Consider the following 84,825-nt stretch of genomic DNA (forward strand, 5'->3'; position numbering starts at 1 on the left):
AGGTACGTTGTGCGCCGAGGCCTGTGTTGGCTGGTTAAAGCTTGCAAGTGAAGCATCCATAATTTTATTACCACCTTGACCACGGAAGAAGAAATTAAGGCTGAAGTTTTTGTAGTTCAGGTTATTTCCCCATCCAAAAGTATAGGTAGGTTGGGCGTTGCCGGCATAAGTCTGGTCGGCACTTGTTGGCGTGGTGGTTGGCTGACCATTAGCACCCTGGAATGTTGAGACGCCGTTTGTTCTGCCTAAATACTTAAGGGTATAAAACTCACCCAGCGGATAACCGGCCTCGATGATAGATACGTGGATCCCGCTCTGGCCTGGTGCCTCAGGATAGCCTGCATAAATTTTTGACAGGTTTACACCCAATGAAGTGATCTTATTTTTGTTGAAGGCAATGTTTCCATAAGTATCCCAGCTAAACGCGCCCGATTTTACAGGAGTTCCGTTAAGTGCTATCTCCACACCTTTGTTGCTCATGCTACCCACGTTGGCAGTTAAGGTTGATACCAGGTTAGTAACTGTTGATACCGGGATCACCGAGATCATATCGGTAGTTTTCTTGTTGTAGATATCCACAGATCCGCCAAGTCGTCCCTGAAATAAAGAGAAATCGATACCCGCGTTTATGGTAGCAGTAGCTTCCCATTTCAGGTTCGGATTAGGGTTTTGCGTAGGGCCGATAGCGCCGATATAGTTGCCATTATAATAGAAGCTGCCTGTTGTTCCGTATTGGGTTAGCGGAGTGTAAGCCGGGAAACCTTGTGAGTTACCTGTTTTACCATAACCAACACGCACTTTCAGATCATCAAACAGGTGTTGCGATTTCATGAACGATTCATCGATCACCCTCCACGCGGCAGATCCGGCAGGGAAATAACCCCAGCGATGATTGGCACCAAACGCGTTGGAACCATCACGCCTTAAAGAAGCCTGGAAAATATATTTGCCTTTGTAGCTGTAGTTAACGCGTGAGTAAAACGAGATCAGGCGAAGCGTTTCAACCTGTACGGTGCCGTAGTTAACCAGGTAACCGGCAGGAGGGGTACCCAAACCAAGGTTATTATAACCGGTATCATCCGACACGAAATTTTGATTGGATGACTGGAAACCGTTGCCTGTTGTGGTTTCATCATATGAATAACCGGCAAGGATCTTGAAATCATTACTACCCCAGTTATGCACGTAGCTTAAGTAGTTTTCAAACAACTTTTTGGTATCCTCATAAGTTGAGCGAATGGCTTGGCCGCCCAGGTTTTGAGCCAGTTCCGATGCCGAATTATGGTAGGTATTGTTATTGGTTGTGCGGCTTTGGTAAGCAAGATTAAAGTTATACAGGAAGCCTGCAGGCAAGGTTAATGTACCTTTTACGTTACCCAATAACAGGTTTATTTTTTGTTTATAAGTATCATTTTTGATGAGGCCAACCGGGTTATAACCTATCAACAAGGTAGGATCGGTGTATAAAGTGCCGTCGGCATTGTAAATTGTGCGGGTAGGCAGGTATTGAACAACTGATTTAAACAAGTTGGGGTTTTGACCATTAGTAGTTGTTTGCGGGATATCATTAATGATCAAATCAGAATTGGTTACCGAATTGCTCAGTGAGAAATCAAGCTTCAGTTTGTCGTTCAGTGTTTTTTGCGATAAGTTAAGCCTGCCAACAAAACGGTTCAGTCCGCTTCCTTTTACGATACCCTGATTTTCGAGGTAGTTGATGCTACCGCCAAAAGTGGTTTTATCGCTGCCGCCGCCAAATGATAAGTTATGATTTTGCGAAAAGCCTGTATTACGTTCTATTTCCTTGCCCCAGTCGGTATTACCGCCGTTATCATTTGCAGGGGTAAAACTTTGGCCGTTGGCTTTTACATAGGCCCTTAATTGATCGGCAGTAGCTACTTCAAACCTGTTGGAAATCTTTTGCATAGAAGCATAAGCATCATAGGTCATGCGTAACTGGCCCGATTTGGCTTTTTTGGTGGTAACAATGATTACACCATTGGTAGCCCGGGTACCATAAATAGCCGATGCGGAAGCATCTTTCAAAACATCGATAGAGGCGATATCCGATGGTGCAACCAAACTAAAATCAGCACCCGGCACACCGTCAATAACATAAAACGGGGTGGAGGCTGCTCCTGCGCGCAATGATGAAGGTCCGCGGAGCGTAACCGTTGCGGTTCCGTTGGGGTTGCCATCGTTGGTGATATTCAAACCGGCAACCTTACCTTCCAGCAGGTCGGCAGGAGTTGCAACAACACCGGCATTGAATGATTCGGATTTTACAGTTGAGATGGCGCTGGTTAGCTCCTTTTTGGTACTGGTACCGTAACCTACAACCACAACCTCGTTCAAGCCTTTCTGATCCTCGTTAAGTACAACTGTAAGCGATGTCTGGCTCTCTACCACTACCTCTTTCATTTCAAACCCGATAAAACGGAACTGAAGTGTGCTGCCTTTTTCGGTGTTGATGGTAAATGAACCGTCGGCAGCGGTTGAAGTAATGGTTGACGCGCCTTTAACCTGCACGGTTACTCCCGGAATGGGCTGGCCTTTTTTATCCACTACTTTACCGGTAACACGTACCGGAGCCGGCTTTTCGGCTTGTCCGTTGCCCGCTGGCTGGGTTGGTTCCTTGATAATGATGGTGTTATCATCCAGTTCGTAGGTCAGCGGCTGATCTTTAAAGATTTCAACCAGTACTTTGCTCAGTTCTGTATCTGTAACATGGATAGATACAGGCAGCGCTTTTTTTATCACCTGGTTATTGTACATGAACAAATACCCGGTTTGTTTCCGCAATTCCTTTAAAACCGATTTAAGGTTACCGTTTTCTTTGGAAAGGCTGACTTTTTGCGCCATAGTAGATGCACTAAGGTGCATGGTAAGCACAAACAAAAGGACGCCCGTGAGTTTCATTATCCGTAATACCTGTTTAAAATAACTATCGCGTAGGTTTATCTCATTTGCCCCCTGACCTACGGGCATAGGAGCTTTAGAATGTAGAAGATGTTTCATACATTTGAATGTTTGGGTTAAGTTTAAAATCAATGGTTACAATTGTAATTTGGGTTGATCCAATCACTTAGCCTCTCTGGCCGGAATCCGGAGGGGCTTGCTTTTTCAGATACCCTTTGCTGAAGTTATTTAGGGTGTATGCTCATGTTTTTAAGTTTATTTGGTTAATTGGGTATTGGTTAATTTATGGTTATTTCTTTTCTACAGTAACTGTTTTACCTTCTATCGTAAACTTCACGCCACCTGTTGATTCCAGGATCTTAAAAGCTTTAGAAAGGTTGTTACTCTTTTTTACCTCGCCGGTAAAATTCAGGGTAGGTTTAGGCCCTTTATAAACAACATCAATATCATACCACCGGGACAGTTCCAGCATCACCTGGTCAAGGTCGGTATTGTCAAACAGGAACAGGCCGTTTTTCCAGGCTACTATATCTTCTGTATCAACTGTTTTTATATCAAACTTTTTGGAGTTGGTGTTGAAAACCGCCTGCTGACCCGGCACCAGTATTTGTTTCTCATTGCCGTTAGATATTTTGACGGAGCCTTCTAAAAGTGTGGTTTTGCCCGGCTGCTCCTGGTAGGCGCGGATATCAAAATGGGTTCCAAGCACCTCAACCTTTTGATTACCGTAGCTCACAATAAAAGGCATCTTCTTGTTCTTTGCCACTTCAAAATAAGCCTCGCCGGTAATGGTGACGTTCCTTGTTTTGCCGGTAAACGCTGTTGGATATGAAATAGAGGATTCTGAATTGAGCATAACCGCTGTTCCGTCGGGCAACTGCAATTGATACTGACCACCTCTCGGGGTAGACATAGTGTTGATCATTGGTGTACCGGTTGTTGAGCCACCTGGTACATAAGCAAGACTGCCGTTGGCCAACTTAACCACGGCGGTATTACCCTGTTGGCCAAGCTTGCCATTTTGCGCGTCGTTAAGTTCAATTTTTGCGCCGTTGGCAAGCGTTAATATCGCTTTGTTACCGCCCGGTTTAACATCCTGGTGTGCTTTATTAGCGGCAAGGGCTTCGTCGTTTTTTCTGAGGCGATATTGATACAAACCGAACGATATGGCTAATACCGCGATAGCCGCGGCGGCATAGATCAGCGCGTTTGAGCGTTTTTTAATCGGGACAATATTAGTATCTGAATCAGCCGGGACGTAACCGGCCAATGCTGTATCCAGTATTCTTTCGCGGGTGCCGGCAGGAAACGGATCCTCTTCAAACTGGTGCGATTTAAATACTTCTTCCATCAATCCGTACACCTCGGTTTCTGAACCCGGTTCGTTGATGAGCTGCATCAATTCATCGCGCTCTTGCGGTGTAGCGGTTTTGTTAAAATATTGATGAAATAAGTAAGGTAATCTTTCAGACATTTTTTATGTTCTTCTACAGCTAAAGAGTCATAAAAAATCAAAAAGGGGTAGTCAGATTTTAAAAAAATATAAATTATTTCAAAAAGTGGGCGTATCCCATAACAAACAACAGAAAAACAAGGTCGTTCTTCTCCGAAAGGTTCTCTTTTATGAATTTATTGGCAGCCATAATATGTTTCTTCACCGTTTCTGTCGAAATGGAAAGCATATCAGCAATTTCGCTATGCTTTAAAAGCCCAACGCGGCTTAACTCATAAACTTTTTTTTGCTGGGGAGGAAGCTTTTCAATCAGCCTGTCAATCACGAGGCACAGGTTCTCTTCCGGCGAAATATTGTCGGGCAGATGAAACTCTTCCTGGTATTGCCTTTCCCATTCCTGCTGTTTGAGGTGTGCACTGGCCCGCTCTTTTAAAAAGCGATAAGTGCGGTTACGGGTTATGATAAAAAGGTAATTGGTAAAACTTTCAATTGCTGTTAAATCCTGCCGCTTGGCCCAGATCTTCACAAAAACATCCTGTACAATTTCTTCGGCGGCTTCAGCAGATTCTGTAACGCGATAAACGTATTGACCAAGATGCTTGTAATAAGAATCAAAAAGACAAGAAAAAGCCCTTGTATCCCCACTGGCTACTTTACTTAGAATTTCATTTTCATTATGGAGCGGTCGAATTGGCAATGTTAAGTTTAATTGAATTTAAAATTATATAATTTTTATCACACTAATAATTTATTGGTGTAATAATTACAATAAAAAATGAAGTTGTGCCAGGATTGATGCAGGCAGTTGACCTGTCTTGTGTGCAATTTATGACCATTATCTAAAAGCGAACAGCAGGATGTTCGTTTTCGCAACAATCTTAAAATTGGTTGTTGTTTAATTTGCTGTAATTTAATATGTTGTGTGTTTGGAATGACGATTGTGCCCGTTAAATCATTGAACTCATACACACTCCATATTACACTGTACGACCTGTTATTTTTCGGGGCGATATTTATTGGGCTGGCTTTTGCCCTGTTACTGACATTTGTAAAAAGCATTAACCTTGCAGCTAACCGGTTGCTGGCCTTGGCGCTGTTTATCATGATCCTGTGGATGATGAGGATATTAGCCATTGATGTCCGCCTCGAAACCTACCTGCCCCGGTGGAACCGGGTACCAATGCAGTTTTTACTGGCATTAGGGCCGCTCATCTATTTCTATGTGTTAAAAATAACGCGGCCGGCATACCAGTTCGGTTGGAAGGATCTGCTGCATTTTGCCCCCTTGCTGATTGAGCAGGCCGCTTTTTTACAGGAGGTTAGGGAAGGCGTTAGCTTAGGCGTAGCTACCTACCGTACTCCAACTTTCCGGTTGCTGAACCCGGTAATGCAATTGCTCATATTTGTTTCGATCATCATCTATCTATACCGTGCTTATCAACTGATCCAAAACTTTTACAGCCGGCTTCAACTTTTTATGATGGACCGGTCGCTTCTTGAATTTCGCTGGTTACGTCGTTTAATAGCAGCGACTGTTATACTGTGGCTGTTATGGATAGGTTATGCAGCTGTTGATTATTTTGGCTACCGGAACCAATCAGAGATCCACATTTATTACCCGTTTTATATCTTTTTCGTGGTGATCATTATCTGGACGGCCGCCGCAGCGTTCTTAAAACCACATGCAGGTGTGATGATAGCCAATCCGACTCCCTTACCTAAACCATCACCCGCGACTGAGCTTAGGGAAAAAGGTACCTGGCTCAAAAAGGCCATGGAAACTAACCAGTATTTCCGCGATCCGGAATTAAGCCTGAGCTCTCTTGCCGAAAAGCTTGGCCTTACCGGTCATGAATTGTCCCGGATCATTAATACCGTTCTTAAAAAAAGCTTTAGTGATTTTGTTAACGAGTACAGGGTGCGTGATGTAGCCATAAAAATGCATGATCCCGCTTTTAGTCATATCACGCTGCTCGGTATCGCGTTTGAATCGGGCTTCAACTCCAAAGCTACCTTTAACCGTATTTTTAAGCAGGTAACGGGAAAAAGCCCGGCAGAATATAAAGCGCTTCAGAAAAAAGAGGTCTTATCTTATAATTTGAGACGCTATCCTCAACAGGCGGCAATAATTTCGAATCATGAAACCGCCCCCAGGTGGTTGCATGGCAAATTAAACCGCAATTATATGTTTCGCAATTATTTAAAAACCGCCTGGAGAAATTTACTGAAGAACGCGTTCTATTCGGCTATTAACATAGCCGGTCTTACAATGGGATTAGCCGTTGGTATCCTTGTATTGCTATGGGTTCAGGACGAACTCAGTTTCGACAGCTCATATAAAAAGGCGAAGGATCTTTACCGCCTTGAGCTTTGGGGAGGGACAGGCAATAACCGACAGATATTTACTATAGGTGTGGCTCCGATAGGGCCGTTCTCCCAACAACAGTTACCTGCCATTCAGAATTACGTACGCCTTACCGGTAATTCGGATTATTCGCTTTATAAATATAAGGATAAGGTGTTTGGGGATGAGAATGCTGTTTATGCCGATCCATCGCTGTTTTCAATGTTTGATCTGGATTTGATAAAGGGCAACAAAGCAAAACCTTTCACAGATGACAATTCGGTAGTGATCACCCAAAAAACTGCTGAAAAGTTTTTTGGCGACCAGGACCCGATAGGGAAAGTGATTACGGGCGATGATAAGATTAACCTTACCGTAAGCGGCGTGATCCCTGATATACCGAAGAACTCCAGCATGCAATACGATATGGTGATGCCGATCAGCTTCCATTTTAAACAGCAACTGGCGCTAAAGAATGATTTGAGCAATAATTTCGGTTTCTTGAATTATATCACCTTTTTGCAAATCAAACCGGGGAGTGATCTGAAGCAGTTAGCTAAACAAATAACGGGTGTGCATGTAAGCCATAGCCCTGGCGATACCGATGCCGATTACCTGCTGCTGCCGCTCACTAAAATGCATTTGTATAATGCAGACATGAGCGATAACGGCATTACCACAGTACGCATATTTGTTGTTATTGCCATTTTGATATTAGTGATTGCCTGTATCAATTATGTGAACCTCTCCACGGCCCGGTCTATGTTGAGGGCTAAGGAGATCAGTATGCGCAAGATTATCGGCGCAGCCCGGATGCATTTGTTTATGCAGTTTATTATTGAAACGGCTTTACTGTTTATAATAGCCGCCGTTTTTGCAGTAGTGCTCATCTACCTGCTGATGCCGGTATTCAATAAAGTATCCGGCAAGGATATGGTCTTTAACCTGAGCGATTACCATGTATGGCTGTTGCTATTAACTGCCATTGCAGCAACGTTGGCCGCCTCGAGTATTTACCCTGCCTTGTTGCTTTCATCCTTTGAACCTTTAAAAGCGCTTAAAGGAAAAATATCAGCAGGCATAGGCGATGTATTGTTCCGCAAGATATTGGTGGTTACACAATTTACATTTTCTATCATTCTTATTATCGGTACTATCGTAATAACCGGGCAATTGAATTTTATCCGGACTACGGGTGTTGGGTACGACAAAACGCATGTGATCACCTTCTGGATGCGTGACATGGACAAACACTATGATGCAGTTAAAGCCGAATTGCTGAAGCAGCCCGGTGTACTTGGTGTGACCCGTTCTAACCAAAACATCATCCACTTTCAGGGTTTTACAGGAGATGTAGATTGGGATGGCAGGGACCCGAAACAAAATATCATCATGCATCCTATTGTGGTAGACCGCGACCTGGTATCTTTCTTTAAAATGAAACTGGTGGCTGGCACCTCCTTTACAGGCGGAAAGATGGATACCGCACACTACATTTTGAACGAAACGGCCATCAAGGAAATGGGTATTAAAGATCCTATAGGCAAACGCTTCAGAATGGGCGGCACAACAGGTACCATAATTGGCGTGGTGAAAAATTTCCATTACTCATCTATGAAGGAAAAGGTAGCGCCGTCAATTTTCTGGTTCTCGCCGCAGCTTTTGAATAAAATATACATAAAAACCACCGGCACCGATGCTCCGAAGGTTCTTGCTGCTGCCGAAAAACAGTTTAAACAGTACAATGGCCAATACCCCTTCGGTTATGCGTTTCTGGATGATATGTTCAATTACATGTACCAGAGCGAACAGCGTGAAGGAACTCTGTTTACCGATTTCGCTGCAATAGCCATATTTATTTCTTGTCTTGGTTTGCTTGGCCTGGCGGCTTATACAGCCCAGGTACGCACCCGCGAAATTGGTGTGCGTAAGGTATTGGGTGCAAGCGTGAGCGGGATAGTGCGTTTATTGGCCAGGGACTTTATTAAACTTGTATTTATTGCCATTGCTATTGCCGTGCCGTTAGCCTGGTATTTCATGTACAAATGGCTGCAGGGTTTTGCTTACAAGATTGATATTACCTGGCGGGTATTTGTATTGGCAGGTGGTATGGCTATCCTCATAGCTTTCATTACTATAAGTTTCCAGGCTGTGAAGGCTGCATTGGCCAACCCGGTAAAGAGTTTAAGGAGTGAATAATTGTGCCGAAAACACTTACCGGGTTGATCTGACGAAATGATCAGCTCATTACTTTCTTCTTCTGAAGTGATAGCAGAAAAACGGTAGCAATGATGAGCAAGGTCCCCATCCAGTCAATTAATTGAAATGAAAGGCCAAGCACAAACACCGCTATGAATGTGGCTGAAAGCGGCTCTGCTGATGTAAGGATGCTGGCCTTTTGTCCTCCGATGAGGTGAACTGCATTGAGGTAAAGATAAAAAGGGATCAGCGTGCCAAAAATGATCACGAAGGCAGTATTCATATAAGTATAGCTATCCCATACACCATCATAATTCCAGGGTGCTTTTAAAAATGAAATAGCCAAACCGCCAATAAACAATCCCCAGCCAATAACGCTTATAGGGCTGTACTTTTTTAATAAAGGTACCGGCATAAGCGTATAAATTGCCAGGCTTACTGCCGAAGCCATACCAAGTCCGAATGCCAGTGGAGATATATTGAACGCGTGAAAGTTACCATGTGTTACCAGCAGGAATGTACCCGAAACAGCAAGTGTTACCGAAATATATTCAATAAGGGATAATTTGTGGCCATGCCGCAGGGCCATGTAAATAGCAATAAGCACCGGTGCCGAAAATTGCAGAATGGTAGCGGTGGCCGCATTTGAATATTTAATAGCCGCAAAATAGGTGTACTGTACCGTAAGCATGCCCAGGATCCCGAATAACAATAACTTAAGCCTGTCCTTAGGATCTGTCCATATTTTCAGGATATCACGGTCTTTTTTAGCTATTGCCGCGCCAAGCAACAAAGCGCCTGCGCACAGCATCCTTGCCGACATTAACCACTCTACACTGATACCACGTTTCTGAAAAAGGAACTGTCCGCACGTTCCGGATACTCCCCACAGCATGGCGGCAGCCAGCGCCATAAATATTCCTTTATTGATGTTTTTCATTATTACCTTATTGGGTTGCAATATTAGTGCGTAAATCCTGCATTTTTTGATTGAAAATGAGTGGTATTTTGCAATTTTGTTTCATTTTTGAAAAATGCAACAGTTAGATAAGCTCGACTATAAGATCCTGGAGATGATGCAGGTGAACAACACGGTATCACAACGCGATATCGGCGAGGCCATTGGGCTTTCGGCACCGGCCGTGCAACGGCGTATCACCCGGCTCAGGGAAACAGGTGTGATCCGGCAGGATATTTCTATAATTGATCCGGAATACCTGGGTTCGCCAATCACTATCGTTGTTCAGGTAGAGATGGAAACTGATAAGGTAACCATCATTAACGAAACTAAAGAGCGTTTCAGGAAAACGCCCCAGGTTCAGCAATGCTATTATGTTACAGGCGAGGTTGATTTTATGCTGATCATCATGGTGTTTACCATGAAGGAATATGAGGCGCTTACGCATGAGTTGTTTTTTAACAATCCGGGTATTAAGCGCTTCAAATCATCGATAAGTATGGATATCGTTAAATATGGACTTGCTTTTCCGATGCCGAAATAAGGGCTGTCAATATTTCAATGAGATGCTGACCTGGTAAAAAACACAAATCCCGGGCGGAGTTAACCCTTTTTGAATTTTTATTTGAGCTACGAGGAAGTATATGCAGTAAAATTTAAATAAGTTTATAAGTTTTGTATTTCCTGCCAACGTGTAACCTATTAAAGCTTAAATTATGAAAACAAAATTTGGCCCGTTAATGCTGACCTTCATTATCGCCTTAAATTGTATTTGTAAGGCCCAGGATCAAGCCTCAAAAACCTATTCGGAACAATACCGCCCGCAGATCCATTTTTCGCCAAAACAACACTGGATAAATGACCCTAACGGCATGGTTTATTTTAACCATACCTATCACCTGTTTTTTCAATATTATCCTAAAGGTTCAACCTGGGGGCCAATGCACTGGGGGCATGCAACAAGCCCGGATCTTATTCACTGGAAGGAAAGGTCGATCGCTTTATATCCCGATAGTTTGGGCTATATATTTTCGGGCAGCGCTGTAGCCGATTCAAACAATACAAGTGGCTTTGGCAAAAAGGGAAAGATACCGCTGGTGGCCATATTTACACATCATGATCCTAAAGGCGAGAAGGAAGGAACAGATAAATTTCAAAATCAAAGCCTGGCTTACAGTTTAGATAATGGCAACACCTGGACTAAGTACAAAGGCAACCCGGTGCTAAGAAATCCCGGTATAAAAGATTTTCGCGACCCCAAAGTGATGTGGTATGCAAAAGAAAAGAAATGGGTAATGACCTTGGCTACCAAGGATCATATCACGTTTTACTCCGCTCCCGATTTAAAGAACTGGAAAAAGGAAAGCGAGTTTGGATTGGAGATAGGTGCCCATGGCGGCGTTTGGGAATGCCCCGATCTGTTCCCTTTAAAGGTTGACGGTAAAACTCATTGGGTACTCATTGTTAATATTAATCCCGGCGGACCAAATGGCGGTTCGGCAACCCAGTATTTTGTAGGGCAGTTTAATGGTAATAAATTTACTCCCGTTGATACCAAAACCCGCTGGCTTGATTATGGCCCGGATGAGTACGCCGGCATAACATGGGGCAATACCGGCTCACGCAAAATATTTTTAGGCTGGATGAGTAACTGGGAATATGCCAACCAGGTGCCAACTGAAAAATGGCGTAACGCTATGACGATTCCGCGAGATTTGGTACTGAAAAAAGTAAATGGCGAGTTATTGCTGGCTTCAGTTCCGGTAGCTGAGTTAAAGAATATTGTTGCAGGTGCGCAAGGTACAGCAGGCGGAAAATTGCCGGCACAATCTATGTTGAAGGCAAATATCGCATCGATCAATGATTATGCTATAACATTATCCAATAGCCTTGGCGAAGAGCTTGTGATAGGCTACGATAAAAAAGCTAACCAATACTATATCGACAGAACGAAGGCAGGTAAAGTTGATTTTCAGAAAGATTTTAAAGGCCGTTTTAGTGCGGCAAGGTTTGCAACAACAAAAACATCCGATCTGACATTGGTAATTGACGGTACCTCGGTAGAACTTTTTGCTGATAAAGGGCTTACCACCATGACTACCATCTTTTTCCCAAATAAGCCTTTTGATCATATTGCTGTTAAAGGTATCACCCTGAAGCAAACCGCATTTAAATCTATTTGGAGGTAAACCGCGTGCACCTAATGCTATTAATGTAAGGAATTGCTGAGTTGCACCAGCGGTGCAAAAGGTATGTAGAGATATACCAGATGGAGATGGCATTTTTGTGTGCCAGAGGTACACAACGCGGCGTTCCGTACCTCTGGCACGGTTATTTTCTGTATAATCACGTTACTAAAGACCTGTTCCCCCTCTGGGGGATTTCGTTCGCTTAATCATATGTAGGCATATCATTAATAACTCAATAAAAAAACACGGATACTCGTCCGTGTTTTTTTATTGAGATGGGCTTAAATTGAAAAGCTTCTTTTACGTTCCCTCAGGGTCTCTCGGAGAGGACCCTGAGGCCTCCGCCATGCTGTTTAGAGGTTTGGGATGTTTCTTCTCTTAATGTATTTCAGCTCCAAGACTCCCTGTCTTTGAACACCTGGCCATACTGAATTTAAATATCCCAATTGCCGGGCTATTACTCCAATTCACGTCAAATCCTGAGCTGTTTAGGATTTTCCCCCAATTTCCTTAGAATATTACCCCTGCCAAACAGCTCATTTCGGTCAGTTTTGTTTAAACCAAAAATAAACAAACCATGAAAGAGATGAGGATTCATTGACCTGCTTAACGATCGGGCTGGATTAACCGCATGCTTAAATACAATTAAGAATAGCGGTTCAATTATTACCTGATCTCCATTTTAAACAATCACAATTAAATAAAACTCCCAAATCAAAATGAACCAAAATGGATAAAATTTACTTATGCAGTTATTTTAAACTGAGTATAGCTAAACAACGCCTAAAAAGCGTGCTGGCAGTGATGGCAGTACTCGTTATTTTTATTCCTAATGCTTATTCCCAATCAAAAAAGATTACCGGTACAGTAAAAGATGCCAAAGGCCTTAGCTTGCCGGGGGTAAGTGTTAAAATTAAAGGAACAGCCACAGGGGCGGTTACCGATGGTAAAGGAACTTACAGCTTATACGTGTCTGATAATAAGGCTGTATTGGTATTTTCCTACATAGGCTTTGTAACACAAGAACAAGTTGCCGGTGATGCTTCGGTAGTTGATGTTGTTTTGGCCGAACAAAGCACCAATCTTAATGATGTGGTGGTTGTAGGTTACGGAACACAGAAGAAGGTAAACATTGTGGGCTCGGTAGCTACTGTTAGCGCAAAGGATTTAGAAAACCGTCCCGTAACTAACGTTTCGTCTGCATTAACAGGTTTAAGTTCAGGTGTATCGGTGATGCAAAGTTCGGGAAAGCCGGGTGCCGATGGGGCCACTATCCGCATCAGGGGCCTGGGTACGCTAAACAACAACAATGCGCTGGTAGTGATTGACGGGATCCAGGGTACTTTGGACGCAGTTAACCCGGATGATATTGAAAGTATTTCGATACTGAAAGACGCTGCTGCTGCATCTATATACGGATCGCTGGCTGCCAATGGCGTAATTTTAGTAACCACTAAAAAAGGAAGTAAAAACAAAACTACCATTACCTATAGCGGAATAGCATCTAAAACTAATCCAACCAGCATGCCTTCGTTTGTAACCGACTATGTAAGGCACATGCAACTGGTAAACGAAGGTTACAGAAACCTGGGCCAAACGCCGGTTTATACCGATGCTACCATAGCCCAGTGGCAAAAAGCCGATGCCGATCCAAAAGGTTTAAATGCTATCGGTGTGCCTAATTACATTGCTTATCCCAACACAAACTGGGCCAAAACCATCTTTCAAAACAATGTACTGCAAGACCATAACATAGCCCTGAACGGCGGTAACGAAACCACGCAATACCTGTTATCGGCCGGATACAACGGAAATCCTGGTACTATGCAAAATACCGGGTCGGACAAATACCAGTTCAGGGTTAACCTGCAAACAAAGGCTACTAAGTTTTTAACTGTTGGTACCCAAACCTTCGCATCGTTACAAACTTACGGGCTGGCCAGTACAAGTAATGCTTTTAACTATTTAAGGCAAACCACCCCGGGTGTATATCCATATTACAATGGTAAATATGGTTTCCCATCCGCGCCCGAGGAATCATCAACAGCTAATAACATCCTTACTTATTTAAACAGCACCGGCGGGCGCGACCAGGAGTCGAGGTTTAACAGTACAATTTTTGCAAATGTTAATTTGTACAAAGGCTTAGTGCTTGAAACTAAATTTAACTATCAAACCCGTTTCGAGGAAAATAACTCCTTTACCATTCCCTTAGAGCGTTGGGATTTTTCAACCAATACTTTAAAATCGGCAGCATCGGCCCCGGCACAGCTGAGCACTTATTATGATTTTAATAAAAACTACCTGCTTACCTGGGATGCCGTTTTGCGGTATAATACCACTATCGCCAAAGATCATAACATAGGTGTATTAGGCGGCTTTGACCAGTACTATTACAACTACTATTATTTTGATGCTACCAAGTTAGGCCTTATCGACCCTACAATAACTACCCTTAGCTCGGCAACAACACCAACAGCCGCAACAGGCGATGCTTATGATTATTCGCTCAGGTCATTCTTTGGCAGGTTGAATTATGATTACAAGCAACGTTATTTATTGGAAGCGGTGTTCAGGTATGATGGTTCCTCAAAATTTGCACCGGCAAACCGTTGGGGCTTTTTCCCGGCGTTTGCAGCAGGATGGCGAATTTCGGAAGAGCCATTTATGCAGAATATCAACAATTACGTAAGTAATTTAAAACTGAGGGCGTCATGGGGCCAAACCGGTAATAACGTGCTAAACTCATCAGCCTCGTTAGGTAATTACGATTATATGGCCACTTATGGTACCACGGCTTATTCATTTAACGGCGCCGCGGTAACTGGTTTAATTCAGTCAAAAACAGCTAACCAGAACCTTAAATGGGAAACCACCACAACTACTAACGTCGGTTTGGACGGATCGCTGTTTAAAGGCAAAATGAATTTTGAGATAGATGCCTATCGCAAATATACCAGCGGCATTTTATTTACGCCAACAGTACCGTTAACAGTAGGTACCGCCACTGCCGCCACACAAAACATTGCCGAAATTTCAAACCGCGGTATTGAGGTTACCCTGGGATATCATGGTAAAGCCGGCGATTTAACCTTCAACGTGTCGGGCAATTTTGCCTACAACTTTAACAGGGTTGAAAAATATAAAGGCACCTTACAGGAAGGCTACGCTACTGATGCAAGCGGCGCTTCGGTATACTCGTCAAATATTGGACAAGTATCCAGCGGTGGCACAACAAGGGTGATACAAGGACATCTTATTAACGAGTACTATCTGTACCCGGTTTATAAAGGAAACGGCAGCTACTATAATGCCGACGGAACTGTAAACAAAAACGGCGGTCCAAAAGATGGTATGATCCGCACCCCGCAGGATATGGCATGGCTGCAAAGTATGATAGATGCCGGTTATAAATTTCAGCCGGGTAATGGTATCGGAAAAACCAAGATCTATTACGGCGATTTAATTTACGGCGATAGCAACAATGACGGCATTTACGGCAACAGCTATGATGCTCAGCTTACCAAAAAATCATCAGTACCTAAATACAATGCAGGTTTGCAATTCAATGTTGCTTACAAAGGTTTTGATTGCTCTATGATATGGGCGGGTAGCTTTGGTATGTACTATTACTGGAATGATATCGGCTACAACAACTCTGTTGTATCATTAGGTAACGCGGTCAGCACACTTGTTGCAAACAATCACTACTACTATAATGATGCAAACCCTACCGATGCTGCAAATAATACAGGCGCACATTATCCAAGGTTGAAAAATACATCCGATGTGCAGAATGCCGCTGTAGCCAGCGATTTCTACCTGTATAACGCATCCTACGTGAAACTTAAAAATGTTCAGTTGGGCTACACCATCCCTAAACGGATTTCGGAGAAATGGGCCTTGAACAGGATAAGGATCTACTTAGCGGCCGAAAATTTACTCACCATTACCAAGTACCCTGGTCTTGACCCTGAAATAGGGGCAAGTGTGGGATATCCAACCATGCGTCAATATTCAGTTGGTTTAAACGCTACTTTTTAAGGAGAAAAATGATGAAAAAGATATTTATAGCATTACTTACCGTAATTATTGTAACAGGTTGTAAAAAGAACCTGCTTGATACGGCACCATATTCGTCCGTGGCTTCATCTACCATGTGGACAACCGATAACTTTACCGATTTAGGTGTTACCGGTGTTTACCAGGCCTTAAGGCTTGGCGAAAACACCGGTGGCGACAGCGAACTGGAGTTGTATATGTTTGACAGGTTTGCCTATACCGGGCAATACAGAAGCCAGGAATCTATGCTGTCGGGAACCATCACCACCGGCAACTCGCTTTTCAGCAGTACCTGGCAAAACCTTTATGAAGGGGTTCAGCGCGCAAATGATGCCATCAAGAATATACCGTTGAAATCGCCGTCTGATGCTGCGAAAAAAGCCAGGTACGTTGCCGAGTGTAAATTTTTAAGGGCCTATTTTTACCTGAGGTTAAACCAGTTGTGGAAAGGCGTGCCGATTTACCTTGAACCATTTACGGCAGATGAAGCAACAAAACCACGCTCAACAGAAACAGAGGTTTGGAACCAGGTGGTTACCGATTTAACTGATGCCATCAATGAGCCTAATTTACCGCAGATCTACGCGGCAGGAGCGGCCAATTACGGTCACGTTACCAAGGGGGCGGCGTACGCGCTACGCGGCAAGGCTTATTTGTACCTGAAAAAATGGGATTTGGCCGCGGCTGATTTTAATATGGTAAAATCGGCCGGCTATGCGCTTTTTTCAAATTATGTAACCTTGTTTAAAGCAGCCAATGAGCAATGCAGCGAAATGATATTTTCTATCCAGAACGTTGCCGTTGCAGGCGGTGGTACAACCGGTTATGGTTCAACCACACAATGGTTTTGCGGTACCCGTTCATCGTTCGGCTCTTGCTGGAACCAATACCTTGTATCGCCAAACCTTGTCGATCTGTACCAGAACCTTGATGGCTCAAACTTTAACTGGGATACGGTATTGCCAGGCTACTCAAGTCTTACACCGGCGCAACGTGAGGTTTTCTTTTTGAGGAACAACCTTACCGCAGCCGAGATTACCGCAGCTACAACCAGGGGCGCGGCAATGAACCTATACCTGCCAACCGGTAACGAGGAAAGGATCCTTAAAGCATATGCCAACCGCGATCCACGTTTGGCGGCCAATGTGATTACGCCATATTCTACCTATAACGGTGCCTATAATTCATTAAATGCTACTGTTACCTCACGCTGGCCTTACCGTGCTGAGGCTGCTATAGGTGGTGATCTGCGTACAGATACGCAAAGCTATTTTTATTACCTGTACAGGAAATTTGTTTACGAAGGTATTTCTGAAACCATCAACCGCTCTTACGGGCCAACAGATTTTCCGATCATCAGGTATGCCGATGTATTGTTAATGTGGGCCGAAGCACTTAATGAACAAGGTTTAACCTCTGAAGCAGTTGCCAAAGTAAATGAAGTAAGGTCAAGGGCAGGGGTTGGCTTATTAAATTCAAGCGCAGCCACAGCGGTAGCCGGGCAGGATGACCTGCGCGAGCGCATCAGGAACGAGCGTAGGGTTGAGTTCCCTAACGAGGGTATCAACTATTTTGACGAATTGCGCTGGAAATCGTGGAAAGACAAAGTTTTTTATGCCGGCAATGGCGTAAAACAGGTTTGGGGCGCCAATGTATACACCTACTCGTTCCAGGGCGATTACATTTACAACTGGCCCATCCCTTTGGTTGAAACCCAAAGAAATCCTAACCTGAAACAAAACGACGGGTGGATTAATTAAATAAATTAGAGTTGGTTACCGTGTGCTTGAATAGCGCATAGTTGACTCACCCGGTCTGCGCTTCGCTGGACCACCCTCTCTTCGCCTTCGGCGTAAAGAGGGTAGAGAAAAAAATAAAAATCCCCTCTTTACGCTTGCGTAGAGAGGGGTGGCAAGCGAAGCGAAGTCGGGGTGAGTCAATACCGGCTGCATGTAACCGCTTTAAAGCAATTTGATCATTATTATATGTCATTTTTTAACAAGCTAATTTTTCCATTATTACTGCTGGCCGGTGCTGCCCATGCGCAAAACGGCAGCTTTACAACTATATCACCCGGCGATAAAGAGGCGGATATTATTTATAAAGCTGCCCGTGTAACGCCATCTCCAAGGCAATTGAGGTGGCAGCAATTGGAACTTACCGCGTTTTTTCATTTCGGCATTAACACGTTTACCAACAAGGAGTGGGGCGATGGAAAAGAAGACATCTCGAAATTTAACCCGACAGAACTCAACGCTGAACAATGGGTTAAAACCGTTAAGGACGCAGGTATAAAACAGGTGATCATTACAGCTAAGCATCACGATGGTTTTTGTCTGTGGCCAAGCCGCTTTACTGAGCATAGTATTAAAAACACGCCGTATAAAAACGGCAAAGGTGATATTGTTAAGGAGGTAGCGAATGCCTGCAAAAAGTATGGCGTCGGCTTCGGGGTTTATTTATCGCCATGGGATAGAAACTCGGCGTACTATGGCGATTCGGTTAAATACAATACCTATTTTGAAAACCAACTGACAGAGTTACTTAACAATTATGGCAAGGTAGATGAGGTTTGGTTTGACGGCGCAAACGGTGAAGGCCCGAATGGTAAAAAACAGGTTTATGACTTCAATAGCTGGTATAAACTGATCCGCAAATTGCAACCGCAAGCGGTAATTGCCATACAAGGCCCTGACGTGCGCTGGGTTGGTACCGAAACAGGCAAAGGCAGGTTAACCGAATGGAGTGTATTGCCGGTTGATGAGCAACAACAAAAGAAAATAGCCGACGCGTCACAAAAAGATGTAATGGTAAAGCCTGTGGTTTATAAAGCGGGTGAGGACCTCGGCAGTCGCGACAGGCTGAAAGGGGCGAAAGGATTGGTTTGGTACCCTGCCGAAACCGATGTATCCATCAGACCAGGATGGTTTTATCACCCGGCAGAAGACGTAAAGGTTAAAACCGGTAAAGAACTTCTGAATATCTATTTTACTTCGGTTGGCCGTAACAGTTTATTGTTGCTAAACATTCCTCCTGATACCCGTGGCCTCATAAGCGATAGTGATGTAAAAGAGCTTAAAGATTGGACGCAATTACGCGAATCGCTTTTCAAAAACAACCTGTTGAAAGGGTTTACGGTTGGTTGCCAAAACGGTATCAATAATAATGCGCTCGTGAACGGGCAGGGCTCGTCTTTTTGGACAACCAAGGGCACAGATTCTACCGCTGTAATTGAATTTGATTCGGCTGTTCCGGTATCTTTTAATGTGCTGCAATTGCAGGAAGATATTACCAAGGGCCAGCGGATAGAGAAGTTCTCGCTGCAATACCTTCAGGATGATAAATGGACAGAGATTACATCCGGCACCACTGTAGGTTACAAACGCTTGTTAAACTTCAATCCGGTTACTGCCGGTAAAGTAAGGCTGGTAATTGAGTCGTCACGCTTTAACCCAACGCTTGTATCTGTAGGCTTATTTAAAAGCGATTTTATGCCCTGACACCGGGATTCGAATAACATTAAATGAGAAAGCTTTCATTGTCTTAAATCCATAATCAAAAAAATTATCAGGCCTGAACCGCAAAATTAACCGGCCCTCGCCGGGCCGGTTTACCTCCTTGTGCTTTATGAATAAACTACTATCAAAATATTTATATCTTTTTTTACTGTTGCTGATCTGTACAAATTATTCATTTGCTCAGATCGGTGACATCAATGGCCGGCAGGTGGTCAATTTCAACAGCGACTGGAAATTTCACTTTGCTTATGATATCCGGAAACAGCCTGAAAAGATCAACGTAACCCTGCCCCATACCTGGAATGCCGGTGATGTACTAAAAGGCAAGGCCAATTATGCAAGGGAAGCCGGTATTTATGAAAAAAACTTTTTAGTAAGGGAAAGCTGGAAAAACAAAAGGCTGTTCCTGTATTTTGAAGGGGCAAACAGCGTGGCTTCAGTTTTAATAAACCGGCATTTTATTACGGAACACAAGGGGGGCTATACGGCTTTTTGTATAGAGATAACTAACTGGGTTAAACCGGGTGAGACTAACAATATTGAAGTACAGGTAAGCAATGCTTACAGAACGGATGTGTTACCGCTCTGTGGCGATTTTAACGTATACGGAGGTATTCACCGGCCGGTATCTCTGCTGGTAACATCTAAAGATTGTATTTCTCCATTAGATTATGCTTCGCCTGGGGTGTACCTGACGCCGAAAATTTTATCTGATAAAACAGCCGAAGTAAATATCACAACCAAATTATCGGTACATAACATAGCGGGTTTAAAGCTTAGGACTGATATCTTGGATGCCGGCAACAATATCGTTGCATCTGCCACAAGCAGCATTAGCAACAAGCAACAATGCAACCAAACTGTAAATTTAAAGCAGCCTCAGTTATGGAACGGTAAAGCCGATCCTTATTTATATACTGTGCATGTAAGCCTGATGAGCAATGAAGGAGTCATAGACCAGGTTACCCAGCCTTTAGGGTTCAGGACTTACCGGGTTGACGCGGGTAAAGGATTTATCTTAAACGGTAAATATCTCGATTTACATGGCGTTGGCTTTCATGAAGATGTTGAGGGTAAAGCTTCAGCCGTTGACAGTGCAGATCTGAATAAAGACATGGAGTTGATTAAAGAGATAGGAGCTACGGCTATCCGCTTAACTCACTATCCACACGGTAAATATTTATATGATCTCTGCGACAGAAATGGCATGGTGGTATGGTCGGAGATTCCTTTTGTTGGTCCGGGAGGATACACAGGTGCAGGTTATTTAAAAAATCCGGCTTTGGAAAGTCAGGCGAGGCAGGTGTTAACAGAAATGATCCGCCAAAATTATAATCACCCTGCTATTTGTTTCTGGGGTTTATTCAACGAGTTAAAGCTTGATCATGATGATCCTGTGCCATTTTTAAAGCAGTTGAATGAATTGGCTAAGCAGGAAGACCCTACCCGTTTAACTACTGCCGCTACCTTTTTAGATGGCGGCCAGTTTAACCAGGTATCAGACATTATTGCCTGGAACAAATACTACGGATGGTACGATGGCGAGTTTAAGCAGATTGGCGTATGGGCAGATAAAACACATCATGACTATCCGCAGAAACCATTTGCCGTAAGCGAATACGGAGCAGGTGGCAGTCCGTTTAAACACGCCGAAAATGATAACAAGCCAGACGCCGATGGAAAATTTCACCCCGAAGAATGGCAAACCCGTTATCATGAAGTCAACTGGCAGGAGCTTTATAAACGGCCCTTCGTATGGGGCAAATTTGTGTGGGCACTGGCCGATTTTGGCTCGTCTATCCGTACCGAAGGCGATGCCGATGGTATCAATGATAAAGGCTTGGTAACCTACAACAGGGCGGTTAAAAAGGATGCCTTCTACTTTTACAAAGCTAACTGGAATACCGGGCCTATGTTATATATTACCGACCGGAGGAATACCGTCCGGCATCAGCAGACAACCGCTGTGAAAGTATACAGCACCAAACCAAATGTGAAACTGATGCTGAACGGTGTTGCCATAAAAGGCGGTAAGGCCAATGGTTTTCACACCACGATATGGGATAATGTTACCCTGCAAAAGGGGAAAAATAAAATTGAAGTAAGCAGTAATGTTGACGGGCGTTTGCTGGAAGATTCCTGCGAATGGACACTGGAGAATTAAGCCATTGTATATAAATAAATTGTATGAAGAAATTACTAATGCTGTTTTTATGTAGCAGCGCTGTATTAAAAGTTTTTGGCGGTACTTATTATATCGATGATAAAAAAGGTGATGATACCTTTGATGGCCGTAGTATCGGTAAGGCCTGGCGCTCGTTGAACAGGGTAAACAAACAGGTTTTTGAAGCCGGTGACAGTATCTTATTCAAAAAGGGTGGTATATGGGAAGGGCAATTAACACCAACGGGATCGGGCACGGTAAAAGCTCCGGTTGTTTTCGGCGCTTTCGGCGCGGGGGCCTTGCCCGAGATTAAGGCAAACGGTCACTTTAAAGACGCCGTTTTGTTAAAGAACCTGCAAAACATTGTGGTGGAATACCTGGCATTATCAAATTTTGACAGCACAGCTCCCTTTCAAAAAACAGGGCCTACAGGGGTACGGGTATTAGCCGAAGATATAGGCACTTTACATAATATCAGGCTTGCCAATTTATACATTCATGATATTAACGGCGATAATAAAAAGGGATCGGCCGAAGGCTATGGCATTTTTTGGGATTGCCAGGGACCAAAGCCGAGCAATATTGAACATTTACTGATAGAGAATTGTAAAGTGGAGCGGGTTGACCGCAACGGTATTCGTGGTAACGGTACGTTCTCTGTCAGGACAAAATGGTTCCCGAACAAATACCTGGTGATCCGCAATTGCCTGCTTGACGATATTGGCGGCGATGGCATTGTAGTTAAAGCTTTTGATACCGCCATGGTTGAACATAACAAGCTGTTTCATACCCGCACCAGGGCAAAGGATAACGCCGTGGCCATTTGGCCGCACAGTAGCGATAATACGGTTATCCAATACAACGAAGTAGCCTACACGCAAAATGATAACTGGGCCAATGACGGGCAGTCTTTTGACATCGACGGCAACAGCAGGAATACCACCATCCAGTACAATTATAGTCATGACAACGAGGGCGGGTTCATGCTGGTGATATCTGATCTTATCAATAAGGATAACGTAATGACAACCGGCAATATCATCCGTTATAACTTAAGTGTAAATGACGGATTGAACCGTAAACGGCTTTTTAATTTTGCCGGGGTTACTGATAGCACTGTAGTAAAAGGAAATATCTTTTATAACGATGGCCCGAAATACACAACCGAGGTTATGGATATTGAAAACGGCATCCCCGATCATGTGAGTTTTGATGATAATTATTTTTTATTTGCCGGTAAAAACTATGGTGTCTTTACAAAATCGCCAAAGCAGTACAGTAAGGTTTATTTTAACAATAATGTATTTGCCGGCAATATTATCGGCTTAGATAATCTGACCAACGTAAAAAGCTCAGCCAAAGCGAAATCTAATCGCCCAAAAACATCTCCAAAAAGTAAATCTTTTCCGTGGATGTACCTGCCAGAAAAGCTTAAGGCATTGGTGCCGGGTTTCCCTGAAAGTTTATATCAGTCATATATTTCAAATGGGCCCCGATGATAAATGCATAGGTGTTGGGTAAGTAAGATAAATTTAATTAGTTTTATTTTCCGGGCGGCGAGATGAAACTAATTATAACCACATTCCTGTTTTGCATATTTATTTCATTATCTGCTTTTGGTCAGCGCGTAGCATTTGAAAACCTGACGGTAGATAATGGCTTATCTCAAAATTCTGTTTTAGCTATAGTTCAGGATAGCCGCGGCTTTATGTGGTATGGTACACAGCATGGGCTTAATAAATACAATACCAGGGGCTTTAAGATCTATAAAAATGACCCTGCCGACCGGTTAAGTATTTCGTCCGATTATATTACATCGCTCGTTGTCGATTCGCGCAGGGAGCTTTGGGTGGGCACACGCAATGGTTTAAACAAGTATAACCCTGAAACTGATAGTTTTGAACGGGTTAAGCTAAACCGGCACGTTGCCGGCCCTGAAATTATAAGTGCGGTTTACGAGGATAAACACAAAAATATGTGGGTATGGTCGTCTGATGGGCTGTATCGTTTTTCAAAGCCGGCGGGCGAGTTTAGCTCTATCTCAGTGCCTGATTCGGTTGCCGGTTTATATGGTACCAATGTGCATACCATATACCAGGACCATAGCGGTAATTATTGGATGGGTTCGTCTGCCGGGCTTAGTAAAATGGAAGAGTTTAGGGGCCGGTACACCTATAAAATGTATAAGCATAATGATAAGTTACCGAATAGTTTAAGCGATAATTACGTAACTACCATTACCGAAGATGCCGCGAATAACTTATGGATAGGTACACTGCATGGCGGCATAAACCTTTACAACAGCAATTCAGAAACTTTTACTCATTTTTTTGCTAACAATGGCACTAAGGGCCCATCTAATAATAATATCAGGATCCTTCAGCCCGAAAAATCGGGGAAGATCTGGATAGGTACGCAAAGCGGGCTCAATATTTTAGATCCTCTGACCAGGCAATTCGTAACCTACAGGCATGATCCGGAGGATAAGAACAGTTTAAGTCAAAACTCTATCTACAGTGTTTTTATCGATAATTCAAACACGGTTTGGATTGGCACTTATTGGGGAGGTATCAACATGGTATCCAACCCTAACACAACCTTCTTAACTTATCAAACTGCTCATTATCATTCGGCCATTAACAATAATGTGGTAAGCGCGGTTGCCGAGGATGACAGGCATAACCTGTGGATTGGCACAGAAGGGGGCGGCCTGAACTATTTTGACCGTAAGGCAGACATCGTTACCACGTATCAAAATAAGATAAATGACCCCACATCGCTTGGATCGGACCTGGTGAAAGTGGTGTACATTGATAAGGATAAGAATGTATGGGTAGGCACCCATGGCGGCGGTTTAAATATGTTTAACCCGGCAAGCCATAGCTTTAAACGTTTCCTTTATAAGGAAAATGATCCGGTGACGCTTGGCTCAGAAGTGCTCAGCCTCCTGCACGATTCAAAAGGCAATCTCTGGGTGGGTACACAAAACGGGTTGCTTATTTTTCGTCAAAGTAATGCTTCGTTGCAACGTGTTGATTTACCTGTGATCAGCAAAATTGGCAAAAAATCGGTATTGGCTTTTTTAGAGGATAAAGATCTGAACATCTGGATTGCCACTGCAAGCGGCTTATATAAAACCGATTCTGGGCACAATAAAATAACGGTTTACAAAAAGGAGCAGGGCCTCAAGTCGACCGATATTAACTGTATTTACCAGGATACCAAAAGAAGGATCTGGGTGGGATCTTATTATGGCGGGCTCACCCTGTATGATGCCGCTCGCGAAAAATTTACAGCATATACTGAAAGGGAAGGGCTAACCAATAACAATGTACTCAGCATTTTGGAGGATGAAAAAAACAACCTGTGGATGGGCACAGGTAACGGTTTATCCAAATTTTCCATCGCCTCGCAAACCTTTAAAAACTACAGTAAAAACGATGGCTTGGGTGGAAATACCTTTAACATCAACTCAGGTTGTAAAACAAGTGATGGCGAAATGCTTTTTGGCGGGCTTAACGGCTTAAGTAGCTTCTTCCCTTCAAAAATTGAGGATAACACGATACCTCCGGCGGTAATTATTACCTCATTAAAGCTATTTAACAAAACGGTAGGGATCAACCAACCGGATAACCTGCTTTCAAAAGATATCAGCCTTACGCAAAATGTGGTTTTTTCACATGCCCAGAATGTTTTTACCATTGATTTTGCAGCGCTTAATTACATCAAGTCTGATAAAAACAGGTATGCATACAAACTGGAGCCCTTTGATAAAGATTGGGTGCATACCGATATCCCATCGGCGCCATATACTAACCTCTCGCCGGGAAGCTATACCTTTTTTGCAAAGGGCTCAAATAATGACGGCGTTTGGGGCAAGGCGGTTGTATTACATATTAAAGTGTTGCCTCCCTTTTGGGAAACCATCTGGGCTTATGGTTTGTACCTGCTTTTTATCGGGAGTATCGTTTTTTTATTGGTACGTTTCATCATCTTAAGGGCCCTGTTACGGCGGGATAAAGAGCTCACCCACCTAAAGCTTAATTTTTTTACCAATATTTCGCACGAAATCCGCACGCATCTGTCCCTGATATTTGGCCCTGTCGAAAAGCTGATCCTCGAGGATAAGGGCGGCGCGCAAACCCGGCAGCTGCATATCATTAAGAAAAACTCAGACAGTCTGCTGCAATTGGTGAATGAACTGATGGATTTCAGAAAAGCCGAAACGGGAAACCTGAAACTGCATATCGCGGAGCATAATATTGTAGCTACCATCTCAGAAATTTATAACTCTTTTTATGACCATGCGGTATCAGCCAATATCACCATTGATTTGATTGCCTCCGCCGATACTATTCCGCTTTATTTTGATAAGATACAATTGGAAAAAGTGTTTTTCAACTTGCTGCACAACGCGTTCAAGTTTACCGGCGGCGGCGGTTATATTAATATCCTGGTAGAGGAAGGAAAAGACAATGTTACCATTACCGTGGCCGATAACGGTAAAGGAATTGCCCCCGAAAACCTGAAGAATTTATTTGAAAACTATTTCCAGGAAAACGACCAGGGTAAACAAAACACAGGTTATGGCATCGGGCTTGCATTGTCAAAGAGCATTATTGAACTGCATAAAGGTTCTATCTCTGTAGAAAGTAAGATAGCCCCTTCAGGTAACAGGACCTCGTTTGTGGTTAGCCTGCGTAAAGGAGCGGGTCATTTTAAACCGTCCGATTTACAGAGAACATCCGTCAATGATTTTCTGAAGATACAACGACCTGCGTTGGGTGATGGTTCAGTTGCGCCCGCGGCTGAATTGGTTGATTTGCCTAAATCTTCAAAAGATAAGAAGCAAACTATCTTACTTGTTGAGGATAACCCAGAGGTGCGTTCATTTATTGTTGAATTTTTGCGGCAGCACTATGAGGTGATCAGCTACGAAAATGGTGTGAAAGGCTGGGAGGCTGCCAGGGAGCAGATCCCGGATCTTGTTATAAGCGATGTAATGATGCCGGAGATGGATGGCTTTACCTTATGTCATCACATTAAGGAAGATGAAAGGACTAATCATATCCCGGTTATCCTGTTAACTGCCAAGGCATCGGGGATAAACCATATTGAGGGCCTTAAAATGGGCGCCGACGTTTATCTGACCAAACCTTTCAGTATTGAAGTGCTGCTGCTGCAGGTTAACAACCTGCTAAACGCAAGCGAGAGGATCCGGAAAGCATTCAAATGGCAGATCACCGCTACACCTGATCCTGTTTGGAATGCCGGTGCCGAAAAAAATATCCAGGCAACAAAAGCTTTGGTTGATACCATAGATAATGAGTTTATCAATAAGCTGGTCCGGATCATTGAGCATGAGCTTGATAATTTGGCGTTCGGGGTTCCTGAACTGGCCAGCGAGATAGGTATGAGCCAGCCCGTATTATATAAAAAGCTGGATGCGCTCACCGGTTTGTCGGTCAATGACTTTATTAAATCTGTTAAGATGAACCATGCGGGGATCTTGCTCAATACCAAACGCTATACCGTTAATGAAGTGGCCTATATGGTTGGTTTTAGCGATAGGAAATATTTTAGTAAAGAATTTAAAAAGCAGTACGGGAAAAACCCTACTGAGTTTATGAATAGTTAGTTAAATGTGTAAGGCAAATGGAAAAGCGGACTTATGCCCATTTTTTGCCGCTTTTCCGGGTGATGGGTTTAAACACTTTCATGCCCATCTCTTGCTTTTTCTGCTACAATTTTGGATTCTGTTGAGATCCCGTTTTGTGCGTCTTTAAATTCTTTAATCCCTGTGCCAAGGCCTTTCATTAACTCCGGCACTTTCTTCCCGCCAAATAATAGCAACATGGCGAATACGATAAGCAGGATATGTTCTGGCTGTAATAAATTCATGATTCTTATAATTAAATAGGCTTAATAAATACCATTCTGGTGGTTGACGAGCGATGCCGCTTGTTCCAGTGTCATGCCAAAATGATCGGCAATTAATTGGGGCGGGTTTGAGTTTAACCAATCGTTCAGGGAAATTTCCTGGTAAACGGGGCTGTTGAATAATATGATCAGTTTCAGGGTTTCAGTTCCGGTATTTTCAATGAAGTGGCCGTACCCTTGTTTAATAAAGCCAACCATTCCTTTATGATAAGGCATGGTTTTTACCCGGCCATGCGAGCCAAAAATACTTAACTCTCCTTTTCCTTCCATTACATATTGCCATTCATCGGCATTAGGGTGCCAGTGCAGTTCGCGTATGGCTCCGGGTTCAATATTCATGCGCATAGATGTAATGGTATTTTGAATCGGGAACTCCAGCGATGAAACCAATTTTACCGAACCTCCTTTAAATTCCTGAAAAACACCTTCTTTTTCCATACTGAATTTATGCATGGAGTTGCTGAACGGAATAGCAGGGTTAATATTTTTTGGCCGGGGTTTCACCGCGATTTTTCCTAAGCCAATATAAAGCTCCTTTTTAGGCAGGGCTGCAAAAAAGCTGGTTGGCAGTCCTGTGTTTTTAGCCATGATAGCCGGCGAAACATGGCTCACCCAATCGGTTACGCTAAAAGTGCCGAATTCCGAAAAATGACCATTATCGAAACCCAACAGGAAATGGCAGGGTTTATCGCCCAGGCACTGCAGCATGTGCCCGTGGCCTTTGGGGAAAAACCAAATATCCCCTTTTTCAAAATCATCGGTTGAGGTGGTGCCGTCGGGCGTAATTACGGTTGTCCTTACCGCTCCGTCCAATATATAAGCCCACTCGGCAGCAATGGAGTGCCAGTGCATTTCGCGGAAAGCTCCCGGCTTAAGGTACATGGAAACACCGGCGATGCTTTGCGAAACCGGAAACTCTTCTACAGTTGCTTCTTTGGCCGAACCACCTGCTCCCTGATAACCGGTGCTGCCATTTTCTATATCATAAACAAAATCTTCCAGTTCGGTTTCGGCTTTGGCTTGTCCTTTTATCCCCGGTTTGCTTAGCGCGGCTTTCGCCTTTTCAGGCATCAGTGTACCAAGTCCTGTTGCAAGCACGGCAGCGCCCATAGCTGTTAATGATGCTGTTGAAAGAAATTCACGTCTTGTAGTTTCCATAAATTGAATGTCTTTTGTTTTTCGAAGACGTTGTAAAATTCAGCCGCCGGGGATTGCATTCTTGACAACATTCGATGAACGGGCAGTACGTGTCGTTAAATTCCGGGGTGCCGTAGAAAATTGGCTGACTGTGTTCGGTGAACAGGCAAAACGTGTCGTTGAGCACGTTTTTATGTGATGAAAATAATGGAGGCTATTTTCTGAGGCTGATTTAAAGGCCGTATTTCCCTCTGATATCTTTTGAATAATGAGTTTCGATCAGTTATCAATAAGTATCGGCTCCCGGCCATTATTTAACGATTGCATTTGCCTATTCAACGAATACCCTTTCCCACGCATTGGCGGCCCCTATACTTTAGCTTAAGTGATACAGCATTTTATACCACCGGCGGAAGGAAGCCGGTGATATTAAGTAAAAACAAATTGTTATGAAAAAAACACACCCTATAGCAAACCGCAGAGTTGTTTTTATTATCAGTGCGCTGGCAGTTGGTTTTGTTTTACTACAGTTTGCATCGCCGGCTATTGTTAATCCTCCGGCGACAAAGGAAATATCTGCCCCGGAAGAGGTTACCCGGATTTTAAAACAGGCCTGCTATGATTGCCATTCTAACGCTGCCGATCCGGCATGGTACGGTCGTATCGCGCCAGCCTCTTTTTTGGTTGCCCATGACATCAGGCAAGGTCGGTCACGCTTTAATTTTTCTGAGTGGGACAAAAACCCGCCTGTTGTACAGGAACTATTGTTATGGGAAATGGTTAATGCCATAGGGGAGGGGAAAATGCCGCTTAGCCGTTATAGCCTGCTGCATAGCGGTTCGCGAGTATCAGCGTCAGATCTTGCAATACTTAAAAAGTATGTTAATACCCTGCCCGGAAGACATAAAGTTGATACAGCCAGAATTGTGAAGCCGGACACTATTACCTCAAAACTGGCTGATGCAAAGCCGTCGCAAATTCCCGTTTCGCTAAATGGCGTCTCTTATTATCCCGATTATAAAAATTGGAGGATCATTAGCGTAACAGATAAATATGATGGCGGAAGTATGCGTGTAGTATATGCCAATGATATGATGTACAATGCCATTAAATTAAAAAAAATGCCTTTCCCGGATGGGGCTGTAATGGTTAAAGCCGTTTGGGGCAAGCAACAGGAAAGCAGCGATGGCATGGTAAGGCCGGGCAATTTTCAAAATGTGCAGGTTATGGTAAAGGATAGCAGGAAATATGCGGCGACCGAAGGTTGGGGATTTGCCAAATTTGATGGGTTCGGACTGAAGCCATACGGAAAAATCGCGATTTTTGACAGGACCTGTATTAATTGCCATAGGTTACTGGCTCCTGAAAGCGATTTCGTCTTTAATGTTCCCACCAAATAAATCAATAGTCTGCAAACTAAAATATAAGATCATGTTGAAAGTAATTTCATGCGCATTATCTGTAGCGCTGCTATGCGGGGCCTGTCAGCAAAAAAAGAATGCTGTGCTGGCCCCCGAATATCTATACGAGGTTAAAAACCAGAAGCCTATCTGTTCATTGATCGACAATAAAAAAGGTAATATCCTAATGCTTTACGGGAATGACGTTGCGCTGCGCGCAGCCAACTACCCTGTGGCAAAGCAGTTGCCTGGCGCATATTATACCCTGGTAACATGGAAACAAAAGCAAATGCCAAGCTGGTACGGCACCAATATGAATGGTGAAATTTATACGGTTGAAACCCTTAAAATTTCGCATGCTGACATAGAGCCGCTCAAATCCGATTATCAGTTTGTGCCTGGCAGTTCATATATTTCAACTGTTGCACGGCCTGACCGCAACGAGCGGATTCGTTTTATAATAGATCAGCGGGCTGCCGTATTACCCTAAAGCGGAGGGTATTTACTGAAGGGATCGAAAAGCTTTCTCTAAATAAAAAGGCTAATGCACATCGCATTAGCCTTTTTATTTAAACCATCATGAAGCAACGGTTAATGATGGGGAATTTGGTATTTATTTTTTTACGTTGATCGGTGCACCCTCTTTTAGTTCATCGGTTGCATTGGTAACCAATATATCGCCTGTATGCAGCTTGCCATAAACTTCGAGGCTGTCGGCCGTTTCTCTTCCCTTTTGCACGTCAACCCATTGCGCTTTGTTGTTAACAACCTTTATTACAAATACCCGCTGTGAGTTTTGTGTCACTGCGCTTTGAGGCACAATAAAGGTTTTTTGTGTGTTGTTGAGTTGAAGGCTTACCTGGGCAAACATACCCGGCAATAACTGCCTGTCATTGTTAACAATATCCATCTGCATCTGCTCTGTCCTGAGTGTTTGATCCATACTTCCCGATTTCCGGTTCACTACAGCTGCAAATTGCTTCCCTGGTAATGTCTTTACCGAAAAATGAACGGTATCCTTATCGGTGAAATAAGCTGTTGCTGCTTCCGGTACATCTACAACCAGCCGTAATTTGGTTTGTTGCTGAAGGGTGAGCATCGGTTTATTGGAGCTCTTGTCTGATGGGGTAACGTAAGCTCCCGCATACACATTACGTGAGCTGATCACACCGTCAAACGGGGCCCTTACTTCAAGGTAGTCCTTTAAATCGCCAGCTAACTGGTAGGCAGATCCGGCAGCGAGCAGGGAAGCACTGTCTGCGCTCATTTTGGCATGCGCCAGTTCAAGGTCATTGGGTGATATGGTACCCGGGGTCCGGCTTGTTCTGTAAAGTCGGTCATAGGTGGCTTTACTACCGCGATAAATTGCTTCTTTGGTATGAAGATCTTCTTGTGATTGCTTAAGCGCGGCAATCATTTCCGGTGCTTCAAGTGTGATGAGCAACTGGCCCTTGTGCACCTGGCTGCCAATGTCTACGGTCATCGTTTTGATGAACCCGTTTACCTTAGCATAAAGGTCAACAGCCTGATAAGGTTGGAGTACACCTGGAATGCTCATGCTGGTATGCAGATCGCCTTCCCGAAGCCTGATAACCGGGGTTGTTTGTATGGATTGAACGGGTTGTTTATTTTGATTACTTCCGCATGAGGCAAGCAGGCTACCGGCCAGCATGCAAAGGATATATTGATATGATTTCATGATTTCTTTTTTTATGAGTTTTTAGGATCGAAGTATACACTTAGCTGGTCATCAGGATCGAGCGAAACACTGTTGGTGGTTGACTTTTGCTGCACCAGGTAAAAGATTACCGGTAAAATGAACAGGGAAACAAACGTTGATGCAATCAATCCGCCTATAACAGCCCTGCCCAAAGGGGCTGTCTGTCCGCCGGCTTCACCCAGTCCGGTAGCCATTGGGATCATCCCTGCAATCATCGCGATAGTGGTCATCAGGATTGGCCTGAGCCTTAATTCCATCGCTTCAATAGCTGATTCCATGGCGTCTTTGCCGCTTTTTCTGATTTCTTCCGCGTTTGAAATTAAGAGGATAGCATTGGAAACAGAAACCCCGACAGACATGATTATACCCATGTATGATTGGAGGTTGAGGCTTGACCCCGTTGCAAGCAAAATGAGCAGGGAGCCAACCAATACGCCTGGTATCGCTGTAATAACAGTAAAGCCTAAGCGGAACGACTGGTAATTTGCAGACAGCATCAGCAGTAAAACGATAATAGTAATCAACAAACCGGATTGCAGGCTGGCGAGCGTCTGGTCAAGCAGGATAGTTAATCCCCTTACCTCTACCGAAATTCCGCGAGGTGGTGTGTTGCTGTTTTTCAGGATCTTATTTACAGCTGCCGAGGCGGAGCCGAGGTCTTTATTGTAAATATTGGCTATGATTGATAGGTAACGTGTAGCCCCTTTACGGTCATATTCGCCCACTATTGGCTGCATGTTAAAGGTGCAAACATCGCCAAGCACAGGCCTTGCGCTGTTCTTGAATATCGGAACCTCGGCAAGGTCGTCAAGGCTGCCCATATCAGGTTGCGGTATCTCCACCTGCACGTTATAGGAATTGGCATTGGTTTGATCAAGCCATAAAATCTTATCAGTAAAACGGCTGGATGATGTTGCCTGGGTAATACAATTACTAACCTGTGTCATGGTAAGGCCCATCTGCGTTACTTTGTCCCGGTCGATATTGATATGGATCGCGGGGCTTTTCAGCTGCTCTTTCAGCTGCACATCCCTCAGAAAAGGAACCTGTTTCAACTGCGCTATCAGAGTATCTGCATATTGCTGTCCCTGGGCTATATCTTTGCCAATTACAGCTATCTCGACAGGTGTAGATGAACCCTGGCTCATGATCTTGCTGGTTAAATCAATCGGCTCGAACGATAGTGTCACGTCCGGCATGGCTTTATGAAGCGCTTTCCGTAGGTTTTCCTTAACATCCTGTATGTTTTCCTTGTAATTGTCGCTCAGGTTAACCTGCATAACAATCTCGTTGGAGGAACTCATAAACAAAATGACCGGCAAAGTTGGGAACGAAGAAGGGTGCTGCCCTGCAAAAGCAGATATAATATCGACATTGTTTTTACCTACAGTTTGATATAATACCTGCTGGGCTTCAAGCATCGTTTTTTCGGTTTGCTCAAGCCTGGTTCCCTGTGGTGCCCTTATGCGGACTTGGAATTGCCCGCTGTTTAGCTTAGGCAGGATATCCTTACCTATTATGGATACGCTGAAGCCAACTATGATGAAAGAAATGGCCACGTAAAGCGCAACACTTGCGCGGCTGCGGCTCATCATCCATTTTACGATTTGCACGCAGGCTGCCTTAAACCGGTCGAACCGGTTTGGCTTATCCGCTGTTTGGGGTTTTTCTTCATGATGTTCCGGAACTTTAAGTACCCAGTTGGCCAATACAGGCACAAGCGTTTGTGATAAAAGAAATGCCGCTATCATGGAAAATCCTACTGCTAATGACAAGGGTAGGAACATGCCCTGTGGTACACCCGTCATGAAAAAGGCAGGCACAAAAACCGCCAGGATGCTAAGCAGGATCAGGAGCTTTGGCAGTGCTATCTCTTCACAGGCGTCGGCTACGGCGCGAGCCTTTTTCTTGCCCATTTCCATATGCCTGTGAATATTTTCAATCGTCACGGTCGATTCATCTACCAGGATACCGATAGCCAATGCAAGACCGCTCAGTGTCATGATGTTCAGCGTTTGTCCAAACAGCTTCAATACCAGGGTGCCTATAATTACAGAAAGCGGGATATTCACCACTACGATAAAGGCGCTTCTCTTATCGCGCAAAAACAGCAATACCATTAATCCCGCCAGGATGGCTCCTGTAACACCTTCGCTGATAAGACTTTTTACCGCGTTGATCACGTAAACGGACTCATCAAACTCAAACTTTAACGAAACATCTGACGGCAAAAGGCTTTGCATGTTTGGAATTGCCTTTTTCAAATCCTGCACTACCGACCAGGTGGAGGCGCTGGAAGCTTTAATCACGGGGATGTAAATTGCCCTTTTACCATTAATGTAGGCAAAGCCGGTAGTAATATCAGCCCCATCTACCACCCGTGCCACATCTTTCAGATAGATGGTTGCTCCATTTTGATAAAGTAGCGGAATTTTTTCAAAGTCCTTAACCTTGTTCAATACGGTATTGGAAGGTGTTAGGTAAGAGGTACGCCCAATGCTGACGGTTCCTGCCGGCGAGATATGGTTGTTATCCTTTATCGCCGCGGTGATCTGGTCGGCAGTTACACCATGGCTGCGCATCAGGTCTGGGTCAACATTAATAACAACGGTTCTGGCATTACCGCCAATAGGTGGTGGCGAGGTTAGACCTGCAATTTTAGAAAAGTTGGGCCTGACATATAAACTGGCCAAATCCTGCAGTTCGTTGTTACTACGTTTCGAGCTGCTTATAGTCAACTGCCCCACAGGTAATGTAGAGGCATCAAAGCGAATAATGATGGGCGGCGGGGTTCCGGGAGGCATTTCGGCGAAAGCCCTGTTGGTAAGCGAGGTAACTTCGGCCGCCGCCTGTGCCATGTTTGTTCCATCATAAAAACTTAGTTTGAGCAGGCTTAAACCTTCTATGTTATTGGTTTCTATTGATTTGATACCACTTACATATAGGTATAAGTTTTGATAATTGGTAGAAACAAAGCCCTCCATTTGCTGGGGCGACATGCCTCCGTAAGGTTGGGAAACATATATGGTAGGCAGGTTAATGTTTGGAAAAATATCAATATTAATTTTTGTGGCGGCAATTATCCCCGCCAGCACTACGCCAATTACAACGACAATCACCGTTATTGGCTTCCTTAATGAAGATTGAATGAGATTCATGATCGTTGTATTTAATATTGGTTAGTGAATAGATATAAATTCCCTGAAGAACCGGCCATGTACAAAAGGGCTTGCCATACCGCGTTACCGGCGATGTCTTTGTTTGTTTCTGCCCGGTTTAAATCATACAGCGTTTGCGTCACATCAACTATAGTAGCAAGGCCGTTGCTGTATAGGGTCTTTTTTTGTTCATAAGCGTCACTTGCAGCTTTTAACAAAATGGGGGCTTCCCGGTACTTTTGCAGAGCGTTGGCCAATTGCTTATTGCCTTCTTCCAGCTGATTGGTAAGGTTAGTTTCCTGGTAGTGATATTCGTTGGTCAGTCCATCGGCATAATAGCGCTGGCTCTTGAGCCTGGAGCTAACCCTGCCCATGTTTGACAGGTTCCAGGAAATGCCTACTCCAATTAGATAATTTCCCCGTAAGGGCGCAATACCATTAAAGTAGCCTTGATTATAACTGCCGGGATCAGCCGGATTATAGCTTGTCCCGAAACCTGAGCCCCTGTCTTGCAACGTGCCAAAAAATGAAACTTTAGGCAGGCTGGTTTTGGAAAGGTAGGCGGCATCAAGCTCACTGCTTTTTACCCGCTCTGCCAGGAACCTCAATTGGGGGTGATTGGAGATATCATAAACAGGGCGCTGCGGTAGCTGCGCGGGCAGTTGATTGATATATAGGCTATCTAACAGGAAATCCTGTTTGGTCATGCCTAACTGCATAGCAAGGTTGGCAGCCTGTTTCTGTTCAAAAGCAATCGCGTCTGTCAATGCATTTTTAGCCTGTGATAGTTGCGCATTGGCTATTGAGCTATCTACCCCTGCGTTTAAACCGTTAACTGTACGGGTGAGGATCACGTCCTTCAGTGCAGAAACCCTGGAAAGGTTTACCTCTTCAGAATAATGCAGGCGTTGTGCATCAAGTAAATTCAAATAGGCTGATGCAGCCCTTACCTGCTGCTGAAACTTTTCCTGTTCAAGGTCGGCTTCATCGCGGTCATAAATTCCTTTGGCATCGGCTACGTGAGCTTTTTGCAAGCCAAATGAAAAAATATTCCAGTTGATTTCTGATGAATAGAGCGCGGCAAAAGCGGCGTTCCAATTTTGAGAAGCGGAAACCGGACCCGATGTAGTCGAGATTAATCCGTTAATACCCGAAGGGAGGCCGTTGAGGCCATTAATTGTGCCGTAGCCCTGTTGCGCGGAAAGGATGAAATCCGGTGTTCCATCGCGCCTGGCCGCGGTGATATTTTCTTTGGAAGCATTGGCATAATTAGCCTTTGCTTTTAATAATTCCTGACGTGAGAGTGTAAGTTGCAGGGCCTCTTTCATACTCAGGACATGATCGTTGTTTTCCTGGGCAATGGCAGGCAGCGTTCTCAATCCCAGGTATAATGTTAACGTGAGACTGAAAACCAAAAACTTTATGTTCGTTTTCATTTGGAAAAAATTAAAATATGCGTGTTACAGGCCCTAAAAGGCCCATTAATAGCTGTTAGCTAAACCGGCAAAACCGGTCTATCAACGACAATCAGCATGAAGCTGACTGTCCGGATATTTTAATTGAAAGATGGCGGCCCTCTGAGGTATAAAAGAGGAATGGGGTCAATAGGAGTAAAAACCTCCCGGAAAGCGGGAAGCGCTATAAAGACGATTATAATAAGAATCCCAAACGTAACAAGGCTTATTTCGGCGGGAAGTGCGGAATGCCTGAATTGTTGGGTATAAGACTGTAGTTTACAATGAATGATACCGGCCCGGACATGGACATCTTTTGAATGGCTGGCTTCGGTTGAAACATTCTTGTTGAAAAAGATGGCATAACGTACAAGCACCCGACCCTGTAGCCCTGTGAAGATCAGGAGGACGAGCAATAGTTTCAATATGTTATGCAGTAGCTTTTTCATTGCAGGTTGTAAAGCTTAATCATGACCGGGTTATTTAACTATCTCCTTTCCGTGCCGATAATGCCGGGAAGTTTTTTTATCCCACATACTTCTTAATATGGCCGTGAAAATCAATAAACCCATGATCATATTTTTTATTGATATAAAAGTAGAATGCCCGGCGAGAGATTTCAGCCGGTATTCGTTAAACAGGCAAAAACAGTCGTTGAAAAAGGTTTGGCAACTAATGAGAGGGGCGTATTTCTTGATTATTGGCAAAGTTCAGTAAAACTCATGCTAAATGCTCAACCCAGATCGGCTATGATTACTCTCTATTGATCATTGGTTGAATTGTTTCGATATTGATATTTGTAGCATGTGTACCCTATCTTAACCGGACTGTTGTCCGATTAAGAAAAAATTAGCCTGCAACTATTTAAGCTTTATTTTTACCTTAACAATTTGTGTTAATAGGATCCAGCTTTTGCTCAAACTGAAATGGCATTTCAAAACCGGACGCATTAATGTCCGGTTTTGTTACAGGGGCGCAGTTTGGATAATATGTAATATTTTATTTATCAGATTGTTATCGGATTGGAATAACGATTGATATATTTAATTACTTGAATTCTTACACCTTTCATATCAACCTGTATGACCTGGCCGCCCTCGGAACAATATTCGTTGGGCTTACCTTCGCTTTGCTTCTATGGTTCACAAAAAGCGTCAATCGCTCTGCAAACCGCTTTCTTGCCCTGGCTCTGGCCACAATGGTTTTGTGGATGATACGGGTTTTGGGCATCGACATGCGGCTGGAAATTTATCTGCCCGGATGGGATAGGTTACCTATGCAATTTTTACTGGCTATGGGGCCGATGATCTATTTCTATGTGCTGAAAATAACGCGCCCCGAGTTCAAATTTACTTGGAAGCACCTGCTGCATTTCAGTCCGTTGTTGCTGGAGCAAGCTGTGTTGATATTGGCGATCAAAGAAAATACACGCACAGGAGCTGCTACCTATATAACCAATACTTTTCAAGTGCTAAACCCGGTACTTCAGCTGCTCATCTTTATTTCAATCATAATTTATCTGTATAAATCTCATCAGCTTATACAGCATTTTTACAAGCGGCTGCAACCCGTTTTAATGGACAGGTCGCTTCTTGAATTTCGATGGCTGCGCCGTTTGTTGGCAGCTACGGCCCTGTTGTGGACCTTATGGATCGCCTATGCCGCCGTAGACTATTTCGGCTACCGCAATCAATTGGGTACACACGTTTATTATACTTTTTACATCTTCCTGGCGGTAATCATTATATGGACTTCGATGGCCGCTTTCCTGAGGCCACAGGCAGCATTAATCGTGCATCAGTCTACGCCCCTTAGGTCATCGCCAACGGGAGAATCAAAGAGTAAAGGGATTTGGTTGAAGAGGGCAATGGAAACCAACCTGTATTACCAGGACTCCGAATTAACGCTGAGCTCATTGGCCGGAAAACTTGATCTGCATACACATGAACTATCGCGTATCCTTAATACGGTACTTAAAAAAAGCTTTAATGATTTTGTTAACGAATACCGTGTGAGGGATGTGGCAGCAAAAATGCAGGACCCCGCTTACGATCATATCACTTTTCTGGGCATAGCCTATGAAGCTGGATTTAATTCGCAAAGTACCTTTACCCGTGTTTTTAAACAAATGACCGGGCAAAGCCCGATGGAGTATAAAAATAACCTGAAAAAGGATTGCTCAACTTATAAATTGGGCATTCACCCTCAATTTGCGCCCGTAATTTCGAATCGTGATACCATTCCTAAGTGGTCTCCTTCGAAATCAAATCGCGGCACTATGTTTAAAAATTACTTAAAAATCGCCTTCCGGAGTTTCTGGAAACACAAGGTATTTACAATGATCAACATTGTAGGGCTTTCAATCGGTATCAGCGCCTCGCTGGTAATTTATTTGATAGTACACTACGATTTTTCATTTGATAAGTTTCATAAGGATAGCGACAGGATATATCGCGTGGTATCCAATTTTAAATTTCAGGGAAATGAGAGCCATAGCTATGGGGTTACCACCCCGATGGCTGCAGGGATAAAGGCTAACGTTACCGGGGTCGAAATAGTTGCGCCCTTGTATACATTGAACCCTGATGTAATGGTTACCGATAAAAACAACGCGCCCGTAAAGCTTAAAGGACAAGATCATATTACCCTGGCCGACCAGAACTATTTTAAGATAGTCAATTACACGTGGCTTGCAGGTTCGCCTACAACGGCGTTAAACGAACCTTACCATGTTGTACTTACTTCCGAGCGGGCAAAGGTTTACTTTCCCTCGCTTAGTTACGAGCAGATGATTGGTAAAACGGTAACTTATGATACCTTAAAGACAACAGTATCCGGCATAGTTGAAACCATAAAAGAGAATACTGATTTTTCTGCCCACGACTTTATTTCGTTCAGTTCGGGCAACCTCAAAAACAGGTTGGGTATGGATATGCAGCTGGACAGTTGGGGAAGCACCAACTCGGCATCGGAGGTGTTTATTAAACTGAATCCGAAAGCTTCGGCTGCAAACGTGCAAAAGCAGGTTAACGCCTTGTATAAAAAGAGCAACCCGCAAAGTGCCGAAGACCTCAAAAACGCGAGTGAGCAAACCTATACCGTTCAGCCTTTGAGCGATATCCATTTTAACCAGCTATATGGTACTTTTGATTTTAGCGGGCCTGCAAGTAAAAGTAAATCGTATATGTTGCTGGCCATTGCAGGTTTCCTGCTGCTGTTAGGATGTATCAACTTTATCAATTTAACCACGGCGCAGGCTACCCAGCGGGCAAAAGAAATCGGTATCCGTAAAACCATGGGAAGCAGCCGTCCACAGTTGATCATGCAGTTTTTGAGCGAAACATTTTTGATTACGCTTTTCGCGGTGATTATTTCAATCGGCTTAACACCGTTGATCTTAAAACTGTTCTCGGGTTTTGTAGCCCCTGGTGTAAAAGCCAATTTTCTGCAGCAGCCCGATATATTTATATTCCTGTTTGTGTTAACAGTTATCGTTAGCATATTATCAGGCTTTTATCCCGCGCTTATGCTGTCGGGTTATAAACCTGTTTCGGTGCTCAAAAACCAGGTGCAAAGCGGCACTCACAAAACCCGGAATGCCTGGCTGCGCAAATCCCTTACCGTATCGCAGTTTATAATTGCCCAGTTTTTTATTATGGCTACCATGTTGGTAAGCAAGCAGATTTATTATGCCCTGCATAAGGACCTCGGTTTTAAAAAAGAAGCTATTGTTTATGCCCAAACCCCGTACAAGGTTGGTAAAGCGTCTACAAACAAGGTGATGTTAAACAAACTCGGCGCCCTGCCCGGTGTTGAAATGGTAAGCCTTGGGTATTTCCCTCCTTCATCAGGGGCAACAAATGCTACAAATGCACTTTATAAGGATGGAAAAAAGGAAATCATCACTTCGGTTGAAATAAAATATGCCGATGAAAATTATATTAAACTTTATCATATCAAAATATTAGCCGGCCGGAATATTACTGCTGCGGATAGTACAACAGGTGTGGTAATTAATGAAAAGTACGCCCGTACCATTGGATTTGCAAACCCGGGCGACGCGATTGGCAAAACGCTGGAAAAACTGAACAATTCAAAATCCCGGCGTATTGTTGGTATTGCCGGTAATTTCTATACCCATTCATTACAGTCGCCGATAGGTCCCCTGGTTATTCTCTCGCCCGGCGGTAACAACTTCTTTCATAATAGCGTTATCCATATTGCCCTGAAACCTGAAACTCCTGGCAGCCTTTCCTGGTCAAAAACAATGACCGCAATGAACAAGATCTGGAAAGAATTTTACCCCGACGACGATACTAATTATAAGTTTTACGATAAATCGATAGAGCAATTCTACGATCAGGAGAAACAAACGTCTACCTTATTAAGCTGGGCTACTGGTCTTTCCATATTCATCAGTTGCCTCGGCCTGCTGGGCCTGGCTATTTATACAACCGGTCAGCGTACCAAGGAGATTGGCATACGCAAGGTGCTCGGCGCGTCGGTTACGGAAATTGTACGCTTACTCTCTACCGAATTGATATTGCTTATCCTGTTGGCGTTCGTAATTGTGACACCGCTGGCTTGGTGGGCTATGAACAAATGGATGGAAAGCTATGCAGATAAAACTCAGATCAGTTGGTGGATATTTGCAGCAAGTGGCGCAGGAATGCTATTAACTGCCTTTATTACATCAAGCTTCCAGACAATCAGAGCAGCTGTTGTGAACCCGGTAAAAAGCTTGCGAAGCGAATGATTTGTATGAGAAGCAAAAAGAGCTTTGATTGTATATTAAGCAAAAACTTCCCGATGAGATTATCATACAAAGCAAGGCCATCTAAAAATGGCCTTGCTTTTGGAGCTTTTGTAAGCACTTAAACTCCAATATTTATTGCTGCAGAATTGCCGTTACAATAGGGCCAATATCAGTACGGCAGTAAGTTGATCAGTAAGCGAATAACGTTGCTGGATAAAAGCCGGATCATTGTAAGCTACCCATGTTTTATCCTCGCCGTTTTTCCAGGCGATAACTTTAAGGGGCAGGTCGAGCGCTGTCGCGGGATTAAACTCCATTATCAACCCTCCTTTAGCCGGGTTACCAAATAAGAGAAACTCAAGTGGCGGAAGGTTGATCCCGCCTTTAAGCGCTTCTGCCTGCTGATCTATCCTCGCATAAATGGTAATGCCTTTTTGTTTTAAGGCATTCTCCAGGCGGTCGATTACTTCTTTCACCGTATGAACGGTCTGTCTGATAATAACTCCTGTTGGATTCATGGTTTTAGGTTTTAGTATTTTAAGCCAATTTTATTGCAGCAGGTAAGTTAACAGGTATAAGGTTATGCAGATACATAGTTAGCAAATATTCTTATATAGGCAACCGGGTTTGTTCGCCTAATTTAACGGAAGATTTAAAGATCTAATTTATATCATATTTCACCTGCAAGGTTTTCTGGTTTCATACGCTTAATTTTTTTCAAAGTGCGGTTCGGTTTTGATATTGAAAGTAATTTGCTTGAAATAACCGAAGGGGTAGTTAAAGCCCCTTCGCCCGTGTAACCGGATTGTTCCTAAATTATGTAAGGTAAAAGTGGAGACAACGAACTGCTTAATCACATTTTCATACCGGCCATATTGTCGCCACCATTCTTAAATATCGCTTCACTATTTAACAAGTAAGCCCCGTTAGTGACCACTATATCTCCTGCGTTTAAACCGGACAGAATGGATACATAATTCTGGTTGCCGTTTCCTGGTTTGATCATCCGGGATGAAAAGCTTCCATCGGAATTTTTAACCCATACCAGGCTGCCTTTTCCATCCGTTAAAATAGCCGAAGCGGGTACTGCCAAAGCCTGATTATTACCATTGCCAATAGCTATATAACCCAACATTCCTGATCTGATCAAGCCTTGAGGATTAGGAATACTAATCCTGATCAGGTTAACTTTGGAGGCATCAGATAGCTCGGGGTTAATAAACTCAATTTTGCCATTGATAGCCTGTCCGCCCAGATCCGGGAAGGAAACACTAACCCGGTCATTTTCCTTATAACTGTTTATTTCGCTGGCATATAATTGGGCTTCTACCCACAAATTATTTAATCCTTGTGTTTTTAGGATAGACATACCTTCGGTCACATAATCACCTTCATGAACAGCTATTTCGCTAACAGTTCCGCTAACCTTACTTAGTATCGTTGTTGTAGCAGATACTTTACCGGAAGTTGCGATATTACTGATCTGTGCGGGTGACAGCCCCCAAAGTTGAAGTTTGTTTTCGGCAGCGCTGATCAGTTGTTTGTAATCTACATCCGGATTATGCAGCAATTTTTGTTGCTGTTTGGCTAATAAATATTCCTTTTCCGCTTCCTGCAGATCTTCGCTGTAGAGCGAATAAACCGGCTGCCCGATGGCTATTTCTTCGCCGGTAGTCCGTACAAATAATTGCTGGATCCGGCCCGCTAACCTGGCGCTTAACTCTTCCGATCGCGTGTCATCGGTTGTAACAGTTCCGGTTAATGTTTTTTCGCTGCCGGTATTCTCCTCTCTTACAGTATCAGTCTGTATGCCTGCCAACTGAATTTGCGTGGCTGTCAGGCTGATTTTATTTGTGCTCATGTCCATACTGCCGGTAGTTTCTACTTTGATCAGTTTCATGCCACAGATGGGGCAGTTCCCCGGATGATCTTCATGGATCTGCGGATGCATGGAGCATGTATAATATGCCTTGCTTATCGCTGTAGCTGTGGTTGCTTTTGGTTTTTGTTTACAGGCCGTAAAAAGCGCGGCGAACAACACTGCAAGTGTTAAGAAACTGGCTGTACCTAATCTTAAAAAATATCTTCTATTCATGACCTTGTATTTTAATAAAGCTTTCACTGTCTGTTAAATATTGGCCATTGGATGCCAGGCTATCTGTTAAATCCAGTCCTTTAGTAATAAGTACTTCGTTATCAAGCGTAATGCCTGAGCTTACCTGTTGAGCTTGAAAGGCCGCGCCGCTTTTTAACCAAACAATTTTATTTTGGCCCAAATCAACCAGTGCCGATCGTGGAATCCATAAACCGTTTGTGCTTCCGGTTTTTATTTCAGCCTTAACAATGGTATTTGCTTTTAACTCATGATCCATATTATCAATATAAACCCGGATACTGGTTGTTTTATCGCCTTGTTGCAAAACAGGCTCGATGAAGTTAACCTTACCCCTGATAGTCTTGCCGGGCACATCCGGTAATGTAATTGAGACTGGTTGGTTTAACTTAAGGCCCGAAACGGCGGAGCGGTCAATTTTTATAATGGCCCAAAGTTTATGCGGGTTCACCACGTTAAACAAAGTTTGTCCTTTCTCAACGTACATACCCTCCTTTACAGATAAGGGTAGGTTACTTGCAAAATCGGATGGTGCTGAGGCCTGAGCCGTTCCTAACATTTGGCTATGTGGCAAATCATGTACATGGCCCTCGTAAGCGCTATACACCGGCAGGCTGTAAAATGCTTGCCTGGTTTTAATAACATGGTTAATCTGCGCTTCGGTCATGCCCAGTAATAACAATTTCTGCCTTGAAGCTGCAATTAATGATGCTTCCTGAGTGGAGTTTTTTGTCAGATAGATCAGATCCTGCTGGGCGGTAACCATATCCGGACTATAGATGTCAAAAATGCGCTGCCCCTTATGTATTTCCTGGAAGGCATATTTGATATATAATTTTTCGATACGGCCAGAGAAACGCGAGGCAATATTGTTAAATGTACGTGTATCAAAGTCAAGATAACCCTGTGCTGAGATCGATGTAGGAACTTCCTTTTCTTTAGGTATAATAGCATTAACTGTTGATAGCACCGAAGAATTGACCGGCTGTAACACGGTATTTAAGCTGATACCCGAACCTTCACTGGCCTGGCCGGATTTTTTTACCAGCGTCATACCGCAGATAGGGCAACTGCCGGGATGGTCTTCCAGTATTTGCGGGTGCATAGGGCAGGTATATTTTACATCTGTTTTAACCTGTACCTCGGCTGCTTTCTTTTTTTGATCAGAGCAGGAAGCAAACAATAACAGGCCGGATAACAAACCGATCACGATGATTTTAATGTTCTTCATTTGTTCTGATTATTTAATGTCAATGCTGTAGTTTCATTCTCCCGTTCATAAGCAACCTGCAAGGTTAACAGTTCTTGCAAACGGTCTAAAGCGTTCATCCTTGATGTTTGCAGGTCTTTAATGACAAGTAGCACAGATGGCAAGTCACCTGTATTCTGATCGTAGGCCAGTAAGGCTGTCTTATAACCATTTTGTAAAGCAGGAATAATATTTTGCTGATAGTTGCTGATCTGTTTTTTCTTACTGGCCATATCTGTTTTTATACCGGCCAGTTGCCCTTGTACCTGGTTGAGTACATCCATTTTTCGTTGCTGTAATTCCTCCGTTTCATAGCGGATTCCTTTCAGATTGGCCTTATATTCTTTGGATGCCCATGGAACTATAGGAATAGTAACCGAAGCCATGAGGATATACTGATTGGCCATTCCGCCATAACTAAGCATATGGCCCGCCTGTATCCCAAAATCGGGCTTGCGTTTGCTGTATTCAACCTTTGCGTTTAGGGCCTGTAATTCGATATTTCTGTTGATGCTTCTAATATCGCTCCGGGCATTGGCAAGTGTTGCGGTATCGGTTAGCGTGTTTTCATAGTTATTTAGTATGATGGTAGTGTCCACCGAAAAGATAGTTTGTTTATCCTTGTTCATCAGCGTATTGAGCATGATGTTCCTTTGGCTGATCTCATTGTTTAATTGATCACGGGTGTTATCCAGTTCATATAAATCGGCTTTGGCCTTATAAATATTACTGAGCTTTTCTTTGCCATAGGTTAGCCGGATATTGGCATCTTTAAGCATGTATTCCAGCAGGTTTTGAGTACGCTGCAGCTGGATGAGTTTTTTCTCCAGCACCACCCGCTCATAATAATATTGCTTTGCCTGCGCCACCAGTTGATTTTTCAGATAGTCTTTATCCGCTGCAGTTACTTTGGATACACCTTTCATATAATCTTCTTTGGCCCGGAGCTTTGCCGGATTAGTGAACATTTGTTCGGCCTGAATCATAAATGAACCTCCGTTTGGGTTAAACTGGTAGGGCACCTGATACTGGCCTGCGCTGATCTTAGGGGCATCTAAACTTTTAGCCCCGGTAGCGTAGGCATCCTGTGCGCCGGCTTTTGCAACTAAAGCTTGCAATGCCGGGTTGTCGGCCACACGGGCTATAACGCTGTCTAAAGGCAGGCGTTGTGTTTGTGCCTGCGCCTGCGCCGACAGGTATGCAAAACAAGTAAGCAGCGCAATTATAATTTGAAATTTCGTTTTCATGTTTTTATTCCTTTACATCTAATACTTCCAACCGGCCATGTTTTTTTAGTTCATATTCCTTTACCATCAAAAAGATGAGCGGGGTAACCAGTAAAATATGTGTAGAGGAGGTTAAAACGCCGCCAATCATCGGTAAAACGATAGGCAGCATCACATCACTGCCAGTTCCGCTTGCCCAAAGTACAGGCACCAAGCCAAACAAGGCCACGCAAACCGTCATCAGTTTGGGCCGCAGGCGTTTCACCGCACCATTCATCACGTAAACGCGCAGATCTTCGCGGCTAATCGATGCTTTTGAATTGCCCTTTAGGGCGATCAATTGCTGCATAGCATCATTCAGATAGATCACCATCACGATACCTGTTTCTACCGCTATCCCAAACAGGGCGATAAAGCCCACGGCAACGGCAACCGATAAATGCACACCAAAAAAATACACCATATAAGCGCCGCCAATCAACGCGAAGGGGATGGAGATGAGGCTGAAAAATGCTTCGCGGATAGAATGAAAAGCAAAATACAAACAGGCAAAAATAATGAGCAGCACTATGGGCAACACCAGTTTTAAAGTATGCTCGGCACGGATCAGGTTTTCATACTGCCCGCTCCATTCAATAAAATAACCTTTGGGCAGGGTTTTTACCATACTGTTCAGCCTGTCCTGGGCTTCTTTAACTGTACTGCCCAGATCCCGGTCACGCACATTGAACAACACTGTTCCTCTCAGCAGGGCATTTTCTGATTGAACCATAGCAGGGCCATCGCTGATTTTAATATCAGCAACGGATGATAGGGGGATTGGCCCGTTATTAGTGGTTTGTACCAATGTGCGTTTTATGGCGCCCAGGTTATTGCGATAGTCTTGCGCCAGCCGCGCATTTACACTGAACCGCTGCCTGCCCTCAACAGTAGTGGTCAGGTTCATGCCACCCAACGCGCTTTCCACCACCTCATTCACATCATCTATACTCAGACCGTATCTGCCAATTGCCTCTTTATTAACCTGGATATCCAGGTATTTGCCGCCGGTTATAGGATCGACATACAAATCCTTTACCCCGTTAATTCCCTGCAAAGCCTGTTTCATCTGGCTGGATAAAGCATAAATGGTGTCCAGGTTTTGCCCGTAAACTTTCAAGCCCACATCGGTACGGATCCCTGTTGAGAGCATATTGATCCGGTTGATGATGGGTTGGGTCCAGCCGTTAACGACGCCGGGAATCTGCAATTTTGCATTCAGCTCATTAATAATATCTTCCTTTTTAATGCCCTTGCGCCATTCGCTTTTAGGTTTTAAGAGGATGATGGTTTCTGTCATGCTTATCGGCGAATTATCTGTAGCGGTGTTTGCCCGCCCAGCTTTACCTAAAACATTTTTCACCTCGGGTACGCTTTTAATAATTTTATCCTGTACCTGTAAAAGCTGTTTCGCTTGTGCATTGGATACATCGGGCTGGGTAACCGGCATAAACAGGATTGTTCCTTCATCCAATGGTGGCATAAATTCGCTGCCTAAACTTAGCAGAAGGGGAATACTGATCAACAAAGCAATCAGGTTAATACCAATAGTTGTTTTACGCCAGGTAATACACCAGTTGAGGATAGGCCGGTATAGTTTTTCCAGCGTATTGGTTAAGGGGTTACGGTCGTCGGTTCTTAATTTTCCTTTCAAAAAGAAGGAGATTAGAACCGGGGCAAGTGTTACCGCAAGGATGGCGTCAATGGCTAATATAAATGTTTTTGTCCAGGCCAGCGGGCCAAACAACTTTCCTTCCTGCCCTTCCAGTAAAAACACCGGCAGGAAAGAAGCTACAATAATAAGCGTGGAAAAGAACACGCCACGGCCAACCTGCTTACAGGAGGCTTCTATAATTTTTATTCGTTCTGCTGTGGTCATGATCTTTCTTTTTGTTGTGCAAGGGATAGGTTCCGGTGCGAGTTTTCAACCATGACAATACCGTTATCCACAATCACCCCGATAGCCAGCGCAATACCGGTTAATGACATAATATTTGAGCTGATACCAAAGACATTGAGCAGGATAAAACTTGTTGCTATGGTAATTGGAATTTGAATGATGATGCTTAAAGCACTTTTAAGGCTCAGTAAAAAAATGATCACAATAACAGATACCGTTATCATCTCTTCGATCAGCGTATGTTTCACAGAACCTATCGCGCTTTCAATGAGTTCGCTCCGGTCATAAGCAATCTTAAATTTTACCCCTGCTGGCAATCCTTTTTGAATATCGGCCATTTTATCTTTCACCGCGTGAATCACCTTGTCTGCATTTTCACCATAGCGCATGACTACAATACCGCCAACCGCCTCACCTTCGCCGTTTTGGTCAAATATGCCCAGGCGCTCGTCGCCGCCCATTTGTACCGTAGCAATATCTTTGATTTTTACCGGGATAGTATTGATCACACCAACCGGGATGTTCTCCACATCGGACAAGGTTTTGATATAGCCCAGTCCGCGAACAATATAGCCGGCACCGTTCATCTCAAACTTACGGCCTCCCACATCATTGTTATTGCTTTTCACCGCTTTCAAAACCTGCGATAGCGGGATATTATAATAATTGAGTTTATGCGGATCGATAGTAACCTGGTACTGTTTTTCAAAGCCACCAAAAGATGCTACTTCACTAACACCAGGTACAGTTTGCAAGCCCAGTTTTACATACCAGTCCTGTAAGGCTCGTTGTTCGCCAAGGTTCATACTTTTGGCATCCAGTGTATACCATAAAATATGGCCTACCCCTGTACCATCCGGCCCAAGGGTTGGTGTAATACCTTGCGGTAATAAACGCTGTGCATAATTTAGCCTTTCCAATACCCGGCTGCGTGCCCAGTATATATCAGCTTTATCTTCAAAAACTATATATACGAAGCTCATCCCAAACATGGAAGTGGCACGAATAGCTTTTACCTTTGGAATGCCTTGCAGGTTGCTTACCAGCGGATAAGTGACCTGGTCTTCCATAATTTGCGGACTGCGGCCCTGCCATTCAGTAAATACGATCACCTGGTTCTCTGAAAGATCGGGGATAGCATCGATAGGGTTTTCTTTGATGGCATAGATGCCCCAGGTAAAGAGGGCGGCCGCAATCAGCAGGAAGATATACCTGTTTTTGAGGGACAGGGAAATGAGTTGATTAATCATCGTAATGGGTTTAGTAAGGCCGGAACAGGAGCTCCGGCCTTAAATAAATTACATTTTCATTTTCATGGAATCTGCTTTCTTTTTAGCCGGTTCTTTTTTAACCAGTGTCATGCCGCATTTAGGACATTTACCCGGTTTATCACTCAGCACTTCGGGATGCATGGTACAGGTATACTGCACTTTTGCAGGTTTCACTTTTTTTGTTTTAGTAGTATCAGATACCGCTGTTGTGGAATTTGCAGCAAAAACCGTAGCGCTTGAAAACAGGATGGCAACAGCCATTAACATTACTTTTTTCATGAATTTTAATTGATTATGGTTTGATGATTAATTGCAATTTTAAAATCAGGCAGGATCTGCTTTTGACAGATAATAATTGATGCTATATTGTTGATGAATGGCATCGTAACTCAAAAGATCGCCGTCTGTCCTGAACCGGGTATCAAGAACATCGAATGCCGGGCCATTTTTGTACACCTTTTTCAAATTCTCCAGTGTAAACAGGTAAACTTTATCGGAACCCTTTACGCTGAAATAATGGGTGAAAATCGGTTTAAAAAGGTTAAGCTTATCACCGGCGCGTTCACGCTGGTAAATAATAATAGCGCCGCGTTCCAAAACTTTAAAATTGGAAATGCGAAGATGTTTTATAGCGACAGGTGAATCCTGGGTTAAAGTAATATTTGGAGCATTAAGATTGCTGGCTTGCACTAAAGATTTTGATAAAAGCAGGGCAAGCAATATGATTGAAAATTTGAAGGTTTTCATTTTTTTGATATAAATATTTAGTTACTGAAATTGTTCAGCACCAAATTGATGGATAGAAAATATTGATTAACAGATGGAACTGTTTAATTTGCCGAAACAGCAATTAAACAAAATAGGGAGAGAGGTACCCTGGAAGTATCAAATTCTGTAATTAGAGTAGAGGATGTAAAGCGGATCTCGCTGGACAGGAGGAGCCTGGCTATTGTAAGCATTCACCTCTTTTGAAATAATTTTTTCCGATGAGCCCGGAATGAAAAACGAAGGAATAATTAAAGCAAATGAGTTTTTTAACGTCAAATCGCTTTTGGGCGACACATGGTTATCCTTTACTTTAATATTTGTCTTAACGGTTTTGCAGCAGGCATTGTCGCCAGCCTTGTTGTCCATTTTTGAATGAGAAATTGCAGACAGTGACACCTCTGCTAATTTACCGCAGCAGTAAAACTTGTCTATGGTAATCCCATAGACAGATACTGAGTAGATCAGGGTGAGTAATATGACTGCTATTTTTTTCACAAAGTAAAATTAGAAAACTTCCGGATAGGATTTTTATATAATTCTGTCTTTATTTTATATTTTATTGGAGAAACATAGGCTCACGGATCAGATTTTGTCAATTGCCTTTCGCTTATCCCTTCCGGAAGACTTGAACTGGCTTGGGGTTAACCCTGTGATGCTTTTAAACTGTGTTGAAAGATGAGCGCTGCTGCTATAACCCATCTGGTAGGAGATCTCGTTAAGGTTCAGCTCACCATATTGCAATAGTTCTTTGATCTTTTCAACCTTTTGTTCAATAATAAAGCGTTCAATAGTCATCCCTTGTGAGTTGGAGAATATCCTGCTCAGATAAGTGTAATCTTTATTTAAATGGTTTGCGATCAAATCAGAATAGGACGTTTTTAATTGGGAAAGATCAGAATGGTGCACCATATCAATAACTATATTTTTGATGACTTCCGTAATTTTATCCGTTTCCTTATTGATCAGTTCAAAACCCGGAATTTTTAACGTAGCTGCAATTAACTGTAATTGTTCTTCGTTAGGCTCAGGCGTAATCTCCGCTCTTCCCAATATGATTTCTTTTACTGTAAACCCGAGGCTTTCCAATTGCGGACGGATGGTCGTCACGCAACGGTCGCAGACCATATTTTTAATGTATAAGAGCATGAAATTTCTCTTTTTTTCAAAATTAATAATATTTGAAAATTGGGAGTACAAACCATTGGGGTTGCCCACATAATTCATCTAAAATTGACCTTGTACTGAATAAAGAATACAACATCTCTTACATGACGCCATTTTTAAATAAATTCAAGGGAATATTTTTGAAAGTTTGTGCCATTATTTAAAGGAATGATTTACTTTAATAGTTGCACAAAGAATGCAATTTACACCAATCAAAGTATATTAAGCAACTTGGTCTATTAATAACAAGCTGACACTATAAAAAGAACACTTTTTGCAGGCGGTTTGCGGACTTCAATTAAGTTACTACATTAGTTACTAAACTGTAAAACCTGCATTTTTTAGCTTCAAATAGCGTTTTAAAGCAAAAAAACCTCTTAGTGGTAACTAAGAGGTTTTCTGTTTCTGTGCTACTAATTGGGATCGAACCAGTGACACTAGGTTAAATAAGGAATTTTTATTTGACTCGCTTGTATATTTCTACAGATTGGCCATTGGTAGCACTGTTAATCACCTGGGTATATTCGTCACGACCATTCATCGTGACTTTAACAGTAAATTTATTACCCTGAAGAAGCCGGTAATTTGATATTTGCTCTTCTTCCCTAAGCGTATCATTACTAAAAGTAAATATTCCGGTACCAAACCCATTTTTAAAGATGTTTTTTTCCTTATTCTGAACGAACCTGTGTATGAAAATAAAATGTCCACCCCAGAATATTTTATACTGCGTTACATCGGTTGGAATCGTGTCTTTGCCTTTTATTGTATAGGTTTTTTCCATTTTCCACAAGCCATCAAGCACTGAGGTATCCGCCGGCGGAAATTTTTTATACTCTTCTTTCAATGCATATTTTACACCTTTTACCGTGGCAAAGTCGGGAATGACTTGGGTAAAACCATCTGGTTTCCTTGTAATCTCAAGATTATAGGTTAGGGATGAGTCAAGCGCTCTGCTGGTATAAATACTATGTTCCTTAAGCCGGTTAGCCGAATCAAGTGTGTAAGTGCCAACGCCAAACCCAACAGATGAGTCAGGGACTATACTGGCGTATACGTAGTTACGATCCGTATAGATTTTAACTTGAGTCCGTTTAATAGTGGAGTCTTTGCCTCCTCGATCGAGAACTTGTTTTTCAAGTTCATATGCACCCGACAGGCTCGTCTCAGAAGACTTCTCTTTTTTCTTACATCCAAAAATCAGGAAGCTAAATAAAGCTGCAAAAATTAAAATCTTATTCATAATGCTTAAGTTTAAATATGATATAGGAAATTATTTCGTTTTGCGAAGGCTTTTATTTGGCGGTTGATAACTTAATTATTCAATAAAAAAGTAAAGTAAGGCCAAAATAAATGCCTAAAATTTTACCACCATAAATAATACAATTGGTTACATAAACTTACAAATAATATATATGATAAGCAATTTGTTAGTGAATTATTAAAATCCTGTTAATGAGATATTTAACGAGAAGAAAAATCATCTGATCAGATACGGGGCGATGTGAATGTGAATCAATGAAAATTTTGTATTTGAGTTAATAACCGGAGCAAAGGACCTTGCTTATGTTATTTGCAAACAAATTTTTAATGATTTGTTCTTTTGGCCCGGTAAGGGGAAACATTAATCTCGGCCTGATATAGTACCCGAACCTGTAAAGCCGATAAAATAATCGAAAATGAGTTTGTTCAAAGAGCTAAATTAAAATTCAAATTTCCGTAAATCCTCAAAAGAAAGTTCGAAATCTGATCGGTATGTGCTTAATAGATTGGAGAATGTGCAGTAATAAATGAATTTATTACAACTAAGCGAATAGACCGCGCATTATAGCTTTTATTTTCTTTCAGTGATTGATCGGACTCCTGAAGAACGATTCGAAAAATAATTTAGGAACATAATATCATTAATCATTAGTAGGACAATATTTTTTATCGAACTCTTTAGAGATAGTCAAAATGGACTGTGTTAGCTGATCGATGCTTGCTCTTAACTTCGGCTGATCTTTTTGAGTAATTATTATAGCTGTAATCCGAAGCGGTTCTCCGCTAATGTTGGCTGTTTTTAAAAAAAAAGCTAACTTTGCGCCTTGAAACGAGGTTATGATTTACTTTTTCTTTAATAAAGCGAATACGGTGTTCGCCGTACAACATAGTCAAACGCTCCAACCGACAGATATTTCAAAACTAAGCTGGCTTTTTGCAGGCGCGGAATTAAACCGGGACACAATTGTGACCGGTTTTTTTATTGGCCCCAGAGCAGCGATGGTTACCCCGTGGAGCACCAACGCGGTTGAAATTACGCAGAATATGGGCATTGAAGGCGTTATCCGCATCGAGGAATTTGCAGCGGTTGATCCTGATTTTTCGGCTTTTGACCCGATGCTGTTTCAAAAATATGCAGCGCTTAATCAGGCGATCTTCACTATTAACATTAAACCGGAAGCAATCCTGGAAATTGCGGACATCGCCCAATATAACAAGCAGGAGGGACTCTCTTTAAGTGACGAAGAGATTCAATACTTAAACGGTCTTTCTGAAAAGTTAGGTCGTAAGTTGACCGACTCTGAAGTATTTGGCTTTTCTCAAGTAAATTCGGAGCACTGCCGCCATAAAATTTTTAATGGCACTTTTGTGATTGATGGACAGGAGCAACCTGTTTCGTTGTTTAAGCTAATTCGCAAAACGTCCGAAGCTCACCCGAACGGAATTGTCTCGGCTTATAAAGATAACGTAGCCTTTTTAAAGGGGCCCGTAGTTCAGCAATTCGCGCCAAAACGTCCCGATGTACCCGAATTCTACGAGATCAAAGATTTTGAATCGGTAATTTCCCTGAAAGCCGAAACCCATAACTTCCCTACCACTGTTGAGCCTTTTAACGGTGCAGCTACAGGATCGGGTGGTGAGATCAGGGACAGGATGGCCGGAGGCCAGGGTTCTATTCCGTTGGCCGGTACAGCAGTATACATGACAGCGCTTTCGCGCTTAGCAGCAGACCGCCCCTGGGAAAATGGCGTTGCCGAACGTAAATGGCTTTATCAATCGCCGGTTGATATTTTAATTAAAGCTTCGAACGGAGCATCGGATTTTGGTAACAAGTTCGGTCAACCGTTGATCACGGGTTCGCTGCTCACTTTCGAGCATGAGGAAGAGTCACGCATCCTGGGTTATGATAAGGTAATTATGCAGGCAGGCGGTATAGGCTACGGCAAGCTGTCGCAAGCCAAAAAACACAGCCCACAGGTAAGCGATAAAGTGGTGATTTTGGGTGGCGATAATTACCGGATCGGCATGGGCGGAGCAGCCGTTTCTTCAGCAGACACTGGCGCTTTAGGTTCGGGAATCGAGCTGAATGCTATCCAGCGCTCAAACCCGGAAATGCAGAAACGCGTATCAAATGCGGTTCGTGGGATGGTGGAAAGTGATGTCAATTCAATTGTTTCTATCCACGATCATGGTGCGGGGGGGCATTTAAACTGCCTTTCGGAGCTGGTAGAGGAAACCGGAGGCAAGATCGACCTGGATAAACTGCCTGTTGGCGACCCAACCCTTTCAGCGAAAGAAATTATCGGAAACGAATCTCAGGAACGTATGGGGCTGGTGATCGGGCAGGAAAACATAGAGATCCTGCAAAAGATTGCTGACCGCGAACGCTCTCCGATGTATACGGTGGGCGAAGTGACCGGCGACCATCATTTTACCTTTGAATCAGCCACTACGGGTGTTAAGCCAATGGACCTTGACATGGATGATATGTTTGGCAGTTCGCCAAAAGTGGTGATGCAGGATAAAACAATTGAACGGAAGTATAGCCCGGTAACCTATGACGTATCTCAATTGCAGGTTTACCTTATGCAGGTACTGCAACTGGAAGCAGTAGCGTCTAAAGACTGGTTGGTCAACAAGGTAGACCGCTGCGTAGGTGGCCGCGTGGCGAAACAGCAATGTGCCGGCCCGCTACAATTGCCGCTGAATAATTGCGGTGTAATGGCGCTGGATTTTCAGGGCAAGGATGGTATTGCTACTTCAATCGGCCATTCGCCACTTTCTGCATTGATTGATCCGGCGTCCGGGAGTCGTAATGCCATTGCTGAATCGCTTTCTAATATTGTTTGGGCACCCTTGAAGGATGGCTTGCAGAGCGTATCGCTTTCGGCCAATTGGATGTGGGCTTGTAAAAATGCGGGAGAAGATGCCCGTTTATATTCTGCTGTAAAGGCCTGCTCTGATTTTGCAATTGAACTGGGTATCAATATCCCAACAGGGAAGGACTCGCTTTCCATGAAGCAAAAGTATCAGGATGGCGAGGTGATTGCGCCTGGTACTGTGATTATTTCGGCAGCCGGGCATTGTGACGATATTGCCGGGGTGATAGAGCCTGTGCTGCAAAAAGACGGGGGCGCGATCTATTATATCAACCTATCAGGCGATACTTATAAACTCGGTGGTTCATCATTTGCTCAAATTTTAAATAAAATAGGTTCCGAAACACCGGACGTATTAGACGCCGGGGCTTTCAAAAATACGTTTAACACCCTGCAGCAACTGATCAAAGCAGGCCATATCCAGGCCGGCCACGATATCGGCAGCGGTGGCTTGATCACTACCCTGTTAGAACTCTGCTTTGCCGACCGTGATTTAGGTGCAACAATCGACCTTTCCGCATTAGGTAACCAGGATATCATCGAAACGCTGTTTGCTGAAAACATCGGAATTGTTTTCCAGGCTGACGCGGCAGCAGAAGCGGTGCTGGAACGCAATGGTGTTGCTTTCTGCAAGATTGGTACTGTTGAAACGGCAGCTATGCTGACTGTGAAAAACGCTAACGGTAGCTGGTCGTTTGATATTGATCACCTAAGGGATGTGTGGACTAAAACATCTTACCTGCTGGATCAGAAACAAAGCGGTGCGGTGAAAGCCAGGGAGCGTTTTGAAAATTACAAGAACCATGTTTTAAAATATAAATTCCCGGCAGGCTTTACCGGAAAGAAACCGGTTATAAATGCAGGCAAGCCACGACCAAAAGCAGCCGTAATCCGCGAGAAAGGTAGTAACTCCGAACGCGAGTTGGCTAATGCTATGTACCTCGCCGGTTTCGACGTGAAGGATGTCCACATGACTGACCTGATTTCGGGCCGGGAAACACTGGAAGATATCCGGTTTATCGGAGCCGTAGGCGGCTTCTCTAACTCGGACGTATTGGGATCAGCCAAAGGTTGGGCTGGTGCCTTCATGTATAACGAAAAGGCCCGTGTAGCCCTTCAAAACTTCTTTGAACGCGAGGATACGCTGTCGGTAGGTATCTGTAACGGTTGCCAGCTATTTATTGAGTTGGGTATGATCAACCCTGACCATGCCGAAAAGCCGAAGATGCTGCACAACCAAAGCCATAAACACGAAAGCGGCTTTACTTCGCTAACCGTACAACCAAATAATTCGGTAATGTTGTCTACGCTGGCCGGTTCAACGCTTGGCGTTTGGATCTCGCACGGCGAGGGACAGTTCCAGTTACCATATGCCGAAGACCAATACAGCATCGTAGCCAAATACGCTTATGAAAGCTACCCTGCCAACCCCAATGGTTCAGACTACAACACTGCCATGATGTGCGACAAGACCGGCCGTCACCTGGTGATGATGCCTCACATTGAGCGCTCCCTCTTTCAGTGGCACTGGGCTAACTATCCAACCGGGCGTAAAGACGAAGTGTCGCCATGGATGGAAGCATTTGTGAACGCAAGGGTTTGGTTGGAGAAATAGGATAAGTAACTTGTTTTTAGAGAGCCTCAACTTTGGTTGGGGCTTTTTTGTGGGAAGGAGTGAGGGGTATATGATATATCTCTACATTGAAAACACTGTCAATAAATTGGTTAAAAAGAGCAGATCGGCGGGTTTAATGCCAAATATGCGCCCAAAAATCACTTAGATAGTTTAAAAACATATAGAAGCTGTTATGGCGAGGGATATAGTAGTGATCCACGAACATAGAAGAGTAACGTAAAAAACGCTTTTTTTTTAAAAAAAAAGGCCATTTTCTTATCGAAAATGACCTTTTTTAAACTTGTGGTACCAACTGGGATCGAACCAGTGACACAAGGATTTTCAGTCCTTTGCTCTACCATCTGAGCTATGGTACCAAACCGTTCCCGTGATTGGGGAGTGCAAATGTAGCCTTTTTTTTATGTTTGAAAACTTTTTTTTGAAAAAAGTTTAGATAAGCCATCGTTTATTAAATAACTACTCAGAAAATCAGCGACTTAATTTTTGAATATTTTTTCTGATCGCAAAACATTTCGTGCTTTGAACAATTCAATTAACTTTGAACTAATACTATGCATGCATAATGATTGCACAAATTATATTCATAATCATATTAGGCGCCGCTATTTACCTGTTCAGTAAAAATGTAGCCAAAATACGTCGTAACATATTGTTAGGTAAGGATACAGATCGTAAAGACCAGTCGGCCCTACGCTGGAAGGTTATGGCAAAAATAGCCCTGGGGCAAACCAAGATGGTTAAACGCCCGGTAGCCACTGTCATGCATTTTTTTATTTATGCGGGTTTTATCATCATCAACCTCGAAGTGCTGGAGATCATGATCGATGGTGTTTTTGGCTCGCACCGGATCTTTGCCAATCCGCTTGGCGGGTTGTATGGTTTCCTGATAGGGGCGTTTGAGGTGCTTGCTGTGCTGGTGCTTACTGCATGTATTGTTTTCCTTTGCAGGCGTAATGTTATCCATCTGAAAAGGTTTACCGGCACAGAGATGACCCAATGGCCAAAATCTGATGCCAACTATATCCTCATTACCGAGATCTTGCTCATGACTGCTTTCCTGACCATGAACGCGGCCGATTATAAATTGCAGCTGTTACATTTTGGTCACTACGTTAGCGCCGGAAGTTTTCCTGTGAGCTCGTTGTTGGCTCCATTGCTGCCTGATGGTGCTTCAGCATTGGTAATTGCCGAACGGGTTTGCTGGTGGTTTCATATTGTAGGCATCCTGTGTTTTTTAAATTACCTGCCCTACTCAAAGCATTTCCATATCCTGCTGGCTTTTCCCAATACGTATTATTCAAACTTGAACCCTAAGGGTAAGTTTACCAATATGGCTTCGGTTACCAACGAGGTTAAAGCTATGCTTGATCCATCTTATGCACCTGAAAATACCGGTGAACCGGGAAGGTTTGGCGCAAAGGATGTAACCGACCTTACCTGGAAAAACCTCATGGAGGCTTATACCTGCACTGAATGCGGCAGATGTACTTCTGTTTGTCCGGCTAATATTACCGGCAAATTACTATCGCCCCGCAAGATTATGATGGATACGCGCGACCGTATTACCGAGATTGGTAATAACATCGATAAGCATGGGAAAGATTACCAGGATGATAAATCATTGCTTGATAATTATATCAGCAGGGAGGAGCTTTGGGCCTGCACCAGTTGCAATGCCTGTGTAGAGGCTTGCCCGGTAAATATCAATCCACTGGAAATTATAACCGAAATGCGCCGCTACATTGTGATGGAAGAATCACAGGCTCCGGCCAGCCTAAACAATATGTTTAGCAACGTGGAAAACAACGGCGCTCCATGGAAATACAGTCAGGCCGACAGGTTTAACTGGACGGAAGAACAGTAGGCAGTTAGCAGTTTTTAGTTAGCAGTTTACTTTACAAATTCAAATTTTAAATTCGAAATGGAAAATCCGAAATCCGAAATAAAGATCCCTACCATGGCCGAAATGGCTGCCCAGGGCAAAGAACCTGAAATTTTGTTTTGGGTTGGATGTGCAGGTAGCTTTGATGAACGCGCCCGCAAAATCACCCGTGATATTTGTAAGATTCTGCACTACGTAGGTATCAGCTATGCTGTTTTAGGAACAGAGGAGAACTGCACCGGCGATCCGGCTAAGCGTGCCGGTAATGAATTTCTGTTCCAGATGCAGGCCATGATGAATATCCAGGTATTGGATGGTTATAATATCAAAAAAATAGTTACAGGTTGCCCGCATTGTTTTAATACCATCAAAAATGAATACCCCGGTTTAGGAGGCAATTATGAGGTAATTCATCATACCCAACTTATCCAGCAACTCATAAATGACGGAAAGCTCAAAGCCGAAGGTGGAGAAAGTTTTAAAGGCAAACGGATCACCTATCATGATCCTTGTTATTTGGGGCGTGGAAATGATGTTTATGAAGCCCCTCGCGCGGCGCTTGACATACTGGATACCGAACTGGTAGAAATGAAACGCTGTAAATCAAACGGTTTGTGCTGTGGTGCTGGTGGCGCTCAAATGTTCAAAGAGCCGGAGCCCGGTAAAAAGGACATCAATATAGAGCGTATTGCCGATGTTATTGAAGCTAAAGCCCAGGTAGTGGCTGCCGCTTGCCCGTTTTGTATGACCATGCTTACCGACGGTTTAAAAAATCAGGATAAAGAGCAGGAAATAAAAGTGCTGGATATCGCTGAGATCACGGCAAGGGCTAATGGCTTATAAACTTTTCATCCTGAAATAATTCAACGCGTTTTTCAGACTGTCAAACCGGGCCGGGCTCATATTGTGCACCGGTAAGCCGAGCGAAGTAGCCATAGAGTCAATATTGCCTGCGGGATCTTCATAGGTTTGCACAATAATATCGTCTGTTTGAGTGTTAAATTTAAGTATGCCTGTGGTATCGCCGGCTGTGTAGTCAATATTGGTGAGGCGGTGCAGGTTAAACGAAAAATATTCCTGCTTACCCTGTTGATAAGTTTTTCGGAGGCGGATAAAATAATCGGCAGTGAGGTTTAATTCCCACTTTTTCAGGTTGTTTTCGCCGGATGGGTTAAAACTGATGTTCAGGCATTTATTGCTCCAGTTTAGCCATTCCTGTTCGCTCATTTCGGCTTTAAAGCCGTAATTTAGCGCACTAAAGGCAAAAATTGATGTAATGAGCATGGTTTTCCCGATCGCCGGAATATTTGATGTTTTCATGACAGCAAGAATGTAACCTGAAGTTAATAAATTGATATTTTTGGAAATGATTTTTTCTCCACAGTCAAGAGTTTGGATATATCAGTCGGACAGGAAATTAACCGACCAGGAAGTGTCTGCTATACAGCCTGAACTGGATAGGTTTACCACCGGTTGGACGGCCCATAACAACCAGTTAAAGGCTAAGGCCGAAGTCAGGTATAACCGTTTTTTTATTTTGATAGTTGATGAAAGCCAGGCAGGTGCCAGCGGCTGTTCAATAGATAAGTCGGTGCATTTTATGCAACAAGTGCAACAGCATTTGGGCATTAACTTGTTTGATAGGTTCAACCTGGCCTATCGCGAAGGTGAGGAAGTGTTATCATTGCCGCGCCATGGTTTTGAGGCTAAGCTAAAAGATGGCAGTATTAACAAGGAAACCATAGTTTACAATAACCTGGTGCAAAATTTAAACGAGCTGGAAACTAAATGGGAAGTTCCGTTTAAGGATAGCTGGCATATTCAGTTGTTTCGTGATCTGGTAGTCAGTTAATTATCTGCGGGTTCAAATTTTTAAAATTTACTGTGCTTAAGCCATACAAATGTTTAACTTTGGCACAGAATTTTGATATAAATCGTTTATACTGGTACTTTATAAATAAGCTATAAAAATGAAAGGCTTCATCTCAACCAAAACTTACGGATTTTTAAACTACGTTGTAGCCCTGTTAATGATCTCAACCTTATGGACTTTTGGTGGTACACTGCATGTTGGTGGCGCTGCTTTGTTCCTGCCTTTAATAATTGGCTGGTTGCAACTGATCATGGCTATCTTCGCTAAAAACGAAATGGGCTTTATTAAACAATTCCCAATGGTTATGCACAATGTTGGTGACGTAATTATGGGTTCATTTTTATTTTGCTCACCATGGGTTTACGCGTTTTCTGATAAAATGGTGTTACCTCAATTAGTTTTTGGCGCTTACCTTTTAATTGTAGGTTGCTTTACTAAAGGTTCTCCATTCATTAATCCACAAGTTGAAGAAGACCACGGTGTAAGCTACAACGCTTAATTCCGTTTAAAAAATATAAAACAAAAGAGGCACTCATTCGGGTGCCTCTTTTGTTTTATATGCCAAGCTCTTTGGCTTGCTGCTCCTCGCGCTGATTACGCATTATTTTGGTAAATCCGCGGTGATTGTGTTCTTCATCAAACAGGGGGAAAAACAAACCGCTGCCCCAAAAGCGTGATCCGTCCTTGCGTACATGGTAGCGTTCATCAATAGCCCTGCCCATGCTCAATGCTTTTTTTAATTCCAATTCGGGCTTGCCAGAAGCAATATCTTCAATAGTGAAAAATATGCGGGCATTAAGTCCTAAAGCTTCCTGTTCGGTGTAGCCAAGTACTTTTTGGGCGCCGGTATTCCAACTGTTGATATTACCGTTTTTATCGGTAGTGATCACCGCGTAATCTTCAAGGCTGTCCAGCACCTGCCTAAAAAACTCTTCGCTCATCCTGAAATAGGTATCGTCAAAAATATCTTTGTCGGTTATGGCATCATCAACCGTTTGATATTCAATAAAAATGCTGGTTTTGTCTACACCGCACACCAGCTGCATAGGCTCGCGGGTTATGCGGTAAAAGGTTTCAAAGCCTGCAGGCAGATTGTTCAGCTCCGGCTTTCCTTTAACAGGTACAAGGGTAATGTCAACAACTTCTTCTGTTTGCTGATTTACGGTTACTTTAACTAATACATATTCGTAGCCTTTTTCAATAAGGTCGCCAAGTAGTTGTGAGGTTAACGGAGTACGCATTTTACGGTGGATTGCTTGTTCAAAAAAATAAGTGCAAAAGTGACACCATTTATAACAGCGCTGTTGTTGGTAAAGTTTGCTTATAGTTAAAAGACTTCGTTAAGCCCCAGAAAGAAACCGCTTGAACCATAAGTGCCGCGGGCATAGTCAATACACAGATTGGAGCGGGTGTATTTATTAAACAACAGTCGCAGGCCTGCGCCGCCACCGGGTTCCCAATGCCTGAACAGCCTGATGCGTTGCTGGTTATTGGCCGTTTCGGCATTAATAAATGCAACGCCACTGAGCAACTTGTTTGATGTAAGCGGAAAGCGGTATTCAGCCTCATTGTATACGAATGACATGCCTTTGAAACGCCCTATAATAAAAGCCCTGCCAATGCGTCCGTAAGCGTCGCTGCCGGTACCGGGTAGCTCAAGATACGGTAGGGCCCCGCTTAACAGATAGTTTGACCAGTGCCAGACTGCAAAAACATGTTCGGGATGGGTTGATGATAAGCTCCAGTATTTTCTGAATTCGAACTTTATCTGCATGGCGTCGCGGTTGCTGCCCAGCCAGGTTTGATTGCTACGCAAAACAACATCAGCATAAATCCCCCTGAATGGGCGGTTAGGCTGATCGCGGTTGTTGAACTGGAAATTGAACAACAAGCCATTGGCCTGGTATGAGCTAATCGGGAAGCCATTGCGGATGCTATACCGATAATTGTGGGTTTGGCTTATAGGGATATCCTTACGGTCGTCATCAATATGGCTGTAATAATTAAAGCTTAAGCCCGCGCCTACATAGATATGGTTAGCCAGCTTGCGGTAGAGCCGCTCGTTGGCTTTGATGTACAGGTAGCGGATAGGAAAAGCATCGGGATTGTTTTCAAAATGGGTATCATTCATGAAAAAGCTACCCTCACCATAGCTGCGCCGGCCCGTGCCGAGGCCGTTATCCATGGCAACAGTTTTCCCCATTTGTACGGTTCCCTGCAGGTTCCATTGGTTTTGTGCCGAAAATGCATTTTGCTTAAATTCAAAGGTAGAGAGCCCGCTGGTTGACAGGTAAAACCCCGCGTTAATTACGGAAAGCGTAGTAGATGAAGGATCGCCAAAATATTTCCCTCCCGATGAGATCACACCGACAGCGAAGCCCACACTTGGGTTATAAGCGGCCGATGGTAATACCGACCAGTAGGTGCGATTTTGTGATTGTGTAGTTGTTACAGAAGGCTTGCTGCTTTTGCCACTGAATATAGAAGCTAAGATACCGGTGGCATCCACTTGCGATTGTAGCGAATCAACCGGATCGGCCAGGGTTTGGGCAAATAGCTTGCCGGCACTTAAAAGTACAAGCAAGGTTAAGGTAAGCCGGTAAACAGCGCGGGTCAATTATTTAGGGGTTAATAGTTGCTCCTGCTAATATATTTATATCATATGAATGTAAAAAACTTATTACAAAATAAACCATAGCTTATTATAACCTTAATAAAGTGTTAGGGATAGAAGTGGATACCGGCCAAAGCGTAATGCCTGCAGGCGTATAAACGGATAGCCCGGGCCACAGGCAACACCATTAAAGGTTACTTTTTGAAGACGTACGGTATTAAGTAAAAACGGGGTAATGAAACAACACTATAATTTAGTTAGTACAGTGGTCGCACTGTTAATTATTTTAGTCGCCGGGTTGCTTTTAGCTGGCTGTGATACCCGGAAAGTAAACAAGTTTGTGACTTTAAACACTACTAAAATGGTGGAAGCTGATGATAATATTATTGATTCAACTATGGGGCCAGCCCTTATATCTGCCTATTTATGCAAAATAACGAACAATTTAAGTGAGGATTCTATTCCCTATGCCGACGTCTACGTTTGCAAGTCGTTTAAGCGCGACGCCATATTAGGCGATACTGTTATAATTCTTGATACGCAACTGAGGAAAGAAATTTCAGGAAATCCTAATATATACTGGACTGGAATCAAAAAAACAAAAAAACTGAAAGCGTGTAAGATAGCTGTACCTCAGGATCAGTTAAGCAAGCTACAAAAGTATACTTATAAATATGCTCGGGTAACGTTAGTTACGGATGATTGAGCCGTATAAAAGCATCTGCTGTTTTTAATTATTGATTTATAAGCCTATCCCCGAAAAAGCCCGAAAAGAAATTGCTTTTAAAGTATAGTAAAATTTCCTTAAAAACTATTTGCTAATAAAGTAATTAACCCTATCTTTGCAGTCCCGAAAATACGGGGTATAATAAACGTTTAAACAATTTAATTTAAAGCAAGTGAATACGTTAAGTTACAAAACTGTCTCAGCCAACAAAAAAACCGTTAACAAACAATGGGTTGTTGTTGACGCCGAAGGCGAGATTTTGGGGCGCTTGTCTACGAAGATCGCAATGATCATTCGTGGTAAAACCAAGCCTGATTTCACCCCAAACGTAGACTGTGGTGATAATGTGATCGTTATCAACGCAGACAAGGTAAAACTGACCGGCAACAAACTAAGCGACAAAGTTTATGTTCGTTACACTGGATATCCAGGTGGTCAGCGTTTTATTTCTCCTAAGGAGTTATTGGCGAAACATCCAACCCGCATCATCGAGAAAGCGGTACGTGGTATGTTACCTAAAAATCGTTTGGGTAAAGCATTATTCGGCAATTTGCATGTATATGCAGGTGCTGAGCATCCTCATGCTGCGCAAAACCCAAAAGCCATTTAATTTTTAATTTTTAAGGAGAAAAAAAATGCCAACAACTAACACTTCAGGCAGAAGAAAAACAGCCGTTGCCCGCATCTACCTTACAGAAGGAAATGGCGCGATCATCGTTAACGGTAAAGATTACAAAGAGTATTTCCCTACTTTGCCATTGCAATATATCGTAACTCAGAGCACTGAGGTTTCTGGTAGCACCGGAAAATACGATGTTAAAGCAAACGTTGCAGGTGGTGGTGTAAAAGGACAGGCAGAAGCCGTTCGTTTAGCTATCGCTAAAGCTATTGTTGAACTTGATGCTGAAAAGAAACCGGCATTACGTGCTAAAGGCTTAATGACCCGCGATGACCGTATGGTTGAGCGTAAAAAACCAGGTCGCAGGAAAGCACGTAAGAGATTCCAATTCAGTAAACGTTAATCACAGGAGGACAACAAAATGGCAAGAACAACTTATCAGGATTTACTGGACGCTGGTGTACACTTTGGTCACCTTACCCGCAAATGGGATCCGAAAATGTCACAGTACATTTTCATGGAGCGTAACGGTATCCACATTATCGATTTAAATAAAACCTTAACCAAGGTTGAAGAAGCTGCTGCAGCTATAAAACAAATTGTAAAATCAGGCCGTAAGGTATTATTCGTAGCTACAAAGAAACAAGCGAAAGATATCGTTGCTGATTACGCAAAAAGCGTAAACATGCCATACATCACCGAGCGTTGGTTAGGTGGTATGTTAACCAACTTTGCTACTGTACGTAAGTCAATCAAAAAGATGTCAAACATCGATAAATTGACTAAAGACGGTACTTACAGCAACCTTTCTAAAAAAGAGCGTCTGATGATTCAGCGTGAGCGTATCAAATTAGAAACCCTTTTAGGTGGTATCTCTGATTTGAACCGTTTACCGGCTGCTTTATTCCTGATCGACGTTAAGAAAGAGCACATCGCGGTTTCAGAAGCATTAAAGTTGAACATCCCTACATTTGCTATGGTTGATACCAACTCTGATCCTTCAAACATCGACTTCCCGATCCCTGCGAATGACGATGCTACTAAATCAATTTCATTGATCACCAGCATCATCATCAAAGCTATCGAAGAAGGTTTAGATGAGCGCAAACGCGAGAAAGAAGACGAAGCTGAAAAAGAAGCAGTAGCTGCAAAAGCTAAAGCTGATGCTCCTGAAGCTAACGAAGGCGGCAAAAGAACTCGCAAAGTTGCTGAAGTAGCTGCTGAAGGTGAAACTGAAGCTCCAGCTGCTGAAACAGAAGAATAATCTTCCTTGTTAAAACCCTTAGGGTACAACAAAAAATTATATTAATTCTCTCACCTCAGCAAGGGGTGGGAGATTTTTAATATTAAAAATAGTTGCGGGTTACAGTAGCATAACACCATAGCGGTAACTTGTAACCCGATATAAAAAATCTTAAAACTCAAAAAAACATGTCTACAGTACAAATTTCTGCAGCCGACGTAAACAAACTGCGCCAGCAAACCGGTGCCGGTATGATGGATTGCAAAAAAGCATTAACCGAAACTAACGGTGATTTTGAAGCAGCTATCGATTTTTTAAGGAAAAAAGGTGCTAAAGTTGCAGCAAGCCGTCAGGACAGGGAATCAAACGAAGGTGTTGTTATTGCGCGTACTTCGGCTGATTTTAAAACCGGCGTTATCATCGAGCTTAACTGCGAAACTGACTTCGTAGCTAAAAACGCTGAGTTCATCGCTTTTGCTAACGAAATTGCTAACAAAGCTGTTGAGGCTACACCAGCTTCAATTGAAGAACTTTACGCTCTTGAAATTGACGTTGAAACTACCCGCGTAAAAATTGGTGATGCTATCATCGAAAAAACCGGTAAAATCGGCGAAAAAATTGGTGTATCTAAATATGAGATCGTTACAGGCGAAAAAGTTGTTGCTTACATCCACGGTAACTTCCGTTTAGGTGTATTGGTAGCTTTGAGCGCTAATGGCGAAGGTGCCGAAGAGGCAGGTAAAGACGTAGCAATGCAAATTGCTGCTATGAACCCTATCGCTTTGGATAAAGACGGTGTTGACGCTTCAGTAATTGAGCGCGAGCTTGAAATTGCTAAAGAGCAGATCCGTGCAGAAGGTAAACCAGAAGCAATGGTTGAAAAAATTGCTGCCGGTAAACTGAACAAATTCTACAAAGACTCAACCCTGTTAAACCAGGAGTTTGTGAAAGACTCATCTAAGAGCATTTCACAGTTCCTTGACTCGGTTGAAAAAGGCCTTACAGTAACCGCCTTTAAGCGAGTAGCTTTAGGAGCTTAATTATATTATCCCCCGATGAAAATCGGGGGATTTTTTTTGCAATAATGTTTCGTAACACCTCTAAAACCATGTCATTGCGAGGAGGGACGACGAAGCGACGAAGAGGGGGCTGTCAGTCTGAGCCTGTCGAAGACTCGCGCGTATGGGCCCACCCACCATGCTTCGACGAGCTCAGCATGACATCCGTTTTTAACCTGACGTAGAATTTATACTGAACATGATAACAGCCCTCCACAACCTTAAACTCATTTCAACCGGCACCATCGCCGAAAGTAAAGCCGTTTTAATCTCAAACGGTACTATCACCGATATTATTGACGAAAGCGCTATCCCAACGGATGTTGCAAAGAAGGACCTGAACGGCGCATATCTTGCCCCCGGATTTATCGATTTGCAGATCTACGGTAGCGGAGGTAAACTTTTTGCGGGTACACCAACCGTTGAGGCGTTGGAGCAATTAGAAAATGATCTGCTGAACCAGGGAACCATTGGGGTATTCGCTACTATCGGTACCAATACCAATGATATTGTAGAAACCGGTATTGAAGCGGCCAAGGTTTATCGTGAAAAAAGTAAAGGTGCTTTCTGGGGATTGCATTTGGAAGGGCCATATTTAAATCCTGCCAAAAAAGGTGCCCATCCAGAAAAGTTCATTAAAAAAGCCACGCTTGCCGAAGTTAAAGGATGGGTTGAAAAGGCTGATGGGGTTATTAAAATGATTACCATTGCTCCCGAGCTGCAGGATCAGGAGGTGATTGACTATTTATACGAGCAGGGCATCATCATATCATCAGGCCATAGCAATGCTACTTATGCCGAAGGTAAATCATTTTTAAAGAAACCGGTGCAGGCTGTTACACATTTGTTTAACGCTATGCCATCTATGCACCACCGCGAGCCTGGCTATATTCCCGCTATTTTTGAGGAGCGGCCGTATACCAGTATTGTAGCCGATGGTATCCACGTTGATTTTGCAATGGTACGTTTAGCCAAGCGCGAGCTGGGCGATAAGCTTTTCCTGATCACTGATGCGGTTACTTCAACTAAGGAGGGCGCTTACCAGCACGAGTTAAGAGGCGACAGGTATACCATGCCCGATGGTACTTTATCGGGTTCATGCCTTACCATACTTAAAGCGGTTGAAAACTGCGTTAAAAAAGTAGGAATAGACCTCGCGGAGGCTGTAAACATGGCATCATTATATCCTGCTGAGCTGGCCTCACAAACAAAGAAGGGTAAAATTGAGCAAGGCTTTGATGCCGACCTTGTTGTTTTTAACGCTGATTTTGAAGTGCTTGAAACGATATTGAAGGGTGATTTTTTAACAAAGACAACATAAAATTTTAACACTGTAAATTTATTCGCTATTTTTGGCGAACTACTCCCGTATGAACAGAGCTTTATCAATTCTTGATATAAACAAAAGCAGGTTTCATCTATTTCTATTATTAGCAAATCACACCAAATGAAATACAAAAGAATATTACTGAAACTTTCGGGCGAATCGCTGATGGGCACAAGGCAATATGGTATTGATAATAACCAGGTTTTGCAGTATGCTCATGACATTAAAAACGTTTATGATGCCGGTATTGAGATTGCGGTAGTTGTTGGAGGCGGTAATATTTTCAGAGGGTTAAGTGCCGAAAAATCGGGCATGGAACGCGCTCAGGCTGATTATATGGGCATGCTTGCAACCGTTATTAACTGTATGGCGCTGCAAAATGCTTTGGAAAGCATTGGTGTGGAAACGCGTCTGCAATCGGCCATTAAAATGGAGCAGATCTGTGAGCCTTATATCCGTCGTCGTGCTATGCACCACCTGGAAATGGGCAAGATCGTGATCTTTGGTGCAGGTACCGGTAATCCTTATTTTACTACTGATACTGCCGCTTCATTACGCGCTATCGAAATTAAAGCCGATGTGGTATTGAAAGGTACCCGCGTTGATGGTATCTACACTGCCGATCCGGAGAAAGATCCAACAGCAACCCGTTACGACGAGATCTCCTTCCAGGAAGTTTACGACAAAGGCCTGAACGTAATGGACATGACCGCCATTACCCTTTGCCAGGAAAACAAGCTGCCTATCATTGTATTTGATATGAACAAAGAAGGTAACTTTATGAAAATTGCCAAAGGAGAAGATATTGGTACGCTGGTAAAATAAGCTATTAAGAAGCTGAAGTCGGAATGCTAAAAGCTTAAAGCCGGGCCTGGAAAAATTTAATTAAAAAAGAAAGACCACCTTTTTACAGGGTGGTCTTTCTTTTTTAGAGATTATATTAAACAAATAAGACGATTGTTAGAAATTTAAATCCCTAAGTTTATTACTTAGCGTCATTAATAGCTTTAATGGCATCATCAGCAGCTTTTGCCGATGCATCATCTTTCATGGTAGTACGTGCAGCTTTTATACCTTCCAGTTGGGTAACTACAAAAGGGGCGGCGCCGTAAACTTTAAATTTAATACCTGCATTTTTAAGCTCTTCAATACCTTGCTGTGCATATTCGGGCTTGTTGACTTTAGTGGTCATATCGGCAAAGTTTTTAAGCGTGTTGAATTTTTCCTGAATGCCTGCTTCTGTAAATGCATGGTAAACAAATGGCCACTCGGCATCATTGCCACTAGCGGTGTACAGGTTGGTGATAGCGGTTGTTAACGCGCCTTTATTGTCTTTTTCAAGGCCTTTGGCTAAGCTTAATGCTTTAGCCGGGTCAAGCAGCCCGATTGCATTTAAAGCAGCTCCCTGAACGGCGTATGACTCGCTTGACATAGCCTGGGTGAACAAGGTCATGTTGCCGCTTGCTTTCAGTTTGCCCAAGGCGGTGATAGCAGCTGCTCTTACCAGGGTATTGTTATCTGTTTGTGCCAATGAAATCAATATCGGCTGTGCGGCATTACGCACATCATCTTTAGTTAGGTTTAAGGCCCTGATGGTTTTAACACGCAGACCATAGTATTTATCCTTTAAAGCAGCAATCAATATCTTTTGCGCTTGCGGACGGGTTTGATCTGATGCGGCAGCATCTATGGCTTCAAAGCGGTCGAGATAGTTAGGGGCATTGAAATACTGGAATGAAAGCTCATCAATGGTTTTAGTGTCGGTTTTCTTGGTTAGCAGGATCTTATCAGCGTCAACATTTACAAGGTCTGGTTTGCCGGCCAGTTGATAGCTGATAGAATCTACCTTATCATTCATCCATTCCTTATGGCGTACTTTTTTACCGCCCTGGTAAATATCAATAGCCATTGGCAGTTTAAAGGTTTGGCCATCCTGAGTTTGTTTCAGGTACACGGTTTCGATTTTGGTAGCCTCATCCCATTTGTAGCTGATATTCAATATCGGGTGACCGGCACCATAATACCATTGGTTAAAATACCAGTTAAGGTCCTGACCGCTGGCTTCTTCAAACGCTAAACGCAGTTGTTGTGCTTCGCCGTTTTTAAACGCGTTTGTTTTTAGATAAATGTTAAGGCCTTTATAGAATGCGGCGTCGCCTAAATAGTTGCGGAGCATGTTCAGGATGCGGCCACCTTTTTGGTATGTTACAGCGTCGAAAACATCTTCTTTGTCGGCATAGTAAAAACGAACCAGGTTTTTGGTATTAGCACCAGGCGAACGCAGATAGCTTTGCATATCGGCATAATTGTGCGCGTCGGCTTCGTCTTTACCGTATTTATGCTCAGCCCAAATGGTTTCGCTAAAGTTGGCGAAGGATTCGTTTACAGTAAGGTTGCTCCAGCTCTCGGCAGTAACGTAATCGCCAAACCATTGGTGGAAAAGTTCGTGAACGATGGTACTGCGGCCATTGTTATAATTAGCGTCAATCAGTTCGCGGTGAGTGGCTTGTACATAATCGCCATGAAGGGTAGCTGATGTGTTTTCCATCGCACCGCTCACATAATCGCGAACCACAATCTGCGAGTATTTAACCCATGGAAAATCAACACCCAGCGTTTTCGAATAAAAGTCGATAGCTTCCGGGGTAAAACCAAAAATTTCTTTGGCGTAAGGAGCGTACCTTGGTTCAAGGTAATAGCTTACCTCTTTATCTTTCCATTTGTCTTTATAGATCTTGAAATCGCCAACAGCCATCATAAACAAGTACGGCGAGTGTGGCAGATCCTGTTTCCAGGTATCAGTGCGGGTACCATCGGCATTTGTTTTTTGAGCGGTTAGTTTACCGTTTGATAGGGTTACGTACTTTGCCGGTACGGTCATGGTGATCTCTTCGGTAGTTTTTTGGCTCGGCTTATCAATAGTAGGGAACCAGGCCGATGAGCTTTCTGTTTCGCCCTGAGTCCAGATTTGTGTTGGCTTATCTTTTTCGGTACCGTCAGGATTAATAAAGTACAATCCTTTGGCATCGTTGATGGCCGCGCTGCCTTTTTCTTTTAGTTCATTAGGCTTGGCGGTATAATCAATGTAAATGGTATAGCTTTCGTTATTGTGGTAAATTTTATCCAGTTTAATAGCTACTGAAAGGCTATCCTGGTAAGTAAATTTTAGCGGAACGTTTTTACCATTTTTTACTACCGAAATGTTTTTAAGGTCCATGCCTTTAGCATCAAGCCTTAAGCTATCCGTTGGGTAAAAATGAGGTTTTAAAGTAACCCATTCTTTGCCGTACAGGTAACGTTTCTTGTAATCGAACCTAACATCAAGCTTGGTGTGGATAAGGTCGTTGATTTTAGTTGGTACGGCCCGGTAAATTTTTAAAGCCGGGTTTTCGGGTTGAGGGGTTTGCTGCGCGTAGGCAGTAGTCATTGCCGCTGCGGTAAGGGCACACGACAGCATGAGTTGTTTTAGAGGTTTTCGATCAGTCATATATTTAATAACAACAAGTTAGCTTTTTTTGCAAGCTGTTGAGGATAGTTAATTTTCAAATATACATCCCTGCAGCTAAAATGTTTTGTGCGTAAATCACCTATGACGCACGGGACAAGATTATGTTACGCATAGGCAACTGATTTTGATTTTGAGTATGATAGCTAAAGGCCAATGTGCTTATCTTTACCGCTATGCCTCTTCCTAAAAAAGCTTTAATTATTGGCGCCGGTGTAGCCGGAATTGCCGCAGCTATACGTTTGGCGGTAAAAGGATATGAGGTTGATGTTTATGAAGCCAATAGTTATCCGGGTGGTAAGCTCAGTCAATTTGAGCAGGACGGCTACCGCTTTGACGCCGGCCCGAGCCTGTTTACGATGCCGCAGTATGTGGATGAGCTTTTTGAACTGGCCGATAAAAAACCTTCTGATTATTTCAGGTACCAAAAGCTGGATCCCGTTTGTAAATATTTTTATGAAGAGGGTACCCGTTTAACGGCCTATGCTGATATTAATAGGTTGGGGAGCGAGGTACAAGCGCAAACCGGAGAGCCTGCTGCATCCATAAAACAATACTTTGAAAACAGCAGCCGAATCTACAATATCACCAATCACGTTTTTTTAGAACGATCCCTGCACAGGCTTAAAACCTATTTGCGTTGGGATACGGTTAAGTCGGTATTCAGGTTTGGGAAAATAGATGCTTTCCGTAGCATGCACAGGGCTAACCAAAGTTTTTTTAAGGATAAACGCATTGTGCAGTTTTTTGACAGGTATGCAACCTATAACGGCTCCAACCCTTATCATGCCCCGGCAACATTAAACGTAATCCCGCATTTGGAGCAACACTTCGGTGCTTATTTTCCTGAAGGGGGAATGTATAGTATAACTTCGGGCCTGGTAAAACTGGCGGAATCATTAGGGGTGAAATTTCATTACAATAGTTCGGTAACAGAAATTGTTTTAGATGGAAAAACAGTAAAAGGAGTCCGGGTAGATGAGCGGATCATTGAAGGGGAGATGGTGGTATCCAACATGGACATCTGGTTTACCTATCATAAATTGTTAAGGTACCATCCAAAACTTCAGCCTAAAAGAATATTGAGCCAGGAGCGGAGCAGTTCGGCGCTAATATTTTACTGGGGAATAAAGCAGCAATTTAAAGAGCTCGACCTGCATAACATCTTTTTCGGTGCCGATTACGAGGCCGAGTTTGATCATATCTGGCGACAAAAAGATATCTGCAATGACCCTACGGTTTACCTCAATATCAGCTCAAAATATAAAGCCAATGATGCGCCCGAGGGCTGCGAAAACTGGTTTGTAATGATAAATGTACCTGCCAATACCGGGCAGGACTGGGATAGCCTTATAGCCTGCGCACGGGAAAATATCTTAAGTAAGTTAAGTCGATTGTTAAATAAAGACATCAGCAAATTTATAGCTAATGAAAGCGTCCTTGATCCGCGAAGCATCGAAAGCCGTACTTCTTCATACCAGGGTTCGCTTTATGGCACGAGTTCAAACAATCAGTTCGCTGCTTTTTTAAGGCACGCTAACAGATCGTCGAAGGTAAAAGGCCTATACTTTTGCGGTGGAAGTGTGCACCCGGGAGGCGGGATCCCGCTTTGTTTGTTATCGGCAAAAATTGTGAGCGAGTTGGTTGATTAGCAATGCCGCCTAAAATGTAGAGACGCATCACATGTGTCTTTAAGCAGGAAAAGCATTCGGGAGACGCATGTGATGCGTCTCTACATGAAGCCTTTACGTTCACTCAAGATTAAGGAAGATGTAGGGCTTTAATGATGGCTTCCCCCAAGGGGAACAGCTTTGTAGGTAAAAATAAACAAAGCTTAGGTGTGCCGGGGGCAAACAACTACTTAAGGGCATTATCGCATCGCTGTTTGTTATCCCTGAATGATAAATGCATAATTTTAACGAAAGATAATTTTACCAATTATTTTACTGATATTGCGATGCTGATACGATGTGGCCTGAAAACCAGTAGGCTACACATTGCTTCGGTACAAAAACCAATTATAACGAGAAATGACAATCAAGAATGTTTACTTATTACTTGCCGGACTTTTATTGGCCGGTTTTACTTCATGCAAGAAGAAAGACGTTTTGCCGGGCAATACCGGGAACGTTCCCGGTGATACAACGGTGAGTACCGGAAAGGCATTACCGGCAGGGGCTAAGGATGGTGTTACCTTTATCAACTCGGGTAAATCGGTTATTTTTAACCTGTATGCCCCCGGCAAAAAATCGGTATCAGTAATAGGCGATTTTAACGGTTGGGACACTAATGATACCAAAGCCGTTATGAACAACACGCCTGACGGTAAACGCTGGTGGGTGCAGATCGATAATATCGACCCATCTACCGAGTATGGCTACCAGTTTTATATTGATAAATCATTAAAAGTGGCCGACCCATATACCGAAAAGGTGCTTGATCCGGATAATGATTCATACATCTCAGCAGATACCTATCCTAATCTAAAAAAATACCCAACCGGAAAAACTACCGGTAATGTAAGTGTGTTTCAGGCCAATCAGCCTGCATACAGCTGGAAAAACACGAGCTTTACCCGTCCCGACAAAAAGAACCTGGTTGTTTACGAGCTATTAGTACGGGATTTTATTGATGCCCATAACTATCAAACCCTTACCGATACTTTAAAATATCTATCAAATTTGGGTGTTAACGCCGTTGAGTTAATGCCAATTAATGAATTTGAAGGAAACCTTTCATGGGGTTATAACCCATCTTTTTATTTTGCGCCTGACAAGTACTACGGTACTAAAAATGCCCTGAAAGCTTTTATTGATGAGTGCCATTCGCGCGGAATAGCGGTAATTCAGGATATTGTGCTTAACCATTCGTTTGGCCAATCGCCTATGGTGCAAATGTATTTCAATACGGCAGCCGGTAAACCTGCGGCTAATAACCCCTGGTATAATGTTGACCCTACGCATCCCTATAATGTTGGCTACCAGTTTAACCACGAAAGTGCCGATACCAAATATTTTGTGAAGAACGTACTCAAATTCTGGATGACGGAGTATAAGATCGACGGTTTCCGCTTTGACCTTTCCAAAGGTTTTACGCAGGTTAATTATGGCACTTCTGATGCTGCTGTAGGTCCGTGGGGGCAATATGACGCCAGCCGTGTAGCTATCTGGAAAGATTATAACAATTACATTAAAAGTATCGACAATAATAATTTCTACGTTATACTGGAGCACTTTGCTGCCAACCAGGAAGAGAAAGAACTGGCCGGCGAAGGCATGATGCTTTGGAATAACCTGAACTATAATGCCAACGAAGCCACCATGGGCTGGTTAACCAATTCCAATTTCCAGGGCCTGTTTTATGATCAACACACGTTTACGCAGCCTTATAACCTGGTAAGCTACTTTGAAAGCCATGACGAAGAACGCCTGCAGTTTAAAAACGAAAGCTACGGTAACAGTTATAACGGCTATAATGTAAAAGATAGAAACACAGGCCTGGCCCGCGAAGAAATGGCAGCGGCATTCCTGTTCTCGGTTCCGGGCCCTAAAATGCTCTGGCAGTTTGGTGAACTTGGTTACGATGTAAGTATCGATCAGGGCGGCCGTACCAGCAATAAGCCCATCTACTGGAATTATAATACAGATCCTAATAGACGGCATTTATATGGCATTTACGCCAAAATGATTAAAATGAAAGAGAAGAATGCTGTATTTGCGTCAACAAATTCTACTTATGATCTTGCGGGTGCTGTTAAAACTATCCAGTTAAAAGATGCCAGCGCCAATGTGGAAGTAGTTGGTAATTTTGATGTGATGCCGCAATCAGCCAGTATCAGCTTCCCATCAACCGGAACATGGTATGACAATATTACCAAAACCAGCATAAATGTAACATCATTGCCATATTCCATGACCTTGCAACCGGGCGAATATCATGTTTATAGCAGCGTTGCTTTGCAGCAATAATGAAGTTAAAACATTAAGAGTTAAGGCTTCAGGCCAATAGGAAATGATGCTTTTACATTCCGCTTTGGGGTGAATGGTTATACTCTTAAAAACTATAAAGGTGTAATTGCCTTATTTTTAAATAATTATTGGATTTTAATGTATATCTTTGCAATCTTAAATAAAAATATAATGCAAGGAACAGTAAAATTCTTTAATGAAACTAAAGGCTTCGGATTTATTACACCAACTGATGGTGGTGCTGAAGTTTTTGTACACGTATCTGGTTTGGTTGATACTATCCGCGAAAACGATAGCGTTACCTACGATGTAGAGCAAGGTCGCAAAGGCCCAAATGCGGTGAATGTAAAAGTAGCTTAAACTATTAATTATATAAAAATCGTACGGCATCTGTTCAGCAATGGGCAGATGCTTTTTTTATGCAACAAAAAAGCCTGACTTATGTAAATCGTCAGGCTTTTAAATATGTCTTTAAACCGGTTTTAAACTACCGTAGGATTAACCATCTGTACTAAAGCTTCAATAAACTTAGGAGCGTCATTCAAACTTTCAACCAGTTGAACATGCTCGCCGCCCAGTGCTTTAAACTCATCGCCGTACTCAGTTGTTACTTCATATACGGTTTCAAGGCAATCGGCAACAAAGGCCGGACAAAATACCAATAGGCGTTTTTTACCTTCTCTGGCCAGTTGGGCTACAATTTCGCTGGTGTAAGGCTGTACCCATGGGTCGTTACCCAGGCGTGATTGAAAGCAGATGGTATATTTCTCTCTCGGGATCCCCATTTTATCAGCAATCAGCTTTGCGGTATGGTGCGATTGTGCCGAGTAGCAAAACCTGTTGGCATCGGTTAGTGTCTCGCAGCAACCTGATGATTTGAGGCAGTGGTTATGTGTATGATCGGCCTTGATCAGCTGCCTTTGCGGCAAGCCGTGAAAGCTGAACAATACATGATCGTAAGTGTCAGGGTTGTATTTTTGCGCGTTGTCGGCAAAAGTTTCAATCATCAGCTCGTTATCATGAAACGAGTTAATAAAGGTGATATTTGGCGATGTTGGCCATTTACCCACAATATCCATAATCTTTTCATAAACAGAACCGGTACTGGCCGAGGCATATTGCGGAAACAACGGAATTACCTGGATACTTTCAACAAGGGCTGCTTTCAGTTTCTCCAAAGCCGATTCGATAGAAGGGTTTTGGTAGCGCATGGCCAACTCAACCATATAGTCATCGCCGAGGCGCTGCTGTAACGCTTTTTGCTGTAAAATGCTATAATGTAATAGTGGTGAGCCTGTTTTAGGATCCCAGATGGCCTGGTACAATTTGGCCGATTTAGGCGCCCTGAAAGGAACAATAAGGCCTTTTACTAAAATGGTACGTGAAAGGGCTCCGATATCAATAACCCGCGGGTCCATCAAAAACTCATTCAAATAACGCTTAACATCTGCTGTACTTGGGCTATCCGGTGTGCCCAGGTTAACCAGTAAAATTCCTTTTTTAGCCATAATTATCAGGTACAAAAGTAACAAAAAATGCCCCGTAACTTATGACGGTGGTCACAAATTACAAATAAATGAGGTGTAAGGGATGGGCGTTCGAAAGTTAGATTTGAATTTGGGGGGATTTGTCGTGTAAAGGAAAGGTGTTGAGAAGAGAAGAATCAGACATTAGTAATGCTTTATAGATGATTAGGGCGCTGCCTGCGGCCGAACTATTCGCTCCTGCACATGGAATTAGCCACAGGCCGGTATCCCAATGTCATTAGGCTAAGATTGACAGGCTGCACCAGAGGTGCAAAAGGTCTGTAGAAGACAAGGTAGAACAGATTTTTAGTGTGCCGTAGGTACACGACTCCGGCGTTCCGTACCTCTGGCACGGCTTGTTCTTGAATATGTTATTGCTACAAACCTTTACCCCCTATGGGGGATTTCCTTAACTTAATGATATTNCTTGTTCTTGAATATGTTATTGCTACAAACCTTTACCCCCTATGGGGGATTTCCTTAACTTAATGATATTGGCCGGTATCCGCTACTATCTAACGCGGGCAGATCGAGACATTATTTAACAACCTTCCACAACCGCCACCACGGCACACCCGGCGCTTCATGATGCTCGTAATGGTATCCGAAAAAGTAACAGCTGAAAAACGCGGCAATATGATTACGGCGCTGGCTCCGGGCAAAATGCGGGTTGTCATGTTCGCCTTTATGGGGTTGGTAAGTGCCGAAGTAAAATAGCTGCAATGTGCTCAGGAGCGAAGGTACCACCCAAAACATGATCAGGTTTGGCTGCGGAATCCAGATTTTCAGGATATTAAAAACAACGGCCATTACCACAATTTGCCATATAGACAGATAATTGCGGATAAACTGCACATACCAGGCAAAAAAGCTGCCCTGATGGTAGTCCGGGTCGTGGTGGGTATGTACATGATTGTGATGCTTGTGGTGCTTGGTGTATAACTTCGGGTACCAGAACGAAGCGTAAAGAAAAGTGCTCAGGTAACCAACAAAGTTATTTAAACCCTTATTGGGCGAAACTGTGCCATGCATGGCATCATGAGCGGTGATGAACAGCCCGGTATACAGGTGCATCTGCACCAGCATAAATACATAAACAATGGGATTGGTGAAGCTGAAATGCCATCGCATTAATAATATGATGCTTGTTGCCCAGCAGCCTATTACCAGGGCGGCCACAACTAAACCTGTATGTGAAGGGCTTTTTTGCATGTTATGATGTTACAGCAAAAAGCGTGCTGTTAAAAGCTTTCTATGGCGGCTTTTACTTTTTGCATCAGCCACATAGGAGTTGATGTAGCGCCGGCAATGCCTACTGTATCATTTGGTGCAAACATGCTTTGTTCCAATTCGTCGGTGGATGATATGAAGTAGGTGTTTGGATTATGTTTGCGGCATACTTCAAACAATACCTTGCCGTTTGATGATTTTTTGCCCGATACAAAAACGATCTTATCAAAGCGTGTAGCAAACTTTGGCAGGTCCTTATCGCGGTTGCTTACCTGGCGGCAGATGGTATCGTTAGCTTTCAGGTCATATCCGCGCGAAATAAGCTCATCCTTCACTGAGTAGAATTTATCCATACTCTTGGTGGTTTGGCTGTACAGCGTGATATTGTGCGGAAGCGCCACATTGTCCAATTCTGCAATATCCTGGAAAACTATCGCTTCGTTATTGGTTTGGCCTTGCAAGCCAACCACTTCGGCGTGGCCGTGCTTGCCAAAAATCAGAATCTTCTCGTTTGAGTCGTATGAAGTTTTGATGCGGTTTTGCAGCTTAAGCACTACCGGGCACGAAGCATCAATAAGGGTAATATTGTTTTCTAAAGCCGTGCGGTAAGTATCAGGTGCTTCGCCATGGGCGCGGATAAGCACCTTTTCGTTATGGAGATCCTTAAGCTGGCTGTGTTCAATAATGCGGAGGCCTTTTGATTTTAGTCGCTCAACCTCTTCATCATTGTGCACAATATCGCCCAGGCAGTACAGGTAACCGTCCTCTTCTAAAATCTCTTCGGCCATATCAATGGCATAAACCACCCCAAAGCAAAAGCCCGAATCCTGATCAATAGTAACCTGTAACTGATAATCTCCCATGGTGTTGCAAATTTACGGCAAAATTAATCGTTGATTGTAATGATTGCGTTGATTTAGCTGATTTTTATGTTGATGAATTTTGATCGACTTAAGTTAATACATCAGATTCAAAACGGCAAAAAACACAAATTGTGCAATCAGCAACGCCGGGGCAACAATGCTTTGCCGTTTAAATTTAAATTGCTCAAATATAAAAAGCAGCAACGCGCTCAATGCAAACCAGCAAACGTAGTTTTGTAAAGGAACAGCACCACCCAGCCAATGCCAGTAATCAAAATGAATGGCGATAGGCTCGATAAGCATATCAAGCAAGGTGAGCACAAGTGCCCCCGAAAATATCCTTATTAATTTATTGGTAAGGTGACGATTTCTCCGCAGGGCGACCCCTGTGGCGTATATTAACAGAAACCAATTTACTCCAATCATCAAGGGGATATCGAGTAGCTTTGTGCCGAGTGTTGCACCATAGCGGTAATTGCCAAACAGCCAGCCGGTATGCACTCCGATGCATTCGGCCATAAAACCCGTAATAAAAATAACTGCAGCGAACAACATAAACCTGCCGTTAAAAGCGTCATGGCTATAAATAACAACCCCAAGCATCAATAGTAAATGCCAGGGCACCAACGCTATAAATAATACAGCTAAAGATGGAATAGTGAAGCCGATTAAACCCACCAGGTGAAACAAAAAAATGATCGTAACACAGATTCTGTTTTTTGCCAATATCGCCCTATTGAATTCAGAGGATCTCAAATCTTTCGCCCTTTCCACATGGTGGTTTTGGTAAGATAGCGTTGTATAGATAAAACTGCCACAGCAAGCAGGCTAAACATTTGAGCGGGATGCAGAAGGATGTTATACCCGGCTTTTTGCCCTGCCGAAAGCGAGATCATGATCCGTGTAAGCAAGATCAATCCTACGGTAAAAAATATGAGCGGCAGGTTTAAGGTAGTAAGGATAATGAGCGGACCGGCAATAATAATGGTGATATATACCAAAAAGCCAATAATGCTGTAGTTAAAAGCCGCCAGGAAGTTTTTACTGAAGCCGTTTATCGCCTCATTATACCCACGGTACATGCGGCAGCTGATCATGCCGTTGGCCAGTAAAGCTTCGCCGTTATAGCGCTCGGCTTTGATCAGGCGCATGATCTCTACATCTTCTACAACCTTATTTTTTACTGCTTTATGCCATTGGTGTTTGTGATAAATGGCGGCATCAAATAACATGAACTGTCCGCTGGCTGCTGCCACCGAAGCATTTTTTACGATATACACCAGGCGTAAAGGCAGCAGGTTAAGCAATATAAAATGCATAAGCGGAACCACAAGGTTTTCGCCCAAAGTGAGCATGGTTTGATTGGTGAACAAGCTTAACAAACCCAGCTGGTGCAAATGCATCCGATGTACAGCACTGTTGATAAGGTGATTGCTGATCTGCTCGTCGGCATCTAAAAATAGCAGGTATTTACCATCTGCCTGTTTGGCCATTTGATGGCAGGCATAGTTTTTCCCCATCCAGTCATCGGGCAGTTTGCCGCCTTTTATTACCCTGAAATGCGGATGACCGGCGGCAAAATCATGGCAAACGCGGTAAGTATCATCGGTAGAGTCATCGTCATAAATGATAACCTCATAATTGTTATAATCCTGCTGGTGAATGGAATTTAGCAGGGTTAATATATTACCGGCCTCGTTACGCGCCGGGATCAGGATGGATACCTTATCCGAATAATACCGGCCTATATGAGGAAGTTTGGGGTTGGAGATGTAATTGAACAACGTTACCGCAAACCTGAGTATGATAAAAAAGAGGGTTATTAATATAGCTATTGTCACTTTTTATATATCAAATTCGGTTTGCAACAGTTTAGAGGCTTCGTAGTGCCTTTGATATGCTGCCTGTAATTTATCTATGCTTTTACCGGCGTAATTTTCAGTTTCGCTTTTTAAGTAAACGGTTGCCGTTGGCTTTTTATGTTTAAAGTACTGAATAAAAGTTGAAGCGAATATAATTTGAAAATTTCCGGCAGCCTTTTCAATTATCCTCATAACCCCTTTTTCAAAATTTATGTTTGTAACAAAGTTAGCATACAACTTTCCCTGCGGAAACATCAAAACCAGGTTGGCAGGATCTGCAAGCAATGCTGCGGCATAGTCAAGCGATTGCAGGACACTTTTCGAATCTTTTTTTACCGAAAAAGCGCCAACGTATTTCAGAAATCGCTCTTTACGGGCCGTTTCTTCCAGGATCATGACATGAAGCTTTTTCTTCAGCAATTTATCGTTTATGCAGTATAGGATTAAGCCATCCCAGAAACTAAAATGATTGCCTATTAATAGTACCGATCTGTTTTGATCAACTACAATATCATTAAACAATAGTTCATGAAACGTTTTGCCAACTACCCATTTAATGTAATAGTGCACAATTCGGTTCAGAAAAAAGTTCTTTTTATTGCTGATCATAGTGGATACGGGTCAATGTTCCATATTGATTTGATTTTTCAAAGCTTGCTGATGGGCCTGGTTAATATTCTCCTTCAGTTGCTCAAAGGTAAGTTCATTGGCAACACCTAAATCAAAAAGGTGAACATAAGCCCGGGGTTTCAGACTTTCAAAATAATCTATCAGGATACAATGGTAAACAATCTGGCAGGGGCCTTTTATTTGTTGCATCAGTTTATAAACACCTTTTTCAACATGGATATGTGTGTCGTGGTTCGAAAAAAGTTCGCCTTGCGGAAATATCACGATCAGGTTATCCGGTTTATCCAATATTCCTGCCGAGTAGGTGAGCGACTCCAGCATTGCCCTCGAGCCTTTCTGGATAGAGTATGCGCCAATATATCGTAAATAACTGCGCTGATCAAACTGATCCTGCTGCATCATGACGTAGTATTGCTTTTTGAGATTGTAATAGGCTGTCCAGTTGGCAATAAAGCCATCCCACCAGCTAAAATGATTACTCAAAAGTAATATTGAATGGCCGGGACGAGGCTCAAAAGGCTGTACATTAACCTCCTTAAAATTGCGGCTGATCCACCACCTTACATAACTGATATAAAGTTTACTCCAGAATTTCTTTTTACGCGAGGGTACCATGTTTTATTTAACTAAATACTCATCAAGTGCCTTTGTAACCAGCCAGTGCCCAAGTTCAACTTCATGCACTTCGGCATTATCAAGCATCCCTAAAAATGGCAGCGCGGCCGATTTGGGGAATAGTTTATCGTGCTTGCCAAATATCAGCAAACATTTAATCTTATGCTGATTGATCAGTTGTGCTACCTTCTGCACATCGGGTTTTAACTGCCTGATCAAATTTAGGGTATAATAGGTATCAAGTCGCTTTTGTTCGGTATCAATTTCATTATAAGCTATCTTGTACAGGCTTTCGTCAATAACGCCGACCCTTTTTACGCTTTTAACCAGGAAAGGGGCAAGCCATTTACTTTTTGTAGCCGTACGGAAAATTGCGCGACCAAGCTTATTGTGCAAAATGAAGTGAAAGCCTTTAAAAACAGCCAGGCCATCGGGAGCCATTAATATGATATCGTCAATCATGTCGGCATATTCCTCAACCAGTATCAGAGCAAGGTTGGCCCCTATAGAATATCCCATTACCGAAAAACGCTGCCTGCCGTAAAGTTTAAACCATTCTTCCATGTAACTACGAACCATGGCTTTGGGCATTCCGGATAGGATCTGCTGCTCTGTCCAGCCGTCGAGCCGACTTTCGCCATGAAAAAAATGATCGAAGCCGTAGACATGATATTGTGGTAAAACCGATTGGTCAAGCACATGGAACTGTTTGCCCGTCATGCCATAGCCATGAAAGGCCAGTAAAGGCTTTTGCCCGGTACCATATTCGTGAAAATGTGCTTTGCCCAAGCCGGGCAGATGTAAAAAACCCATTAAGGCAATATTAAGAATTTATGGCTTTTGTACAGTAAATGCAGTTGTTTTGTTTTGGAAAGTATGATCAAAACATGGAGCTTTTTTATCGCTTATCGATGTACTTCATGATCATTTCCGTGGCGCCAACGTTTTCCTTCACATAGTTAAATATCTTTTTCCGGGTATTGTTATAAAATGCTTCGTCGCTGATTAATCTGTCAACAATTTCTTTCAGTTCGGTTTCATTGCTGATGCTGAACCCGGCTTTGATGGCTATAAGTTCTTTAGCCTCGTTGAATTTTTGATAGTTAGGGCCAAAGATAACGGGCAACGCAAAAGCCGCCGCTTCCAAAGTATTATGGATGCCTACACCAAAACCGCCGCCTATATAAGCTATATCGGCATAAGCGTAAAGGGATGAAAGCATACCGATATTGTCTATCACCAGCGCCTGGAGATTGTTAGATGTAAGTGATTGGTTAATAAAATCTCCTGATTTCAGGCCTTCGGCTTCGGTTTTGAGTTGTGAAAATGTAATCGCTTTACCTTGCGGAAGCAGATCTATCAGGTTGTTTATCTTTTCCTCAGGTATTTCATGCGGGGCAAAGATGAACTTCCAGTCGGGGTACTGGTTTATTAGTTTTGCCAATAGCGCCTCATCTTGCGGCCAGCTACTTCCTGCTATAAACAATTTATGCCCGTTTTTAAATTCTTCTATCAAAGGAAGCACTTTAGGGTTTTGCGCGTTGGCCCAAACCCTGTCAAACCGGGTATCGCCACTTACCGAGGTATTGGTGATGCCAATGCCCTGTAATAATTGTTCAGAAGCATCATCCTGTAAAAAGAAGTGGCTTACCAAGCTTAAAATTCTCCGGTTAAAGCCGCCATACCATTTAAAATACACCTGCCCCGGCCTGAAGATCCCCGACACTATATATAATGGAATATTACGTTTGCGCGCTTCATTAAAAAAGTGGAACCAATATTCGTATTTGGTGAAAATAATAGTTTCGGGGTTGATGGCGTCGATAAACCGTTTCGCGTTACGGGGGGTATCTAAAGGCAGGTAGTAAACATAATCGGCAAGCGGGGTGTTTTTCCGGATCTCATAGCCCGAAGGAGAAAAAAAAGTAACTACCACTTTTTTGCCGGGGTGTAAATTCCTCATAGCTTCCAGGATTGGACGGCCTTGTTCAAACTCACCAAGTGAAGCAAAATGAAACCAAATACTGCTTTCTATACGTACAAAGACAGGATTTTTACGCCCTGAAACCCAAAGTTTGGCTTTGTTGTTAAACAATGCGGCAAAACGGATAAAAAGGGAATATAATTTGATACCTATATTATATAATAACATCAATTTTAATGCTGAATGATTATCTTAGCCGGGCATAAAAGTAATAACAATAATTACAATATTGGTTTTATGGCCCGCCCGGTGCCGTAATAAGCTGTTAATATGGTTCATTATACAAATTGCTTACCTTAAATTTAAAACACACTTAACACTATGAAAATTGCAGTAATTGGTACTGGCTATGTTGGTTTGGTAACGGGAACCTGTTTGGCCGAAACAGGGAATGAAGTAACCTGTGTAGATATAGTAGAA

Annotated in this window: 61 protein-coding genes and 1 tRNA gene (1 of these 62 cut by a window edge); 28 read left to right on the forward strand and 34 right to left on the reverse strand. The window is 43.1% G+C overall.

Annotation, left to right across the window (positions count from 1 at the left end; all coding sequences use genetic code 11):
• The 3 genes from DUL71_RS22570 to DUL71_RS22580 all read right to left on the reverse strand — a co-directional run.
• Positions 1 to 3,018, reverse strand: partial view of a TonB-dependent receptor gene (locus tag DUL71_RS22570; protein ID WP_114940150.1) — the 5' portion only. Its footprint begins 318 nt before the window's first position; the window shows 3,018 of its 3,336 coding nt (coding positions 1-3,018); its start codon is at positions 3,016 to 3,018; its stop codon lies beyond the left edge, outside the window.
• A 190-nt stretch (positions 3,019 to 3,208) separates the two neighbouring features.
• On the reverse strand, positions 3,209 to 4,393 hold the full coding sequence (locus DUL71_RS22575; RefSeq protein ID WP_114940151.1) for a FecR family protein: 1,185 nt from the start codon (positions 4,391 to 4,393) through the stop codon (positions 3,209 to 3,211).
• 73 nt (positions 4,394 to 4,466) lie between these two features.
• Complete coding sequence (locus DUL71_RS22580; protein WP_161964489.1) at positions 4,467 to 5,069, reverse strand: RNA polymerase sigma factor; 603 nt, start codon at positions 5,067 to 5,069, stop codon at positions 4,467 to 4,469.
• 258 nt (positions 5,070 to 5,327) lie between these two features.
• On the opposite strand from DUL71_RS22580, the gene DUL71_RS22585 reads away from it, so the two are divergent.
• Positions 5,328 to 8,915 carry an ABC transporter permease gene (locus tag DUL71_RS22585; RefSeq protein WP_161964490.1) on the forward strand — a complete coding sequence of 1,196 codons (3,588 nt, stop codon included), beginning with the start codon at positions 5,328 to 5,330 and terminating at the stop codon, positions 8,913 to 8,915.
• 40 nt (positions 8,916 to 8,955) lie between these two features.
• On the opposite strand, the gene DUL71_RS22590 is transcribed toward DUL71_RS22585, so the two are convergent.
• A complete protein-coding gene (locus DUL71_RS22590; RefSeq protein WP_114940154.1) occupies positions 8,956 to 9,855 on the reverse strand; it encodes a DMT family transporter in 900 nt (299 codons plus the stop codon).
• A gap of 94 nt (positions 9,856 to 9,949) precedes the next feature.
• Between DUL71_RS22590 and DUL71_RS22595 the strand changes: the two genes are divergently transcribed.
• The 8 genes from DUL71_RS22595 (at position 9,950) to DUL71_RS22630 (ending at position 27,444) form a co-directional block, all read left to right on the forward strand.
• On the forward strand, positions 9,950 to 10,417 hold the full coding sequence (locus DUL71_RS22595) for an Lrp/AsnC family transcriptional regulator (RefSeq protein ID WP_114940155.1): 468 nt from the start codon (positions 9,950 to 9,952) through the stop codon (positions 10,415 to 10,417).
• 172 nt (positions 10,418 to 10,589) lie between these two features.
• A complete protein-coding gene (locus DUL71_RS22600; RefSeq protein WP_208645631.1) occupies positions 10,590 to 12,062 on the forward strand; it encodes a glycoside hydrolase family 32 protein in 1,473 nt (490 codons plus the stop codon).
• Positions 12,063 to 12,791: 729 nt separating this feature from the next.
• A complete protein-coding gene (locus DUL71_RS22605) occupies positions 12,792 to 16,106 on the forward strand; it encodes a SusC/RagA family TonB-linked outer membrane protein (protein WP_244228819.1) in 3,315 nt (1,104 codons plus the stop codon).
• Between the two features lie 8 nt (positions 16,107 to 16,114).
• A complete protein-coding gene (locus DUL71_RS22610) occupies positions 16,115 to 17,884 on the forward strand; it encodes a RagB/SusD family nutrient uptake outer membrane protein (RefSeq protein ID WP_244228820.1) in 1,770 nt (589 codons plus the stop codon).
• A gap of 225 nt (positions 17,885 to 18,109) precedes the next feature.
• Complete coding sequence (locus tag DUL71_RS22615) at positions 18,110 to 19,624, forward strand: alpha-L-fucosidase (protein ID WP_114940157.1); 1,515 nt, start codon at positions 18,110 to 18,112, stop codon at positions 19,622 to 19,624.
• Between the two features lie 127 nt (positions 19,625 to 19,751).
• Entirely contained in the window at positions 19,752 to 21,806 is a 2,055-nt protein-coding gene (locus tag DUL71_RS22620) for a glycoside hydrolase family 2 protein (protein WP_114940158.1), read from the forward strand.
• 23 nt (positions 21,807 to 21,829) lie between these two features.
• Positions 21,830 to 23,305: a right-handed parallel beta-helix repeat-containing protein gene (locus tag DUL71_RS22625; RefSeq protein WP_154402457.1), complete on the forward strand. Its 1,476-nt coding sequence runs from the start codon at positions 21,830 to 21,832 to the stop codon at positions 23,303 to 23,305.
• Positions 23,306 to 23,367: 62 nt separating this feature from the next.
• Entirely contained in the window at positions 23,368 to 27,444 is a 4,077-nt protein-coding gene (locus DUL71_RS22630) for a hybrid sensor histidine kinase/response regulator transcription factor (RefSeq protein ID WP_114940160.1), read from the forward strand.
• A gap of 68 nt (positions 27,445 to 27,512) precedes the next feature.
• On the opposite strand, the gene DUL71_RS22635 is transcribed toward DUL71_RS22630, so the two are convergent.
• Both DUL71_RS22635 and DUL71_RS22640 read right to left on the reverse strand, forming a co-directional pair.
• The gene (locus tag DUL71_RS22635) at positions 27,513 to 27,707 is read right to left on the reverse strand and encodes a Sec-independent protein translocase subunit TatA/TatB (protein ID WP_114940161.1); all 195 of its coding nucleotides are present in this window, start codon (positions 27,705 to 27,707) and stop codon (positions 27,513 to 27,515) included.
• A 21-nt stretch (positions 27,708 to 27,728) separates the two neighbouring features.
• Positions 27,729 to 28,904, reverse strand: a complete 1,176-nt coding sequence (locus DUL71_RS22640) for a cupin domain-containing protein (protein ID WP_114940162.1) — start codon at positions 28,902 to 28,904, stop codon at positions 27,729 to 27,731.
• A gap of 428 nt (positions 28,905 to 29,332) precedes the next feature.
• On the opposite strand from DUL71_RS22640, the gene DUL71_RS22645 reads away from it, so the two are divergent.
• Complete coding sequence (locus tag DUL71_RS22645; protein ID WP_114940163.1) at positions 29,333 to 30,283, forward strand: heme-binding domain-containing protein; 951 nt, start codon at positions 29,333 to 29,335, stop codon at positions 30,281 to 30,283.
• A gap of 31 nt (positions 30,284 to 30,314) precedes the next feature.
• Positions 30,315 to 30,773, forward strand: a complete 459-nt coding sequence (locus DUL71_RS22650) for a hypothetical protein (RefSeq protein WP_114940164.1) — start codon at positions 30,315 to 30,317, stop codon at positions 30,771 to 30,773.
• 123 nt (positions 30,774 to 30,896) lie between these two features.
• Here DUL71_RS22650 and DUL71_RS22655 read toward each other — a convergent pair whose 3' ends face one another.
• Genes DUL71_RS22655 through DUL71_RS22665 form a run of 3 tightly spaced genes read right to left on the reverse strand, consistent with a single transcriptional unit; the run spans position 30,897 to position 36,597 of the window.
• Positions 30,897 to 31,982, reverse strand: a complete 1,086-nt coding sequence (locus tag DUL71_RS22655; RefSeq protein ID WP_114940165.1) for an efflux RND transporter periplasmic adaptor subunit — start codon at positions 31,980 to 31,982, stop codon at positions 30,897 to 30,899.
• An 11-nt stretch (positions 31,983 to 31,993) separates the two neighbouring features.
• A complete protein-coding gene (locus DUL71_RS22660) occupies positions 31,994 to 35,161 on the reverse strand; it encodes an efflux RND transporter permease subunit (RefSeq protein ID WP_114940166.1) in 3,168 nt (1,055 codons plus the stop codon).
• Between the two features lie 11 nt (positions 35,162 to 35,172).
• Positions 35,173 to 36,597: a TolC family protein gene (locus tag DUL71_RS22665; RefSeq protein WP_114940167.1), complete on the reverse strand. Its 1,425-nt coding sequence runs from the start codon at positions 36,595 to 36,597 to the stop codon at positions 35,173 to 35,175.
• A 1,069-nt stretch (positions 36,598 to 37,666) separates the two neighbouring features.
• On the opposite strand from DUL71_RS22665, the gene DUL71_RS22675 reads away from it, so the two are divergent.
• Positions 37,667 to 41,371: an ABC transporter permease gene (locus DUL71_RS22675; protein WP_114940169.1), complete on the forward strand. Its 3,705-nt coding sequence runs from the start codon at positions 37,667 to 37,669 to the stop codon at positions 41,369 to 41,371.
• 152 nt (positions 41,372 to 41,523) lie between these two features.
• Here DUL71_RS22675 and DUL71_RS22680 read toward each other — a convergent pair whose 3' ends face one another.
• The 11 genes from DUL71_RS22680 to DUL71_RS22730 form a co-directional block, all read right to left on the reverse strand.
• A complete protein-coding gene (locus DUL71_RS22680) occupies positions 41,524 to 41,889 on the reverse strand; it encodes a DUF302 domain-containing protein (RefSeq protein WP_114940170.1) in 366 nt (121 codons plus the stop codon).
• 335 nt (positions 41,890 to 42,224) lie between these two features.
• Positions 42,225 to 43,466 carry an efflux RND transporter periplasmic adaptor subunit gene (locus DUL71_RS22685; RefSeq protein ID WP_114940171.1) on the reverse strand — a complete coding sequence of 414 codons (1,242 nt, stop codon included), beginning with the start codon at positions 43,464 to 43,466 and terminating at the stop codon, positions 42,225 to 42,227.
• On the reverse strand, positions 43,459 to 44,715 hold the full coding sequence (locus DUL71_RS22690; protein ID WP_114940172.1) for a heavy metal-binding domain-containing protein: 1,257 nt from the start codon (positions 44,713 to 44,715) through the stop codon (positions 43,459 to 43,461). Before DUL71_RS22690 ends, DUL71_RS22685 begins: the two co-directional genes overlap by 8 nt.
• On the reverse strand, positions 44,712 to 45,980 hold the full coding sequence (locus DUL71_RS22695) for a TolC family protein (RefSeq protein ID WP_114940173.1): 1,269 nt from the start codon (positions 45,978 to 45,980) through the stop codon (positions 44,712 to 44,714). Before DUL71_RS22695 ends, DUL71_RS22690 begins: the two co-directional genes overlap by 4 nt.
• Before the next feature lie 4 nt (positions 45,981 to 45,984).
• Positions 45,985 to 47,877, reverse strand: a complete 1,893-nt coding sequence (locus tag DUL71_RS22700) for an efflux RND transporter permease subunit (protein WP_114940174.1) — start codon at positions 47,875 to 47,877, stop codon at positions 45,985 to 45,987.
• Positions 47,874 to 49,148, reverse strand: a complete 1,275-nt coding sequence (locus tag DUL71_RS22705; protein ID WP_114940175.1) for an efflux RND transporter permease subunit — start codon at positions 49,146 to 49,148, stop codon at positions 47,874 to 47,876. The genes DUL71_RS22700 and DUL71_RS22705 overlap by 4 nt, the downstream gene beginning before the upstream one ends.
• 48 nt (positions 49,149 to 49,196) lie before the next feature.
• Positions 49,197 to 49,448 (reverse strand): heavy metal-binding domain-containing protein, encoded by a 252-nt coding sequence (locus tag DUL71_RS32320; protein ID WP_114940176.1) that lies wholly within the window; start codon positions 49,446 to 49,448, stop codon positions 49,197 to 49,199.
• Between the two features lie 45 nt (positions 49,449 to 49,493).
• Entirely contained in the window at positions 49,494 to 49,916 is a 423-nt protein-coding gene (locus tag DUL71_RS22715; protein WP_114940177.1) for a hypothetical protein, read from the reverse strand.
• A gap of 138 nt (positions 49,917 to 50,054) precedes the next feature.
• Positions 50,055 to 50,432, reverse strand: coding sequence for an HYC_CC_PP family protein (locus DUL71_RS22720; protein WP_154402458.1), 378 nt, complete (start codon positions 50,430 to 50,432; stop codon positions 50,055 to 50,057).
• Positions 50,433 to 50,519: 87 nt separating this feature from the next.
• Complete coding sequence (locus tag DUL71_RS22725; protein ID WP_114940237.1) at positions 50,520 to 51,083, reverse strand: helix-turn-helix domain-containing protein; 564 nt, start codon at positions 51,081 to 51,083, stop codon at positions 50,520 to 50,522.
• 475 nt (positions 51,084 to 51,558) lie between these two features.
• Positions 51,559 to 52,344: a hypothetical protein gene (locus tag DUL71_RS22730; RefSeq protein WP_114940179.1), complete on the reverse strand. Its 786-nt coding sequence runs from the start codon at positions 52,342 to 52,344 to the stop codon at positions 51,559 to 51,561.
• Positions 52,345 to 53,201: 857 nt separating this feature from the next.
• Here DUL71_RS22730 and purL point away from each other — a divergent pair.
• Positions 53,202 to 56,858 (forward strand): phosphoribosylformylglycinamidine synthase, encoded by a 3,657-nt coding sequence (gene purL / locus DUL71_RS22735; RefSeq protein ID WP_114940180.1) that lies wholly within the window; start codon positions 53,202 to 53,204, stop codon positions 56,856 to 56,858.
• A gap of 304 nt (positions 56,859 to 57,162) precedes the next feature.
• On the opposite strand, the gene DUL71_RS22740 is transcribed toward purL, so the two are convergent.
• Positions 57,163 to 57,235: transfer RNA gene (locus tag DUL71_RS22740), tRNA-Phe, on the reverse strand.
• A gap of 206 nt (positions 57,236 to 57,441) precedes the next feature.
• Between DUL71_RS22740 and DUL71_RS22745 the strand changes: the two genes are divergently transcribed.
• Together DUL71_RS22745 and DUL71_RS22750 are read left to right on the forward strand one after the other, a co-directional pair.
• Complete coding sequence (locus tag DUL71_RS22745) at positions 57,442 to 58,743, forward strand: 4Fe-4S dicluster domain-containing protein (RefSeq protein WP_114940181.1); 1,302 nt, start codon at positions 57,442 to 57,444, stop codon at positions 58,741 to 58,743.
• Between the two features lie 57 nt (positions 58,744 to 58,800).
• Positions 58,801 to 59,604 carry a (Fe-S)-binding protein gene (locus tag DUL71_RS22750; protein ID WP_114940182.1) on the forward strand — a complete coding sequence of 268 codons (804 nt, stop codon included), beginning with the start codon at positions 58,801 to 58,803 and terminating at the stop codon, positions 59,602 to 59,604.
• Here DUL71_RS22750 and DUL71_RS22755 read toward each other — a convergent pair.
• Positions 59,599 to 60,081 carry a hypothetical protein gene (locus DUL71_RS22755; protein WP_114940183.1) on the reverse strand — a complete coding sequence of 161 codons (483 nt, stop codon included), beginning with the start codon at positions 60,079 to 60,081 and terminating at the stop codon, positions 59,599 to 59,601. The two genes, DUL71_RS22750 and DUL71_RS22755, sit on opposite strands and share 6 nt — an antisense overlap.
• A gap of 46 nt (positions 60,082 to 60,127) precedes the next feature.
• Between DUL71_RS22755 and DUL71_RS22760 the strand changes: the two genes are divergently transcribed.
• Positions 60,128 to 60,613: an ABC transporter ATPase gene (locus DUL71_RS22760; RefSeq protein WP_114940184.1), complete on the forward strand. Its 486-nt coding sequence runs from the start codon at positions 60,128 to 60,130 to the stop codon at positions 60,611 to 60,613.
• Positions 60,614 to 60,731: 118 nt separating this feature from the next.
• The gene (locus tag DUL71_RS22765; protein ID WP_091165187.1) at positions 60,732 to 61,133 is read left to right on the forward strand and encodes an SPW repeat domain-containing protein; all 402 of its coding nucleotides are present in this window, start codon (positions 60,732 to 60,734) and stop codon (positions 61,131 to 61,133) included.
• Positions 61,134 to 61,188: 55 nt separating this feature from the next.
• Here DUL71_RS22765 and DUL71_RS22770 read toward each other — a convergent pair whose 3' ends face one another.
• Both DUL71_RS22770 and DUL71_RS22775 read right to left on the reverse strand, forming a co-directional pair.
• Complete coding sequence (locus tag DUL71_RS22770; RefSeq protein ID WP_114940185.1) at positions 61,189 to 61,875, reverse strand: PAS domain-containing protein; 687 nt, start codon at positions 61,873 to 61,875, stop codon at positions 61,189 to 61,191.
• A gap of 86 nt (positions 61,876 to 61,961) precedes the next feature.
• A complete protein-coding gene (locus DUL71_RS22775; protein WP_114940186.1) occupies positions 61,962 to 63,251 on the reverse strand; it encodes a BamA/TamA family outer membrane protein in 1,290 nt (429 codons plus the stop codon).
• Positions 63,252 to 63,483: 232 nt separating this feature from the next.
• On the opposite strand from DUL71_RS22775, the gene DUL71_RS22780 reads away from it, so the two are divergent.
• From DUL71_RS22780 to pyrH, 7 genes are all read left to right on the forward strand, one after another.
• The gene (locus DUL71_RS22780; RefSeq protein ID WP_114940187.1) at positions 63,484 to 63,954 is read left to right on the forward strand and encodes a hypothetical protein; all 471 of its coding nucleotides are present in this window, start codon (positions 63,484 to 63,486) and stop codon (positions 63,952 to 63,954) included.
• A 193-nt stretch (positions 63,955 to 64,147) separates the two neighbouring features.
• On the forward strand, positions 64,148 to 64,585 hold the full coding sequence (gene rplM, locus DUL71_RS22785) for a 50S ribosomal protein L13 (protein WP_091220406.1): 438 nt from the start codon (positions 64,148 to 64,150) through the stop codon (positions 64,583 to 64,585).
• A gap of 25 nt (positions 64,586 to 64,610) precedes the next feature.
• Positions 64,611 to 64,997, forward strand: coding sequence for a 30S ribosomal protein S9 (gene rpsI / locus DUL71_RS22790; RefSeq protein ID WP_090529485.1), 387 nt, complete (start codon positions 64,611 to 64,613; stop codon positions 64,995 to 64,997).
• An 18-nt stretch (positions 64,998 to 65,015) separates the two neighbouring features.
• On the forward strand, positions 65,016 to 65,858 hold the full coding sequence (gene rpsB, locus DUL71_RS22795; protein WP_112573239.1) for a 30S ribosomal protein S2: 843 nt from the start codon (positions 65,016 to 65,018) through the stop codon (positions 65,856 to 65,858).
• A gap of 167 nt (positions 65,859 to 66,025) precedes the next feature.
• The gene (tsf, locus tag DUL71_RS22800; protein WP_114940188.1) at positions 66,026 to 66,877 is read left to right on the forward strand and encodes a translation elongation factor Ts; all 852 of its coding nucleotides are present in this window, start codon (positions 66,026 to 66,028) and stop codon (positions 66,875 to 66,877) included.
• A 217-nt stretch (positions 66,878 to 67,094) separates the two neighbouring features.
• Complete coding sequence (gene nagA / locus DUL71_RS22805) at positions 67,095 to 68,216, forward strand: N-acetylglucosamine-6-phosphate deacetylase (protein WP_114940189.1); 1,122 nt, start codon at positions 67,095 to 67,097, stop codon at positions 68,214 to 68,216.
• A gap of 126 nt (positions 68,217 to 68,342) precedes the next feature.
• Entirely contained in the window at positions 68,343 to 69,047 is a 705-nt protein-coding gene (gene pyrH, locus DUL71_RS22810) for a UMP kinase (RefSeq protein WP_112573245.1), read from the forward strand.
• A 160-nt stretch (positions 69,048 to 69,207) separates the two neighbouring features.
• On the opposite strand, the gene DUL71_RS22815 is transcribed toward pyrH, so the two are convergent.
• On the reverse strand, positions 69,208 to 71,709 hold the full coding sequence (locus DUL71_RS22815; RefSeq protein WP_244228821.1) for a M1 family aminopeptidase: 2,502 nt from the start codon (positions 71,707 to 71,709) through the stop codon (positions 69,208 to 69,210).
• Positions 71,710 to 71,903: 194 nt separating this feature from the next.
• Between DUL71_RS22815 and crtD the strand changes: the two genes are divergently transcribed.
• From crtD to DUL71_RS22830, 3 genes are all read left to right on the forward strand, one after another.
• Positions 71,904 to 73,379, forward strand: a complete 1,476-nt coding sequence (crtD, locus tag DUL71_RS22820; RefSeq protein ID WP_114940191.1) for a 1-hydroxycarotenoid 3,4-desaturase CrtD — start codon at positions 71,904 to 71,906, stop codon at positions 73,377 to 73,379.
• Between the two features lie 378 nt (positions 73,380 to 73,757).
• Positions 73,758 to 75,695 (forward strand): alpha-amylase family glycosyl hydrolase, encoded by a 1,938-nt coding sequence (locus tag DUL71_RS22825; protein ID WP_114940192.1) that lies wholly within the window; start codon positions 73,758 to 73,760, stop codon positions 75,693 to 75,695.
• 168 nt (positions 75,696 to 75,863) lie between these two features.
• Positions 75,864 to 76,055, forward strand: coding sequence for a cold-shock protein (locus DUL71_RS22830; protein WP_091220527.1), 192 nt, complete (start codon positions 75,864 to 75,866; stop codon positions 76,053 to 76,055).
• 122 nt (positions 76,056 to 76,177) lie between these two features.
• Here DUL71_RS22830 and hemH read toward each other — a convergent pair whose 3' ends face one another.
• The 9 genes from hemH to DUL71_RS22875 form a co-directional block, all read right to left on the reverse strand.
• A complete protein-coding gene (gene hemH, locus DUL71_RS22835) occupies positions 76,178 to 77,203 on the reverse strand; it encodes a ferrochelatase (RefSeq protein WP_208645632.1) in 1,026 nt (341 codons plus the stop codon).
• A 555-nt stretch (positions 77,204 to 77,758) separates the two neighbouring features.
• On the reverse strand, positions 77,759 to 78,433 hold the full coding sequence (locus DUL71_RS22840; RefSeq protein ID WP_114940193.1) for a fatty acid desaturase: 675 nt from the start codon (positions 78,431 to 78,433) through the stop codon (positions 77,759 to 77,761).
• A gap of 29 nt (positions 78,434 to 78,462) precedes the next feature.
• Positions 78,463 to 79,314: a 4-hydroxy-3-methylbut-2-enyl diphosphate reductase gene (locus tag DUL71_RS22845; protein WP_114940194.1), complete on the reverse strand. Its 852-nt coding sequence runs from the start codon at positions 79,312 to 79,314 to the stop codon at positions 78,463 to 78,465.
• Positions 79,315 to 79,407: 93 nt separating this feature from the next.
• Entirely contained in the window at positions 79,408 to 80,040 is a 633-nt protein-coding gene (locus DUL71_RS22850; RefSeq protein WP_114940195.1) for a carotenoid biosynthesis protein, read from the reverse strand.
• A gap of 26 nt (positions 80,041 to 80,066) precedes the next feature.
• Complete coding sequence (locus DUL71_RS22855; protein WP_114940196.1) at positions 80,067 to 81,155, reverse strand: glycosyltransferase family 2 protein; 1,089 nt, start codon at positions 81,153 to 81,155, stop codon at positions 80,067 to 80,069.
• Positions 81,156 to 81,158: 3 nt separating this feature from the next.
• A complete protein-coding gene (locus tag DUL71_RS22860) occupies positions 81,159 to 81,785 on the reverse strand; it encodes a lysophospholipid acyltransferase family protein (RefSeq protein ID WP_114940197.1) in 627 nt (208 codons plus the stop codon).
• A gap of 12 nt (positions 81,786 to 81,797) precedes the next feature.
• On the reverse strand, positions 81,798 to 82,421 hold the full coding sequence (locus tag DUL71_RS22865; RefSeq protein ID WP_114940198.1) for a lysophospholipid acyltransferase family protein: 624 nt from the start codon (positions 82,419 to 82,421) through the stop codon (positions 81,798 to 81,800).
• A 3-nt stretch (positions 82,422 to 82,424) separates the two neighbouring features.
• On the reverse strand, positions 82,425 to 83,234 hold the full coding sequence (locus DUL71_RS22870; RefSeq protein WP_114940199.1) for an alpha/beta fold hydrolase: 810 nt from the start codon (positions 83,232 to 83,234) through the stop codon (positions 82,425 to 82,427).
• A gap of 85 nt (positions 83,235 to 83,319) precedes the next feature.
• The gene (locus tag DUL71_RS22875; protein ID WP_341867749.1) at positions 83,320 to 84,573 is read right to left on the reverse strand and encodes a 3-deoxy-D-manno-octulosonic acid transferase; all 1,254 of its coding nucleotides are present in this window, start codon (positions 84,571 to 84,573) and stop codon (positions 83,320 to 83,322) included.
• Positions 84,574 to 84,726: 153 nt separating this feature from the next.
• Here DUL71_RS22875 and DUL71_RS22880 point away from each other — a divergent pair.
• The coding region (locus DUL71_RS22880) for an NAD-binding protein (protein ID WP_154402340.1) at positions 84,727 to 84,825 on the forward strand (99 nt) is incomplete at its 3' end.

Source organism: Mucilaginibacter endophyticus, assembly GCF_003351025.1.
Lineage (GTDB): Bacteria > Bacteroidota > Bacteroidia > Sphingobacteriales > Sphingobacteriaceae > Mucilaginibacter > Mucilaginibacter endophyticus.

Excerpts from the sequence above, each read along its gene's own strand:
- DUL71_RS22655 (WP_114940165.1), bottom strand. The coding sequence starts at position 31,982 with ATGAAATCATATCAATATATCCTTTGCATGCTGGCCGGTAGCCTGCTT.
- DUL71_RS22870 (WP_114940199.1), bottom strand. The coding sequence starts at position 83,234 with ATGGGTTTTTTACATCTGCCCGGCTTGGGCAAAGCACATTTTCACGAA.
- pyrH (WP_112573245.1), top strand. The coding sequence starts at position 68,343 with ATGAAATACAAAAGAATATTACTGAAACTTTCGGGCGAATCGCTGATG.
- DUL71_RS32320 (WP_114940176.1), bottom strand. The coding sequence starts at position 49,448 with ATGAAAAAAGTAATGTTAATGGCTGTTGCCATCCTGTTTTCAAGCGCT.
- DUL71_RS22745 (WP_114940181.1), top strand. The coding sequence starts at position 57,442 with ATGATTGCACAAATTATATTCATAATCATATTAGGCGCCGCTATTTAC.
- DUL71_RS22825 (WP_114940192.1), top strand. The coding sequence starts at position 73,758 with ATGACAATCAAGAATGTTTACTTATTACTTGCCGGACTTTTATTGGCC.
- DUL71_RS22845 (WP_114940194.1), bottom strand. The coding sequence starts at position 79,314 with ATGGGAGATTATCAGTTACAGGTTACTATTGATCAGGATTCGGGCTTT.
- DUL71_RS22645 (WP_114940163.1), top strand. The coding sequence starts at position 29,333 with ATGAAAAAAACACACCCTATAGCAAACCGCAGAGTTGTTTTTATTATC.
- DUL71_RS22865 (WP_114940198.1), bottom strand. The coding sequence starts at position 82,421 with ATGGTACCCTCGCGTAAAAAGAAATTCTGGAGTAAACTTTATATCAGT.
- DUL71_RS22605 (WP_244228819.1), top strand. The coding sequence starts at position 12,792 with ATGGATAAAATTTACTTATGCAGTTATTTTAAACTGAGTATAGCTAAA.
- DUL71_RS22770 (WP_114940185.1), bottom strand. The coding sequence starts at position 61,875 with ATGCGTACTCCGTTAACCTCACAACTACTTGGCGACCTTATTGAAAAA.
- DUL71_RS22815 (WP_244228821.1), bottom strand. The coding sequence starts at position 71,709 with ATGACTGATCGAAAACCTCTAAAACAACTCATGCTGTCGTGTGCCCTT.
- purL (WP_114940180.1), top strand. The coding sequence starts at position 53,202 with ATGATTTACTTTTTCTTTAATAAAGCGAATACGGTGTTCGCCGTACAA.
- rpsI (WP_090529485.1), top strand. The coding sequence starts at position 64,611 with ATGCCAACAACTAACACTTCAGGCAGAAGAAAAACAGCCGTTGCCCGC.
- DUL71_RS22730 (WP_114940179.1), bottom strand. The coding sequence starts at position 52,344 with ATGAATAAGATTTTAATTTTTGCAGCTTTATTTAGCTTCCTGATTTTT.
- DUL71_RS22620 (WP_114940158.1), top strand. The coding sequence starts at position 19,752 with ATGAATAAACTACTATCAAAATATTTATATCTTTTTTTACTGTTGCTG.
- DUL71_RS22875 (WP_341867749.1), bottom strand. The coding sequence starts at position 84,573 with ATGTTATTATATAATATAGGTATCAAATTATATTCCCTTTTTATCCGT.
- DUL71_RS22715 (WP_114940177.1), bottom strand. The coding sequence starts at position 49,916 with ATGAAAACCTTCAAATTTTCAATCATATTGCTTGCCCTGCTTTTATCA.
- DUL71_RS22595 (WP_114940155.1), top strand. The coding sequence starts at position 9,950 with ATGCAACAGTTAGATAAGCTCGACTATAAGATCCTGGAGATGATGCAG.
- DUL71_RS22640 (WP_114940162.1), bottom strand. The coding sequence starts at position 28,904 with ATGGAAACTACAAGACGTGAATTTCTTTCAACAGCATCATTAACAGCT.
- DUL71_RS22765 (WP_091165187.1), top strand. The coding sequence starts at position 60,732 with ATGAAAGGCTTCATCTCAACCAAAACTTACGGATTTTTAAACTACGTT.
- DUL71_RS22575 (WP_114940151.1), bottom strand. The coding sequence starts at position 4,393 with ATGTCTGAAAGATTACCTTACTTATTTCATCAATATTTTAACAAAACC.
- DUL71_RS22625 (WP_154402457.1), top strand. The coding sequence starts at position 21,830 with ATGAAGAAATTACTAATGCTGTTTTTATGTAGCAGCGCTGTATTAAAA.
- rpsB (WP_112573239.1), top strand. The coding sequence starts at position 65,016 with ATGGCAAGAACAACTTATCAGGATTTACTGGACGCTGGTGTACACTTT.
- DUL71_RS22590 (WP_114940154.1), bottom strand. The coding sequence starts at position 9,855 with ATGAAAAACATCAATAAAGGAATATTTATGGCGCTGGCTGCCGCCATG.
- DUL71_RS22660 (WP_114940166.1), bottom strand. The coding sequence starts at position 35,161 with ATGAATCTCATTCAATCTTCATTAAGGAAGCCAATAACGGTGATTGTC.
- DUL71_RS22630 (WP_114940160.1), top strand. The coding sequence starts at position 23,368 with ATGAAACTAATTATAACCACATTCCTGTTTTGCATATTTATTTCATTA.
- DUL71_RS22650 (WP_114940164.1), top strand. The coding sequence starts at position 30,315 with ATGTTGAAAGTAATTTCATGCGCATTATCTGTAGCGCTGCTATGCGGG.
- hemH (WP_208645632.1), bottom strand. The coding sequence starts at position 77,203 with ATGGCTAAAAAAGGAATTTTACTGGTTAACCTGGGCACACCGGATAGC.
- DUL71_RS22695 (WP_114940173.1), bottom strand. The coding sequence starts at position 45,980 with ATGAAAACGAAATTTCAAATTATAATTGCGCTGCTTACTTGTTTTGCA.
- tsf (WP_114940188.1), top strand. The coding sequence starts at position 66,026 with ATGTCTACAGTACAAATTTCTGCAGCCGACGTAAACAAACTGCGCCAG.
- DUL71_RS22780 (WP_114940187.1), top strand. The coding sequence starts at position 63,484 with ATGAAACAACACTATAATTTAGTTAGTACAGTGGTCGCACTGTTAATT.
- DUL71_RS22840 (WP_114940193.1), bottom strand. The coding sequence starts at position 78,433 with ATGCAAAAAAGCCCTTCACATACAGGTTTAGTTGTGGCCGCCCTGGTA.
- crtD (WP_114940191.1), top strand. The coding sequence starts at position 71,904 with ATGCCTCTTCCTAAAAAAGCTTTAATTATTGGCGCCGGTGTAGCCGGA.
- DUL71_RS22685 (WP_114940171.1), bottom strand. The coding sequence starts at position 43,466 with ATGAATAGAAGATATTTTTTAAGATTAGGTACAGCCAGTTTCTTAACA.
- nagA (WP_114940189.1), top strand. The coding sequence starts at position 67,095 with ATGATAACAGCCCTCCACAACCTTAAACTCATTTCAACCGGCACCATC.
- DUL71_RS22600 (WP_208645631.1), top strand. The coding sequence starts at position 10,590 with ATGAAAACAAAATTTGGCCCGTTAATGCTGACCTTCATTATCGCCTTA.
- DUL71_RS22750 (WP_114940182.1), top strand. The coding sequence starts at position 58,801 with ATGGAAAATCCGAAATCCGAAATAAAGATCCCTACCATGGCCGAAATG.
- DUL71_RS22680 (WP_114940170.1), bottom strand. The coding sequence starts at position 41,889 with ATGAATCCAACAGGAGTTATTATCAGACAGACCGTTCATACGGTGAAA.
- DUL71_RS22705 (WP_114940175.1), bottom strand. The coding sequence starts at position 49,148 with ATGATTAATCAACTCATTTCCCTGTCCCTCAAAAACAGGTATATCTTC.
- DUL71_RS22665 (WP_114940167.1), bottom strand. The coding sequence starts at position 36,597 with ATGAAAACGAACATAAAGTTTTTGGTTTTCAGTCTCACGTTAACATTA.
- DUL71_RS22760 (WP_114940184.1), top strand. The coding sequence starts at position 60,128 with ATGATTTTTTCTCCACAGTCAAGAGTTTGGATATATCAGTCGGACAGG.
- DUL71_RS22725 (WP_114940237.1), bottom strand. The coding sequence starts at position 51,083 with ATGCTCTTATACATTAAAAATATGGTCTGCGACCGTTGCGTGACGACC.
- DUL71_RS22860 (WP_114940197.1), bottom strand. The coding sequence starts at position 81,785 with ATGATCAGCAATAAAAAGAACTTTTTTCTGAACCGAATTGTGCACTAT.
- DUL71_RS22635 (WP_114940161.1), bottom strand. The coding sequence starts at position 27,707 with ATGAATTTATTACAGCCAGAACATATCCTGCTTATCGTATTCGCCATG.
- DUL71_RS22700 (WP_114940174.1), bottom strand. The coding sequence starts at position 47,877 with ATGACCACAGCAGAACGAATAAAAATTATAGAAGCCTCCTGTAAGCAG.
- DUL71_RS22690 (WP_114940172.1), bottom strand. The coding sequence starts at position 44,715 with ATGAAGAACATTAAAATCATCGTGATCGGTTTGTTATCCGGCCTGTTA.
- DUL71_RS22615 (WP_114940157.1), top strand. The coding sequence starts at position 18,110 with ATGTCATTTTTTAACAAGCTAATTTTTCCATTATTACTGCTGGCCGGT.
- DUL71_RS22755 (WP_114940183.1), bottom strand. The coding sequence starts at position 60,081 with ATGAAAACATCAAATATTCCGGCGATCGGGAAAACCATGCTCATTACA.
- DUL71_RS22610 (WP_244228820.1), top strand. The coding sequence starts at position 16,115 with ATGATGAAAAAGATATTTATAGCATTACTTACCGTAATTATTGTAACA.